The sequence below is a fragment of the Skermanella rosea genome (genome assembly GCF_016806835.2).
GTDB classification, from domain to species: Bacteria; Pseudomonadota; Alphaproteobacteria; order Azospirillales; family Azospirillaceae; genus Skermanella; species Skermanella rosea.
Window position 1 is genome coordinate 365,634 of the sequence record NZ_CP086112.1, and the last position, 112,839, is coordinate 478,472.

A 112,839-nucleotide genomic window follows, 5' to 3' on the forward strand; every position below is an offset into this window, starting at 1 on the left:
ATGATGTGAATGAGTTCTTCCCAGTTCCGGGCTGCTGCGTTGAGCATGTGACGCGGATCAGCCCAACGAGCATCCAGATTTCAGCCCAGGGTGCACGGCACGAGGCGATCTGCCCCGACTGCGGCACTGCCAGCCAGGCGGTCCACAGCCGATACCAGCGTCATCCTGCCGATCTGCCAAGCCTGGGCGGCCAAGTCCGCCTGCTTCTCAGCGTCCGCCGGTTCTATTGCCGGAACCCGGCCTGCGCTCGCCTGACCTTTGCCGAAACCATACCGGATCTGCTGGCGCCGAAAGCACGACGGACACGGCGGCTTGCCGCTACCCAAGGGCGGATCGGCATCGCCTGCGGCGGGGAGACCGGTGCTCGCCTGATGCGGCTCCTGGGCATGCCCGTCAGTGCCGACACCGTTCTCCGACTCGTGCGCGCCGTTCCCCTTCCAGTCCGTGCCCCGCCACGGGTCCTGGGTCTTGACGATTGGGCGCGCCGGAAAGGGCAGACCTACGGCACCATCCTGGTCGACCTGGAGGAGCACCATGTCGTCGACCTGCTGCCTGATCGCACGGCGCAGACCCTGGCGGCATGGCTCCGCGAGCACGACACGGTCAGCGTGATCGCGCGGGACCGGTCCACCGAGTATGCCCGCGGCGCCAGCCTCGGCGCGCCGGGCGCGACTCAGGTCGTGGACCGCTGGCACCTGCTTCGAAACTTGCGGGAGATGATCGAGCGCTGGCTGGCGGGCATTCACGGCCGCCTGCGCCAACTGCCTCCGGTGCACACCGGCGAGCTGTCCCCGCGGCAACGGCGCGGAACCTTCTCGCGGACCCGAAGCGAGACGGCCCGCACGCAAGATAGCCGTGCCCGGCGCCTGGCCCGGTATGAGGAGGTGCATAGACGTCTCCAGGCCGGCGGGACGATCCTGGCGATCAGCCGCGCCATGGGGATCTCCCGGCAGACGGTCCGATCCTTCGCCTCCGCGCAGAGCTTCCCCGAGCGCGCCGAAAGGCGCTCCGTCGCGAGCGCTCTGGATCCCTGGCTCGATCATGTGGAAAGCCGGCTCGCGGAGGGATGTGCGACCGTGGCGGAGCTGTGGCGTGACATCAGGGAGAGGGGCTATCCCGGATCGGTCCAGCAGCTGCATCGGTGGGTGGACCGGCGACGCGAGGTCCCGGCGCCATCCGGCCGGCCGTCGGAGCGCAAGCGCATACTGGCGTCGGCCCGGCAGCTTGCCTGGCTTCTGGTACGTTCCCCGGACGCCCTGGACGAAACCGGGAAGGCGACACTGGCGTGGATCGCCCAGGATGCCGAGGTTGCCCGCCTCAGTCCTCTGATCGCCCGGTTTGGCGACCTGGTGCGCGCCTGCGGCGTCACACGGGGAACAAACTTGGAGGACGCTCCAGCAATCCTGGAGCGCTGGCTGGATGAAGCGGAATGCTGCGGCACTCTGGTCATCGAAACCTTCGCCGCCGGCCTCCGCCAGGATCAGACGGCGATCCAGGCCGCTCTGACCCTGCCGTGGAGCAGCGGCCAAGCGGAAGGGCAGATCAACAAACTCAAGCTCATCAAGAGGCAGATGTACGGGCGCGGAAACTTCGATCTGATCCGCCGCCGAGTCCTTCTGGCTGCATAATCCACGCAAAGATACTATGAGGCGACAGGAAAGGCGGGATTTGGCACATTTTGAGGCGTAATTGTCTTGCTTCACGGAGGAATGCCATGGAGATCTCAATCGCCCGCTCCCCGAGCGTCTCTTCCTCGAACGCCACCCTTCTGGTCGCGCTGGAATTGTCGAAGGCCACCTGGGTGGTTGCCCTCAGCGCCCCGTTCTCGGATCGGATCAGCCATCACTCCGTCGCGGGCGGCGATACCGCCGCCCTGCTCAAGCTGATCGGGCACGCCCACCGCCAGGCCGAAGCGGCGCTCGGGCAGCCGCTCCGGGTGGTCTGCTGCTACGAGGCGGGCTACGACGGCTTCTGGCTGCACCGCGTCCTGAGCGCCAACGGCATCGACAACCACGTGCTCGACGCCGCCAGCCTGCTGGTCAGCCGCCGGGCGCGCCGGGCCAAGACCGACCGCATCGACGTCGACGGCTTGATCCGGGCCTTGGCGGCCCTGGTGCGCGGCGAGCACCACGCTTGCCGCGCTGTGCACGTTCCCTCCATTGAGGACGAGGATCGCCGGCGCCAGACCCGCGAACGCGAGCGCCTGGTCGCCGAGCGCACGGCCCACGTCAACCGCATCAAGGGCCTGCTGATGGCCCAGGGCGTCCGGGACTTCCTGCCGATGCGGCCGGACGCGGCGGAGCGCCTGGCCGAGCTGCGCACCGGCGACGGCCGCCCCCTGCCGCCCTGCCTGGTCGCCGAGATCCGGCGCGAGCTGCGGCGCCTCAGGCTGGTCGAGGAGATGATCGGGGAAGTCGAGGCCGAGCGCGACGCCGTCGGCGTCGAAACCGTGGCCGACCGGCGCATCGCCCTGCTGCGCCAGGTCAAGGGGATCGGCCCGGTCGCCGCGACCGTGCTGGGCCGCGAGGTGTTCCACCGCGCGTTCACCAACCGCCGGGAACTGGCCTCCTACCTCGGCCTGACGCCCAGCCCGTGGGCGAGCGGCTCGGTTCAGCTCGACCAGGGCATCAGCAAGGCGGGCAACGCCCGGGCGCGCACGATCCTGGTCGAGGTCGCCTGGCTGTGGACCCGCTACCAGCCCGGCAGCCGTCTGGCGGGCTGGTTCCGCGAGCGCGTCGGCCAGACCAAGGGGCGGCTGCGCCGGATCCTGGTCGTGGCCCTGGCGCGCAAGCTGGTTGTTGCGTTGTGGAGATATCTGAGCACCGGCGTGATCCCGGAGGGGGTTGAACTCCGGGCCTGAAACCACCTCCTGCCGAGAGGACACTGAACCGGCGGTCGTTGGCCGCCGCCGAGCCGAGAGGGGCGCGTGACCGTTTCCGCACAGGGCTGCAAGACGCCGCCGCAAAAGATGGGTCCCGCCCTTCCGGGCCTCCCGAGGCCCTCGAGCCGACGCACGGGGAAGCTGGGTCCGGCCGCCACGGCGGCCGACCGGATATGAGTTGCCGCGGCGCCCTTTCCGCCGCGCAGGATGGGAGATCCGCTTTCGGCACGGTCGGTCGCGGTCGCAGCTCCCGACCTCGGGCAGGGTAGCATCGTGCTCGCTCCGGCAAGGCCAGGCCGCCTGACGGCGGTGGCCCTGACGGGCCAGCCTTGCCTTCCGCTGCGCGCGATGCTCGGCATGCGGGCAGGTCGGGACGAAGGGACGGTCGTGCCGGTCGAACAAAGGGACAAGACCTTGGTTTTCCGCCCTTGACCGGCATCTCCTCATATGAGTGCGGGAGAACCGAAAACCCTGACACTCTCGTCCTGTCGGCATGACGCCGGGCGCGGCAGCCGACACGGCGTCGCCGAAGCGGGTCTTCGCCAACCCGCCGGTGCTCGGCGAGGCGGCGCCGCCGCCCATCGCGTCCCTGCTGAAGCTGCCGGCTCCCGGTCCGCGCCCCGGCAGCGAGCGGCTGTACGACCTCACCATCAAGTATGTCGACAGCACCCTGTACAATCCCTCGACCGGGCTTGGGCAGCCGGTGCATCTGCGCACATATGTCGGCACCGACACCAGCCCCGACCGGCCCTTCATCGCGCCGACCATCGAGGCGGCGCCGGGCGACACGGTGCGGGTCAACCTGAAGAACCGGCTGCCGGCGGACCCCGACTGCTTCGACGCGAAGATCCCGACCAACACGCCGCACTGCTTCAACGGCACCAACCTGCACTCGCACGGCCTGTGGGTCAGCCCGACCGGCAACAGCGACAACGTGCTGGTCAAGCTGCTGCCCGGCGTCGATTTCCAGTACGAATACAATATCCCGCCCGACCATCCCTCGGGCACCTTCTGGTATCACCCGCACCTGCACGGCTCCACCGCGCTGCAGGTCTCCAGCGGCATGGCCGGCGCGCTGATCGTGCGCGGCGACCGCAAGCCGACCGAGACGGTCAACGGCGACCTGGACACCCTGCTGGTCAAGCCCGACGGCGGCGCCCTGCCCGAGCAGCTTCTGGTGTTCCAGCAGATCCAGTACGCCTGCACGGGCGCCGACGGAAAGATCAAGGTGGATGCCGACGGCAACGTCGATTGGACCTGCCTGCCCGGCGAGGTCGGAGTCATAGAGAGCTACGATCAGTTCGGGCCGGGCACCTGGGCGGCGTCCGGCCGCTGGACCAGCATCAACGGCGTGGTCCTGCCCGAGTTCCGCGGGCCGATGGCCGGCCAGGCGGAGCGCTGGCGGCTGGTCCATGCCGGCGTCCGCGAGACCATCACGGTCCAGTTCCGCAAGGTGTCGCGCGATGTCGGCCCGCTGGCCTCGCTTCGCCTGAAGGCGTCCGACAGCGACAGGTTCGTCGAGGAGACCTGCGGCGGCGCCCCGGTGCCGTACCAGATCGTCGCGTCCGACGGCCTGACCATGGCCCAGGCGCAGACGGTGACCGCGACCACCCTCCAGCCGGGCTACCGCAACGACCTGCTGGTCGTCTTCCCCGAACCGGGCCGCTACTGCATCAGCGAGGTCGCGACCTCGGCCGCGGGCAACGTCAGCGAGGCCGCGTCCGGCCGCGAGATCCTGGGTTTCGTCGAGGTCTCGGGCCGGCCGAAGGACGAGGCCCCGGTGACCGACGTGACCAGGGCGCTGACCGAGCAGCTGGTCGCCGCCGCGCAGAAGGTCTATGCCGGCAAGGTGCGGGACGAGGTGATCGCCGGCCTGAAGGACGGGCTGAAGCTGACCCGGTTCGTGCCCCATCCGACGATCGAGGACTCGGAGGTCCAAAGCGGCGAGAAGCTGGTGTTCTTCATCAACACCTATTCGAACGACCCGACGACCTTCGAGGTCGGCCAGGACTTCGACGTGGTCCCGGACGCCAACGGCAACCTGGTGCCCGAGGGCGCCTCGCCCTACGATCCGACCCGGATCGACCGCAAGCTGCCGCTGGGCGGCGTGCAGGAATGGGAGCTGCGCTCCTATTTCGTCAGCCACCCCTTCCACATCCACGTCAACCCGTTCCAGATCGTCAAGATCCTGGACCCGGACGGCAAGGACGTCAGCGTCGCGGGAGCGGTGGACAGTTCCGGCCAGACCACGGCGGACCCGCAATATCCCGGCCTGAAGGGGGTCTGGAAGGACACGCTCTGGGTCAAGAGCCTGATCACCTCGGGCCTGACGAACCCGCCGACCGGTGAGTACAAGATCTTCATCCGCACCCGCTACCGCCGCTACATCGGCGAGTTCGTCCTGCACTGCCACATCCTGGACCACGAGGACCAGGGCATGATGCAGAACATCAGCATCGTCCTCCCGGACGGGCAGGGCGGCACCGCCCACGGCCACGGACACGGCCCAAGCCACGCGGCCGCCAAGCCGTGAGGCCGTAGCGCTCCACCCCCGGCGGCCTGATCCGGATCCGATTTTCCGGTGAGGTCGCCGCGGCGGCGGAAAGGCTGTCGCCAGACAGCCCGGTTCTGGCCAACGAGGATGAATCCCGGCGTTTCGGTACCGCTTGGCTTGCGGAGAAGCGCTCGGCGGCTCTCCTCGTTCCCTCCGTCATCATTCCGGTCGAGACCAACATCCTGATCAATCCAGGACACCCCGATGCCGCAGGGGTATCCATGATCGACGCCACGGAATTCGTCTTCGACGACCGCCTGTTCTCCCGGCTGCTTTAGCGCCGGCAGTGCGTCCGGGCCTCCGGAATCGGCCGGAGGCCCAAGTTCGGACGGGTCGCCCTCAGTCCAGGAAGTCGCCGTGCTGCTCGATGTGCTTCGCCAGGCCGAGGGTGTGGTCGCGGACGAGCTGTTCGGCGGCGGCCGGGTCGCGGCGTTCCAAGGCGTCGATGATGTTCTTGTGGTCGACGATGGAGCGCTCCGCCCGGTTGTCCTGGCCGATCGTCAGCTTGCGGATCGCCCGCATGTGGATGAACAGGTTGTCCGTGATCTCCTGAATCAGCAGGCAGCCGCTCATGCGGATGATGGCCTTGTGGAAGGCGATGTTGGCGTCGCTGTATTCGTTGACGTGCTCGGTCGGCTTCTTGCCCTCGAAGTCGCTGAACAGCTCGCGCAGCGACCGGATGTCCGCGTCGGACGCCTTCTCGGCGGCGATGCGGGCCGCCATGCTTTCCAGCGCCGCCCAGACCGTGACCATCTCCAGGATCTCGCGCTTGGTCTTGCGGATCACGAAGATGCCGCGGCGCGGCTGGGAACGGACGAAGCCTTCCTGCTCCAGCAGGGTCATGGCCTCGCGGATCGGGGTGCGGCTGACACCCAGCTTCTCGCTGACCTGACGTTCGTCCAGCCGGATCTCCGTCTTGTGGTCGTAGATATCCATCTCCGTGATCGCCTGCTTCAGGGCATGATAGACCTGAGTGCGAAAACTGGTGCTGGTATCGAGCGGCTGGACGTTCAACGTCGGACCAGTCATTGACTGTCACCCTCTACTTTTCTGGTTGAGCCAAGCCACCCGGCGTCCCTGGAACGCTCGCCCCGTAAGCAGGCTGGATTTGGCCGACCGCATTACTAATACAATATACTTATCAGGGCTCCCCTTCTACCGTTTCATACGCCTTACCGCAACGCTCCCACAATGGGCGCATTGACCCAGGGGCGCCTTAGGCGTCCGATAGATCCGGGTCCCCGGCATGGCGCGGTCGTCAACCGGATTGTTGTTGACACACAGTATAATGTATACCAAGATCCAGAGAACGACGCGGGGCTGACTCCATCCGCGCACCAAAGATCGTCTGAAAAAGATCAAGGGCCACGGAAAAACGGGCCGGTAACCTCAAGGGCCAATAAACCAACGGGGAGAGACGCTCATGAAGATTTGCATTTTCGGTTCGGGCGCCATCGGCGGTTACATGGGCGTGCGCCTGCACCAGGGCGGTGCCGACGTCAGCCTGGTCGCGCGCGGCGCGCACCTCGCGGCCATGCAGCAAAACGGCGTCAAGCTGATCACGGAAGAGGGCGAGGACACCGTCCACCCCACCTGCAGCGACGATCCGGCAGCACTCGGTCCCCAGGATTACGTGATCATCGCGCTGAAGGCCCATTCCGTCACCGGCGCGATCCCCTCGATCAAGCCGCTGCTGGGGCCGGACACGGCGATCGTGACCGCGGTCAACGGCATCCCCTACTGGTACTTCCACAAGCATGGCGGCGAGTACGAGGGCCGGGTGGTCGAAAGCGTCGATCCCGGCGGCCTGCAGTGGAAGGAATTCGGGCCGGAACGGGCGATCGGCTGCGTCGTGTATCCCGCGACCGAGGTGGTCGAGCCGGGCGTGATCAAGCATGTCTACGGCGACAAGTTCAGCCTGGGCGAGCCGGACGGCAGCTCGTCCGACCGCATCGTGAAGCTCTCCGAGGCGCTGACCGCCGGCGGGCTGCGGGCCCCGGTCCTGGACAAGATCCGCGACGAGATCTGGCTGAAGCTGTGGGGCAACCTGTGCTTCAACCCGATCAGCGCGCTTACCCATGCGACGCTGGACGTCATCACGTCCGATCCCGAGACTCGCGCCGTCGCCCGTGCGATGATGCTGGAGGCGAAGGAGATCGGCGACCGGCTGGGCGTGCATTTCCGCGTCGACGTGGAACGCCGGATCAACGGCGCGGGCGCCGTCGGCGCGCACAAGACCTCCATGCTCCAGGACCTCGAGCGCGACCGCCCGATGGAGATCGATCCGCTGCTGACCGTCGTCCAGGAGATGGGACGGATGGTCGGGGTGCCGACGCCGACGATCGACGTCGTGCTGGCCCTGGTCAAGCAGCGCGGCGAAATGGCGGGCTGCTACACGAGGACCAGCCGGCCGGAACCGGCGGAACAGCCGGCGGTGGCGGCACAGTAAAGCCCGGCGGGGTAAATCCCGGCACAAGGGCTCCGCTCCGTCGCAAACCTGGAGGAAATGTCATGAGGGTAGAAGACGTTCTCCGCTCGAAGAACCATCGCATCGTGACCGTCCGAACCGGAGAGACGGTGGAGACCGCGGCCAAGCTGATGAAGGCGGAAAACATCGGCGCGCTGGTCGTCAAGGATGTCTGCCGGACCGAGGGCAACACCGTCGTCGGCATGTTCTCGGAACGGGACATCGTCCGCGCCATGCTGGAGCATGGCGGCAAGGTCATGCAGATGAAGGTGTCGGACCTGATGAGCCGCAACCTGATCACCTGCGCGCCGACGGACGGCCTGCACCATGTGCTGAAGCTGATGCAGGACAACCATATCCGGCACGTCCCGGTGCTCGACGGCTTCACCCTGGTCGGGCTGGTCGGCGTGCGCGACTTCATCGGCATCCGCCTGGGCGAGTTGGAGCGGGAAGACAAGGCTCCCGCCCCTGAACTCGCCCCCCAGGAACTGGCGCATTGAGACGGACCGGGAGGCGGAACCGACCGTTCCGCCTCCCGGCCGCCTTTTCCGCGACCGTGACCCTTTTCCCGCAGACCCCCGGCCCGGTGCAGCGATGACCACCCTGATCTTCACCCATCCCGATTTTCGCCTGCACGACACCGGCATGGGGCATCCCGAATGCCCGGCCCGGATCGACGCCGTCTGGGACGTGCTGGGTTCCGGCGACTTCCGCCAGCTCGACCAGCGCGAGGCGCCCGAGGCGACGGTCGAGCAGCTGGCCCATGTCCACGAGCGCTCCTACGTGGACGCGGTGCTGGCGGCGGTGCCCAGCCACGGCCGCGTCCACCTGGACCCCGACACCGTCCTGTCCGCCACGTCCCGCTCGGCCATCCTGCGCGCGGCGGGAGCCGTCTGCGCGGCGGTCGACGCCGTGGTGGGCGAGAAGGCCGCCGACAACGCCTTCTGCGCGGTCAGGCCGTGCGGCCACCACGCGGAACCGGCCCGCGCCATGGGCTTCTGCGTCTTCAACAACGTCGCGGTCGGCGCCGAGCACGCCCGTAAGCGGCATGGCGTCAAGCGGGTCGCGGTGGTCGATTTCGACGTCCACCACGGCAACGGCACCCAGGCCATGTTCGAGGACGAGCCCGACCTGTTCTTCGCCTCGACCCATGAATGGCCGTTCTATCCGGGCACGGGAGCGCGCGAGGAGCGGGGCCGCCACGACAACGTGGTCAACGTGCCGCTGGCCGCCTTCACCGGGTCCGCGGAGTTCCGGCGCGGCATGAAGGACTTCGTGCTGCCGGCGGTGGAGGCCTTCAAGCCCGACCTGCTGATGATCTCGGCCGGCTTCGACGCCCACCGGCGCGACCCGCTGGCCCACATCAACCTGGAGGCCGGCGACTTCGCCTGGGCGACCCGCGAGCTGATGGCGGTGGCCCGGCGCCACTGCGACGGCCGGGTCGTCTCGGTGCTCGAAGGCGGCTATTCCATGGACGGGCTGGCCGAGAGCCTGGCGGCCCATCTGCGCGAGCTGATGGCCGCTTAAGGCCGCCCACCCGTCTCTTCCTTCAGGATTTCGTCCCCCGCGGCCTTTCCCCCGGCCGCGGCAAGGCCCCCTTTGCGCCCGGCTCTTGGCCGGCGGCGCGGAGGCAAGAACAAGCATCGCGGAGGAGCAGCACCCCATGAAGATAGCAATCCCGAAGGAGCGGCGCGCCTCTGAGCGGCGGGTCGCCGCCTCCCCGGACACGGTCAAGAAATACAAGGCTCTCGGCGCCGACGTGGTGGTCGAGACCGGCGCCGGCGACGGCGCCTCCATCCCCGACCAGGCCTTCGCCGATGCCGGCGCCGAGATCGCGCCGGACCCCGCCGCGACCTATGCCGACGCAGACATCGTCCTCAAGGTCCAGCGCCCGCTGGAGGACGAGCTTCCGCTGATGAAGCGCGGCGCCGTCCTGGCCGGCATCCTCAATCCCCACGGCTCCCGCGACCTGCTGCCGGCCTACGCCGAGGCGGGCGTGACCGCGCTGGCGATGGAGCTGGTGCCCCGGATCACCCGGGCGCAGTCCATGGACGTGCTGTCCAGCCAGGCGAACCTGGCGGGATACCGCGCCGTGCTGGACGCGGCCTACGAGTTCGGCCGCGCCTTCCCGATGATGATGACGGCGGCCGGCACGGTTCCGCCGGCCCGCGCGCTGATCATGGGCGTCGGCGTCGCCGGGCTCCAGGCCATCGCGACCGCGCGGCGGCTGGGCGCCGTGGTGTCGGCGACCGATGTGCGGCCGGCGGTGAAGGAACAGGTCCAGTCGCTGGGCGGCAGTTTCGTCGCGGTCGAGGACGAGGAGTTCAAGCAGGCCGAGACCTCCGGCGGCTACGCCAAGGAGATGAGCAAGGAATACCAGGCCAAGCAGGCGGCCCTGATCGCCGAGACGATCAAGAAGCAGGACATCATCGTCACCACGGCCCTGATCCCCGGCCGCCCGGCCCCGCGGCTGGTGACCGACGCCATGGTCGCCACCATGAAGCCCGGGTCGGTGATCGTGGACTTGGCGGTGGAGTCCGGCGGCAACGTCGAGGGTTCCGTCCCCGGCGAGATCGTGGTCAAGCACGGCGTCAAGATCGTCGGCCACACCAACGTGCCGGGCCGGATCGCGGTCGATGCCTCCACGCTCTACGCCAAGAACCTGCTGGCGCTGCTGAACCTGTGCTTCGACGCCGAGAAGAAGTTCGCCCTGCCGTGGGACGACGAGATCGTCAAGGCGATCGCCCTGACCCGCGACGGCGCGGTGGTTCATCCGACCTTCGCGACAGCCCCGGCCACCCCCCAACCCGCAAACGCCGGAGCGTGAGCCCATGGCCGAGCATAATTTCTTCATCACCGGCCTGACGGTCTTCGCGCTGGCCTGCTTCGTGGGCTACTACGTGGTGTGGCGGGTGACGCCGGCGCTGCACTCGCCGCTGATGAGCGTCACCAACGCGGTGTCCTCCGTGATCATCGTCGGCGCGCTGATCGCGACCGGCAGCACGGCCGGCTTCACCTTCTCCACGATGCTTGGCTTCCTCGCCGTCATCCTGGCCTCGGTCAACATCTTCGGCGGCTTCATCGTCACCCAGCGCATGCTGGCGATGTACAAGAAGAAGCAGAAGAAGGCATAAAGGGAGCCCTGAACCAACATGGCCACACTAGCCCCGCTGGCATACCTGGTCGCCGCCATCTGCTTCATCATGGCGCTGCGCGGCCTCTCCAGTCCCGAGACCTCCCGCCAGGGCAACAATTACGGCATCGCCGGCATGGTGATCGCCATCGTCACCACGCTGATGCTGCCGGGCCTCGTCTCCGGACTGTCGATCACCCTGATCCTGGTCGGACTGGCGATCGGCGGCACCATCGGCGCCGTCATCGCGCGCCGGATCGAGATGACGGCCCTGCCGCAGCTGGTCGCCGCCTTCCACTCCCTGGTCGGCCTGTCGGCGGTGTTCGTCGCGATCGCGGCGTTCTACGCGCCGGAGGCCTACGGCATCGGCACCTCGGGCGCCATCCGCACCGGCAGCCTGATCGAGATGGCGCTGGGCGTCGCGATCGGCGCCATCACCTTCACCGGCTCGCTGGTCGCCTTCGCCAAGCTCCAGGGCCTGGTCAGCGGCAAGCCGCTGGTCTTCAACATGCAGCACATGCTGAACGCCGGTTTGGGCGTGGTGCTGGTGCTCGCCATCGTCTGGCTGTGCGTGTCCAACTCCACCGTGGCGCTCTGGATCATCGTGCTGCTGGCGCTGGCGCTCGGCTTCCTGCTGATCCTGCCCATCGGCGGCGCCGACATGCCGGTGGTGGTGTCGATGCTGAACAGCTATTCCGGCTGGGCGGCGGCCGGCATCGGCTTCACGCTGGAGAACAACCTGCTGATCATCACCGGCGCGCTGGTCGGGTCTTCCGGCGCCATCCTGTCCTACATCATGTGCAAGGGCATGAACCGGTCGATCTTCAACGTCATCCTGGGCGGCTTCGGCGGCGACAGCGCGGCCTCTTCCGCCGCGGGGGGCCCGGCCGGCGACCGCACGGTCAAGGCGGGTTCGGCGGAGGACGCGGCCTTCATCATGAAGAACGCCTCGTCCGTGGTGATCGTGCCGGGCTACGGCATGGCGGTGGCCCAGGCCCAGCACGCGCTCCGCGAGATGGCCGACCTGCTGAAGAAGGAGGGCGTCGAGGTCCGCTACGCGATCCACCCCGTCGCCGGCCGCATGCCCGGCCACATGAACGTGCTGCTGGCCGAGGCCAACGTGCCCTACGACGAAGTGCTTGAGCTGGAGGAGATCAACCGCGACTTCGGCCAGACCGACGTGGCCTTCGTGATCGGCGCCAACGACGTGACCAACCCGGCCGCCAAGACCGACCCGACCTCGGCGATCTACGGCATGCCGATCCTGGACGTGGAGAAGGCCAAGACGGTGGTCTTCATCAAGCGGTCCATGGCTTCGGGCTACGCCGGAGTCGACAACGAACTGTTCTTCCGCCCCAACACCATGATGCTGTTCGGCGATGCCAAGAAGGTGGCGGAGGAGATCGTCAAGGCCGTCGCCTGACCCTCGGCCGCCCGGAACCTAGAGCTGTACCCGATCAGGTCGATGCGTCCGAGACAGCTGATCCGATGCGTTGCGCCATGGGCGCAACCTACGATCGTCGGCCGCATCACCGCCGCCCTGCATCGAGCCGTAGGTTGCGTCCATGGCGCAACACAGTGCGGCGAGTGGAACGGCCGGCTGCGAGGACCGGAGCGGTTCAACCTGATCGGGGACCGCTCCAACCCCTCGGCAAGAGGCAGCCTTGGGATCAAAGTGCCCGAGCCTGCTTTGCCCAGGCGTCCGGCGGCACGACGCTTCCACAAGCTGTCACCACGGGCTCGAGATTGATGCGCGCAGCCCGCACCAAAGAGGACAACTCCAGTTACATGACGCCGGCAACTCCGGCCAGTCTGTTCATGCGGTCGCGCCGGGACTCCGCCAGAAGGTCGGCGACAGTTCCCGCGGTCCGGTCTCCGGTCGCTTCGCGGAACGCTGCAAGCCGCCGGGCAGTTTCGGCGCTTTTGCAATAGGCGCCACTCACCGCATGGAAGACTTCCACGCCTTCGGCCTCGGCGGAGGTGCGGACGGCATCCCGCAGGAATTCGCCCGCCACCGCGTCAGCTTCGCGTCCCAGCATTCCCATCAGGAGATTCCTCCATCCGGCCAGGCGGAGGCCGCTGACGGTCACGGAAGGCAGGGGCGTGATCAGCACGTCGACGTCGCTGTCCTCGCCGTCCTCACCCCTGACCACCGATCCGAACACGACGATCCGCCCAATGCCCGCTTCATGCAAACGGTCGCCGTTGGCGCGGACCGTCTCGGCGACCGACCTGAGGGTCGGCCTGGACGATACGTCGATCCTGTCGATCACCGTTGCCATCGATACCTCCGTCATCCCCGACGAAAATGCTCCCCTTCGCCGGAAAGAACAAGGTGCCGGCGCCGGCCCGGATCGGTCGGTCCCAACCCGTCAGTGCGACACCGCCGCCGAGGCGCCGATGCCGGTCTGCGAGCGGACCTCCTGGTCCTCGAACGCGGCCCGCTCCTTTTCCGCCGACGGGCTGCGGTCCAGCTTGGACACCACGACGGTGACCAGGAAGGCCAGCGTCATGGAGAACAGGGCCGGGTGCTCGTAGGGGAAGACCGGCGCCGGGTTCTCCAGCACGACGACCCACACCGCCTTGGACAGCACGACGCAGACCACCGCCGAGACCAGCCCGGTCAGGCCGCCCAGCAGCGCGCCGCGGGTGGTCAGGCCCTTCCAGTACATGGACAGGATCAGCACCGGGAAGTTGGCCGAGGCCGCGATGCCGAAGGTCAGGCCGACCAGGAACGCGACGTTCTGCTTCTCGAACAGGATGCCCAGCACGACGGCCAGCACGCCCAGGACCAGCGAGGCGATCTTGGAGACCCGCATCTCCTCCGTCTCGGACGCCTTCCCCTTGCGGATCACGCGGGCATAGATGTCTTGGGAGATCGCGGAGGCTCCCGCCAGCGCCAGGCCGGACACCACCGCCAGGATGGTCGCGAACGCCACCGCCGACAGGAAGCCCAGGAAAAGGTCGCCGCCGAGCGCCTTGGAGAGATGCATCACCGGCATGTTACCGCCGCCGATGATCTTGCCGCCGATCACGCCGCCTTCGAAGAATTGCGGGTCGGTACCGACGATGGTGATCGCGGACAGGCCCAGGATGCCGACCACCAGGAAGAAGAAGCCGATGAAGCCGGAGGCGTAGAACACGCTCTTGCGCGCTTCCTTCGCGTTGGGAACGGTGAAGAAGCGCATCATGATGTGCGGCAGCCCGGCCGTGCCGAACACGAGGCCCAGCGACAGCGACACGGCGGACACCGGGTCGGCCAGCAGCGAGCCGGGCGACATGATCTTGATCCCGGCCTTGTGGGACGCGACCGCCTGGGCCGCCATGAAGTCCAGGTCGAAGCCGAAGCGCGACAGGGCCAGCAGCCCGAGCAGCGACCCTCCGCCCAGCAGCAGCCCCGCCTTGATGATCTGCACCCAGGTGGTCGCGATCATGCCGCCGAAGGTCACGTAGACCACCATCAGCACGCCGACCACGATCACGGCGACGGCGTAATCCAGCCCGAACAGCAGTTTGATCAGCTGGCCGGCGCCGACCATCTGGACGATCAGGTAGAAGCAGACGACCGTCAGCGACCCGATCGCCGCGAAGGTCCGCACCTTGGTCTGGTCCAGCCGATACGACGCGATGTCGGCGAAGGTGAAGCGGCCCAGGTTGCGCAGCCGCTCGGCGATCAGGAACAGGATGATCGGCCAGCCGACGAAGAAGCTGATGATGTAGATGAAGCCGTCGAACCCGGTGGCGAACACAAGGCTCGACAGGCCCAGCAGCGTCGCCGCCGACATGTAGTCGCCGGCGATCGCCAGCCCGTTCTGGAAGCCGGTGATGCCGCCGCCGGCGGTATAGAAGTCGGCCGCCGACTTGGTGCGGCTGGCCGCCCAGTAGGTGATGCCGAGCGTGCCGACGACGAAGATGAAGAACATGACGATGGCCGTCACGTTCACGGCCTGCTTCTCCGCCCCGCCCAGGTCGGCGGGTGCGGCCAGCGCCGGGGCGGCCAGGGCGAGGGCCGCAAGGCTCATGGCCGCGACGGGGGACAGCAGGCGCCTCATTCCGCCGTCTCCCGGATCAGCTCGTTGGTCAGGTCGTCGAACGGGCCGTTCGCGAAGTAGGAATAGACGCCGGTCAGCAGCCAGGACACGACGATGATCCCCGCGCCGATCGGCACGCCGACCGACAGCGTGGCGCCTTCGCCCAGGGGCCGGCCGAGCAGGCCCGGCGCGAAGGCCACGACCATCATGAAGCTGTAGTAGGACACCAGGACCAGCGCGGACAGCACGGCGGCGAGACGCCCGCGCCGCCTGACCAGCACCTGGTAGTTCGGGTTCCGGCGAACCCTGGCGTAAATTGAGTCGGACATATCATTTCCAATTCGTAGCTTGCTGCAATGCGGTACGATCCATCGGCGCCTCTGGGCAGACGGTTTGATGTCGCAGGGCGGCTACGAAGGGGGGCGATGGAAAACAGCGCGGATGCCTTCCGCTAGACCTGGAAAGGAGGGTCCCGGCGGGTCAGCCGCGTCCCATCGCCTGTTCGAAGTCACGGACATCCTGCCGGAACGCCGGGACGGTCGCCGCCGCGATGGAAACGTTCTCGGCGGCCCTGCTGTAATCGTAGCCATCGTAAGCGTGGCGAAAGACGTGGCGGAAGGCCCGCAGCTTCTGGAGTCCCCGGCCGGTCTCGGGAGAGATCACCGCCGGGCGAACTCCCTGGACGGGCACCTGAGCCCGGCGGATCAGGTCGGAGTGGAAGGAGGAACTGTTGGGCAGGGCTCCGTCGATCGCCCGGATGATCCGCTCCAAGGCCGATTCCAAGGCGCCATAGCAGTTGTGAAGCAGCAGTCCGATCGCCGCCTCGCGGTCCTCGCGTATATCCTCGTCCATGTCGCCGGAATCCGACTCGAGGGAGGCCGCGCGCCGGGCGGCGGATTCGGCGTACCGGGTCGCCGCGTCCAGGTCGCGCCCGATGTCAGCCCAGAGCGCCGGGTTCAATGCCTCGCTCCGCGATACGGTTTCTGAGGGACTCCGACAGGAAGCGTTCCGGGATAACGTCGGCGGTGAAGCCGGCGTCTGCCAGGGCCAGTTCCACGTCCAGGGCGACGTCGCCGTCCCGGCCGGCGGGGACGGCCATCAGGGCGACGTCGATGTCGGACCGCTCGTCGAAGCCGCCCTCGGCGAGCGAGCCGAACACCACCAAGCGGCCGCCGGCCGCCGCCGCGACCTTCTCCGCGTCCCGCACGGCCCGCACCGCGGCGGCGCGACGCTCCGCCAGGCGGCGGGACCGCAGCTCGTCGAAAGTCGGATAGGAATGAATCGCGGTACGGCGTTCGGACATGCCTCGGGCTCTTGCGGAGCGGTCAACTACGGTCGAGGATGGTCGCCTCGCACCGGGCCTGTCAACCGGAAGACGCCGGGCAGGGGGCAAAGGGCTTAGCCGCCCGGCGTTTGACCTGAAGCAATGACCGGCCGCCCCCGGCCCGGCCAGGATTTCGTCCAAGCCAGCCGTACGAAGACAGCGGTCAAGCCGTACCGCCGCCGAAACCAGGACAATGCTCTCCATGCGCGCCGCACCCCTTCTCGCCCTGCTCGCCGTCGTCGGGATCGCCGCCGGCGGCTATGCCTATTGGGACACGCAGCAGTCCCGCGCCCTGCCGGCCGGCCTGGCGTCGGCCAACGGCCGGATCGAGGTCGAACGGGTCGATATCGCCACCAAGCTCGCCGGCCGCGTCGCCGAGATCCGCGTCCGCGAGGGCGACGCCATCCAGGCCGGCGACATCGTGGCCCGCATGGACGTCACGGAACTCCAGGCCCAGCTCCTCGCGGCCAAGGCCGCCGTCCGGCGTGCGGTCGAGAGCATCGGCAAGGCCGAGGCGGAGGTCGCGATCCGCGAGGCGGAACAGCAGCTTTCCGAGGTCGAGCTGCGCCGCGTCGTGGAGTTGGAACGGCGCGCCGCCGTCTCGACCGCCGAGGTGGACCGGCGCCGGGCGCAGAACGAGGTTGCCAAGGCCCAGATCCTCGGCGCCAGGGCCGCCGTCCGGGACGCCGGGGCCGCGCGGGAGGCCGCCGAGGCGCAGGTCGCCCAGATCGAGGCGACCATCGCCGACATGACCCTGAAGACCCCCGTCTCCGGCCGGGTGGAATACCGGCTCGCCCGGGCGGGCGAGGTGCTGGGAGCGGGAGGGCGCGTGGTCACCGTCCTGGACCTGACCGACGTCTTCATGACGGTCTTCCTGCCCACCGGCCAGGCGGGGCGGGTGGCGCACGGCTCGGATGCCCGGATCGTGCTCGACGCGGCGCCCAGCTACGTGGTGCCGGCCACGGTGTCGTTCATCGCGGCGGAGGCGCAGTTCACCCCCAAGGCGGTCGAGACCTCCGACGAGCGCGAGAAGCTGATGTACCGCGTCAAGCTGGCGATCGATCCCAAGCTGCTGGAGACCTACCGCGACTATGTGCGCGCGGGGCTCACCGGAAACGCCTATGTCCGGATCGACCGGGCGGCGGAGTGGCCGGCCGAGCTCGCGCCAAAGCTTCCGCCAACTCCCGAGGGGGCGGAGACCGCCGATGTCCGGTGACGACGGGGTCGCGCTGGAGGGCGTCTCGCACCGCTACGGGCGCACCGCGGCGCTCGACGGCGTCTCGCTCCGGATCCCCGGCGGCACGGCGACCGCCGTGGTCGGCCCGGACGGCGTCGGCAAATCCACGCTGCTGGCGCTGATCGCCGGCGTCAAGCGGGGGCAGGCGGGCACCGTCCGGGTGCTGGGCGGCGACATGGCCTCGGCAGCGCACCGCGACCGGGCGGCGCCCGGCATCGCCTACATGCCCCAGGGGCTGGGGCGGAACCTCTATCCGACCCTGTCGGTGGTCGAGAACATCGACTTCTTCGGCAGCCTGTTCGGCCTGTCCCGGGCGGACCGCCGGGCGCGCATCGACCGGCTGCTTCACGCCACCGGCCTGCACCCGTTTCCCGACCGCCCCGCCGGCAAGCTGTCGGGCGGCATGCGGCAGAAGCTGTCGCTGTGCTGCGCGTTGATCCACGATCCGGACCTGCTGATCCTGGACGAGCCGACCACCGGCGTCGATCCGCTGTCGCGCCGGCAGTTCTGGCGCCTGATCGACGACATCCGGGCCGGCCGGCCGGGCATGACCGTGCTGGTCGCCACCGCCTACATGGAGGAGGCGGAACGGTTCGAGCGTCTGGTCGCGATGGACGGCGGCACGATCCTGGCCGCCGGCCCGACCGCCGAGGTGCTGGCCCGGACCGGCGCCGCGACCCTGGACGAGGCGTTCGCCGCCCTCCAGCGGGGCAGGGGGACCGGGCCGGCCGAGGGCTGGACCCCGCTGCCGCCCCGCACCCCGGATCCTGGAGCGCCGCCGGCCATCCTGGCGGAGGGGCTGACCCGCCGGTTCGGCGACTTCACCGCCGTGGACGGGGTCAGCTTCCGGATCGAGCGCGGGGAGATCTTCGGCTTCCTCGGCTCCAACGGCTGCGGCAAGACCACGACCATGAAGATGCTGACCGGACTGCTGCCGGCCACCGAGGGGCGGGCCGAACTGCTGGGCCGTCCCGTGGCGGCGGGCGACATCGCGACGCGCATGCGGGTCGGCTACATGTCGCAGTCCTTCTCGCTGTACGAGGAGCTGTCGGTCCGCGCCAACCTGGACCTGCACGCGCGGCTGTACCGAATCCCGGCGGCGGAGGTCGGGCCGCGCACCCGCGAGGCGCTGGAGCGGTTCGACCTCGCCGGCGTGGCCGACGCCCGGCCGAACAGCCTGCCGCTCGGCATCCGCCAGCGCCTTCAGCTGGCCGCCGCCTGCCTCCACCGGCCGGAAGTGCTGATCCTGGACGAGCCGACGTCGGGCGTGGACCCGGCGGCGCGGGACATGTTCTGGCGTCACCTGGGCGAGCTGGCGCGGCGCGACGGCGTCACCGTCTTCGTCTCGACCCACTTCATGAACGAGGCCGAGCGGTGCGACCGCATCTCGCTGATGCATGCCGGGCGGACGCTGGCCGTCGGCACGCCGCGGGAGATCCGCGAAGCGCGCGGCGCGGCATCCCTGGAGGACGCCTTCGTCGCCTGCCTGGTGGAGGCGACCGGCGAGGACGCGGAGTCCGGGGCGGGGCAGGGGGCGAGGCAGGGCGTGGCGGCACCGCCCGCCACGGCCGACGCGAAGCCGCCGGACCATGCCACGCTCGCCGCGTCCTTCGGACGGATCTTCGCCTTCGCGCGGCGGGAGATGATCGAGATCCTGCGGGACCCCGTCCGGCTCGCCTTCGCCCTGCTCAGCCCGATCGTGCTCATGGTCACCTTCGGCTATGGCGTCACCTTCGACGTGGAGGACCTTCCCTTCGCCGTGTTCGACCGCGACCGGAGCGCCGAGAGCCGGCAGTTCGTCGAAAGCTTCGCGGGCTCCCGCTATTTCGACCAGAGGCCGCCGATGGACAGCGAAAGCGAGATCGACGCGCGGCTCCGGTCGGGCGAGCTGCGGGTCGCCATCGACATCCCGCCCGGCTTCGGCCGCGACCTGCTGGACGGCCACCGGCCGCAGGTGGCGTTCCTGCTCGACGGGTCGATGCCGTTCCGGGCCGAGACGGCGCGCGGCTACGTGGACGGCATCGTGTCCTCCTATGCGCAGGACCTCGCCCGGCGTACGGCCGGGGAGGCGGTTTCGCCATACCCGGTCCAGGTCGAGGCACGGTTCCGCTACAACCAGGAATTCCGCAGCGCCGTCGCGATCACGCCCGGCTGCATCATGATCCTGCTGATCATCGTCCCGTCCATGCTGACCGCGCTGGGCGTGGTGCGGGAGAGGGAGATCGGCTCGATCAGCAATCTCCAGGCGTCTCCGGCGACCGTTGGCGAGTTCCTGCTGGGCAAGCAGGCGCCCTATGTCGCGATCGGCTTCCTCAGCTTCCTGTCGCTGACCCTGCTGGTCGCCGTCCTGTTCGGCGTGACCGTGAAGGGATCCATGGCGGCCCTGGCGCTGGGGGCTCTCCTCTACGTGTTCGCCGCCACGGGGGTCGGGCTGGTGGTCTCGACCTTCGTCAGGAGCCAGGTCGCGGCGATCATCGCGACCGCCGTGCTGGTCACCGTGCCGGCCATCAATTTCTCGGGATATCTCTATCCCGCGGCCACGGTGGAAGGGGCCGGGCGGTACATCGGGCTGGGATTCCCCTCCCTGTGGTTCCAGAACGTCAGCATCGGCACCTTCGCGAAAGGGCGGCCGTTCGCGGATTTCCAGCTCGAATTCCTGATGCTGTTCGCGTTCGGCGCGGGGTTCCTGATGATCGCCAGCCGCTTGCTCAGGAAGCAGGAGCGTTGACCATGCCCATCTGGCTATCGAACGTCTTCCGCCTCGGCCTGAAGGAGCTGGCGAGCCTCGCCGGCGACAAGGTGCTGTTCGCCTTCATCCTCTATTCCTTCTCGTTCTCGGTCTACAGCGTGGCGACCGGCGTGAAGACCGAGATCGAGAACGCCAGCGTCGCGGTGGTGGACGGCGACCACTCCGCCCTGTCGTCCCGGCTGCGCGAAGCGTTCCTGCAACCTTACTTCCGGCCGCCCGCGCTGATCGACCGGGCCGAGCTGGACCCGGCCATGGACCGGGGCGAGCGGACCTTCGTGCTGGACATCCCGCCGCGGTTCGAGGCCGACGCGCTGCGCGGACGCCAGCCGGAGCTTCAGCTCAACATCGACGCCACGGCGATGACCCAGGCGGGGGTCGGCGCCGGGTACATCGAGGCCATCGTGCAGCGGGAGGCGATCGACTTCCTGCGGGCGCGCGGCGAGGCGACGGCGGTTCCCATTGATGCCGTGACGCGCGCCTGGTTCAACCCGAACCTGGAGGGCGCCTGGTTCCACTCCGTCATGGCGGTGATGGAGAACATCACGATCCTGTCGATCCTGCTGGTCGGCGCCGCCGTCATCCGGGAGCGGGAGCACGGCACGATCGAGCACCTGCTGGTCATGCCGGTCCGGGCGAGCGAGATCGCCGTCGCCAAGATCTGGGCCAACGGCCTGGTGATCCTGGTGGCGGCGGGACTGTCGCTGCGCTTCGTGGTCCAGGGCGCGCTGGGGGTCCCGGTCGAGGGGTCGATGGCGCTGTTCCTGGCCGGGGCGGCGGCCTACCTGTTCGCGACCACGTCGCTCGGGATCCTGCTCGCCACCCTGGTCCGGTCGATGCCCCAGTTCGCGCTCATGGCGATCCCGGTCTTCCTGATCCTGAACATGCTCTCGGGCGCCACCTCGCCGATCGAGGGCATGCCGCCGGTGCTGGAAACGCTGATCCAGGTCTCCCCCACCGTCCATTTCGTCACGCTGTCCCAGGCGGTACTGTTCCGGGCCGCGGGGCTGGAGGTGGTCTGGCCGCAGCTCCTCGTGCTGGCCGGCCTCGGCGGCCTGTTCCTCGCGGCGGCGCTGGCCCGGTTCCGCATCATGCTGTCGCAGGCCCATCAATGACGGGCCGGGCAAAGCGTCACGGGGTGACGGCGACCTTCAGGACGCCGTCGCGCTGGTGCGAGAACAGCTCGTAGGCGGCCTCGATGTCGTCCAGCTTGAAGCGGTGCGTCACCATCGGGCGGAGATCGACCCGGTGGGACGCCACCACGTTCATCAGCCGTCGCATGCGCTCCTTGCCGCCGGGGCACAGGGACGTGACGATGGTGTGGTCGCCCAGGCCGGCGGCGAACGGCCCCAGGGGGATGTGCAGGTCGGTGGAATAGACGCCCAGGCTCGAAAGCGTGCCGCCCGGCCGCAGGACGCGCAGGCAGGCCTCGAACGTCGCCTGGGTGCCCAGCGCCTCGATCGCGACGTCCACCCCGCGCCCGTCCGTCAGCGCCATGATCTGCTCCACCGGATCGCCGGCCTTGAAATCGACCACCCGGTCGGCCCCCATCCGGCGGGACGCCTCCAGCCGCTCCCGCACCGTGTCCACCCCGATCACCAGCGTGGCGCCGCACAGCTTGGCGCCCGCCGTGGCGCACAGGCCGATCGGCCCCTGGGCGAACACCGCGACGGTGTCGCCGATCCTGATCCCCGCCCGCTCGGCGCCGGAGAAGCCCGTGGACATGATGTCCGGGCACATCAGGACCTCCTCGTCGCTCAGCCCGTCGGGCACCGGGGCGAGGTTCGCCATGGCGTCCGGCACCAGCACGAACTCGGCCTGGCAGCCGTCGATGGTGTTGCCGAACTTCCAGCCCCCGATCGCTTTCCAGCCATGCGCCGTCCCGGCGCCATCCTGCGAATGGAAGCCGCACAGCGAGGCGTGGCTGTGGCCGCTGGGGCAGATGGCGCCTGCGATCACCCGCTGGCCCTCCCGGTAGCCCTGGACGGCCGAGCCCAGCTTCTCGATCACGCCGACCGGCTCGTGCCCGACCGTCAGGCCGCGGGCGACCGGGTACTCGCCTTTCAGGATATGGACGTCGGTGCCGCAGATGGTGGTCGTGGTGATCCGGACCAGGGCATCGAGCGGCCCGACGTCCGGTACGGGCTTCTCGTCCAGCACGATGCGGCCGGGTTCGACGAAGATGGCGGCTTTCATTTTCGGCATGTTTCCCCCCGTGTCTGACACGCGCCCGCAAGCGGGATCGGGGTGGATCGTACCGGTTCGCCGGCGGGGGTAATTGATCCACGTTAAGCACATCAGCGCTTCGGGGCAGCGTGGATTACCGTCCTTCGAGAACACGCCGGCCGGAACGGATAGGCCGAAAGACTCCGGGGTGTTTGAATCAACTGTTAACTGCCGCCCGGTACCATCTCCTCAAAAACCCTCGCCGGCCTCCGGCCCGCCTGTGGCCAGAGAAACGGTCCCGAGGTAGAATCTGACGGCGGAGGGGAGCGGCCGACGAATTTTTGGTGGCGGATGATCCCGTAAAAAAACGTGGTCCATGGATTGTTGCGCACTTGAGAGTGGTGACGCCTCGCGGTGATCCCGGTTAGGAAATTGATATCCTGCGCAGTCCAGCCCCTCCCGCTGTTTAGCGACACAGGGAGATGCTGGCATGACTGGAACGAACAAGCCGGTCCAATCACGGGCGATGTCCCCCATCCATCCTCGGGCGGCCGCCATCGACGTGGGGGCGAAGATGCATGTCGCGGCGGTTGGACCGGATCGCGCCTCGGAGCCGGTCCGCACGTTCGGCACCTTCACCGATGATCTCCATCGTCTGGCGGACTGGTTCCAGGAGTGCGGGATCGAGACGATCGCCATGGAGTCGACCGGGGTCTACTGGATTCCCGTGTTCGAGATCCTGGAGCAGCGCGGCTTCGAGGTTCTGCTGGTCAATGCCCGCGACGCCAAGCATGTGCCGGGCCGCAAGACCGACGTCAGCGATGCCCAGTGGTTGCAGCGCCTGCACGAGTTCGGTCTGCTGCGCGCCAGTTTTCTTCCCAAGGGCGAGATCGCCGCATTGCGCGCGTATCTACGCCAGCGCGAGCGGCTTGTGGAGCTGGCGGCGACGCACATCCAGCACATGCAGAAAGCCCTGATGCAGATGAATGTCCAGGTGCATCACGTGGTGTCGGACATCATGGGGGTCACCGGCCTGCGCATCCTGCGCGCCATCGTCGCCGGAGAGCGTGACCCCGGCGTGTTGGCCGCCAACCGCGACCGGCGCTGCCGTGCCGATGTCGAAACCATTCAGCGGGCGCTGACCGGCACCTGGCGTGCCGAGCATCTCTTCGCGTTGGAACAGGCGCTGGCGCTTTACGACGCCTGCCAGGAGAAGGTTGTCGCTTGTGACAGGAAGATCGAAGCGACGCTGAAGCGCATCGAGGCCCAGTCGGCGAAGCCTGTCGGTGAGCTGCCCCCCGCCCGAACGACCACGCGGCAGCCGAACGCCGTCGACTTCGACGTCAGAACGGCGCTGCACGCCGTGCTCGGGGTCGACCTGACGCAGATCCACGGGCTGGGTCCCTATCTGGCGCTGAAGCTGGTCGGCGAATGCGGGACCGATCTCTCGGCGTGGCCGAGCGCCAAGCACTTCACCTCCTGGCTTGGCTTGGCGCCGAGCAACAAGATCTCCGGAGGGAAGGTTCTGTCCTCGCGAACGCGCCGTTCCAGCAACCGGGCGGCGTCGCTGCTGCGGTTGGCGGCGGTGACGGTCGGACGGACGGATACGGCGCTGGGCGCCTTCTTCCGCCGCTTGTCGGGCCGTGTCGGCAAGGCCAAGGCCGTCACCGCCACGGCTCGCAAGATCGCGGTGCTCTTCTACAACACCCTGCGCCATGGGATGGACTATGCTGATCCCGGCGCCTCCTACTACGAGGAGCGCTACCGGCAGAGGGTTCTGACCAACCTCCAGAGGCGGGCGAAGTCGCTGGGCTACGTCCTCCAACAGGCTGATGCTGCCCCGGCTACCAACGGAGTTTCTTAGGAAATGACTGGAGAGCGACTTCGTCAACTCCAGCCTGAAACGGGAGGTGACATATGAGAGACAGCGTGTCCGTCGGCGCCGACCAGGCGGCCAATACCGAAACGGCCATCGTGGAACTGGCGCGGGAAGTCGGAAGCCTTGGCGTCGCGTTCGCCGACGTGGCCGGCCATGTCGACGATGTCAGCGGCCGGATCGCCCATCAGGTCTCTGTCCTGGCGGAACTGCGCAGCGACGCCGCCGACATGGCGGCCGGGACCGGGCACGTCAGCGCCGCCGCCGCGGCCGCCCGCGCGGTGACCGCCAAGGCCCAGGAGCAGGTGGCCCAGGGCCGCGGCCAAGTGGACAACGCGCTCGCCGGGCTGCACACCCTGACCGAGGACGTGACGGCGATCGACAAACAGTCGGCCGACCTGACCGACGCGCTGGCCCGCGTCGGCAAGGTCGCGCAGGAGATCAGCGCGATCGCCAAGCAGACCAACCTGCTGGCGCTGAATGCGACGATCGAGGCGGCGCGCGCCGGGTCGGCCGGACGCGGCTTCGCCGTGGTGGCCCACGAGGTCAAGGCGCTGGCCGGCAAGACCGCCGTGGCGACGCAGGAGATCGACGCGACCCTGCGCTACCTGACCGAGCAGGTGAAGGCTCTGGCGGCCCGCGGAGCCGGCGCGGCGTCGAAGGCGTCGGCGGTCGGCAGCGACGCCAGCCGGATCGGCGACCTGATGGAGACGCTGGCCGGCGCCATCGGCGACGTGGACCGCCAGCAGGACCGCATCGAGGACGCCGCCGGCCTGATCGGCACCGGCATCGCCACGGTCGAGCAGCGCATCGTCGAACTGTCCGCCGGCGTCACCCACTCCAGCGGCAACCTCAACCAGGCCCGCGACCGCCTGAACGGCCTGCTGGCGTCGAGCGAGAAGCTGATCGGCCTGTCCAGCCGCCTCGACGTAGAGACGGTCGACACCCCGTTCATCCGCGCGGTGCGGGACGGCGCCGACCGCGTCGCATCGATCCTGGAAGAGGCGATCGATGCTGGCACCCTGACCCTGGACGCGCTGTTCGACGCGGACTACAGACCGGTGCCCGGGACCTCTCCCGAGCAGTGCGTCACCCGCTTCAGCGACGCCGCCGACCGGTTGCTGGCGGGCTTCCTGGACGGGGTGCTGGAGATATCGGACAGGATCGCCTATCAGGCGTGAGGCGGGGCCGTCGGTGCCCGTTGACAATCCCGCTGCCTGATGTACCGCTAGAGCGGTCCCCGATCAGGTTGAACCGCTCCGGTCCTCGCAGCCTGCCGTTCCACTCGCCGCACTGTGTTGCGCCATGGGCGCAACCTACGGCTCGATGCAGGGCGGAGGTGATGCGGGCCGAAGGTCGTAGTTGCGCCCATGGCGCAACGCATCGGATCAGCTGTCTCGGGCGGATCGACCTGATCGGGTGCAGTTCTAATTCGCTGCGGAGTATTTGCGTTCCCCGCCGCATGGGAGGGGCACGCTGGCGCTGATCGCCTCGGTCCAGAACCCGTTGCATGCCCGCGAAAAGGGCGTCAACGGATCCTGGCGCGGCGTGATCCAGGCGCCGTCGGGACCGGCGATACCGGCGATCATCAAGGATCTCGACACCCGGCAGTTGGCGAACCCCCGACGCTTGTATCGTCATCGACGACGGAACCGTACCCGAGGCAGTAAGGGTCCGCCGGGATGGCATCGGCGCGATGCGCCGTCGCTTGGTCGAATGGCCGGCCCTGGGTGTGGCGGCGGCGTTCGACGAATAGGCCGCGGTGATCGACCGGCACGAAGGAGGCCGTTCGCGGGATGGCCAGGGAACAGCTGCTCGGACAGGCCATGCGCGGAGCTTCCGCCCTCGACGCCAAGCTTGCCGCCAACGATAACGCACTGGCACGAGCATAGAATTTGCCGTCACTTCAGCATGGCGCCGGCCGTGCGGAGGACGGCTCGCGTGATGTCGCCCAGGCGGCTGCTCGCGATCCGGCTGCGCTGCCAGAACAGCGGTACGTCGAGCGGCTGGTCCGGAACCAGGGCGACCAGCCGGCCGGTCCGCAGATGGTCGGCGACCAGCATCTCGGGGTTCATTCCCCATCCCAGGCCGACCAGCGCCGCGTCGATGAATGCCTGGGAGGAGGGCAGCCAATGGGTGGCCGGCGAGATTTCCGTGCCGAAGGCCTGCAGCGTCCATAGCGTCTGCAGCCGGTCCTTGCTGTTGAAGGTCAGGCACGGCGCACGGGCGAGGGACTCGGCATTCAACCCGTCGGGGAAATGCCGGCGGACGAATTCCGGACTGGCGGTCGCGACGTAGCGCAGCGCGCCCAGCGGCGTGCTGTCGCAGCCTTGCACCGGCTTGGCGCCGGACGTCACGGCGGCCAGGACCTCGCCCCGGCGCAGCCAATCCGCGCTGTGCTCCTGGTCGTCGATGACGAGGTCGAACAGGCAGTCCCGCGTCTCGGCCATCGCGGTGACGAACCAGGTGGCGAGGCTGTCGGCGTTCACCGCGATGCGGACGGTCACCGGCGGCCCGGCGTGCCGGAAGCCCGGAAGCTCCTGGCGCAGCTCGCTCTCCAGCAGGGCCACCTGTTCCACGTGCTGGCACAGGCGCTGCCCCGCGGGCGTGCCGACGCAGGGGGAGCCTCGCACCACCAGGATCGCCCCCAGCCTCTCCTCCAGGAGCTTGACCCTTTGCGATACCGCCGAGGGGGTAACGTGAAGCTGCAATGCTGCCCGTTCGAAGCTGCCGGTGCGGATGACGGCCGCCAGGGCGGAGAGCAGGGCGTAATCGAGCACGAATTAGCATCCCTTAATCAAGCTGATTATCTTTAAGCATGCTAATCCGGTCCGCCGTGCTAGTGAAGCCGCCTCCGCAACCAAGGTGGCCCGCCATGCTGTCCGCTTTCCTCCCCGGCCTTCTGCTGGGTCTCAGCCTGATCGTCGCCATCGGCGCGCAGAATGCCTTCGTGCTCCGCCAGGGCTTGCGCGGCGAACATGTCCTGGCGGTCTGCCTGACCTGCGCGGTTTCGGATGCCCTGCTGATCCTGGCGGGAGTGGGCGGTTTCGCCCGGGCCGCCGACTGGGCACCCTGGCTCGAAACGGCGACGCGCTATGCCGGCGCGGCCTTCCTGTTCGCCTATGGCCTGCGCAGTTTCCTGGCGGCGGCCCGCTCGGGGAACGCGCTGATGCCGGCGGACGCCGTTCCCGCCAGCCTCGGCGCGACGCTGGCGACCTGCCTGGCGCTGACATGGCTGAACCCTCATGTCTACCTGGACACCGTGGTCCTGCTTGGTTCCGTGTCCACGCAGTTCGCGGCGAACAAAGGGCTGTTCGCGCTCGGAGCGATGACGGCCTCCTTCCTCTTCTTCTTTTCCCTGGGCTATGGCGCGCGCCTGCTGCGGCCCGTCTTCGCGCGGCCGGGCGCATGGCGGGTGCTGGACGTGGGCATCGGCATCGTCATGGTCACGATCGCCGCGACGCTGATCGCCTGAAGTCACCCGGTCCGCGGCGGACGCCCTGCGGCGACGCCCTCGATCGCGGCGGCCAGCCGCTCGACCCCGCGCGCGATATCGCGACCGTCGAGGCTCGCGTATCCCAGCACGAGGCCGGGATGGTCCGGACGGCCGGAAGCGGACGCGGGGTCGTAGAGCGGCGTGACGGGATAGACGCCGACACCCGCCGCCCGCGCCGCGGCGACGAGCATGGCCTCCCGGTCCATCGGGAACCGCGTGAACCAGGCGACGACATGCAGCCCGGCCTCCGCGCCGACGACCCTGACCCCGTCGCGGAACCGGGCCCGCAGGGCGGTCAGGAGAGCGGCCCGCCGCTCCCCGTTCCGCCGGCGCACCCGCCGCACATGCCGTTCGTAGGCGCCGCCGGCGATCAGGTCCGCCAGGGCCTCCTGCTCCAGGCCCGGCGTGTGCCGGTCCGCCAGCCGCTTCGCCGCGCGGAAAGCCGGGGCCAAGGCCGGCGGAACCACGAGGTAGCCGAGCCGCAAGGCGGGAGAGAGCGTCTTCGACACCGTGCCGAGATAGATGACGTTCCTGGCCCCGTCCAGGGTTTGCAAGGTGGGGATGGGGGCGACGTCGTAGCGATACTCGCCGTCGTAGTCGTCCTCGATGACATAGGCCCCGCAGGTCCGCGCCCAGGCCAGCAGGTCCTGCCGGCGGCTGGCGGACATGACGCTGCCGAGCGGAAACTGGTGGGACGGCGTCACGTAGGCCAGCCGGGCGGGCGGGAGCCGTTCCGTGAGCATGCCTTCCCGATCCACCGCCCGGGGGACCAGCCGGGCGCCCGCGGCCAGGAGCACGTCGCGTGCCGCCGCGTAGCACGGGTCCTCGATGACCGCCGGCTCCCCGGGATCGAGCAGCAGCCGCACGCACAGGTCGAGGCCCTGCTGCGACCCGTTCACCACGACGATCTGGTCGGGATCGCAGCGGAGCCCCCGTGCCCGCCAGAGATAGCCTTGCAGGGCCGAACGGAGCTCGGGCGAGCCGGACGGATCGCCGTACTGGAGGCGGGACGGCCGGCGCAGGATCGCAGCATCGACGGCCCGCTTCCACATCAGCATGGGGAAATCCGAGGCGGCGAGATCGCCGTAGCGGAAGTCGGCGACGGGCGCGTCGGCCGCGGGCCGATGCTGCCTCGGAAGGTCGGCCAGCCTTCGACCGAAAGCCGAGAGGCGCGCCGGAATCGCCTCGACGTCCCGCCTCGTCACCGGCGGCTCCACCTTGAGGCCCTTCGGGACCTGCGGCCTCGCACCCTGCCTCGCCTCCAGGTACCCCTCGGCGGCAAGCTGTTCATACGCGGCCGTCACGGTCGTCCGGGACACGCCCAGATCCGCGGCGAGAGCCCGAGACGACGGGAGACGTGCGCCGGGCGGATAGACGCCTTCGGCGATCTGGTCCTTGATCGCCCCGGATATGCGGGAGACGAGGGTCCTGGCACCATCCGGCTGCGGGATCGCGAGCATCGACTGGACCGATCGAAAAGGTGGAAACTGGCCGTTCAACATGGACCAGTTTTCTGGAAAGCTCCGTCCTGTCAAGGAGGTCCCGATGTATATTCCCCCGGCGTTCCGCGAGAGCGACCTGCCATTCATCCACGAGACGATGCGGGCCGCCCGGCTCGCCAGCCTGGTCACGGCCACGGCCGGCGGATTGGTATGCACGCCGCTGCCCCTGTTCCTCGACGAGCGCGAAGGGGAGATGGGCACGCTCCATGGCCACGTCGCGAAGGCCAATCCCCAGTGGAGGGAGGCACCGGCCGGCGAGGCCCTGGCGATCTTCATGGGCCCGGACGCCTATGTCACCCCCTCCTGGTACGAGGGCAAGGGCCGGGACGGGAGGGTCGTTCCGACCTGGAACTACGTGGCGGTCCACGCCTACGGCCCGGTCGAGTTCTACGACGATCCCGACCGCCTGCTCGACGTCGTCACGCGCTTGACCGATCTCCACGAGGCGCCGCGTCCCCGGCCCTGGGCCGTCGGCGACGCGCCGCCCGACTTCGTAGGTGCGCAGCTGCGCGGCATCGTCGGTGTGCGGCTGCCCATCGCCCGGATCGACGCCAAGCGGAAGATGAGCCAGAACCGCACCGCCGAGGACAGGGCGAACGTGAAGGAGGGGCTTTCCCGGAGCGCCGACGCCCGCGACCGCCAGGCCGCCGGTCTCATCCCGGGCCTCGTCCCGGACTGACAGCGCATCGTCCCGCGCCCGGGAAACACGGGTATCGAAGGAACATACACCAAAGGTAAGCGTTGGTGCGATGTCTGGCCGCGCCGTTCGGCAAAGGCATATGAAGCACTCTTGACCGCTGGTGGCGCCCATGGCCGATCGACCCTCCCCGCAGCGGCTGCCGTCAGGAATCCGCGGGCTCGATGCCGTCCTGGGGGGCGGCTTCGCGGAAGGCCGGGTCTATGTGCTCCAGGGCATGCCCGGAAGCGGCAAGACCATCCTGGCCAACCAGATCGTCTTCCATCAGGCGCACGAGGCGCGCCGGGCCGTCTACGTCACCCTGGCCGCGGAATCCCACGACCAGATGCTCCAGAACCTGGCCTCGCTGGGTTTCGCCGACACCCGGCTGGTGCCCGACCCGCTCTTCTACGTGAACGGGTTCCAGATGCTGATCGAGGACGGCATCAAGGGCTTCCACGATCTGCTGCGCGACGCCCTCCACAGGTTCGAGCCCTCGGTGCTGGTGATCGACGGGCTGCACGTCATCCAGGAATATGCGGAGTGCGACCGGGAGTTCCGGCGCTTCCTCTACGCGCTGCAGGGCGACGCGGCGTTGCGCCGATGCACGATGCTGCTGATCATCAACGCGACCGGCCCGTCGTCCAGCCCGGAGCACACGGTGGCCGACGGTATCCTGGAACTGGGCGAGGATCTGTTCTCGGCGCGCGCCGTCCGGTCCCTCATCGTCCACAAGTTCCGCGGCAGCCCGACCCTGCCGGGGCGCCACCTGATCGAGATCACGGGCGGCGGCCTGCAGGTCTGGCCCCGGCTGGAGACGTTGGCGACGCCGATCGATGCCGGCCGTATGCCGGTCGAGCGCGTCAGCACAGGCATTCCCAGGCTCGACGCGATGATGGGCGGCGGCCCGAAGGCGGGATCGACGACCCTGGTCGCCGGGCCGGCGGGCAGCGGCAAGACCTCGTGCGGGCTGATGTTCATGGGCCGGTGCTCCCCGGCCGAGCGCGGCATCCTGCTGAGCTGCTACGAGGCGCCGGGGGAGCTGATGCACAAGGCGCGCGGGCTCGGCATCGACCTCGAGGGGCTGTGCGCCTCGGGCGCGGTCCGCGTGCTCTGGTATCCGCGCACCGAGACCCTGCTGGACGAGATGGCCCACACGCTGCTCGACGCGATCCGCGGCTCCGACGCCCGCCGGGTGTTCATCGACGGTGCCGGCGCGCTGGGCAATGCCGCCGTGTTCGACAATCGGAACGAGGCGTTCTTCACGGCGCTCACCCTGCTGCTCCGGGCCGAGCAGGCGACGATGCTGTGCACGGCCGAAGCCAGGGATTTCTTCCTGCCGGAGCTGACCGTCCAGGAGGACGTGGCGTCGGTGGCCGAGAACGTCGTGCTGCTGCGCTATGCCGAGAAGGACTCGACCCTCCGGCGCCTGCTGTCGGTGATCAAGATGCGGCACAGCGCCTTCGACGCAGCGATCAGGCCCTTCGTCATCGACGGCCGGGGCGTCATCATCGACGACGAGGCCCCGTCCGGCGGGAGGATCGGCTGATGGCGCGCATCCTCCTGGTCGATGACGAAGTCCTCAACACCATGGCCAACGCGGCGCTGCTCGCGCGGTACGGGCACGAGGTCCGCGAGGCGTCCAACGGATTGGGAGCCTTGCGGCACCTCGAGTGCTTCAGCCCCGACCTGATCATCACCGATTATATGATGCCGCTGATGGACGGCGCGGAACTGGTCGGCCGTATCCGGGACACCCCGCCCCTGGAAGAGGTCAGGATCATCCTGGCCACCGCGGTGACCGAGGAAGCCGTCACGGGCCGGATCGACTTCGACCGGTATCTCGGGAAGCCGTTCAGGGACAGTCAGCTCCTCGCCGCGGTCGCCGACCTGCTGAAGCCCTGATCGGATCATCACCGCCGGCGTGGCCGCCTCCAGCCTCGGCGTTATCCGGGTCAGAAGGTCGCGGCGGCCGGCCAAGCCTTGCCGATGGTTGCGGGAGTGTGCTGCTGTTCGCGCGACCATCACCCGACCGGCGCCCGCGACGATGCAAGCCTCCGACTCCCTGTACCACCGCCTGTTCTCCGACCCGGTGATGATCGAGCAGCTCGTGCGCGGCTTCCTCCCCGCCGGGATCGCCGCCCTGCTGGACTTCTCCCGGCTCGAACGGGTCAACGCCAAGTTCCACGCCGCCCGGGGCGACCGCCGCGAGGGCGACGTGATCTGGCGCGTGCCGACGCTGGCCGGCGAGATGGTCCACATCTACCTGCTGCTGGAATTCCAATCGACCCCGGAGCGGTTCATGCCGGTGCGGGTGCAGGTCTATTCCGGCCTGCTCTGGCAGCAGATCATCGCCGGGCGCGCCCTCGCCCCGGGCGGCCGGCTGCCGCCGCTGCTGCCGATCGTGCTCTACGCCGGCGAGGCCCGCTGGGACTGCCCCGCCGACACCGCCGACCTGGTGGCATTGCCCGAGGACTCGCCGCTCTGGCCTTGGCAGCCGCAGGTCCGCTATCATCTGATCGACGAGGGACGGCTGCGCGCCGAGGACTTGGCCCGGCACGACAGCCTCGTGGCGCTGCTGTTCCGGATCGAGATCTGCGACCGGCCCGAGGACTTGCCGGGCCTGGTCAGCCAGGCGGCGGCCTGGTTCGCCGACCATCCCGGTCACGCCACGCTGCGGCTGGCGTTCGGCGATGTGGTGGCGCACGCGGTCGCGGGTCTGGTCGGCGCCCCGCCGGCCGCGACGGTGCCGATGGATATCGAGGAGGTTCAGGGCATGCTGGCGGAACGCATCAAGAAGTGGGAACGGGAACTCCTCGCCGAGGGCAAGGCCGAAGGCATCGCCGAGGGCGAGGCCAAGGGCGAGGCCAAAGGCATTGCCAAGGGCAGGGCCGCCCTGCTCAAGCGCCAGTTCACCCGCCGCTTCGGCGCCCTGCCGGCAGAAGTGGAACGGTTGATCGATACCGCAACGCCGGATCAACACGACACCTACATGGACCGCCTGATGGACGCCCAAACGCCGAGCGACGTTTTCCCCGGCCTCCTCCGCCCCGGCGAGTGACCTGGAGTTCCGGCCGGAACGGACGATTCCCCCGCTTCATGTCCTGCGATGCGTTGGGCTGCGGCCCAACGCCCGGAACCGAATGCAAGGGCCGGAACCGGAACCGTTCCCCGGCCATCCGGGACACGCCACGTCGGGGCCGCCGGTCGGCGCCGAACGCCTGATGGACGCCCGCGCTTCGCTCTTCCCGACCGACAAGGCCCTGTTCGTCATCATGACAGGGCCAAGTCCGCGCCGGGATATCCCCCGTCTCCCCCCACGCCGGTTTGCTGCGATGCAACAAGAATGTTGCGTCCGCACACCCGCATGACAAAACAAATTTCTCGTTTGTTCACAAAGCCCCTTGTAGGGTAGACCGTATCTGGTATACAGTATTCTTCATTCAGAGGCCGGAACGCGAATACCGAGCCGAACACCGGACGAAGCGCTGAAAAGCAAAAGAGCCGGGACGGGTGGAGACAGTGATGAACACCATGAAGTTCGCGGTCGAGCCCCTGGACACGGGGGCGAGTTTCAAGACCAAGGCCTATGCGGCGCTGAAAAGCGCGATCTCGCAGATGGGGATCTACGACCACCCCAGCGAGATCCGGCTCGACGAGCGTCAGCTGTGCGAGGCCCTGGGCGTCAGCCGTACGCCGGTCCGCGAGGCGATGGCGCTGCTGGAACGGGAAGGTTTCGTCCGCTCGGTCCCCCGTCGCGGAATCTTCGTGGTCCGCAAGACCAAGCGCGAGATCATCGAGATGATCACGGTCTGGGCGGCCCTGGAGAGCATGGCGGCCCGGCTGGTCACCCAGCGCTGCACCGACGCGGAGATCCTGGCCCTGGAGGAACTGGTCACCGGCTTCTCCGACGGCGGGCTCGAAGGTCACCTCGACGAGTATTCCGACGCCAACATCCAGTTCCACCAGTCGATCATCCGGTCGTCGGACTGCAATCTGATCATCGAGATCACCGAGAACCTGTTCGTCCATATCCGGGCCATCCGCAAGATCACCATTCAACAGGATGACCGTGCCCACCGGTCGATCGTGCAGCACAAGCACATCATCGATGCACTGAAAAAGCGGGACGCGGATCTGGTCGAACGGCTCGTGCGTGACCACACGCTCGACTTGGCGGCCCATGTCGAGAAGCACTGCGACTTTCTCGACTGACCGATCTTGAACCTTAAGGAGCTCGGGGAGGAGCTACTGTTATGTCAAGTGCGGCTGCAACAGCGGTCAAGAACCAAGGCGCGGACGCATCGCAATTCGATGCGCCGCAAGCGTTGACGGATGGCTTCCAGCTCGTCATCGACGCGCTCAAGCTCAACGGCATCGAGCACCTTTACGCCGTGCCCGGCATTCCGATCTCGGACCTGCTCCGCATGGCGCAGGCCGAGGGGCTGCGGGTCATCTCGTTCCGGCACGAGCAGAACGCCGGCAACGCCGCCGCGATCGCCGGCTTCCTGACCAAGAAGCCCGGCGTCTGCCTCACGGTCTCGGCCCCCGGCTTCCTCAACGGCCTTACCGCCCTGGCGAACGCCACCACCAACTGCTTCCCGATGATCCTGATCAGCGGGTCGTCGGAGCGCGAGATCGTCGACCTCCAGCAGGGCGACTACGAGGAGATGGACCAGCTGGCGATCGCGCGGCCCCACTGCAAGGCGGCCTTCCGCGTGCTCCACGCCCAGGACATCGGCATCGCCGTGGCGCGCGCCATCCGCGCCGCCGTCTCCGGCCGTCCGGGCGGCGTCTATCTCGACCTGCCGGCCAAGCTGTTCTCCCAGGTGATGGACGAGGCGGCGGGCCGCAAGTCCCTGGTCAAGGTGATCGATCCGGCCCCGGCCCAGCTGCCCGACCCGAACGCGATCAAGCGCGCCCTGGACGTCCTGAAGAACGCCAAACGGCCCCTGATCCTGCTCGGTAAGGGTGCTGCCTACGTCCAGGCCGACCAGGAGATCCGCGCGCTGGTCGAGAAGAGCGGCATTCCGTTCCTCCAGATGAGCATGGCCAAGGGACTGCTGCCCGACACCCATCCGCAGTCGGCCGGCGCCGCGCGCTCGATGGTGCTGAAGGATGCCGACGTCGTGCTGCTGGTGGGCGCCCGCCTCAACTGGCTGCTGTCGCACGGCAAGGGCAAGACCTGGGGCGAGCCAGGATCGAAGAAGTTCATCCAGATCGACATCGAGCCGAAGGAGATGGACAGCAACGTCGAGATCGTGGCCCCCGTGGTCGGCGACATCGGTTCCTGCGTGTCGGCCCTGCTCGCCGGGATGGACGGCCAGTGGCCCGCCCCGCCGGCCGAATGGACCAAGGCGGTCGCCGAGCGCCGCGAAGCCAACATCGCCAAGATGGCGCCGAAGCTGATGAGCAACGCGTCGCCGATGAACTTCCACGGCGCCCTGGGCGCGCTGCGCCGGGTCGTCAAGGAGCGGCCGGACGCCATCCTGGTCAACGAAGGCGCCAACACGCTCGACCTGGCGCGCGGCATCATCGACATGTACGAGCCGCGCAAGCGCCTGGACGTCGGCACCTGGGGCGTCATGGGCATCGGCATGGGCTATGCCGTCGCCGCCGCCGTGGAAACCGGCAAGCCGGTCCTCGCCATCGAGGGCGACAGCGCCTTCGGGTTCTCCGGCATGGAGGTGGAGACGATCTGCCGATACAAGCTGCCGGTCTGCATCGTCGTCTTCAACAACAGCGGCATCTACCGCGGCACCGACGTCAACCCGACCGGCGGCAACGATCCCTCGCCGATGGTCTTCGTGCCGGACTCCCGCTACGACAAGATGATGGAAGCCTTCGGCGGCGTCGGCGTCCACGTGACCGCTCCCGACGAGCTGTACCGCGCGGTCAGCGAGGCGATGGACTCCGGGAAGCCGACCCTGATCAACGCTGTGATCGACCCGGCGGCCGGCACCGAGAGCGGCAACATCGGCAGCCTCAACCCGCAGAGCACGGTCCGCAAGGCACCGCCGCCGCAGTAACGGAACCGGTCCCCTGGACCCCGACGAGAACGGCCTGCCCCGCGCGGGCAGGCCGCCCAACAAGAAAAACGCGGTCAGAAACACACCACACAAGACCTCGGGAGGATTGCAATGGCCAAGGCACTAGACGGTGTTCGTATCCTGGATTTCACCCACGTCCAGTCGGGACCGACCTGCACCCAGCTGCTCGCCTGGTTCGGCGCCGACGTGATCAAGGTGGAACGGCCCGGCGAGGGCGACATCACCCGTGGTCAGCTGCGCGACATTCCGGACGTGGACAGCCTCTATTTCACGATGCTGAACCACAACAAGCGTTCCATCACGCTCGACACCAAGTCGCCGGAAGGCAAGAAGGTGCTGGAAGAGCTGGTCAAGACCTGCGACGTGCTGGTCGAGAACTTCGCCCCCGGCGTGCTGAAGCGCATGGGCTTCTCCTGGGAGCGCATCCAGGAGCTGAACCCGCGCATGATCGTCGCCTCGGTCAAGGGTTTCGGCCCCGGCCCGTTCGAGGACTGCAAGGTCTATGAGAACGTCGCCCAGTGCGCCGGCGGCGCCGCCTCCACCACCGGCTTCGACGACGGCCCGCCGCTGGTGACCGGCGCCCAGATCGGCGACAGCGGCACCGGCCTGCACCTGGCGCTGGGCATCGTCGCGGCGCTGTACCAGCGCAACAGCACCGGCCGCGGCCAGCAGGTCCTGGCGGCCATGCAGGACGGCGTGCTGAACCTGTGCCGCGTCAAGCTGCGCGACCAGCAGCGCCTGGCCCACGGCCCGCTGAAGGAATACCCGCAGTACCCGCACGGCGAGTTCGGCGACACCGTGCCGCGCGCCGGCAACGCGTCGGGCGGCGGCCAGCCGGGCTGGATCCTGAAGTGCAAGGGCTGGGAGACCGATCCCAACGCCTACATCTACTTCATCACCCAGGCCCCGGTGTGGGAGAAGATCTGCACCGTCATCAACAAGCCGGAATGGGTCACCGATCCGGAATACGCCAAGCCGGCCGCCCGCCTGCCGAAGCTGAAGGAGATCTTCGCGACGGTCGAGGAATGGACCATGACCAAGACCAAGTTCGAGGCCATGGAAATCCTCAACAAGTACGACATCCCCTGCGGCCCGATCCTGTCCATGAAGGAGATCGCCGAGGACCAGTCCTTGCGCAAGACCGGCACCATCGTCGAGGTCGATCACCCGACCCGCGGCAAGTACCTGAGCGTCGGCAACCCGATCAAGCTGTCGGACAGCCCGACCGAGGTCACCCGCTCGCCGCTGCTGGGCGAGCACACCGACGAGATCCTGCGCGACGTGCTCGGCTTCGACGACAACCGGATCGCCGAGATCAAGAACTCCGGCGCGGTCGGACAGTCGACGCGGCTGGCGGCCGAGTAAGCGGCCCCTGCGGGAAATGCCCGGATCAAGTCCGGGCATGACGGGAAGAGCGTTATTGCTCGTCATACCCGGACTTGATCCGGGTATCTCCCCCGGGAGCTCAAAACAGGAATTCGACACCCGTGGAGGCCAAGGGCGGTTCCGCGAAAGCCCCTCCACGGCCTGCAACAAGCGGGAAACTCCAGCGAGTATCAGAGAGGAAACCCCAATGACTGCAGTAATCGACAAAGGCAATGCCAAGGAAGTCGTCAGCCGCCTGCTCGCCAAGGCCAAGTCCGAGGGCCGCGACAGCCTGACCGCTCCCGAAGCCAAGGAGCTGTGCGACGTCTACGGCATCCCCGTGCCGCAGGAAGGCCTCGCCAAGACCGCCGACGACGCCGCCCGCCTCGCGGAAGGCATGGGCTTCCCCGTCGTGCTCAAGATCGTCTCCCCGCAGATCCTGCACAAGACCGAGGCCGGCGGCGTGCTGGTCGGCGTCAAGAACGCCGACGAGGCCCGCGCCGGCTTCCAGAAGATCATCGACAACGCCAAGGCCTATGACGCCAAGGCCGACATCCACGGCATCCAGGTCCAGCAGATGCTGAAGGGCGGCCAGGAAGTCATCATCGGCGCCGTGACCGACCCCAGCTTCGGCAAGCTGGTCGCCTTCGGCCTGGGCGGCATCCTGGTCGAGGTGCTGAAGGACATCACCTTCCGCCTGGCCCCGATCACCCGCGACGACGCGCTCTCCATGCTCGACGGCATCCAGGCCGCCGAGATGCTGAAGGGCGTCCGCGGCTCCGAGCCGGTGGACCGCGAGGCGCTGGCGACCATCCTGGTCAACGTCTCCCGCCTGGTGGACGAGGTCCCCGAGATCGTCGAGTTGGACCTGAACCCGGTGTTCGCCCGGGCCGACGGCGCCACCGCCGCCGACGTCCGCGTGGTGCTCGACTTCGAGGCGAAGGTCCAGCGCTACCGGCCGAACGAGGAGCAGATCCTCAACAAGATGAACCGCATCATGAAGCCGGGTGCGGTGGCCGTGATCGGCGCCTCGACCGAGGACGGCAAGATCGGCAACTCCGTGATGAAGAACCTCATCAACGGCGGCTACAAGGGCGACATCTACCCGGTCCACCCCAAGCTGGACGAGGTCCTGGGCTACAAGGCGTACAAGAGCGTCAAGGACATCCCCGGCAACGTCGACATCGCCGTCTTCGCGATCCCGGCCAAGTTCGTGGCCCAGGCCCTGACCGAGGTCGGCGAGAAGGGCATCGCCGGCGCCATCCTGATCCCGTCGGGCTTCGCCGAGACCGGCAACGTGGAAGGCCAGGACGAGCTGGTCGCGATCTCGCGGAAATACGACATCCGCCTGATGGGGCCGAACATCTACGGCTTCTACTACACCCCGCTGAACCTGTGCGCGACCTTCTGCACCCCGTTCGACGTCAAGGGCAAGGCGGCGCTGTCGTCCCAGTCCGGCGGCATCGGCATGGCGATCATCGGCTTCAGCCGCTCGACCAAGATGGGCGTTTCCGCGATCGTCGGCCTTGGAAACAAGTCGGACATCGACGAGGACGACCTGCTGACCTTCTTCGAGCATGACGACAACACCCAGATCGTCGCCATGCACCTGGAGGACCTGAAGGACGGCCGCGCCTTCTCCGAAGCCGCCAAGCGCGTCTCCAAGAAGAAGCCCGTCGTCGTGCTCAAGGCCGGCCGCACCTCCATGGGCGCCCGCGCCGCCAGCTCCCACACGGGCGCGCTCGCCGGCAACGACAAGATCTACGAGGACGTGCTGAAGCAGAGCGGCGTGATCCGCGCCCGGTCGCTGCAGGATCTCCTCCAGTTCGCCCGCGGCGTGCCGGTCCTGCCGACGCCCAAGGGCGAGAACGTGGTGATCATCACCGGCGCCGGCGGTTCGGGCGTGCTGCTGTCCGACGCCTGCGTGGACAACGGGCTGAACCTGATGACCATGCCGTCGGACCTGGACGCGGCGTTCCGCAAGTTCATCCCGCCGTTCGGCGCCGCCGGCAACCCGGTGGACATCACCGGCGGCGAGCCGCCGACCACCTACCAGAACACGGTCCGGCTGGGCCTGGAGGACGAGCGCATCCACGCCCTCATCCTGGGCTACTGGCACACCATCATCACCCCGCCGATGGTGTTCGCGAAGGTGATCACCGAGGTCGTTCAGGAAATGCGCGACAAAGGCATCGACAAGCCGGTGGTGGCGTCCCTGGCCGGCGACGTCCAGGTCGAGGAGGCCGCGGACTACCTGTACCAGCACGGCATCGTGGCATACCCCTACTCGACCGAGACCCCGGTCGCGGTGCTAGGCGCAAAGTATAAGTGGGCACGCGCCGCCGGCTTGCTGTAAGACTTCAAACTTTCCGCATCGTGGGAGCGGGTTTCCGCCCGCTCCCCCGGTACGGGACAAGAATAAATGCCCAGGGAGGGCCGTAATGAACATCCATGAGTACCAGGCCAAGGCCCTGCTCAAGCGCTACGGCGTCGTGGTGCCGCGCGGCGGCGTCGCCTTCACGCCGGAGGAGGCCGAGAAGGTCGCGAACGAGCTGGGCGGCCCGGTCTGGGTCGTGAAGTCCCAGATCCACGCCGGCGGCCGCGGCGCCGGCCGTTTCCAGAACAACCCGGAAGGAAAGGGCGGCGTCCGCGTCGTCAAGTCGGTCCAGGACGTCTCGTCCAACGCCCGGGAAATGCTGAACCAGGTCCTGGTGACCAAGCAGACCGGCCCGGCCGGCAAGGAAGTGAAGCGCCTCTACATCGAGGAAGGCTGCGACATCAAGCGCGAGCTGTACCTGGGCTTGCTGCTGGACCGCGCCACCTCGCGGGTCACCATCATGGCGTCCACCGAGGGCGGGATGGAGATCGAGGAGGTCGCCCACAACACCCCCGAAAAGATCATCAAGGTCGCGATCGATCCCGCGACCGGCATCTCCGGCTTTCACGCCCGCAAGCTGGCCTTCGGCCTGGGCCTGGAAGGCAAGCAGGTGAACGCCGCGGTCAAGCTGATCCTGGCGACCTACAAGGCCTTCGTGGACCTGGACGCCTCGATCGTCGAGATCAACCCGCTGGTGGTGACCGGCTCGGGCGACATCATCGCGCTCGACGCCAAGATGAACTTCGACGACAACGCCCTGTTCCGCCACAAGGACGTGGAGGAGCTGCGCGACCCGGACGAGGAGGAAGCCTCCGAGCGCGAGGCCGCCAAGCACGAGCTGAACTATATCAAGCTCGACGGCAACATCGGCTGCATGGTCAACGGCGCCGGCCTGGCGATGGCGACCATGGACATCATCAAACTGTACGGCGGCGAGCCGGCCAACTTCCTGGATGTCGGCGGCGGCGCCACGCGCGAGCGGGTGACCACCGCGTTCAAGCTGATCCTGTCGGACAAGAACGTCGAAGGCATCCTGGTCAACATCTTCGGCGGCATCATGCGCTGCGACGTGATCGCCGAGGGCGTCGTCGCCGCGGCCCGCGAAGTCTCCCTCCATGTCCCGCTGGTCGTCCGCCTCGAAGGCACCAACGTCGAGATGGGCAAGCGCATCCTCGCCGAATCCGGCCTTCCCATCCTCTCCGCCGACGATCTTGCCGACGCGGCCAAGAAGATCGTCGACGCCGTCCAGAGAAAGGCCGCCTGACATGTCGGTTCTCGTCAATTCCGAAACGCGGGTCATCTGCCAGGGCTTCACCGGCGCGCAGGGGACCTTCCACTCCGAGCAGGCCATCGCCTACGGCACGCGGATGGTCGGCGGCGTGACCCCCGGCAAGGGCGGCACCAAGCACCTGGACCTGCCCGTCTTCGACACGGTCGCCGACGCGGTCAACGAGACCGGCGCCAACGCCAGCGTGATCTACGTCCCGCCGCCCTTCGCGGCCGACGCGATCCTGGAAGCCATCGACGCCGAGGTCGCCCTCGTCGTCTGCATCACCGAGGGCATCCCCGTCCTCGACATGGTCAAGGTGAAGCGGGCGCTGGCCGGCTCCGCGACCCGGCTGATCGGCCCCAACTGCCCCGGGATCATCACGCCGGACGAATGCAAGATCGGCATCATGCCCGGCCATATCCACCGCCGCGGCAAGATCGGCATCGTTTCCCGCTCGGGAACGCTTACATATGAGGCGGTGGCGCAGACGACCGCGGCCGGCCTAGGCCAGACCACCTGCATCGGCATCGGCGGCGACCCGGTCAACGGCACGAATTTCGTCGATAGTCTCGATTTGTTCCTGAAAGACGACGAGACCGAGGGTATAATCATGATCGGCGAGATCGGCGGCGACGCCGAGGTCAAGGGCGCCGAATTCATCAAGGCCAGCGGCACGAAGAAGCCGGTCGTCGGGTTCATCGCCGGCCGCACGGCACCGCCGGGCCGCCGCATGGGCCATGCCGGCGCGGTGATCTCCGGCGGCAACGACACCGCCGACTTCAAGGTACAGGCCCTGGCAGCGGCCGGAATCCACGTCGCCGACAGCCCGGCGAGCCTGGGACGCACCATGCTCCAGGCCATGGGACGCTGACCGGGACCTTGCCGGGGACGAGGTAAGAAGAGAACGAAGAAGCAGGGGCAGGAAACCATGGACACGGCCATTCCCAACGAACCCAACAACGGGCACCCCAACCAAAAGCACCCAGGTGCGGGGCGCCGCAAGACCCGTGGGCAACCGAGGGGGCGCCAGATAGACCTGATCGCGCTGGCCGAGGTCCGGGACCTGCTTGGCGACCGTCCCCGCCGTCCGGACCTGCTGATCGAGCACCTGCACCTCCTTCAGGACCGCTACCATGCCCTGCACGCGCGCCACCTGGTGGCGCTCGCGCAGGAGATGCGGCTGGCCCTGGTCGAGGTGTACGAGGTCGCCAGCTTCTACGCCCATTTCGACATCGTGTTCGACGGGGAGGAAGCCCCGCCGCCGCTCACGATCCGGGTGTGCGACAGCCTGACCTGCGAGCTGAAGGGTGCCGCCAAGCTGCTCGAAGCCCTGCCGGACGCCGTCGGCCCCAATGTCCGCGTCGTCCGCGCACCCTGCATGGGCGCCTGCCACAACGCCCCCGCGGTGGCGCTCGGCCATGCCCTGCACGAGCACGCCACGGTGGAGAACGTGAAACAGGCGCTCGACGCCGGCCACACCCACCCGCACATCCCCGACTATCACGGGTTCGACGACTACCGCGCCGGCGGCGGCTACAAGCTGCTGGAGCAGTGCCTGGACGGCACCCGCGACCTGGAATCGATCCTGACCACCCTCGAAGGCTCCAGCCTGCGCGGCCTGGGCGGCGCCGGCTTCCCGACCGGGCGCAAGTGGCGCTTCGTCCGCGCCGAACCCGGCCCACGCCTGATGGCGATCAACGGCGACGAGGGCGAGCCCGGCACCTTCAAGGATCGCCACTACCTGGAGACCGACCCCAACCGCTTCCTGGAAGGGATGCTGATCGGCGCCTGGGCGGTGGAGGCGACCGACGTCTACATCTATCTGCGCGACGAATACCCCCAGTGCCGCGAGATCCTGGACCGCGAGATTGCCCGGGTCGAGCAGGCGGGCCTCAGCCGTCACACGAAGATCCATATGCGGCGCGGCGCCGGCGCCTATATCTGCGGCGAGGAATCGGCGATGCTGGAAAGCATCGAGGGCAAGCGCGGCCTGCCGCGCCACAAGCCGCCGTTCCCGTCCCAGGTCGGCCTGTTCGGCCAGCCGACGCTGATCAACAACATCGAGACCGTCTTCTGGGTCCGCGACATCGTGGAGAAGGGGCCGGAATGGTGGTCGAGCCACGGCCGCAACGGCCGCAAGGGCCTGCGCAGCTACTCCGTCTCCGGCCACGTGAAGGAGCCCGGCGTCAAGCTGGCCCCCGCCGGCGTCACCATCACGGAACTGATAAACGAGTTCTGCGGCGGCATGGAGGACGGCCACACCTTCAAGGGCTATCTGCCCGGCGGCGCCTCCGGCGGCATCCTGCCGGCCAGCATGGGCGACATCCCGCTGGACTTCGGCACCCTTGAGCAGCACGGCTGCTTCATCGGCTCCGCCGCCGTGGTCGTGCTGTCCGACAAGGACGACATGAAGGCGGTCGGCCTGAACCTGATGAAGTTCTTCGAGGACGAGAGCTGCGGCCAGTGCACCCCCTGCCGCGCCGGCACCGAGAAGGCCGTCAAGCTGCTGGAGCGTCCCCGCTGGGACCAGCCGCTGCTGGGCGAGCTGGCGAAGGTCATGACCTCGGCCTCGATCTGCGGCCTGGGCCAGGCCGCCATGAACCCCATCAAACAGATCATGAAGCATTTCCCGGAGGACCTGACATGACCGAGGCGATCCGATTTTTCCTCGACGGCGAAGAGGTCGAGGCCCGTCCCGGCGAGACCATCTGGCAGGTCGCCAACCGTCGCGGCACCGAGATCCCGCACCTGTGCTACACCCCGGCCCCCGGCTACCGGCCCGACGGCAACTGCCGCGCCTGCATGGTCGAGGTCGAGGGCGAGCGCGTCCTGGCCGCGAGCTGCATCCGCAAGCCGCAGAACGGCATGAAGGTCAACACCGCCAGCGAGAGCGCCAAGTCGGCCCGCAAGCTGGTGTTCGAGCTGCTGGTCGGCGACCAGCCCGACCGGAAGGAGGCGCACGACCCCGACGCCCGCTTCTGGCAGTGGGCCGACAGGCTGGACGTGACCGACAGCCGCTTCCCGCTGGGCGACCCGGCGCCGGAGAAGGACTTCAGCCACCCCGCCATGGCGGTCCAGCTCGACGCCTGCATCCAGTGCAACCTGTGCGTCCGCGCCTGCCGCGAGGTCCAGGTCAACGACGTGATCGGCATGGCGATGCGCGGCCACGCCGAGAAGATCGTCTTCGACTTCGACGATCCCATGGGCGTCAGCACCTGCGTCGCTTGCGGCGAGTGCGTCCAGGCCTGCCCGACCGGCGCCCTGATGCCGGCCACCCAGGTGGACGCCAAGACCGGCGTCTTCTCGGCGGCGCCCGACCGCAAGGTGGACAGCGTCTGCCCCTATTGCGGCGTCGGCTGCCAGCTGACCTACAACATCAAGGACGACAAGATCCTGTCGGTGACCGGCCGCGACGGCCCGTCCAACCAGAACAGGCTTTGCGTCAAGGGCCGCTTCGGCTTCGACTATGTCCACCACGAGGACCGGCTGACCGTCCCGCTGATCCGCCGCGAGGGCGTGTCCAAGCATGACGTGGACATCGACCCCGAGAACCCGCTGACCCATTTCCGCCGTGCCAGCTGGGAAGAGGCGCTGGAGGTGGCGGCCAAGGGCCTGGCGAATATCCGCGACGAGCGGGGCGGCGACGCGCTGGCCGGCTTCGGCTCCGCCAAGGGCTCGAACGAGGAGGCCTACCTGTTCCAGAAGCTGGTCCGCACCGGCTTCGGCACCAACAACGTCGACCACTGCACCCGGCTGTGCCACGCCTCCTCGGTGACGGCGCTGATCGAGGGCATCGGCTCCGGCGCGGTGACGGCGCCCTTCATGTCGGCCCAGGACGCCGAGGTGATCGTGGTGATCGGCGCCAACCCGACCGAGAACCACCCGGTCGCCGCGACCTTCTTCAAGAACGCGGTGGAGCGGGGCGCCAAGCTGGTGGTGATGGACCCGCGCGGCCAGGCGCTGAAGCGCTTCGCCACCCACATGCTCCAGTTCAAGCCCGGCCGCGACGTGGCGATGCTGAACGCCATGCTCAACGTCATCATCACCGAGAACCTCTACGACCAGCAATATGTCCAGGCCAACACCCAGGACTTCGAGGAGCTGAAGGAGCACGTCAAGGACTACACGCCCGAGCGGATGGAGGAGATCTGCGGCATCGCGGCCGACGAGCTGCGCACGGTGGCGCGCCTCTACGCCCGGTCCGAGGCCTCGATCATCTTCTGGGGCATGGGCGTGTCCCAGCACACCCACGGCACCGACAACGTGCGCTGCCTGATCGCGATGGCGCTGACCACCGGCCAGATCGGCCGCCCCGGCACCGGCCTGCATCCCTTGCGCGGCCAGAACAACGTGCAGGGCGCGTCCGACGCCGGCCTGATCCCCATGGTCTTCCCCGACTACCAGTCGGTGGAAACCCCGGCGATCCGCGAGTTCTACGAGGACCTGTGGGGTACCAAGCTGCCGGGCAAGCGCGGCCTGACCGTGGTCGAGATCATGGACGCGATCCATGACGACAAGATCAGCGGCATGTACATCATGGGCGAGAACCCGGCCATGTCCGACCCGGACGTGGGCCACGCCCGCGAGGCGCTGGCGAAGCTCGACCATCTCGTGGTCCAGGACATCTTCCTGACCGAGACGGCCAAGTACGCCGACGTGGTCCTCCCGGCCTCCGCCTGGCCGGAGAAGGACGGCACGGCGACCAACACCAACCGCCAGGTGCAGATGGGCCGCAAGGCCCTGCCGCTGCCGGGCGAGGCGCGGGAGGACTGGGAGATCGTCACCCAGCTCGCCAACCGGCTTGGCCTCAACTGGACCTACAGCCATCCCAGCGAGATCTTCGCCGAGATGACCAAGGCCATGCCGTCGCTGGCGAACATCACGTGGGAACGGCTGGAGCGCGAGCATTCCGTCACGTACCCGTGCGATGCGCCGGACCAGCCGGGCCACGAGATCGTGTTCGGCAACGGTTTCCCGACCGAGACGGGCCGCGGCCGGCTGGTGCCGGCGGCGATCATCCCGCCGGCCGAGGAGCCCGACGCCGAATACCCGATGGTTCTGACCACCGGCCGCCAGCTGGAGCACTGGCACACCGGCGCGATGACCCGCCGGGCGCAGGTGCTGGACGACCTGGAGCCGGAAGCCGTCGCCTACATGGCCCCCGCCGACCTGCGCCGGCTGGGCCTGAACGGCGGCGACCGGATGCGCGTCTCCACCCGGCGCGGCCATGTGGAACTGGTGGCGCGGGCCGACTATGCGGTGCCGACCGGCCTGATCTTCATGCCGTTCTGCTACGCCGAGGCCGCCGCCAACGTGCTGACCAACCCGCAGCTCGACCCCTTCGGCAAGATCCCGGAGTTCAAGTACTGCGCGGCCCGGGTCGAACCGCTGAGGGAAGCCGCCCAGGCGGCGGAGTAGGGGAGCGGGGCGGTCACCACCACTCCCGCCGCCCCGAACCCTCCAACCGCCCCGGCCGCCCCGGCCGCACCGGCAGCCCCAGCCGCCCTGGAACGTCATGACCGGGCTTGACCCGGTCATCTCCCCCAGGCCGAACCCGCGGCAGCAACGGAAGAGATAGCCGGGTCAAGCCCGGCTATGACGACAGGGGAGAAACCCGGCCCCGGCCCCAACGGTGAAGGCAGCGGAGGACACCGCCGGGCCACCCCCGGCCAAGACGAAGACAGACCGTCCGGTCCAAGAAAGAGAACGAGAACGAACTCCATTCGGCAACGTGGGTCAGGTGATGGGAAGCCAGGAAGAGACATTGATACGTTCCGAACCGCCGACCCCCTCCAAGGCGGCGTCCGCGACGGCGGCCGACCCCCGATCCCAGACGGTCCAGTCCCTGGTCCGCGCGCTCCACATCATGACGATCCTGGGCGAGGCCGACGGCCCGATGTCGCTGACCGAGCTGGCCCGCGCCGCCGACCTGTCCCCCTCGACCGCCCACCGCCTGCTGACCACGCTCCAGCAGGAACGCTATGTCCGCTTCGACGGCGCCACCCGGAGCTGGTATGTCGGCGTGCAGGCCTTCATCAGCGGCAGCGGCTTCCTGAAGACCCGCAACGTCGTGGACCTCGCCCGCCCGCGCATGCGCCAGCTGATGGACCAGGCGAGCGAGACGGTGAACCTGGCGATCATCGAGAACCACGAGGTGGTCTATCTGGCCCAGGTCGAATGCCACCAGATGATGCGCGCCCTGGCCCCGCCCGGCTCCCGCCTGCCGCTGCACTGCTCCGCCGCCGGCAAGGCGCTGCTGGCCCGCATGGCGCCGCACTATGTCCGCAACCTGATGGAACAGCGCGGCCTTCCCCGCTTCACCGCCGCGACCCTGACCACGCTGGAAGCCCTGGAAGCCGACCTGGAACAGGTCCGCACCCGCGCCTATGCGGTGGACAACGAGGAACACGCGATCGGCCTGCGCTGCGTCGCCGCGACCATCTATGACGAGCGCAGCCAGCCGATCGGCGCCCTGTCGGTCTCCGGCCCGAAGGCCCGCGTGACCGACGACCGCGTGGCCTCGCTGGGCGGATTGGTGCGGCAGGCCGCCGCCGCGGTGACCAACGAACTGGGCGGCACCGCGCCGGGATGAGGGGAGGGGTGCCGGCGGCGGGGGCCGACCGAGTCACTCCACGTCGCCCCGCCCCCTTGAACCCGGGCTTCGACGCCGCGCGTCACGAAAACCAACCAAACCCCTCTCCCCCTTGGGCTAATCTATCAACAGATCTTTTTAGGTGCGGCAGGTTGACTCGGGTTTGTCGCTGTAGTTGCGTAGTTTGGCGGGGATGTGATTCTGTTCGTGACGTTCTCAGGCGGAGGGCGTCACGAATGGACATTCAGGTTGATATCGTCGGCCGTTTCAACGATGAACGGCTGAAAAAAGGGGGCGGCAACTGCTGCAAAGGATGGTCGAGCGCTCGACCGTCCGCATTCGGCGTTTGTCGAACGACCGGATCGAAGAGGCTCGCTTCGGGCGTTGGCTGAACAATGCCAAGGTAAGACTGGTGGAAATGGAATGCACGATCGGCGAGCAGATGCGGGCGCGCGTCGTCGGCCTGCATGTTCTGGCCATCCAGGACACCAGCGAATTGAACTATCAGGCCCATGCCGGACGAACGCGGGGCCTGGGCACCGTGGGCAATGGCCGGGACGCCGGGCTGTTCGTCCATCCGGTGCTGGCGGTCGAGGCCGAAAGCGGAGCTTGTCTGGGACTTGTCGGAGCGCAGGTCTACGCCCGTCATGAAACCGCGGCCAAGCACCGTCGGGCTCTGCCGATCGAGAGCAAGGAATCGATGCGCTGGCTGGAGGGCGCGCAGACAGCCAAGCACTATCTCGATACGGCCCGGCACGTCACGGTCGTCGCCGACCGCGAAAGCGACATCTACGAGGAATGGGAGCGGCTGCCGGAAGCGGGTTTCGATCTTCTGACGCGGGCCTGCCGCGACAGGGCGCTGGCCGGAGGCGGCTACTTATACGCCTGGAGCGACGCGCTGGCGGTGGCGGAGCGCTTCACGCTGGACCTTCCCGAACGCCCCCTCAACGCATCAGCGGCGCAGGCGGCGGCCTCCGGCCCGATCCCGCCCGGCCCCCGCGCCGCCGAGCGCGACGGCATGCTCAAGGCCGTCGCCGTGCCGCTCGCCCCGGAGCCGGACAGCACCGCCGCCCACGACCGCCCGGTGCTGATCGCAGTCGCGTGGCCGGACCCGAGGCGGACCGACCAGCTCCTGTGAGGAACCGGCCGGCAGGTCCCGGCATCACGGTAAACCAGCGACGAAGGCACCTACTCGAGCGCCATCACGCGCGCAGATTCCCGATGGTGGGCAGCGGGAGGATTTGCCGATGGGAGAGACCTCGGCGCGGCCGGATCAGGCGGCGGCGGCAGTGTGAGGAGCGATGTTCATGCGGCCTGGATCGGCGGAACTGCTGGCGTCGGGCGGTCGCCAGTTGAACGGCAGCAAGGTATCGAGCGCCTGGATCTTGGTCCGTCCGATCCGGCCGATGACGTCGGTCAGGTAGGCTTCCGGGTTGATCCCGTTCAACCGGCAGGTTTCCACCAGGCTGTAGATCACGGCGGCGACTTTGCCGGCGGCATCCGAGCCGATCACGTTCCAGTTTTTCCTGCCGATGGCTATGCCGCGCAACGCCCGCTCGGCCGTCAGATTATCGATTTCCAGCGTGCCATCGGCGGCGTAGCGCGCCAAGGCATCCCACTGTGCGTTCATGTAGCCGAGTGCCTTGGCCAGTTCGCTGCGCGGCGCCACCTGGCTCAGCCGCTCGGTCAGCCAGGCCCGCAGGACATCGAGCAGCGGCACCGCCTCGCTCCGGCGCACCGCCAGGCGTTCCGCGGGCGGCAGCCCGTAGATTCGCCGCTCGATGCGGTACAGCGCGGCAATCTGCTTCACGCCCTCGCCGGCAACCGGCGAGCCCTTGGCGCGCACCAGATCGACCAGCTTGCGCCGGGCGTGGCCGAGGCAGCCGGCCTCGACCATGGCACCACCCCGGTACAGGTGATCGAAGCCGGAGAAGGCATCGGCCTGCAGGGTGCCGGTGAAGCCCGCCAAGTGCTGGCCCGGATGCTTGCCGGCCCGTCCGGCGGAGAAGCGGAACACCGCGATCGAGGGTTCGCTGCCGCCGCGCGGCCGGGTGTCGTCGGCATAGACCCAGAAGCGGCCGTCGTGAGTGCCGGAACGGCCCGGATTGAGAACGGTCACCGGCGTGTCGTCGGCATGGATCTTGGTCCGCCGGATCAGCAGTTCGAGCAGGCGGTCGGCAATCGGCGCCAGATCGCGCGCGGCCGCTTCGACCCAGCCGTACAGGGTGGTGGTGGCGAGCAGCGCGCCGAACCGGGCGTAGTGCGCCGCCTGCCGGTGCAGCGGCATGTGGTTGAGGTACTTGGCGATGACGACCTGGGCGATGGTGCCGGCGGTGGGCAGGCCGCGCTCGATCGGCCGGTCGTCAGGAGCCGGAGCCTGGGCCAGTTCACCGCAGGTCCTGCAGGCGAACTTGGGCCGGACCGTGACGTGAACCTCGGCATGGGCCGGCACGAGGTGGAGCTGTTTGCTCTCGTCCTGGCCGATCCGGGCCATCTCCCGGCTGCAGCACGGGCACTGCGTGCTGGCGGGCAGGATCTCGCGGGTCACCCGCGGCAGACTGTCGGGCAGAGGACGCCGACCCCCGCGGCTGCGGCGGTGCCGTCCGGTCGTGTCCTCGCCCGAGGGTTCCGCCTCGCCGGGATCGGCCGGGGCAGGTGCTGCCGTGTCGAGCAGGCTGAACTGATCCGGGCTCATCTTCTCCGAGGAACGGCCGAAGATCCTGTGGCGCAGAACCGCCAGGAACGTCTCCAGTCGTTCGTTCTCGCGCGTCAGCACCGCAACCCGACGTTCCAGCACGGCGATCCGCTCGAGCGGATCATCCTTCGGGTTCGCAGGATTGCTGTCGTGCCGGGCATCATCCATGTAAAGAAAGTATCCGCGCCGTCCCTCGTCGTAAACCGCAGCAGAAGCAGTAACATAGAAGTAATGCAGGCTTCTGTTCAGACGATAAGCAGGGGCTTCGCGATGGGTTTTGTCTTGGCTGATCGCCAGTCCAGACCGTCAACGAGCAGCGACATCTGGGCACGGCTGATCGTCACCACGCCATCCGCCGGGCTTGGCCAGATGAACTTTCCCTCGGTCAGGCGTTTCTGCATCAGCAGAAAGCCGGTGGTGTCGTACATTAGAACCTTGATCGTGTGCGCGAACTGCATGACATAGTGCATCCCTCCTCTCACAATCCTGGCAGCTGCATAGTTTCATCTCTATGATAATCAATTAGGTTTTTCGGACGCCGCGCCTTGACCTCGTTCACGCCCGTTCGTACGGCATCGGTCTCCAAGGCGGCAGCCGGGATGTGCCAGGGAGCCGACGGAACAAGTTGCGTGGCCGGCAAGGTCCCGCGTTGGATGAGACGATGCACGGACGGGATGGAGATGCCGAGCCGCTTCGCCGCTTTCTCGGCTGTCAGCATCTCGGGACGGGGTACCGACGGATCGAAGTCGGGAATGCCAAGCCGCTCTCGTAACAGCCGAACCTTCACGGTCGTCCAGGTCTCCCCGTTTTCGCTCCGGCACTTCATGCGGTTTAGCGTGACGGAGATCTCATGGTCCGGCCAGTGACCGGAGAGCTGACGCACAACCTCCACGGCTCCCGGATTTCCCTTTTCCTGCCGACCCTCTATTCTGCGACGCGGTACGCGCAGTTCGGTGTGACGGCCGCCAACCCAGTGGATCCGCAGCACCGCCTCGTGTGCCGCGTCGTCGAGGTCAATCACCACTTCCTCCACGAGCAGCCGGGTCAGGCGCTGCCGGGTCCGCGCGTCGGCCGTCGGTGCATTCCAAGCTGCGGATAGGTTGTGAGCCAGTCCCAGGAGTGCCTCCTTGTCCACCTTCGGGCGTGCCGCGGATCGTGCCTCGGCCTCGGCAATCCGACGTTCAATTTGCGCCACCCGTTCCAGCGCGGTATTCCACCGAGCTTCCAGTTCCCTCACGACATGGCGCTTGCCCGGGTCCACAAGATCGTACCGGCGTGCAGCCAGCGAAGTGTCATAGCGGGCCGCTTCCAGTTCACGTTCCAGGGCCGCCCGCTCCTCCGCCCCGGCGGCGGATGCCTGGTCGGCGGCGAGCAGGGCGGCCTCCACCGCACGGCCAGACACGGCCTCCAGCATCTGGGCCACGATCGCCCGATCGACCCGGACGCCACCGATCCCGATGCACAGGCCGACACCGACGTGGGCGTCGTCTCCCCGGCATTGGTAGCGGTGGGCATGCCCGGATTGCATGCCGTAGAACACCCGCATCCTGCGGCCGCAGCGTCCGCACCGGACCAGCCCCGTCAGCAAGGCCCGCCCGCCCCGGCCGGCCTTGCGAGAGGCACGCTTCTGCATGTGGGCGTTCTCCTCCAGCATGCGCTGATGTTCCTCGAACTCGGCCCAGGTGATGTAGCCTTCGTGGTTGTCGCGCAGCAGGGCGTTCCATTCGGTGCGTTCCCGTCTGTGCCCAGTGGTCTTGCGGGCCCGACCCTCGACGACCCGTGTCCTGCTGGCCGTCCGGCCGAACACGTATGCGCCGGCATAGATCGGGTTGTTCAAGACCTGGATGACCGTGTGATAGGCCGGCGGTTGCCAGAGGATCTTGCAGGCGGTGAGATTGCGCCGCACGACAGGAAGCGAGAGGTCGGTTGCCCGCGCCCAGAGAAAGACCTGGCGGGCGCTGCCCAATTCGCGGAACTTGCTGAACAGCATGCGGATCGCGCCGGCGACACGCTCATCAGGGTCAATTTCAATCCTTCCGGCCTCGTTCCAGCAATAGCCAGGTGGCAGGGTGAACTGCAACTCGCCCCTGCGAGCTTTGCCATCCCGGGCCTCGATGCCGCGTTGGCGCAGCAGGCTGAGTTCGTACTCCGACATCGTTCCCTTCAGGCCAAGCAGAAGCCGGTCGTTAATCAGACAAGGATCGTAAACCCCGTCGGGATCAACGACCAGGGTCCCGGCCTGTGCATCGGCGTGGAACAGTAGGCCAGTTTCGGAGGTGATCGGCGTCCAATAACCGGCCGCCTCGGATCTGGCACAATACCACCCTTGGTTGGACGAGGGGGTGGCACGCGGGGATGCTGACAGTGGAGACGATCGCGCGGATACGGCGGGAGCACGCGAAGGGGCGGAGCGTTCGGGCCATCGCCCGGGCGTTGAAGATCAACCGGGAAACGGTGGCGAAGTACCTGCGGTCTGGTGAGACGGCGCCGCGGTACGAGCGGACGCGGCAGCCGTATCCAAAGCTGGGGCAGTTCCAGGCGGAGCTGGAACGGTTGATCGCGGAGAACGACCGCCGGCCGGCGCGCGACCGGCTCGACTACCGGGGGCTCTTCGACCAGTTGACAGTGGCCGGGTTCGAGGGCGGCTACGACGCCGTGCGGCGCTATATCACGCGGTGGAAGCGGCGCCAGCCGGCGACGACGGCCGAGGCATTCGTGCCGCTGACCTTCGCACCGGGCGAGGCTTACCAGTTCGACTGGGCGGAGGAGTGGATCGTCCTGGACGGGGTGACGACGAAGGTGCAGGTGGCCCACGTGCGCCTGTGCCACAGCCGGATGCCGTTCGTGGCGGTCTACCCCCGCCAGACCCAGGAGATGGTGTTCGACGCCCACGCCCGCGCCGCGGCGTTCTACGGCGGCCTGTGCGAGCGCGGCATCTACGACAACATGAAGACGGCGGTTGACGCCGTGTTCGTCGGCAAGGAGCGGCGCTTCAACCGCCGCTTCGCCCAGATGTGCTCGCACTACCTGGTCGAGCCGGTGGCCTGCACGCCGGCCTCGGGCTGGGAGAAGGGGCAGGTCGAGAACCAGGTCGGCACGTTGCGCCAGCGCCTGTTCACCCCACGCCTGCGGGCGGCAACGCTGGAGGAAGTAAACGAGCGGCTGCGCCACGCCGTGGAGGCGTGGGCGCGCACCGCACCGCATCCCGAGTTCCCCGACCGGACGGTGTGGGCGGTGTTCGAGGCGGAGCGGCCGGCGCTGGTCGCCGTGGCCAATGCCTTCGACGGCTTCCACGAGATCACGGCCAGCGCGTCGAAGACCTGCCTGATCCGCTTCGAGCGCAACCGCTACAGCGTGGCGGCGGTGGCGGCCGGCAAGCCGGTGCAGGTGCGCGCCTACGCCGACCGGCTCGTGGCGTGGTGCGACGGCACGGTGGTGGCCGAGCACCGGCGGGCCTTCGGGCACGGCCACACGATCTACGATCCGCTGCACTACCTGCCGGTCCTCGCCCGCAAGCCCGGCGCGCTGCGCAACGGGGCGCCGTTCCGGCAGTGGGAGCTGCCTGCGGCCCTGGCCAAGGTGAGGGTCCGGCTGGGCCGCTCCGACGAAGCCGACCGGCAGTTCGTCGGCATTCTCGCCGCCATCCTGACCGACGGCCTGGACGCGGTGGAGGCCGCCTGCCGCGAGGCGCTGGCGAGCGGGACGCACAGCCGGGACGTCATCCTGAACATCCTCGCCCGGCGCCACGACGTCACCCCGACGACGCCCGTGGCAGTGCCGGCGGCGCTGACGCTGACGATCGAACCGGCCGCCGACTGCGCGCGCTACGACGGCCTGCGCGCGGCACGGGAGGGCTGTCATGGAGCGGCATGAGCTGATGGCGATGATGGCCGAGCTCAGCCTGGCGGGAATGCGCGCGGTCTACGACGAGGTGATGGCCGACGGCCTGAAGCGGCAGCGCACCGTCCAGCAGATCCTGGGCGACCTGCTGGCCGCGGAGCGCGCCGAGAAGAAGGCGCGCTCGATCCGCTACCAGCTCGGCGCGGCCAGGCTGCCGCTGGCCAGGACGCTTGCCGAGTTCGACTTCGCGGCCAGCCCGGTGAACGAAGCGCTGGTGCGCGACCTGCACGACGGCGGCTTCCTGGAGACCCAGCGCAACGCCGTGTTCGTCGGCGGAACGGGTTCCGGCAAGACGCACATCTGCATCGCCATCACCGCCAACTGCGTACGCCGCGGCGCGCGCGCCCGGTTCTTCAACGTCATCGACCTGGTGAACCGGCTGGAGGCCGAGGCCCGGGCCGGTCAGGCCGGCAAGCTCGCCGACCAGCTGACCCGCGTCGATCTGGTGGTGCTGGACGAGCTCGGCTACCTGCCGTTCTCCCAGAATGGCGGCCAGCTGCTGTTCCATACGCTGAGCAAGCTCTATTCCCGGACGTCGGTGTTCATCACGACGAACCTGAGCTTCGCCGAGTGGCCGTCCGTCTTCGGGGGCGACACCAAGATGACGGCCGCCCTGCTCGACCGGCTGACGCACCACTGCGACATCCTGGAGACCGGGAACGAAAGCTGGCGGTTCAAGAACCGCTCCTGACCTTCCTTCCGCCCGTGCCTTGTCCAGGGGGGCCCACAGGTTTCCTCCCACACGCGCCGCTACGTCGGTCATGACGGGCACTCCGCGGCGCGCGCGGGTCCCTCCCGTGGACTCCCTGGACAAGAGGTTCTACAACCAAAAGAATGGTTGGATATTGGACGCCGATGCTGGCTGGTTATTCGAAGCCGATTGACACCCGGCCAGAGCGCAGAGGTCAATGAGGTGATGCCAATCCCGGCCGTTGCGGGCCAGCCGTGAGGCCTCGATGCAGTAGACTGCGCCGACGGTGCCGGCGCAGACCGCCGCCACCAACTTCTGGAATCCTGGTCGGGCTTCGAGGCCGGACCCGGAGCGGCCAAGATCCTCGTCAATGATCATGACATCGACAAATCCCACCGCGCGTGCGGCATCGGCCAAGTCATACTGCCGACGGCGGCTTTCCGTGTGGTTGGCCACTTGCCCGGGTGAGGACTGGCGGACATAGACCGCGGCACCGCGGCCAAGATGGTCAGCGGTGATCTTGGGGCTCATGGCCGTCCTCCCCGTCCTCGATGCCCGACCGAGCGCCCACGGCTTCCAGGAGAAGGTCCGCCAGCACCTGCACGACCTCGTCCGGAACCACGACGTCCGGGGGAGGAACATTGAGGTTCAGCGAGAACTGGGTCATCGGTCGCGGTCGTCTGGTCATCGGCAGCCTCCTCGGTGAGGGATCTGTCCGATGGTGTGTGATCGCCGGCCGTGTGCCGCAGATCCGAGAGAACTGCCGCCAATGCACCAAGGGCCGTGATGGCGGTCTGGGGTGGCCCTAACACCGCCATACCCAGGCAGTACGCCGCGTCGCACATCCAGGCCGGTAGTTCCCGGGCTGTTCCGGAGCGCTCCTCGAGCCAGATGACCGGGTGGCCGCTGCGTGCTGTCCGGTTTACTACCCGGAGGGTCTGCCCGTACAGCGGGTGCCATGGATACTCAACCCGCGCCGACTCGAAACTGTATGCTGAATGACGCCCAATCCGCCGAACGCCCTCGGAAAACGAAAAGATGGCCACTGAAGGGATCCTGGAGCAGCACCGTCTGGATCTGTGCGGCAAGGCCGTCGATGCCACGGCGCAGGTCGGTCCGACCCGCCGCCAGATAGACACGCACGCCATCCGGCAGCCCGATCACGACCGCCTCTCGACGACGTCGAGCAGCCGGCCCAGGGTCACGGCGTCGAAGCCACGCCCAACCCGGAGGACGCTGCCCCCCTTCAGAACCAGTTCGATCCGGTCATCCCACAGCTCCGAAACACTCACCGCCGGTTCGGCGACATGGACCGCCAGAAACGTCGCCACGGTCTCCGATCCGGCCGATGATGTCAGGGCATCGGCGGCCTGCGCTTTGAGCCGGGAGTTCCAGTAGCCCAGCGTGCCTGCCTTCAGCCCATGACGCTCGCTGTACAGCCGCAGCGACAGGCCGCTGCTCTTCCAGCCCGCCACGTGATCCCGCCAGAACTGCTCACGGTCTCCCAAGTGCCCGCCATCGGCCATCGCAGCCTCCATCGATTTCCTGTCACCAGGAAAGCTCGGCTTCAACAGACAGGCGGAAAAGGTGCCTTCGTCGCTGGTTTACGCATCACGCGCCGCCGACGTCCCCGATGTTCCCGATATTCCCGGCGTCTCCCGTGTCCCCGGCGTCTCCCGTGTCCCCGACGTCTCCCATGTCCCCGATCTCGACGACGACCTTGCCCCGGGCCGTGCCGGATTCGACCGCGGCATGTGCGTCGGCCGCCCGGTCCAGGGAGAAGCGGCGCGGGTCGAGCAGGGGAAGCAGCTTGCCGGCCTCCACCAGCGCCGCCGCCTGCCGCAGGATCTCGCCGTGGCGCGCCTTGCCCTCGCCGGTCAGCATCGGCAGCAAGGTGAACACACCCGAATATGTCGCGGCCCGGAACGACAGCGGGGCCAGCGCGTGCGTCCCCCATCCCAGCGCGCTGACCACATGCCCGAACCGCCGGACCGCAAGGAAGGAGGCGTCCAGGACCGGGCCGCCGACGGTGTCGTAGACAAGGTCGAACCCGCGCCCCTGCGTGTGGCGGGCGACATAGTCCTCCACCGGCTCGGTCAGATAGTCGATCGGCCTGGCGCCCAGCCGCGCGATCACGTCCGCCTTGTCCGCCGAACCCGTCGCCCACACCGTCGCCCCGAAGGCGCGGGCGACCTGGATGGCGACATGCCCGACGCCGCCGGCACCGCCCTGGACCAGGACCGTCCGGCCGGCGCCGACGCCGGCCCGGTCCACCAAGCCCTCCCAGGCGGTGATGGTGACCAGCGGCAGGGCGGCCGCCTCCCGCATCGTCAGGTTGGCGGGCTTGGGCGCCAGAAGCTCGGCCTCCACCGCCGCATAGTCGGCGAGCGAGCCCTGCCGACCGCCCACGCCGCCGGTCATGCCATACACCGCGTCGCCCGGCTCGAAGGCGGTGACGCCCGGCCCGACCGCCGCGACCACACCCGCAAGGTCGATGCCCAGGACGGCCGGCAGCGGCTGCCTAGCATGCGCGGCGATCCCGGCGCGGATCTTGATGTCGAGCGGGTTGACCCCGCTGGCCATGATCCGGACCAGCACTTGCCCGGGTCCGGGCACCGGCCGCGTCCTCTCGGCCAGACGGAACGGGGCGCCGGGGGAGTCCAGCACCAGCGCCCGCATCATGTTCGATCGCCCGTTCATCATCTCCATGATCCTTGTACCATGATCCTTGCACCATGATCTTTGCCGTGTCGTCGAGGAGCGCAGTGTCGGCCCATCGCCGGCGTTTGGCGATCAACGTCCCTGTACGGAATCCATGCATTTCCGTATGGTCCGGTCATGGACTGGAGCGACCTTCGGATCTTCCTCGCCATCGCCCGCGAAGGCACGCTGGGCGCGGCGGCGCGGCGCGTCGGCCAGACGCAGCCGACCATGGGACGGCGCCTGCGGGCGCTGGAGGAGTCGGTCGGCCACGCCCTGTTCCAGCGGACGAGCGACGGCTTCGTGCTGACCGACGAGGGGTCGGCCGTGCTGCGCCACGCCGAGCGGATGGAGGAGGAAGCCATCGCCCTGGAACGCGAGCTGGCCGGCCAGGGCGGGGGGCTGGAAGGCGTGGTGCGGGTGTCCTCGTCCGACTGGTTCGGCACCCATATGCTGACCCCGGTCTTCGCCGCCTTCGCCCGCAGCCATCCCGGCGTGACGGTCGAGCTTCTGACCGAGGCGCGCCTGCTCAGCCTCGCGCGGCGGGAGGCGGACCTCGCCTTCCGCATCCGCCCGTTCCAGGAGCCGGAGGTGGTCCAGCGCAAGCTGACGCGCATCGACTACGCCCTGTACGGCGTCGCGGGCGGGCCGCTGCCACGGACGGGCGATGGCCGCGGCTGCACCCTGGTGACCATGGACACGGGTTTCGGCACCATGCCGGACGTGGCCTGGCTGAAACGCATGCTGCCCGAGGCCCGCATCGGCTTCCGCAGCAACAACCGGGACGCCCAGGCCCGCATGTGCGCCGCGGGCGCCGGGCTCGCGGTGCTGCCCCGGCCGATCGGGGACTCCCTGGAAGAGCTGGCGGCGATCGACCTCGGCGAACCGCCGCCAGGACGCGACGTCTGGGTCGGCTATCACCGTGACCTGCGCCGGCTGGCACGCCTGCGCGCCCTGCTCGACATGACGATAGACCGCTTCGCCGGCCGATGATGCGCCCGCCCGGGCCGGTTCCCCCCTTGCTCCGACCAATGCGGAGGAATAGCTTTTATCCGCCAACCTGTGTCAAGAAGGACGAAAAATGGCTGTCGTCAGCATGATTGAGGCGAAATCCAACCTGTCCCGCCTGGTTGAAGCGGTTGAGAACGGCACCGAAGCTGAAATCATCATCTCCCGCGACGGCAAGCCGGCCGCCCGGCTTGTGCCCGTGTCGCCTGTCCCGACCGGCCCACGAGTCGGCGTGGCGAAAGGGCGGTTCTCCGTACCCGACGACATTGACACCGACAATGAAACGATAAAGGGAATGTTCAGCGGTAGCGCCGAATGAGATTGCTCCTGGACACCCATATTGCCCTCTGGGCTATCATTGATAGCCCGAACCTGACAGCCAGAATACGAGAACTGATTATCGATCCAGGCAATATCATCACCGTCAGTACGGTGAGCGTCTGGGAAATCGCCATCAAGCATGCGCTCGCGCGAGGCAAGCCTACCGACATGCCGATATCAGGCGCGGAAGCACTCCACTATTTTCGAGCGGCCGGATATGTCCTGCTGAACATTTCACCCGAGCATGCCGCGGCAGTCGAACAGCTACCCGACCTGCACGCAGATCCGTTCGACCGTTTGCTGGTCGCACAGTCGATGGTCGAACCCCTGCGATTGTTGACCCATGATGCGAAGGTCGCTGCCTATAGCGATCAAGTCATTCTTCTCTGATCCTGACAAGGCGCTCACCTTCACCGAAACCTCCTTCGCCGGATCACGATCCGGCCAGGGAACCGCCGGGGCCGGTTCCCCCTCGCCGGGCTGGCCACATCCCGGCATGCTCCTTATACCAAGGGCCGAAGAGCGTGACTCGTGAGTTACGGTTCCGGGATTCCCAAATTTGAGGAAGTATGATTCGATCCATCGTTGGAAATTGGCGATGGATTGTTGAGGATGGTTGCGGTTGCGCTGACACGGCTTGAGCTTGGAGCGGCGGAGCTTCGGTTGCGGGCGACACGGACATCGGACGCCGATGCAGTTCGGCGGCTTCTGGCGATTGCGCTGTTGCTGGAGGGCTCGTCCCGCGAGGCCGCGGCACGCGCGACCGGGATGGACCGGCAGACGCTGCGGGACTGGGTGCATCGCTATAATGCGCAGGGACCGTCGGGCTTGTCGGACCGTAAGGCGCCGGGACGCACTCCCCTGCTGACACCGGAGCAGGAAGAGGTGGTCGCCGATTGGGTACGCACAGGGCCGACCCCCGAGGTGGACGGTGTCGTGCGGTGGCGCCGCTGCGATCTGGCCGCGCGCATCGAGCGGGAATTCGGCGTGAGGATTGCCGTGAAGACCGTCGGCACGCTCCTCGGCCGCCTCGGCTTCGTGCGCCTGTCGGCCCGGCCGCAGCACCCGAACCAGGACAGCCATGCCCTTGAGGCGCATAAAAAAACTTTGCCGACTTGGTCGCCGGTGCGATCCCGGAGCACGCCCGCGACAAACCGGTCGAACTGTGGTGGCAGGACGAAGCCCGTGTCGGCCAGCAGGGAACCCTGACATACGTCTGGGCCGCCAAGGGCAGCCGGCCACGCCGGCCCAGGGACCTCCGCTACGAGTGGGCCTACATCTTCGGCGCCGTCTGCCCGGCCCGCGATGTCGGCGTCGCACTCGTCCTGCCTACCGTGAACATCGACATGATGAACAGGCACCTCGTCGAGATCAGCGCCTCTGTCCTGCCCGGCCACCACGCCGTACTCACTCTGGACGGCGCGGGATGGCATCAGGACGGCGGGAAGCTGAAGCTTCCGGACAACATCTCCCTACTCCACCTGCCGCCCTATGCTCCCGAGTTGAACCCAGTCGAGAACATCTGGCAGTTCCTGCGACAGAACTACCTCAGCAACAGGGTCTTCCCAAAATACCAGGACATCCTCGATGCCTGCTGCAACGCCTGGAATGTTCTCGCCTCAACCCAGGGGAAAATCCAGAGCATCGCTACCCGCGACTGGGCACAGGTCAATCTTTAGAGCTCTTGGTATTATGCTCGCGGGCGGACGAGCCCGCCCGTCCGCCCCGTCGCCAACAGCAAGCCGGAACCGATTCCATGAGCACACTCCCCGGTACCGCCGCCGCCCGCTGGGCCATCGCCCTGACGGAAATCCCCAGCGTGACCGGAACCGCCGACGAGGCCGGGTTCGCCGGGCGGCTGGTGGACCTGCTGCGCGCCAGCCCCCTGTTCGCCGGCCGGCCCGGCGACGTCTGGACCATCCCCGTGCCGGGCGGGCGGCACCCGCGGGCCTGCGTCTGCGCGCTGCTGCGGGGCAGGGGGCCGCGCACCGTCGTGCTGACCGGGCATTTCGACACCGTGGGAATCGACGACTACGGCGACCTGTCGCCTCTCGCCTGCCGGCCGGAGGCGCTGAAAGCCGCCCTGGCGGAACGGCTGCGCCGGGAGGCGGCGACCCCGGCGGAACGGCTGGCGCTCGCCGACCTGGACGGGCCGGACTTCCTGCCCGGCCGCGGGCTGCTGGACATGAAGGCCGGCCTCGCCGCCGGGCTGGCGGCGATGGGGGAGGCCGCGGCGGACCCGGACTATCCGGGCAGCCTGCTGTTCCTGGCCGTGCCGGACGAGGAGGTCAATTCCGACGGCGCCCGCGCCGCCGCCGCCTCCCTGGCCGGCCTGGGCCGCGACCGGGGGCTGGAGATCGTCGCGGCGGTCAACCTGGATGCCCTGGTGGAGGACGGCGACGGAACCGAGGGGCGGGCGGTGGCACTGGGCACCATTGGCAAGCTCCTGCCCAGCGCCCTGGTGGTCGGCCGCGCGACCCACGCCTCCGACGCCTTCCGCGGCCTGGGCGCCTGCGCGCTGGCCGGCGCTCTGGCGGCCGAGATGGAATGGGCGCCCGACCTGCTGGAGCGCACCCGGGGCGGAAGCGGGGAGGAGATCACCGCCGGGGTGACGCTGCTCGGCATGAAGGACACCAAGCAGGGCTACAACGTCACCACGCCCGAGCGGGTCTGGATGTTCTGGAACGTCATGACCCAGCGGCGCGGCCCGGCCGAGGTGCTGGGCATCGTGGCGCGCCTCGCCGGCCGGGCGGCGCGCGACTTCACGGACCGGCTCGGCGAGCGGCACGGCACCCCGACGGGCGAAGTGCCGGTGCTGACCTTCGACGTGCTCCGGCAGGAGGTCGAGCGCCGGGGGCCGGAGGCGGCCGAAGCCCTGGCCGCGACGGCCCGCGACGCGGCGGCGCGCGGCCTCGACCTTCCGGAACAGAGCCGGATCGTCACCGAACGCGCCTGGGACCTGAGCGGCCGGTCCGGCCCGGCGATCGTCCTGGGCTTCGCGTCGATGCCCTACCTGGCGACCAGCCTGGGGGAAGACCCGGCGGCGCGCCGGCTGGAAACCGCCTGCGCCGAGGCCGCCGCCGATGTCGCCCGGCGCCACGGCACCACGATCCGGCTGCTGCGCTATTTCCCCGGCATCTCGGACATGAGCTTCCTGGGCCAGGCGGACGAGGCCGCCATCCCCGTCATCGCCGCCAACACCCCGCCCTGGGGCACCGGCATCGCCTGGCACTCTGGTCCAGCCCTGGGCGGCCCGGCGCTGGGCGGAGTTCCCATCGTCAACGCCGGCCCCTGGGGCCGCGACTACCACACCCCGCTGGAACGCCTCTGCGTCCCCTACGCCTTCGACGTCCTGCCCGACCTGGTCGGCGGGATCGCGAGGCGGACGCTGGAGGACTCCGGCCCGGCGTGAGCTATTCCTTCACCATTCCCTGCCACACTGCCCGCCGCACCCCGGTGCCGGATCTTTGCAGCGTGAATAGGGGAACCGGGGCGTGCCGCCGTTTGATGACATTCGCTGACATAACCCCAGGGGGAGCAGACGCACGGACACGCCGCCGGGCGCCGAGAACATCCCCAATTTCGTCATGTTCTTCATTTTCTTCATGTTCTTCATGGCCGGGCTTGACCCGGCCATCCACGCGCAGACTTCACCACGGCAGTCTGCGCGTGGATGCGCGGGTCAAGCCCGCGCATGACGAAAAGTAACGAAAAGCGAAGCACTCCCGGGGCCGCCGCCGTCATGACGTTTGATGACATGCCCCCCGGGGGGCCGCCCCCGTCTCAGGCCTCCCGCACTTTCGGCCGGGCAGGCTTCGACCCTGACGGTTTCGCCGCCTTGGCCGAACCGGACCGCCCCTGCGACGAGCCGCTGAAGCCCATGTCCTCGACCACCACGTCCTGGCGGCGCACGGTCCCGCTGACGGTCTCCTCGTGCTCGTTGCTGTGCCGGGTCAGGACGACCTCCTCGACGACGTGGGCGCGCTTGGCGACGACCGGCCGCTCGCGGGTCTCGGTCATTTCGATGGTGCGCTCCTCGAAGGCATGGTCCAGCTCATCCGGGGTCAGGTCGCGGTCCACGCGGCTGCGCTCGACCTCGACGCTCTCGCCGCGCAGGTTGATCGTCTGCTCGACCTCGCGTTCGCTGACCGTCACCTTCAGGCGCTTGCCGCCGGTGGTCCGCTCCTTGCCGACCTCCAGCTCCTCCTCGATCACCTGGGCGGTCTCGGCCTCCTCGTAGTCGGCCTCCTCGTCCGCCTCGGCCTCTTCCGCCCGGGCCCGCTCGGCATCGCGGGCATCCAGCCGCCCGGCCAGCGCCTCCGGGGTCAGCGCTCCGAAGCGGCGCATAATGGCCAGGGCCTCGTCGGCCCTGTCGTCGTCGGTCTCGGCGACCACCAGCGCGCCGCCCTTCTGCATCGCATCGGCATAGCGCCGGGCCTGGCTCTCGTCGTAACCGGCCTCCAGCAGGCGGCTGGAGATCTCGTCCGCGGGCACGCCCTGCAGGATTTCCATCGCTTCCTTGTCGAAACCCTCGCCGGCAAGTTCGCCCAGCACGTTCCCGGCGATGTCGCCGTCTTCGAAAAGTCCGATGATCGATGTGGTCATTCGAGTCGCCTCTGTGTCATTCGATAGCTGACGTAGAGCGGCTTCCTGCCCGCCCACTTCGCACTGCACAAAAACATGGTGCGCCGCGCGAGGTTCCGGGAACCGGCGGGGGTATAAGGGATGGCGGTACCTGAACGAACGCGCTGGAGCCTTCCGGCCGGGACATGACGGGCTGGCATATGACAGGCCAGTAAATGAAGATTACCGCCATGTCGTTTTCTGGAAGGGGAGGGGACGCCGCATGAGCGCAGGAACGGACAAGCCCGGCGTGATCGCGCCGCCGCCGCTGCTGTTCGCCGCGGCCGTCGCGATCGGCTTCGCGATTGACCACTGGATCATCCCGGTGGGGTTCGGCCTGCCAGGCGGGTTCCGCCTGGGACTTGCCGGCCTGCTCGCCGTCGCGGCCCTGGCGCTGGCCGCTGCGGCCATCCGGCTGTTCGGCCGGGCCGGCACCCATGTGGAGCCGTGGAAGCCGGCGACCGCGCTGGTCACCGGCGGGATCTATGCCCGCACGCGCAACCCCATGTATCTCGCCATGGCGCTGCTCCAGGCCGCCATCGCGCTCGGTTTCGACAGCGTCCCGGTGCTTGCCATGCTCGTGCCGCTGCTGCCGGTGATCCGGTACGGCGTGATCGGCCGGGAGGAACGCTATCTCGCCGCCAAGTTCCCGGCCGAGTATCCGGAATACCGGCGCCGCGTCCGCCGCTGGCTGTGAGCGTCCTCAGGCCGGCTTGCGGTAGGCCACCAGCGAGGTCCTGGCGAGATGGACGAGCGGGAGCCGCTTCGACAAATCGTTCAGGTGCCGGAACACGCCCGGCACCTTGGGCCGGTAGTCGTGCCACAGGACGACGCCGCCGGGCCTTGCCATCCGGAGCGCCTTTTCCGTGTCGCTGACCACGTAGGAATGGGCGTGCGACCCGTCGATGAAGATCAGGTCGAAGCCGCCGGCATGGGGTGCGTCATCCAGCGCCTTGCTGTCGCCGTAGAGCTGCTCTACCTTCCCGGCGGCTTCGGTTCCCGTGTAGAGAAATTCCGTGAAGCGGGATTCGCGAAGCGCTATCTCCCCATGCTCCCGATCGTCGCTGCCCGACGCCGCATAGGCCCCGTGCCCTTCCGGCGGCAGGGTCAGCGTGACGATCCGCGCGTCGGCGGGGCTGTTGCGCGCCAGGTGATAGGTGGTCTTGCCGGTGCAGGTGCCGAACTCGAAGATCCGGGCGCGGCGCTTCGCCAGCACCGACAATATCCAGCTTTCCAGGTCCGACACGCCGCCCACGGCCGGCCGGTCGCCCTGGCTGATGAAATTCACTTCGCCGTCCAGCCCCGGGCCGAATACGGTGGCGCTGAAGGCCGGGTCGAACGCGCCGAGGGCGACGGTCGGGACCGGCCAGGGCCCGAAGACGGACCGGTTCTTGCGGCGCGCCCGCAGGGAGAGCAGGCGCCACCCGAGCCAGGCGGCCACGACGGTCGCCAGGACGGCGTATGAGATGGCAAAAAACATGTACGCCAAGCAAAAGGAACAAAGGGAATCCAAAAGTCGCGCCCCCTCCCGGGGGGAGGGGGCGCGGAGACGGGCAGGAAATCACTGCGTCGTCGTGCCGGTCGCGGCACCCGGCGCGGCGGTGTCGGGCCGGTTGTTGAACGACACCATGCCTTCCTCCATCTCGAACTCGGGCAGGGCCTCCACGTCGGCCTGGGTCATGTTCGGCAGCAGCAGGTCGTCGTCCTGACGGGTCAGGTCGGCGGTCGTCATGTCCACCGCGATCTGCTTCGCGCCGATCCCCAGGAAGCCGCCGCTGGAGATCACCAGCTGCCGGGCCTCGCCGGACTGCGGATCGATGATGACGTCCTCGACCGAGCCGAGGGACTCGCCGTCGCTGCCGCGGACCGTCTTGCCCATCATGTCGTCAACGCTGATGGCGGTCACGGTGCCGGTGCCGGTGCCGGTGCCGGTGGTGCCGGCGGTGGTGTCGGCCGGCTGGTCGCGCGCGGCCTCGGCGGAGGTGTCGGGCGCCGTCCCCATGGCGGGGCTGCCGGACGGGGCTTCGACCGCCATGCCGGGAGCGGTGGTCGCCGGATCGGCCGGAGCCGTGCCTTCGGTCGTCTGGGCAAGTGCGGGGCCGGCAAGAAGAGCAAGGATGGACGCGGTGCAAAGAATGGACGAACGCATGGTGGCCTCCTCAAAAGCTGTTGTCAGCACGTTGCTTTCGAGGAGATAAACGACGGAGCGCAAGTTTCAGTGCCATCCATTTTTGAAAATTTAGTCGGGATTAAAACAGCGCTTCGTGCGTATCGGGTCCCATACCTGCAATACCGCACGACATCATCTTCATTTCCGCAGCGAATATCAAATGAATATTATCCATTTACCTGTCCTTGGGGAAGGGCGGGGCCGGGGAGGCCGGCCGCCGCCGATCGTGGTATCAGTCGTAGAAGCGGTTGGTCGGGTCGTCCATGGCGTCGCTGACGCCTTCCGCGTCGCCGCCATAGGCCTTGCCCAGGTCGTTGACGTTCTGGTCCACCAGGTTGCCGTCCTCGCCCTCGAAGCCCGCGCCGGGCTCCTGGTCCATGCGGCTGAGCACGTCGTCGTCCTCGCTGATGCCGTCGTCGTCGCCCAGGTCGGCGGCCTCGGTGTCCAGGTCGGACATGACGATCTCGTCCTCCTCCCGGTCGCCGGCGTCGGGGCGGTCGACCCAGGCCTGCTCGCCGGCCATCAGCTCGGCCACGTCCTCGTCGGGCTCGTCCGCCTCGACCTGCCGCTGGTGACCCTTGACCAAGGCTTCGCGCAGCCCTTCCAGGGGCACCGCGTGCTCGGCGATCTCGCGCAGGGCTACCACCGTGTTCTTGTCGTTGTCGCGGTCGATCGACAGTTCCGCGCCGGCGCCCACGTCGCGCGCCCGGCGGGCGGCGATCATGACCAGCTCGAACCGGTTCGGGATCCGCATGACGCAGTCTTCGACTGTAACTCGGGCCATCGTCCAGCACCTCCAGAGTTCGTTTCCGATGGGCAGGACAAACATGCCCGCGGCGGATTTGTTTCGCTGCCGGAATAGTTAATCGGGCGACCGTCGGCGGGACGGGGGCGGCGTCGGCCTGTTCACCGGGAAAGGGCATTCCACCCAACCGAAAGGAACGAAGCTACATGAGATCCGCACAACAGGTCTCCCGGCCGTCGCCGCGCCAGCTCAGCCGCCAGCTCCGGACGGAGATCGACCCCCATTTGCGCCGCCGGCGCTGGATCGTCGGCCTGTCCTATCTGGGCGCGACCATGGGCCAGATCGTCGGCCTGTACCAGGTAGGATTGCTGCGCCGCCTGCCGGACCCGCCGGTGGACGTCTTCGATTCCAGCGGGGTCGATGCGTCGGACTACGCCTATCGCCGCATGCAGACGCCGGACGGCCTGATGATGGTGGCGACCTATGCCGTGACCGCCCTGCTGGCGGGGGCCGGGGGGCGGGACCGCGCCCGGACGGACCCGTGGCTGCCGATCGCGCTGGCCGCCAAGGCGCTCTACGACGCCGGGGTGACCGTCAAGCTCGGGCGGGAGGAATGGGCCGACAACCGGGCGCTCTGCGCCTATTGCCAGACCGCGACCGCCGCGTCCTTCGCCTCGGCGGCGCTGTCCCTTCCCGAAGCCGTGGAAGCCTTGCGCGGGCTGGGGCGAACGGACTGATCCGCCGCCAAGACCGCCGCGCTGCCGCCGGCGACATGCCAGCGCTCCGCCGTCTCGACCTCCGGCGTGCCGTTCCCGCCATAGGCCGGGTCCTCGCTCGACCAGAGCAGGCGCCACTCCCGGCCCAGGGGCGGCGCCAGCAGCGGCTCGGGCAGGACGGTCAGGGTCAGGTCTCGGCCGAGATTGACGAGCATCAGCCGGTCGTCCCCGCCCTCGCCGAAGAAGCGCAGGCAGAACGCCTCCCGCCCCAGCACGGCACCGTCCATCCCGCCCTTCCGCTGCGTCCGGAAGACCGCGTCCTCGCGGCGAAGCCGCAGCAGGTCCCGGTGGAGCGCGTACCAACGGGCATTCGGCTCCCGGTCGCGCTCCGCCGGGTCCAGCTTGGAACCGAGGAAGGTCTCCTCCGCGCCGGGCGGGGCCAGCAGCGCCTGCATCGCCGGCGTCGCCAGCGAGGGGAACTGCGACAGGAACTCCCGGCGCCCCTCCGCGACCTTGGGCGCCAGCCAGTCGGCATGATCGGCGAAATACAGGAACGGCGAGGACGCGGCGAACTCCTGCCCCTGGAACAGCATGGGCGTCCCGGGCCCGAGCAGCGCCAGCGCGGTCATCGCGCGCAGCCTGCCCGGAGAGGTCAGCCGGTCGATCCGCAATCCCCGGCCGGAATTGGCGACCTGGTCATGGTTCTGCAGGAAGACCACCGCCGCGTGCGGCGGCATCCCGAAGGCCGGCATGCCCCGGCGCTGCTTCTGCCAGGCATAGTGCTGGCCCTGGTAGAGGAAGCCGTGCTTCGCGGCTGAGACGAATTCCTGCGGCGTCCCGCGATAGTCGGTGTAGTAGGCCTCGGCATGCCCGGTCAGCGCGACCATGGCCGCGTGGTGGAAGTCGTCGTTCCAGATCGCGTCGAGCCCGCAGCCGCCCTGGTCGGCCGGCTGGACCATGGAGGCATGCTGGGGTTCGTTCTCCCCGATCAGGATGGTCGCCCGGCCCCCGGCGGCGGCGCGGACGGTCCGGCCGATCTCGGACAATATGTGCGGCCTGGTGGCGTCGAAGATCTGCTGGGTCGCGTCCAGCCGAAGGCCGTCCATGTGGAACTCGTCGATCCAGTACGCCGCGTTGGCCAGGAAGAATTCCCGCACCGGCCCGCTGCCCGGTCCGTCGAAGTTGATCGCCTCGCCCCACTCGTTCTCGTACCTGTCCGTGAACCAGGTGTCGGAGAAATTCCGCAGGTAGTTGCCGTCCGGGCCGAAATGGTTGTAGACGACGTCCAGGATGACGGCGAGACCCAGGGCATGGGCGCGATCGACGAAGCGCCGGACATCGTCCGGCGTCCCGTACAGCCGGGTCGGCGCGAACAGGTCCACGCCGTCGTAGCCCCAGCCGAACCGGCCGGGAAACTCCGCCAAGGGCATCAGCTCCAGCACCGTGACCCCCAGCTCCGCGAGCCGGGGAAGCTCCGATATCGCCGCGTCCCAGGTGCCTGCGGGCGTGAAGGTGCCGACATGAAGTTCATAGACGACCTGCCCGGCGATCGGCCGGCCCTTCCAGGCCACGTCGGTCCAGGCGAAGCTTCCGGGGTCGACCACCTGGGACGGACCGTGGGGTCCGTCGGGCTGGAACCGCGAGGCCGGATCCGGGAAGCCCGGGGCTTCGTCGTCCAGGCGGAACCGGTAGCGGCTTCCGACCGGCACACCCTCCACCAGCGCCGAGAAGTACCCGCCGCCCTCCGCCTCCAGGGGCACCGAACGGGCGGACGGTTCCAGGACGACCGAGACGGCCCGGCGCTTCGGCGCCCAGACCCGAAAATGCACCCGGTCGCCGGGCAGGGGCTCAGCCCCCACCGGGTAGCGGCGGCACTCGTTTGCGGTTCCCATCGTCTCCATCCAGGCGAGATATCCGAAGATCGTAAACAGGTGCCGTGGCGGATCATCGCAGGACCAGCCCTTCCGCAAAATTCCATCTGTAAAGATTGATGTACCTCATTGCCGCGCCATAGATTCCGACAATGGTGGACACGAGTCTGAGAGGAATGAATGGATCAAGGGAAGGGACCGGGAGCGAGCGCCATGACGTGCGACCGAAATCCTCTTCCGCCGGTCATTTCCGCGGCTTTCGATTACTGGAAAAGCAAGCTCGACGGACGGCTGATGCCGGCCCGGCGCGACCTGAACCCTTGCCAGATCCCTTCGCTCCTGCCCTACCTGATCCTGACCGACGTCTGTCGGGACCCACCCGATTTCCGCTACCGCCTGATCGGCACCCAAGTCGTCGCGCAGGCTTGCCGGGACTATACCGGGATGAGGTTTTCCCAGCTCGACCACACGGGGCCGGGCAGCACGGTCTGGCAGGACCGGATAAGGGTGGTCGAGACGCGGCGGCCGGTTCTGACCACTCCGCCCTACCACGGTCCCAAGGCGGGGATCGCCGGCGTGTCCGGGATCCACCTGCCCCTGTCGAGCGACGGCGACACGGTGGACATGATCCTCACCGCCGTCGCGTTCACGCCGGTGCTCAAGACCCTCGGCTGAGAGCCGCCCCGATCAGCCGCCCTTCCTCGTCGGTGCCGCCGGACGCCACCGGGCGCCCGGCGCGCCGGTACCAGTAGCCCGCGTTGTCCAAATCGCCCTCGATCCGATGGAGCCACGCGTGGATCCACGCGGCATCGGCCCCGTCGAGCCCTTGGACGATGCCGTGGGCCTGTTCCCATTCGCCCCGCAGGCCGTGCCTGATCGCCCGGAGCGTCGGGGGAAGGTCGGCGGGCGCCGGGTCCCGATCGAGCGACGCGATGAAATCCTGTTCGGTCGTCCTTGCCATCCGTTCCTTGTCCTTCTGTCTGCGACGTTTCCGACCCGAACCCGATTTTCCCCCGATCACCGGAAGTGGTCAACCGAACGCCAAGCCGGCGGACTTGGCAGGGGCGCAGGTCAATCCAACGCCAAGGGGGCGGGACGCCGGCGCCCGAAGTCCCGATCCCAGGCCGGATGGTCAACCGAACGCCAAGACCGGGATGCCGTCGCGGCACGAGTCCCGCCCGTTTTTTCCCGATTCCGCGGGAGATGTCCGGAGCGACACCGATTCGCGGCGCCCACATTGGCCTTTGGTTGACCTGTCACCGGTCGCACTTGGCGTTTGGTTCACCTCGCGGCGGCCGGCGTTGGCATTTGGTTTACCTCGGTCCTGACTCGACCGGGAGTCGTGTTGGCGTTTGGTTGACCTGCGGGAAAAAGATCTGGCGTTTGGTTGACCTGCGCCATTCACCATCTGGACGGGCGGTCCGCCGGTGGCATGATGCATCCATGAGGAGGACCCATGAGTGAAGGACGCCAGTTAGGCCTGTTCGACAGCCCCTTGCGCGGGGATGTCAGCAATGACCGTCGGATGATGGTCTGGGGCTTCTTCGCGCTGGATACCAGCCGCAAGTCCATGGACCCCATCATCTATGATGACGGCCTGCGCCGGATCGAGGTCAAGCCGAGCTATTCCGGCATGGCCAACGTCGTGGACAAGGACTTCATCATCTACATCGCGAGCCTGATGCGCGAGAAGATCGACAAGGGGGAGCGGCCGGCGCAGAAGTTCACCTTCACCGCCAACGACTTCTGCCGCGTGTCGGGCAAGGTGGTCGGGGGTTCCGCCTACGAGCAGATCCGGGAGAGCATCGACCGGCTGCAGGGCACCCAGATCAAGACCAACATCGAGACCGGGGGGGAGGGCGAGGACGCCTGGTTCTCCTGGATCTCGAAGGCCAAGATCAACTACCGCACCACCAAGGACGGCAAGAAATCGATGCGCTCGATCACGGTCGAGCTGTGCGACTGGCTCTACCGGGCCATCCTGCACGACGACATGATGCTGACCTACAATTCGCGCTACTTCGAGCTGGCCCCGCTGCCCCGGCGCATCTACGAGATTGCCCGGAGCCACATGGGCGGCAACGAGGGGTTCCGCATCAACCTGGAATCCCTGAAGACCCATGTCGGTGGCTCGACGCCGCTGAAGGGTTTCAAATACCTGGTCAAGCAGTTGCTGGAGGCGGACAGCCTGCCCGATTTCGGCATCGCGCTCGCCAACCAGAAACGCCTGGAGGCCGGTCCGCTGGACGGCTCCGAACGCATTCCGCTGAAGGACGTCGCCGTGATCTTCTGGCGCCGGTCGTCCGGCCGCCCGAGCGATTTCGCCGCGCTGCCCTTCTGGAATCCCGAGCTGTGAGGTCCCGGAACGAGGGACGCCGGAAACATGGGGACGCAGGGATGACATAGCGAAAAAGGAAAGGCCCGCCTGCCAGGGCGGGCCCTCCCCCGAACACAAGCGGCGGACGGATCCGCTTACCTGTAGCCTAGACACCTGCAGGGTAGTCGAGTCCGGTCCCGTCTGACAAGCGGAAAGCCTGCCAGGGTTTTCCGCAACGCAGAGGGTACGCCCGCCGCGGATATCAACACTCCGCAGGGACATCATGGGCGCTCACTCCGTGGGCAGCCGCTGGGGAACCGTAGCCGCGTCGGTCATGCGCCGGCCCGGCCTCTCCGTGGCTGCCAAAGCCGTCTATGCCGCACTCGCGACCTATGCCGACCGCGTCGGCTGGATCTGGGTGCGCCAGGAAACCATCGCCTCCGACCTGGAGCGCTCGCGCGCCTGGGTCCACGCCGCCATCGCCGAACTGGAGGCGCAGGGCCTGATCCTGCACGACCGCCAGTATATCGAGGGCCGCCAGCGCGCCAGCCGCTACAGGCTGCAGGACGGCATGGCCCGCCAGGCCGAAGCCGGGGACGGGGCGCGACCGAAGATCCGGACGCGAGACGAGGTGTCGGAAGGTCCTGACGCCGCTGTCGAGCCCGCTGACACGAGTCATCACGACGAATCAACGGACTCTCGCAAGGCGGGCGCGGGCGGGTCGGCGCAACCGATTCGGGAAGCGGTCCACCCGGTCGCCGCCGACTGGGTGCCGACCGGGGCCGACGTCGCCTGGGCCAGGACGCGGCAACCCGACCTGAACGTGCTGGCCTTCACCGAAAGCTTCGTCCTGTCCTGCCAGGCCAAGGGCTACCGCTACGCCGACCCGTCGGCGGCGTGGCGGCGCTGGCTGCTGGAACCGAAGGGCGGCCTGCCCCTGCTCAACTCCCAGAATGTCTGTCCCCAGAATTCCCGCCGATCCCCGGACCAGGAAAGCTCCCATGGAAACCGCACGAATCAAACCGTCACGGCAGCAGACCGGCAACGTGGTGACGCTCGCCGCTTCCCACCCGAAAACGGGCGCAAACCCCAAGTCGCTGCCGGTCGCGGACCGGACCCGGACATCGCCGACCGCAATCGGGAACGGGCGGCTGCCTGCCTGGACCGACTCCTGGGCCGACGAGCCGGCGATCCATCTGCCGGACATGCCGGCTGAGGTGATCGACGCCCTGCCGGGAGCCCTGGCGCGGGCCAGGGACGAACTCGCTCCCGGCGATCCGGCGGAAGTGCTCGCGGCCGTGACCACGCTGGCATCCCGCCGGGGCTTCCCGCTTCCCGACGACATCGCGCTGGAGCTGGACATCGAGGTGATGGCGAGCTGGCCGCGCGACCTCTGGCGCAAGGCGTTCCGGGCCGTGTGGGAGCAGTTCTCCTACCGGCGGCTGCCCGAGCCTGCCGATTTCCGCCGGCATATCGCGGCCGACCTGGAGGAGCGCCGCGCCCGGCTGGACCGTCTGGAGTCCCTGCGGCTGAAGCTGGAAACCGTCCGGCTCAAGCGCCAGTGGGACGAGGAGGCGCGCATCCGCCGGGCGGGGGTTGGATGTCAAGGTCAGTAGGAGTTGACCGCGCCGGCCGGGTTCCTCGACATGCGGTCCGCCAGCCGCCAGGCATGGTAGTGCATCGCCGCCCGCAAGGCGTAGACGAACAGCAGGACCGGCCTGGGATTGACGCGCGCCAGCCGCAGGATGCGCCGCCGGTATTCGGCGCGCAGGTCCGGCTCCCGGACCCGAAGCATCAGGCGGGCGAACATGACCGCCGCCCGGGCCAGGAAACGCACCTGTTCGCGCCGCCGCAGCCAGGGCTTGGCGGCAAGCCGGGCGGTACGGCCCTGGTCGCCGGACAGCGGCCCGCGCAGGTAGAGAGCGTCCAGCCGGTCGAAATAGGCCGCGGGCTCGCTCATGTCGCGCAGGATGCGGAGATAGCCGTCGCGAAGGGTTGCGCGGTCCAGGCGCTTCGGGATCACGTTGGTGCCGTAGGCGGGATCGTCCGAGAGATCGAGGCGTCCTTCCGCCGCCAGCCGGTCGTGCAGGGGCGTGGTCGGGATCGCGTTCAGCATGCCGACCATGGAGCCGACGATCCGGGCTTCCGAGACGAAGCGGAACTGGGCGTCGAAGATGGTGTCGTCGTCATGGTCGAAGCCGAGGATCATGCCGCTCCAGACCTCCATGCCGGCGTCCTGGATCGCATGGATCCTGCCCACCATGGAGCCGCCGCGCCGGAGGTTCTGGAACTTCCGCGTCTCCCGGAGCGACGCCTCGTTGGGGGTCTCGATGCCGACGAAGACATTGACGATGTTGGCCTCCACCATCAGGCGCATCAGCTCCGGCTCGTCGGCCAGGTCGAGCGAGGCTTCGGTGAAGAAGGTCAGGGGAAAGTCCCGCTCCCTTTGCCAGTCTACGACCGGCCCCAGGATGTCGCGGATGGCGCGCTTGTTGGCGATCAGGTTGTCGTCGACGATGAAGACGATCTCCTGCCCGGCGCGGTGGAGCTGGTCCAACTCGGCCAGGATCTGCGGCACCGTCTTGATCCGGGGCTTGCGCCCGAACAGCACGATGATGTCGCAGAACTCGCAGGTGAAGGGGCAGCCGCGGGTGAACTGGACATTGCCGAACGCGTAGCGCTTCATGTCCAGCAGGTCGAGCCGGGGAGCCGGCACGCGGGCGAGGTCCGTCTTCCCGGACTGCTCGTAGCGGGCGGCAGGGGTGCCGGCCGTCCAGTCCTCCAGGAATGCCGGCCAGGTTTCCTCGGCCTCGCCGACGAACACCACGTCGGCGAGGGAGCCGAAGTAATCCTCCCGGACGCTGATCCAGGGACCGCCGACGACGGTGAAGGCGCCCCGGTCCTTGAGGGTCCGGAGGATCTCGGCCATGCGCCGGCGCTGGACGATCATGCCGGTCAGCCCGACGATGTCGGCCCGGGCGCAGCGGTCGAAATCGATCGGCGCCACGTTCTCGTCCATCAGGGTGACGCGGTGGACGGGCGGGGTCAGGGCCGCCAGCAGGGGCAGGGCGGCCGGCGGCATGTTGGCGCTCTTGCCCATGAAGGGCAGGGCATGCTCCAGCCCCCAGTAGGACATCTCGAAACGCGGGCTGATCAGAACGATGTCGGCCATGCTTCCGCCCCGCCGGTCATTGCCCTTCAGCATCATGCCGGGACGGATCGCCGATCAAGCGCTCCTTTCGAGATCCGTGTTTCCTGTCCTCTATTTCCTGCGGGAGACGGCGCGCTTGATCCTGGCCCACAGCCCGGCGATCCGGCCCGACAACCCGGCACCGGCCAGCTTGCGGATCGCGAAGACCGGTTCGGCTGGTTCCGCCGGTACCCGCGCCGGGGGAACGGTTTCGACGGGCACCTCGGTCCGGGGCTCCGCCTGCAGGGGACCGAGGCCCCAGAAACGCGCGATCCGGTACGTCGAGGAGAGTCCCGTATCCAGGATGAACGGTCCCGCGATGCCCAGCGGCTCGCCGTCCTCCCCCGGCCCGATCGGCGTGCCGTGGGCCATGCCGTCGATCTCGTACAGCTCGACCACGGCCCGTCCGTTCCGGTCGTGCAGGACCAGATGGCGCTGCCCGGCGACTTCGCCCTCCCTGGCGGGACCCGGCGCGTCGTGGAGATAGGCCCACTGGTTCGCCAGTTCGGCCGCGTTCATCGCGGCGACGGTCCGGTCGGCCGTGCCGTGCCAGATCGAGAGGACGGGCCAGGGACCCTCGTGGCCGGAAGCCTGCCGGACCAGTTCGCCCCATTCCGCCGGGGACTTGGCGCGGCCGCGGAACATCGCGCCCATCGCCTCGCGCAGTCCGAGCGCCGCCTTGTAGGGCAATCCTGCGATGGCGCCGCCGCCGGCGAAGGTCTCGGGATAAGTCGCCAGCATGACCACCGCCATGGCGCCGCCGGCCGACAGGCCGCTGACGAAGGTCCGGGAAGGGTCGGTTCCGTGGGCCTGCCGCATCCGCTCGACCATCGCGCGGATCGAGGCGGCCTCGCCGGCGTCCCGCTCGATGTCGCCCGGCTCGAACCAGTTGAAGCAGCCGCCCTGGTTGTTTTCCCGCCGCTGCTCGGGATAGAGCAGAGCGAAGCCCCAGCGTTCGGCCAGGCGCGACCACCCCGCGCCCTCGTCGTAGCCGGCGGCGGTCTGGCCGCAGCCGTGCAGCACGACGACCAGCGGCGCCCCCGCTTCAAGCCCGTCCGGCACGAACTTGTACAGGACCAGATTGCCGGGATTGGGTCCGAAACCGTCGTCGCGGGCAAGGCGGCGGACGGTCTCCCGACCCTGTTCACCGTCCCGCCCCGTTCCGTCGTCCTGTCTCAGCACGGTGTCGCACCCTCTCCGCTGGTCATGGCCGATCCATAGCAGCCCGACCCTCAACAGGATGCCGTACCGATGGTCGCACCGTGACTTTCCCGACCCGCCGGTGTTGGCATTTCCGCGGGTCTGCTCTCCGGCGGACCCGCCGTTCAGCCAATTCACACGGGAGGCCGCCATGGCCGATGAGAACCGGACCGAAGACAAGAACCAGCCCGCAGGCGGCAAGCCGGACGCCGGCAAGACCGACGGCAGCAACCAGAAGGGCGGACAGGTGAACCAGGAGGTTCAGGAGGAAGCCGCGGAAGAACGCAAGGAAGGCGGCTACCAGTAACCGCCGACACTTAACTACCGTCGCTTTCCGTCCAGCGCGCCATCAGCGTGTTGGACGGCAGGGCGGGATCGACCAGCTTGCGGGCGGTCTCCACCCCCGCCACCGGCAGCCCGTCCGGCTTCAGCGCGCCGATCTGCACCAGGACGGACGCCTGGTCCCAGTAGATATGCTCGTTGTACAGCTTGTCGCCGCGGAAATTGATGATCGCGATCAGCGGGATCTCGACATATCTGCCGGTCGGCGGGATGCCGGGCAGCATCCAGTCGATCTCGCGGTCGTGAGTGAAGCAGAACAGCATCTCGTCCACCACGCGATCGGCGCCCACGGTGCGCGAGATCGGGATCAGCTTGGTATCGGCCGGGTTCCCGTGGACGAAATGGTTCGAGTAGAAGCGGTGAAGCTGCTTGTAGCCGTACCCGCCCGTCATGGTCGGGATATGGTTGACGTAGGGCTCGGCCACCATGGTCGACATGGTGGCGTCCACGTCGCGGGTGGCGAACTCGTATTCGCAATGCTTGTCCCACAGCGCCGACAGGTCGTAATGCGGCCCCATCGCGTTGCGCAGCATCGCGATCGAGCGTGAATGCGCCATCAGCGCCGCCGGCTTGTCGAAGTGCGGGCCGGGGCGGTTGAACGCGTGGCCGGCCTGCGGGTAGACGAAGACCTCGACATCCGGCCGTCCCGCGAAGGCGGCGCGGATCTTCTCGATCACCTCGGGCGGGGAGATCCGGTCGGCTCCGCCGAAATGCAGGGTGAGCGGGCAGGCGATGCGGTCCGCCTCGTCCAGCAGCTTCTCGATGCCTCCGCCATAATAGCCCACGGCGGCATCCACGCCGCAGCGCGCCGCGGCAAGGTAGGCCAAGCGGCCGCCCAGGCAGAAGCCCACGGCGCCCACCGCCTTCCCGCCGTCGCATCCGCCGACTTCCGGCATGGCGCGGGCGGCGGCGACGGTGGCGCCGATGTCGCGCACCCCCTGGTCCAGGTCGAAGCGTTTCATCAGGTCGAGCGCCTTCTCCCGGTCGGCGCCCTCGTAGCCGAGCTCGACGTCCCGCTCAAGCCGCCAGAACAGGTCCGGCGCCAGCACGACATAACCTTCCTCGGCGTAGAACTCCGCCAAGTCCCGGATATGCGCGTTGATGCCGAAGATCTCCGGCAGCAGGATGATGGCCGGGCCATGGCCCGCGGCCGGCACCGCCTTGTAGGCCCTGAACCGCTCGCCGTCCTCGGCCTCGATCTCGATGAAACCGCCCATGTCCGTCCCCGATCATCAGTTGGTCGAACGGTCTGTCTATCCGGTCGCGGTCGGCACGCCAATACCGGGATCCGCTTTTTCATAGTCGATCGGGGTCGCGTGCCAGCCCTGGGCGCGCCTGGCCCAGAACGTGTCGCGCAGCAGGACCGAGATCGGTCCCGGCCGGTCGTTGCCCATGATCCTGCCGTCGATCCGGGAGGCCGGCATGACGCCGCCGGCCGTGGTGCAGGCGAAGATCTCGTCGGCGTTCCGCAACTCGGCGGCGGAGACGGGCCGGACCTCGCACGGGATGCCCAGTTCGGCGCACAGCTCGATCATGGACAGCCGCGTGATGCCGTCGAGCGCCCCCCGGTCCGGCGTCGCGACCCGGCCGTCGGTGATGCTGAAGATGTTGAAGCCGGCGCCCTCGGTGACGTTGCCGTCGGCGTCGAGCAGCACGGCGAAGTCGGCACCCTTGTCCAGCGCCTCGAACTGGCCGCGGGTGAGATCGCCCCAGTGGAAGTTCTTGACGCGGGGCTCGACCGATTCCGGCGGGATGCGCCGGGTTTCGGCGATCATGAGATGGAGCCCGCGCTCGCACATGTCGGCACCCGCGACCGAGACCCAGGGCACCGCGAAGGCGGCGATGTAGTTGCGCGCGTGGGCCGGATGCCGGGGCATGCCCGGGGCCGGGACGCCGCGCAGGCAGTCCATCGCGACATAGGCGGACCGCAGGCCGGACAGGCGGACGAGCCGTTCCAGGATCTCCTTGATCTGGTCGTCACTCTCGGCCGGCTTCATGCGGAGCGAGTCCATGGAGGCCCGGAAGCGCCTGACATGGTCGTCCAGCCGGAAGAACGCTCCCTCCCAGACGCCGACCACGTCGTAGGTCACGTCGGAGCGGCGGTACCCCCAATCGGTCAGCGGGATCGCGGCCTGTCCGATGGGCATGTAGCGGCCGTCCACATAGGCGGCGCCGGCGGCGTAGGGGGAGGGGCGATCTTCCGGCATCTCGGTTCCTTCTCGTGGCGCACCTATCCTGCGGCAGGGATGGCCGGCGTGGCAATGCCCCTTGGTTCTGCTGGATCGTGGCCGTCAGGATCCGCCGGGAGCCGTCGCGATCGACGGTCAGCTCCACCGGCTGGCCGACGCGCTTGAGGCCGACGTGGTTGCGCACCTGGGTGGCGCTTCTGACCGGGACGCCGTCGATGGCAACGACCACGTCGTTGCGCCTGAGCCCGGCCCGCTCTGCCGCGGATCCCGGCTCGACCTGGGCGACGACGGTGCCTTCCGTCACGCCGGTCCGCAGCGCCGCGGCGATCCCGCAGACTACGAGGGCCACGGTCAAGGCGCGGATGACCGGGGCGAGTGACGGGCCCGAGGCCGGCGAAGCCATGGTGATCATGGTGCGGCTACCCTGCAGTTCCCTCATCCTTGAGTTCCGCCGATCCGCCGGCGCCGCTCAGGCCGCCCGGGCCGCATCCTGACCGGGACGGTCGTTGGCGTTCGCCGGAACCGGCGCCGGTCCGGAGGCATCGAGCGCGCGCAGGGCCGCCCGGACCTCCTCCAGATGGGACGGCTCGTCCTCGAACGGCGCCTCGTACCGGGTCGCCTCGATGCGCAACGCGTCCCACTCCCAGGATTTCAGGATCCTGCGCTTCTCCGACGAGGTCAGCCCGGGATCGGCGACCACCTCCGACGGGTCCTGGAATGTCCTGGCCGGGTTGAGGATGGCGCGTTCCACCTCGGCGGCGGACCAGCGCGACCCGCTGTCTCCGTCGGGGTCCGGGCCGAGCAGGCCCAGGTCGGTCATGACCGTTCCCGGCGTGGCCATGCGTCCGACGGTGCGCCGGTCCTCCGCCGGGGCGCCGGCCTCGTACGCGATGCCCTGGCGCTGCGCGTATCCTATGGCGGCCTGCCTCGACGGGAATCGGAGTTCCACGTGCCGCAGGGGATCGTCACCCCCGCACCAGCCCATGAGGGGCTCGACGAACTGCGCGGATCGCGGCCGGAAACTGAGGACCCACCCGCGCGACCCGGCCTTGCCGGACGTGGCGGCATTACGCGCGGATTTGCGGATCACCGCCGTCGTTCCCGGCGGAAAGGCGGACGACCGGGCCGCCCGCACGGGATCGTTGGCAGGTTGCGGCAGGGGCTCGGGCATCGGCGGGATCATGGGCGCAAGCCCGAGGGCCGGGCTATCGGGTGGAACTTTCCGGGTATCGGCCTGTAGCTTTTCCATCAGCATGACATCCTCCCTGTTTCGGACGATGCCGGCGCGCCGCCCGCCGGTTGGGCGGGCGGCGCGCCCCTCGAGGCTTACCTGCCGTTGATGGCGATGCGCTTGACCCTGGTTTCCGCCTCCGGCGACTTGGGCAGCACGACCGTCAGGACGCCGTTCCTGAACGAGGCGCTGACCTTGTCCTCCTCCACATCGGGACCCAGGCTGATGGAGCGCTGGAAACGACCGTGATAGCGCTCGCTGTAGCGCGCGCCTTCGCCCCCATGCTCCACCTTCTTCTCGCCCTTCAGGGTCAGCACGCCGTCCTGGAAGGTGAGGTCGATATCCTTCTCCTCCAGGCCGGGCAGTTCGGCCGTTACCCTGTATTCCCTGTCGGTCTCGGCGACGTCGGTCTGCGGCCAGCCCGGCCCGCCGAAGCCGGCGGCGGGCAGGCGGACGCCGAAGCCTCCGAAGAAGTCGTCGAACAGGCGGTTCACGTCGCGGTGCAGGGAAAGGATCGGATCCAGGGTTTCACCTCCCCGCACGCCGGGGCTGCGGTCGCGGCCCCAGGGAATGAGATCGCGTACGCTCATGTCATCCTCCTTCGTCCTGTCTTGTCAGTCCTCTCGTCACGTCTCCTGGTTTCCGTCCGCCGATGGTCGGTCAGGCCGCCTTCGGAGCCTCGACTTCCTTCGGCCGGGGATCGCCGTCGATCCGGATGGTGCGCGGCTTCATGGCTTCGGGGACCTCGCGGACGAGATCCAGGGACAGGAGGCCGTTGTCCATGTAGGCGCCTTTCACCTCGACATGGTCGGCAAGATTGAAGCGCCGCTCGAAGTCGCGCAGGGCCAGGCCGCGATGCAGGTATTCGGCATCGCTTCGGGCCGGCTTGCGGCCGGAGACCAGCAGCAGGTTCGGCTGCGCGGTGACCGTGATGTCCTCGGGCGCGAAGCCGGCGACCGCCAGGGTCACGCGGTAGGAGTGCTCGCCGGTCTTCTCGATGTCGTACGGCGGATAGTCGTCCGCCGGCTGGTAGCGCATGACATCGTCGAGCATGTCGGACAGGCGGTCGAAGCCGACCGTCGACCGGAACAGGGGAGAGAAATCGATCGTGCCCATAGCCACATCCTCCTCTTGAGCAACATGGATACGAGCGCGCCATGCTGTGGCGCGGCTTGTCCGCCAAGTCCTCGAAGGCCCTTGGCGACGGAGGATTTGGTATCGCGCCGCCCTGCTTCAAGAGGGGGAAAAACGACCCTCCGTGCCGGAATAATGCCGCAGCGCAGCACGGAGGGGATGGTGCGGCGGATTGTCGCCGAGTAGACTCTTCCCCGGCAGTCCGGGAAGCAAGGGGAGGCGTCTACCATGCGGGAGATCAACCAGACCATAGGGCAGACCGGTAGCCCGGCTGACGGGCAGGTCGAAGTGCCCGAGAAGGACATTCCGCTCCGCGACGACATCCGCCTGCTCGGGCGCATCCTGGGCGACACGATCCGGTCGCAGGAGGGCGACGCCGTCTTCGACCTGGTCGAAGGCGTCCGCCAGACCTCCATCCGCTTCCACCGCGACCAGGACCAGGCGGCCCGGTGGGAGCTGGAGGATCTGCTGAACGGCATGACGCCGCGCCAGACCACGCGGATCATCCGCGCCTTCAGCTATTTCTCCCACCTCTCCAACATCGCCGAGGACCAGCACCATATCCGCCGCACGCGCGCCCATGACCTGGCCGGGTCGGCGCCGCGGCCCGGCACCATCGGCCATGCGGTGGCCCGCGCGGAGGAGGCCGGGATTGGGATCGAGCGGCTGGAAACCTTCTTCAGGGAGGCGCTGGTCTGCCCGGTGCTGACCGCCCATCCCACGGAGGTGCGGCGCAAGAGCTCGCTGAACCGGGAGATGGACCTGGCACAGCTCCTGGCGGAGCGCGAGCGGGGCCGGATGACGCCGGAGGAGATGGCGGCCTGCGACGAGGCCATGCGCCGCGCCGTGCTGACCCTGTGGCAGACCAGCCTGCTGCGCTGGACCAAGCGCACGGTGATCGACGAGGTCCAGAACGGCGTCTCCTTCTACGACCACACTTTCCTGCGCGAGCTGCCGCGATTCTATGCCCAGCTGGAGGACCGGCTGGCCACGCTGCGCCCCGACCGGCGGCCGGCCGAGGTGCCGCCCTTCCTCCGGATGGGAAGCTGGATCGGCGGCGACCGGGACGGCAATCCCTTCGTGACCGCCGACGTGGTCGGCCGGACCATGCGGCTGCAGAGCACCCGGGCGCTCGCCTTCTACCTGGACGAGGCCCACGCGCTGGGCGGGGAGCTGTCGCTGAACCGGCGGAACGTCACCGTCTCCGAAGCGCTCCGCGACCTGGCGGACCGGTCGCCGGACCGCTCGCCCAACCGCCAGGACGAACCCTACCGCCGCGCCCTGACCGGCATCTACGCTCGGCTGGCCGCCACCGCGCGGGCGCTGGGGCAGGCCGAGGTGCTGCGCCACGCGGTCGGCGACGCGCCGCCCTATGCCGACGCCTCGGAGCTGAAGGCCGAGCTGGACGTCATCCACGACTCCCTGATGGGCAACGGGTCGGAAGTGCTGGCCCGCGGTCGGCTGCGCCAGCTCCGCTACGCCGTCGCGGTGTTCGGTTTCCACCTCGCCAGCCTGGACCTGCGCCAGAACTCCGACGTGCATGAGCGCACGGTCGCCGAACTGCTGGAGGCCGCGGCGCCGGGCACCGGCTATGCCGGCCTCGACGAGGAGGCGCGCATCGCCCTGCTGCTGGAGGAGCTGAAGACCGCCCGGCCGCTGGCCTCCCCGTTCATCGACTATTCGGAGGAAACGGCCGGCGAGCTGGCGATCCTGCGCATGGCGGCAGACGCGCACCGCAGATACGGCGCCGCGTCGATGCCGAACTGCATCATCTCCAAGGCGGACGGCGTGTCGGACATGCTGGAGGTGGCGCTCCTGCTGAAGGAGGTCGGGCTGCTCCGGCCGCTGGACGCGGCGCTGGACGTCAACATCATCCCGCTGTTCGAGACGATCGGGGACCTGCGCAACTCCACCCGGATCATGGACCGCCTGCTGTCGCTGCCGGCGTACCGGAGGCTGCTGGAGAGCCGCGGCCTGGAGCAGGAAGTGATGCTGGGATATTCCGACAGCAACAAGGACGGCGGGTTCGTGACGTCGGGCTGGGAGCTGTACAAGGCGGAGATCGGGCTGGTCGAGGTCTTCCGCCGGCACGGCGTCCGGCTGCGCCTGTTCCACGGCCGCGGCGGATCGGTCGGGCGGGGCGGCGGCCCCAGCTACCAGGCGATCCTGGCCCAGCCGGGCGGCGCCGTGCAGGGGCAGATCCGGATCACCGAGCAGGGCGAGACGATCTCCGGCAAATATTCCAACGCCGAGGTCGGCCGCCGCAACCTGGAGACCCTGGCCGCCGCCACGCTGGAGGCGACGCTGCTCCACCCCGACGCCGCGGCGCCCCGCGACGAGTACCTGGCGGCGATGGAGGAGCTGTCCGGCCACGCCTTCGACGCCTATCGCGACCTGGTCTACGGGACCAAGGGCTTCGAGGATTACTTCTGGGAATCGACGGTGATCACCGAGATCGCCAGCCTGAACATCGGCAGCCGGCCCTCGTCGCGGAAGAAGACCCGCAGCATCGAGGACCTGCGCGCGATCCCCTGGGTGTTCAGCTGGGCCCAGTGCCGGCTGATGCTGCCGGGCTGGTACGGGTTCGGCTCGGCGGTCCGGGCATGGCTGGCCGATCATCCCGGGGACGCGCCGGACGGCGGGATGGCCATGCTGCGGTCGATGCACCGGGACTGGCCGTTCTTCCAGACCCTGCTGTCGAACATGGACATGGTGCTGGCCAAGAGCAACATCGCGATCGCGTCGCGCTACGCCGAGCTGGTGACCGACCCGGACCTGCGCCGCACCGTCTTCGAGCGTATCCGGTCGGAGTGGCAGGCCTCGATCGACGCGCTCCTGGCGATTACCGGGCAGGACAGCCTGCTCCAGGGAAATCCCCTGCTGGCCCGCTCCATCCGGAACCGTTTCCCTTACCTGGACCCGCTGAACCACGTGCAGGTCGAGCTGCTGCGCCGCCACCGCGGCCGGAGCGAGGAGGAGTACGTCCTGCGCGGCATCCAGCTGACGATCAACGGGATCGCCGCGGGGCTCCGGAACAGCGGGTAGGATCGGCGGTGGCGGGGAGGACGGCTCAGGTGTAGCGGATCAGCAGGACGAGGCGGGCCGAGGAGATCGGCTGCATGGCGCGGTGGAAGGTGTTGGGGTCCTCGGCGAAGCCGTCGCCCGGCTCGCCGGTGGCGATCACCACCTGGCCGGGCCCGTAGTAGCTCATCAGCTCGGCCTCGCTGATCGTCGTGCTCGGCCGGAACAGCATCGACACCTTCTTCCTGCGGTGGGAGCCCAGGATCGTCGCGTGCGCCCCGTCCAGGTCGTCGTCCCCCTTGAGGATGTAGAAGAAAAGCGAAACCGAGTTCTTGCCGATCACGTCGTAATGCCAGCGGCTCGCCAGGTCGATGTCCTTGTGCTGGGTGGGCGGCAGGTTGGTCGGGAACGACCAGCGCAGCGATGCCTCGATCCCTTGCGGGTTGAACCCCAGGACCCGCTTGCCGAGCAGCAGGAGCTTCGGGTCGTGGGTGATCCTCCGGACCGCCTCGCACCGGTCCAGGTCGACCGTCTCGGCGACCGCGACCGGCTCGCCGGTCGGCAGCCTGCCGCCCGCGACCGCTTCCAGCGGCAGCCCTTCCCGAGCACCCCATGGCTTGACCGGGGTGGTGGTGCCGAACTCGGCCAGGGCGTCGCGGAGGTCGTCCGGCAGCCGGAGCCCGAGGGCAAGCCCGTCCCGCTTGATCCGCAGGGCGACCTGCTCGACGTCCATCGTCGTGAACAGGGAACCATCCTGCCCCCTGGGGTCCAGATGGTCCTGGTCGGGCGCTGCGATCTGGTAAAGCGTGGACATCAGGCCCTGTATCCGCCTGATCGATCCGAAGCGCCCCAGCGTTCGCTGAAGGCGCTTTTCCTTGATGACGGCGTTCAATCTCGAAGGTTTCACTGTTGCGCACCAGGTTGAAGCAGTTTCAGACGAAAGTAAGAGAAGCGCCCCCCGCCGGAAAGCGACGCTAAGGCGCTAGCCCATAAAATTTTATCCAAATGTGTGGTGGGCGGCGCAGCAGCCCGCCGCCGCCGTTCCCAGGTTCCGGCGGACCTTGCGGTAGGAATCGACCACGTCATGGGCGAGGGCGTCGGTTTCCAGCGAGCGCAGCATGTCGCCGACGGTCCTGCCCCCCCTCACCACGATCTCGGCGGGTGCCTCGATCAGCAATCCGGCGCGCCCGGCGTCCTGCATCCAGCGTTGTTCCTCCTGGACCGCCTCGGCGGCCAGGGCGGTCGCCTCCTCGGCGCAGGCCTGGACGAGCCAGCCCCTCATGTCGGCCGGAAGCCGGTCGACCACGGCGGATTTCGCCAGCAGTTCGGTCGCCAACCCCGGCGAGAAGGCGCCGAAGCGGACATAGCGGAGCCCGGCGTCATCGAGCCGCCGGATCGGGCCGGCGAGCAGCGGCGGCACTTCCGCCGCGACCGCCTCGCCGTTCACGACGGCGCCCAGGGCCGCCGCCGGGGTCATCGGCACGGCGTCGAACCCGAGCCGCTCCCAGACGGCGGCGGAGCCGGGGCTGCAGGCGATCCTGCCCGCGTCGGGCCAGGCGTCGTCCCGCACCGCCATCCCGCCGGCCGCGACCTCGCCGGTGAACCAGACCGCCAGGCCGGCGCGCCCGGCCTGGTCCTCGCGCACGCCCCGGCCCGGCGATGTGTTGCGCCAGACCCGGATCTCCGGAGCCGTCATCCCGAACATCTGCATGCCGAACAGGGTCCAGACCGGCGGCGCCTCGGGCCACAGGTGGGCGGCCGAGTGCCAGGCATCGATGGGGATCCGCGCGATGTCGTCGAGCGCCGGCAGGCTGGCGGTCCCGATATCCACCAGTTCGACCGCGACGGACCCGCCGCTCAGCCACTGGATACGCTGGGCGAGGCGCCGGGTGGAGAGGCCGAGCAGGTTGCCGTAGAGCGGCCAAGCCGCGCCGAGGCGAAGGCGGTGGACCGGCGTTCCGCCCATCTCCTCCCCTGCCCGGCCCTGGGACCGGACCGCGGACGACGCGATCGGGACCAGGCAGGCCATGCCCCCGACCTTGGCACCGGCCTTCAGGCCCGCCTTCAGGAAGGAGCGCCGGTCGATCCCCCGGTCTTTCCTGGGAGGGGGCCTCATGGGCTGGCGGCCAGCGGCATGCCGCGCGGCGTCCGCTCGCGGCGCCAACTGGCCAACCCTTCCAGCCGGCCGCGCAGGGTCGCGCGCCAGCGGTCGAGCGCGAGGCGGCGATCGGAGCGGGCTTCCAGCGCCAGGCAGAGCAGTCCCGGCGCGTTTCGCGTCCCGCAGGCCAGCGACCACGCCAGCAGCGCCGCCCGCCGGACCGGCGAAAGGTAGTGGAGCAGCAGGAAGGTCTCGTTGTGGACCGCGTCGCTGACCGCCCGCGCGTTGAAGCTGTTGCGCCTGTCGTAGTCCTGGCGCGGCGCGGGGAAGTGGTCGACCAGGATCGCGGGGTCGTAGACCAGCTGCCAGCCTCGCCCGATCAGGTCCAGACCGATGCCCAACTCGAAATGGACCTGCGCGCCGGCCCCCTTCAGCCGCCGGTCGAATCCCACCTTGCGCAGCAGCCCGGTCCTGTAGGCGCAGTTGACGCCCTTCAGCACCTGGACCCGGCGCGGGCCGCCGCATCCCAGATGGTGGTTGCCGATCACGCGGCCCCACCACTGGACCAGGCCGACCTTCTCGTGCAGGCCGCCCGGCTCGCCCAGTTCCCCCGGGATCAGGTCACGCCCGCCGACGCCGCCGACCTTCACCGATTCGGCGAAGACGCGCTCGATCCGCTCCAGCCAGTCGGCATGGGGAACCGCGTCGTCGTCGGTGATCGCGACGACCTCGCCCCGGACATGGTCGAGGCCGGTCGCCATCGCGTGGATCACGCCGGGCTGGTCGACCAGCACCAGGTCCGGCGGCGTGTTCGGGGCGAACAGCGGGGCGAAGCGCCGGACGGTATCGATGGTCTCGCCGTCGCCGTCGCGGGCGACGACGACGATCTGGTCGGCCGGGCGGCGCTGCCGGGCGAGGCCGGCGAGGCACCGGGCAAGGTCCTGCGGGCGCCGGTAGGAGGGAACCAGGACGCTGATCTTCATCATGGTCTTCATGGTGCGGAGGCTCCGCGGCTGGAGGATCTGGCGGTGGAGGATTGGGAGGCCCAATGCCGCTCGGCCGCGATCGAGAAGCCGATGAAGCTCCAGAACAGGGTGCCGATGAAGCCGGTCAGCATGTTCGTGAAGACCATCTGGACCAGGATCGACAGGGCCACCGATTCCGCGACCGTGACGAAGCCGTCCTGCCGGCTCCAGCGTCGCTTGAAGGTGGCCGTGACCAGCAGCGCCACGCCGGACAGGTAAAGGGCGCCGCCCAGCCAGCCGAGCACGAACGGCACTTCCAGCAGGCCGCTGTCGATCACGCCGAGCTCGCCCATCTTGCCGTTGTTGGAGATCTTGGTCGCGACGCCGGTGGCGCCGATCCCCTGGCCGACCGGGTTGGACAGGGCGTCCTCGACGAAGGTCTGGAAGAAGTGGATCCGGTCCTTGAAGCTCTGGTCGTCCTGCGCCTTGTCGCCGATCATGCTCTCGATCCGGGTCGTCACCGTCTTGGACACCTCCTCGACCGACAGCAGCGGCAGCGACAGGACGACGGTCAGCACCACGGCCGCGATCAGCTTGGCCCGGCGGGACATGTCCATCTTGGCGAGCATGATGAACAGGCCGGCGCCGAAGCCGACCCAGGCGGCGCGCACCAGCGACAGCAGCAGCGCCACGATCGCGGGGATGCCGGCCAGGAAGGGCAGGCGCCCGCGGGCGCCCAGCACGATCAGCAGGCTGACCGCCAGCATGTTGGCGTAGGGACCGGGGGAGTTCAGCGTGCCGAAGATCCGGACCTCCAGGGGCGCCGGCCGGCCGATCGACTCCATCTGCACGACCTGCATCCAGAACGCGTCCCACGGCGCCAGGAAGAAGAACTGGTAGATGCCGTAGATGCCGAGCACGGCCGCTCCCATCAGGAACGCCTGCTCGGTCGAGACCTTCAGCTTTTCATAATTGCGCCAGCTGAAGGCGATGTGGATGCCCATCACCACCGGCAGGACCCAGTTCAGCACGTCGAACGAGGCCGGGCTGAAGCCGGCGTTCATCACGCCGATCGGATAGGCCAGCGACAGCGCCACCAGGATCGGCACGAAGGGGAACATGTCGCGCTGGCTGAGCCGGGGCAGGAACCGGATCACGGTGACCAGCATCAGCAGGCTGACCACGTAGGGCGCCAGCATGATCGGGCTGAACTCGGTCCAGCCGGATTTGAAATCGACCACGCGGCGCACGAACGGCGTCAGGAACCAGATCCACCAGAGATGGACCAGATAGGCCGCCGGGAACCGCACGAACAGGAAGGCGCCGATCACGAAGGCGAGCGGCGTGTAGAAGAACCGGGTGGCCCCCGTCAGCCCCGCCGCGCAGGACAGCAGCACGATGGCCCAGAAGCCGCCGACGAAGAACAGGCTGACCGGCACCGTCAGCTTGAGCTGCCGATCGCGCCGGGCCCTGGGCGAACCCGGGGGCGGACCCTGGGGAGGAACCATGCTGTACGCCGTCATTCACCGCTTCCCGATTATTTGCAGGCCGATGCCATCGCCGGACCGGGCGACGGCACGGTCTCTCGAATATCACAGGCGGCGCGTCCGGACGGGCGAGGAAAGAAGGTTAGTCCGAAGAAGAAACCGGCCGGAACACCCGCAGAGTCTTCGGGATCATACGACAGGTCGGGGCGGAGACTTGGATGACCCGGATCATCCAAGGATAGGACTTCGTCGGAGCACACCGGAGAAAATAATCGGTTACTCCTTCGCTCCTCCTTTCGCTCCATCCATCGCTTCCCCGACAGCCCCGAAGGGTGGGCCGTGGCGTCCCGGAAGGCCCCTCCGATGAGGATCTGGCGGCATTTGAGTCGATTGCCCTAGCCTCCGACGTCAGCTTCCAGTCACGACCCGGGTGTTTCCTTCATGACCTTGTCGCATCCCGCCGTCGACGCGCCCGGCGGCCGTCAGCCGCTGTCGCTGGTTCCGCCCGCGCGCGTCACCTCCCTGCAGATCGGCATCGGCTGGTTCCCCGAGACGCCGGGCGGGCTCGACTGCGTCTATTACAATCTCGCCCGCCATCTGCCCGACCAGGGCGTCGACGTCGTCGGGCTGGTCGCCGGATCGGAAGGCGTCGCCCGCAGCAGCGGCGGCCGGGTCATCAGCTTCGCCCGCCACGACGACGACTGGAAGGTCAGGATGAAGGCGATCCGGGCCAGGGCCGGCGAGGTCCTGAAGTCCGGCGGAGCCGACCTGATCGCCAGCCATTTCGGCCTCTACAGCCTGCCCCTGTACGACCATCTGCGCAAACATCCTTTCGTGATGCACTTCCACGGCCCCTGGGCGCTCGAATGCGCCGCCGAAGGGGGCGGGTTCCTGGCGCAGCACAGCCGCTGGCTGATCGAGACGGCGGTATACCGCACGGCCGACCGCTTCATCGTCCTGTCCGACGCCTTCGCCCGGCTGCTGGAGAACCATTACCGCGTTCCCGGCGACAGGATCGACGTGGTCCCCGGCGGGGTCGCCGACAGTTTCTTCCAGGAGAACGCCACCCCGGCCGAGGCGCGCCGGCTGCTGGACCTGCCGTCGGACCGGCCGATCCTGCTGACCGTGCGCCGCCTGTGCCGGCGCATGGGGCTGGAGGACCTGATCGACGCCATCGGCGACCTGCGCGAGGCGGTTCCCGACGTGCTGCTGCTGATCGGCGGCAAAGGCCCGATCGAGGCCGAGCTGAAGCGCCGGATCGCGGAGCGCGGGCTGGACCGCCATGTCCGCATGCTGGGGTTCATTCCCGATGCGGAACTGCCGCTCTACTACCGCGCCGCGGACCTGTCGGTCGTGCCGTCGGTGACGCTGGAAGGCTTCGGCCTGGTCGCGGCGGAATCGCTGGCCGCCGGATGCCCGGCGCTGGTGACCCCGGTGGGCGGGCTGCCCTCGGTCGTGGCCGACCTGTCGCCGGGACTGGTGCTGGAGGACGGCGGCCAGGCCGGGCTGGCGGACGGCCTTGCCGCCGTGCTGCTGGGCGTCATCAAGGTGCCCGGCCGGGTGGAATGCCGCCATTACGCGCTTGACCGGTTCCAGTGGTCGCTGGTGGCCGAGCGCACCTCCCGGGTCTATCGCAAGGTGCTGGGAGGCGGGCGTTGAGCGCCGCCCACGGGGCGCTTCCCGGAGCCCTGGCGGGGCCGTGGATGCTGGACGGGCGGGACGCCATCTACGGCATGGTCGCCGGGGTGTCCAACGCGATCCCGGTCGGCGTGCTGCGCGGCACCGGCACCGTCTCGGTCGCCGACAAGGGGGCGATCGGCGACGGCGCCAGCCATCCCCTGTCGGAGGTGTTCCCGACCCTGGACGCCGCCCGCAAGATGTACCCGTTCGCCGCCACCCTGCGGATGGAGATCGACGAGGCGGCGATCCGCCTCGCGATCCTGGAAGCCGAGGCGGCGCGGCCCAAGAAGGCGGTCTACCTGCCCGGCGGCCGGCGCTACCGCGTCGGCGGCACCCTGACGCTGGACCAGGTGTCGATGTTCTCCGACGCGATCGGGACGACCCTGGTCTGCGCCGACCTGGGACCCGGCAGGCCCTGCATCGAGCTGACCGGCGATTCCAACCGGATGAACCTCCGGCCGTACCTGCGCGACCTGACCATCGAGGGGCCGGGGCGACCGGCCCGGGTGGGCGAGAGCCCGGCCGAATGCGACGGGGTCCGGATCGGCCGGCCGGGTACGAAGACCGCGCCGCAGCTGGAGCGGGTGTTCGTCAACGGGTTCCGCAACGGCATCGTCATCGACCAGGATGACGGCCACATCATGATGTACAGCGTCGCCGCGACCGACAACTACTACGGCCTGCATCTGGTCAGGACCAACGGCGACACCAAGATGCTGAACTGCCAGTTCGGCGGCAACCGGTTCGCCGGCATCGGCTGCCGGCCCGACGCCGGGCTGGGCGGCGGCTTCACCTGCTATCAGACCACTTTCGGCTTCCAGCCCTACGGCATCTACCAGGAGCCCGGGCCGGGCTGGAACAACCTGCTGACCGACGGAATCATCCATGGCCGGTTCGAGGCGCTGGGCAACGGGGCGATCGTCTCCGACGCGACGGCCGCGGGCGAGAACCCCATGGTGTCCGGGATCCGGATCGTCGGGACCGGCTTCAACTGGGACGATTCCTTCAGGATCGCGTCCCGGCCGCGGGACTATTGCCTGAAGCTGCCCTTCGTCCAGGGCATCAACACGATCGAGATGGACAATTTCCCGTTCGCCCCGGGCGACAAGGGAATGATCCGCGCCGGCGACGGGCAGGGACGGTTCCGGCTGATCTTCTCCGGCCGGGCCAAGCCCGAGCCCGACTGGAAGCTGGTGGCCGGCAACGACTACACCGAGGGCCTGACCCGCGTCAGCGTCCGCGATACCGTGAACACGGTGGAAGTGGCGGTTCCAGCCGGGGCGCGTTCCGCCTCCGTCCGGGTGCAGACCAACTGCTACGCCGCCTCGTCGCGCGGGATCAACCCGCAGGCAACGCCCATGGGCGATCCCGGCGGCTCCTGGTGGATCGCCACCGCGGAGCAGGGCGGCTTCACCGAACTGACCGTGCGGCTGTCGGCACCGGCCCCGTCGGGCGGTGTGCGGTTCCGCATCCTGGTCACCGACAAGGACTGATCCATGACCCATGCCGAGCCCATGGTCTATGCCGAGCATTGCGGCCTGAACATCGGGATGGTCAGCTTCGCCTTCCACCGCCAGAACGGCCAAGGTCTCGTGAACTGCGAGATCGCCGCCGCGGCGCTGGCCCGCGGCCATCGCGTCACCCTGTTCTGCGAGGAGGCCGACCCGGCCTTGGCGGCGCATCCCGGCGTCGAGGTGGTGCGCCTGAAGGCCTGGAAGCTGCCGACCCAGTTGCTGCGCGACCAGGCGCTGGCGCTCCAGGCCACGGCGGCGGTCGCGCGCCGGCGGCGGCGGCTGGACCTCGTCGTGACCAACGGCTTCTGCATGTGGGGCCGAAGCGACGTCAACGCGGTCCATTTCCTGCACCGCACCTGGACCCGGTCGCCCAACCATCCCTGGCGCCTGAAGCGCAGCCCCGACAGCGCCTACCGCTGGCTCTACAGCCAGGCGAACTGCCTGTTCGAGCGCCACGCCCTCGCCCGGTCCGGGCGGATCGTCGCGGTCTCCGACCCGCTGCGTGACGAGGTGATCGGGATGGGCTTCCCGCCCGACCGGGTCGTCACGATCCATAACGGCGTCGATCTCTCCCGCTTCCGCCCCGGTCCCGGCGACAGGGCGCGATTCGGGCTGCCGGAGGGGGTTCCGACGGGCATCTTCGTCGGTGACATCCAGACCAGCCGGAAGAACCTGGACAGCGTCCTGAAGGCGCTCGCGGTCACCCCCGGCGTCCATCTCGCGGTCGTCGGCACGGCGGAGGGCAGCGCCTTCCCGGCCATGGCGGAGCGGCTGGGCGTCAGGGATCGCTGCCATTTCCTGGGCTTCATGAGTCCGGACGGCGTCGCGGCGGCGTTCCGCTCGGCCGACTTCTTCGTCTTCCCCTCGCGCTACGAAACCAGCGGCCTGGTCCTGCTGGAAGCGGCGGCGACCGGCCTGCCGGTGATCACCGCCGCCTCGGTCGGTGCCGCCGGGATCTTCGCGCCCGACGCGGCGCTGATCTCCCCCGATCCGGAGGACGTCGCCTGGCTCGCCCGGGCCATGGCCCGGTTGCGCGACGATCCCGGCCTGGCCCGCAGCCTGGGCCGCGCCGCCCTGGAAGTCGCCGGGCGCCAGACCTGGGACATGGCGACCAGGAATTACCTCGAGTTGTTCGAACGGATGACCCGACGCGAGTCTGGAGCTGTACCCGATGAGGTCGATCCGTGCGAGACAGTCGATCCGATGCGTTGCGCCATGGGCGCAACCTACGATCGTCGTCTCGCATCACCTCCGCCCGGCATCGAGCCGTAGGTTGCGCCCATGGCGCAACACAGGGCGGAGAGTGGAACGGCCGGCTGCGAGGACCGGAGCGGTTCAACCTGATCGGGGACCGCTCCAAGGGCGGAACCGCAACGGGCCTGGGGGTTCCCGAAGGCGCCTGAGGGCGCTTGCGGATTATCCCGCACCGCGCCATCGCGCAGGGAGTCATGATCCTTTCGGTAGTAGTACAAATCCAGGACTGATCCGGCGTCCGGGATTTTGGTAAAAAAACTTATAACGATTTTGTCACGGGATGCGCCGGGCCAGATGGATCCTTCCATACTCTTCGTCGATCACGCCTCCGATGTGGGCGGAGCCGAGCTGTCGCTGCTCGATACCGCGCTGCATTGGGCGGCGCCCTTGCACGTTGCGCTCATGCAGCCGGGGCCGTTCCGCGACCTGCTGCGCGACCAGGGCGTGCCATCGACCCTTGTCGAGGCGGGCGAGGCCGTCCTCGGCGTCCGCCGCGGCGGCGGCTGGGACCAGGGGCTGCGCGCCGCCGCGGGCATTCCCCGGCTGGCGCACCAGCTCGCCCGGCTCGCGAAGGGCTACGACGTCGTCTATGCCAACACCCAGAAGTCGCTGATCGTCGGCGGCCCCGCCGCCTGGATGGCCGGCCGGCCGCTGGTCTGGCACCTGCACGACATCCTCTCGGCCGAGCACTTCTCGGCGATGAACCGGCGGCTGCCGGTCCTGGTCGCCAACCGCTTCTGCGCCCGCGTGATCGCCAATTCGGCCGCGACGGCCGAAGCCTTCGTCCGCGAGGGCGGCGATCCCGACCTGGTCGGCGTGGTGCCGAACGGCTTCTCCAAGGCTCCCTTCGAACGGGACTCCGAGGCGGAGGTCGCGGAACTCCGCCGCGCGCTCGGCCTGGACGGCAAGCCGCTGGCCGGGATGTTCGGCCGCCTCGCCCCGTGGAAGGGCCAGCACGTCTTCATCCGCGCCGTCGCCGCCGTCCCCGGCCTCCATGCCGTGATCGTCGGCGGCGCGCTGTTCGGCGAGCAGGTCTACGAAGAGGAGCTGAAGCTTCTCTGCGCCGAACTGGGTGTCCGGGACCGGGTCCATTTCCTGGGGTTCCGGCGGGACATCCCCCGGCTGATGCGCATGATGACCCTGATCGTCCACGCCTCCACCGCGGCCGAGCCGTTCGGCAGGGTGCTGGTCGAGGCGATGCTGGCCGGTTCCCCGCTGATCGCGTCCCGGGCCGGCGGCGCGCTGGAGATCGTCGAGGACGGCGTCACCGGCCGCCTGGTCGCACCCGGGAGCGTCGCCGAACTCCGGGCCGCCATGGCGCGCATCCTGGCCGAGCCCGGGGAGGCCGCCGCGATGGCGGACCGGGCCCGGCGGGCGGCCGCCGCGAACTTCTCCACCGAGGTCATGATCGACGGCATCCGCCGCGAGATCGGCCGCGTCCTGCCCGCTCCGGAACCCGCCCCGCTTGCTGGCGGCCGCGGCGGTTCAACAGCCATTTCCGGCTGAATTCAAAAACCATCAAACTTTGATTGAGGCGATAATGAGCGTCGAGATGCTCTCCTCCCCCATCAGCGAGCCGGCACCCGCCCACGCCCGCCCGGCCAAGGGCGACGAAATCGACCTTGGCGCCATCATGGCCGCGATCAAGCGCCGCCGGGGAACGATCCTGGGCCTGACGGTGGCCTGCACCGCGATCGGGATCGGCGCCAGCTACGCCGTCAAGCCGACCTACTGGGCCGAGGCGGTGATCTCCCTGAACGTGCGCGGCGCCGCCGTCACGGAAAGCGCCAGCGTGATCCCAGACCTGAAGGTCGACAACTCGATCATCCGCGGCGAGATCGACATCCTGACCTCGCGCACCGCCGCCGGCCGGGTGGTGGATTCGCTCAAGCTGACCCCGGAGCCGGTCTCCGAGGATGCCGGCGTGATCAAGGCGAGCCTCCAGCGCATGGGCCGCTCGATCGCGGAGTCCGGCCTGTTCGAACAAGTCGCCGCCCTGGTCGGCCCGAGCGAGACGATCGACGGGCTCCGCGCGGCGCTGGCCCGGCAGGACGTCCAGGCCCAGCCGGTGTCGAGCGATCCGCGCGAGCAGATGATCAACATCCTGCTGGGCAATGTCAGCGCGGCCAACGACGGCCGGTCCTACAGCATCCGGGTGGGTTATTCGGCGGCGTCGGCGGACCAGGCGGCGCTGATCGCCAACGCCTTCGCCGCCGAATATCTCCAGATGCAGCGGGACGAGAAGGTCCGCGAGACGGTCAATGCCAACGAGTGGCTGAAGCGCCAGGTCCAGGTGCTGCGCGAGGACGTGCTGGCGGCCGAGACCCGGGTCCAGAAGCTCCAGGAGAACGCCGGACTGGCCGACCCCGCGCGCGGCGGTTCGGCGGTGAGCCAGCAGATGGCGCAGCTCAACGTCCAGCTCGTCGCCGCCCGCGCCGCGGTCACCCAGGCCGAGGCCAAGCTGCGCTCCGGCCAGGACATGCTGCGCACCCGCGGCAGCATCGACAGCGCCGCAGCCGTGCTGGAAAGCCCGATGCTCCAGCTGCTGGCGCGCGACCAGACCGAGATCAAGCGCAAGATGGCCGACCTGTCGAGCCAGTACGGCGACCGCCACCCGACGATCATCGGTCTGCGCAGCGAACTGGCCTCGGTCGAGCAGCGGATCCGCGACGAGATGCAGCGGACCGTCCAGGCCCTGAACAACGACGTCGCGGTCGCCCGCGCCAGCGAGCAGAGCCTTCAGAACCGCCTGCGCCAGCTCGAGGCGAGCTATGCCGACGGCGCCAAGGTCGAGATCCAGGTGCGCCAGTTCCAGCGCGAGGCCGACGCCGCCCGCGAGCTGTACCAGAGCTTCCTGCAGCGCATGAAGGAGACCGGCGCGCAGGCCGAGCTGGCCCGCCCCGACGCCCGGATCATCTCCGAAGCGGTCGAATCCCCGTTCCCGGCCTTCCCCAACCGCAAGCTGTTCGCCGTGATCGGCCTGGTGTTCGGCCTGTTCCTGGGCCTGTTCATCGCCTTCGTCGCCGAGAACCTGCAGCGCGGCTTCAACGACATAGACGACCTGGAAGGCGAGACCGGCATCCCCGGCTTCGGCAGCATCCCGCTGGTCCGGCGCGGCCGCAAGGGCAACCCGGTGGACTATCTGGTGGAGAAGCCGATTTCCGCCTATTCCGAGTCCCTGCGCACCGTCCAGAGCCTGATCCACAGCGTCAGCCAGAGCCGCACCGCCCGCGTCATCCTGGTCACCTCGGCGGTGGCGGGAGAGGGCAAGTCGACCTTCTGCGCCTCGCTGACCCGCCAGCTGGCGCTCGGCAACCAGAAGGTCCTGCTGATCGACGGCGACCTGCGCCGCTCCCGCCTGCTCGAGGTGCTGCCGGGCAAGCCCGTGGTGGACCAGGCCGACGCGCCCGCCGACCTGATCGAGGTGCTGGAAGGCAGGCGGGAATTCGGCGACGCGATCCGGGTGGACGAGGCGACCGGCCTCCATTACCTCGCGACCGCGCGCCACGAGCAGAACCCGCAGCGGCTGCTGATGGGCCGCCCGATGCAGGGCGTCATCACCCAGGCGCTGCGCCACTACGACCTGGTGGTGATCGACGCGCCGCCGGTGATGGCGGTGTCCGACGCCCTGGTGCTGGCCCGTTACGCCGACGCCAGCCTGCTGATGGTCCGCTGGTCCCGGACCTCGCGCAAGCTGGTGAACGACGCGGTCAAGCGGCTGCGGGTCAGCGGCGTCAAGGTCTCCGGCGCGGTCATGACCATGGTCGACCTGAAGAAGCGCGCCAAGGGCGGCCACGAGGACTACAGCTACCGCAACCCCTACTACGCGGACTGAGCGCGGCCGGGCGGGGCGCCGCGCCGACGGCGCCCCGCAGGGGGTAAGGCATATCCGACAGAAATGGGTATGCGGAAGAGCGGCCCGGGACCTCTTCCTATTCGGCGACCGCGGTGCGCCGCAAAATTATACTAAATCCGTGACAAACAGCCAGAGAGGCAAGCACGTCATGCCGTTCGACAGTAGCGGTTTCCTGGTGGAAAAAGCGCGCGTGGCCGTGATCCACGACTGGCTTTATACTTACGGCGGCGCCGAGCGGGTGCTGGAGCAGATCCTGGCGGTCTTCCCCAATGCCGACGTCTTCAGCCTGTTCGATACGCTTCCCGACGACCAGCGGGGCTTCCTGGGCGGGCGCAAGGTCAGGACCTCGTTCATCCAGAAGCTGGTGCGCAGGAACGGCAACCACCGGTTCCTGCTGCCCCTGATGCCGCTGGCGATCGAGCAGTTCGACCTGTCGGACTACGACCTGGTGATCTCCAGCTCCTACGCCGTCGCCAAGGGGGTCATCACCGGCCCGCGGCAGTTCCATGTCAGCTACGTCCACTCGCCGATGCGCTACGCCTGGGACCTGCAGCACGAATACCTGCGGAACTCGAAGCTGACCAGCGGCGCCAAGGCCTGGATGGCCAAGCTGCTCCTGCACAAGATGCGGCTGTGGGACATCCGGACCAGCAACAGCGTCGATTCCTACATCGCCAATTCCAACTTCGTCGCCCAGCGGGTCTGGAAACTGTACCGCCGCCCGGCGAAGGTGATCTCGCCGCCGGTCAACGTCGACCGCTTCCGGGCAGGCGAAAGCAAGGGCGACTTCTATTTCACCGCGTCGCGCCTGGTCCAGTACAAGCGCATCGACCTGATCGCCGAGGCCTTCTCCCGGACGCCGGAACGGCGGCTGGTGATCGCGGGCGAGGGGCCGGAGATGCGCCGCATCCAGGCGCTGGCCGGCCCGAACGTCGAGATCCTGGGGCATGTCGATTCCGACCGGCTGACCGCGCTGATGCAGCAGGCCCGGGCCTTCGTCTTCGCGGCGGAGGAGGATTTCGGCATCGTCCCGCTGGAGGCCCAGGCCTGCGGCACGCCGGTGATCGCCTATGGCCGCGGCGGCGCCCTGGAGACGGTCCGCGGGTTGCTGACCTCGGCGCAGCCGACCGGCATGTTCTTCAACCGCCAGACCAGCGACAGCCTCGTCGAGGCGGTCGACCTGTTCGAGCAGATGTCGTCCCGGATCACCCCGCAGGCCTGCCGCGCCAACGCGCTCCGCTTCGGCGAACAGCGCTTCCGCGACGACCTGCTGACCTTCATCGGCCAGGAGTTCGATCGCCACGTCCAGCATTACGACGGCGTCCGCCCGGAACCGACGGCAGAGGCCGAGTGGGCCGAGAAGCGTCTCGTGTCCCAACCCGGCCATGCGGCGTGACCTCGCCGGCCGCGCAATCCCAAGAACAGCAAACGACAAAGAGTCTCTGTAGAGCGAAAGGCGCAATCATGAGCGTGCCCGAGAGGATGATGATGAACCCTGTTCAAGCGGCCGACGGCGTCGTCAGTCTCGGTGCCGCGACGGGGGGATCCCATGCCGGCGATGCCACGGCCGACGGTTCATCCTTCGCGTCGATCCACAAGTTCAGGCTGTCCGACGTCAAGCAGACGTTCCGGTCGCGCCTGATCGAGCCGGTCGGACCCGTCCCGTTCAACCGGATCTTCCTTACGGGCGAGGAGCGGTCGAGCCTCAACGCCGCCTCGGGAGACGACAATGTCGCGACCGACGGCCGCGCGACCACCCGCTGCATCGAGTTCCTGAAGTCCCGGCTGGGGCTCCGCCACGTCCTCCTGACCCCGTCCTGCACGCTGGCGCTCGAGGCCATGCCGCGCGTCCTGGGGATCGGTCCGGGGGACGAGGTGATCATGCCGTCCTTCACCTTCTGCTCGACCGCCAACGCCTTCCTGCTGGCGGGCGCCACGCCGGTCTTCGTGGACGTGCGGATCGACACCCTGACCATGGACGAGAACATCGTCGAGGCGGCGATCACGCCCCGGACCAAGGCGATCTGCGTGGTCCACTATGCCGGCGTCAGCTCCGACCTGGACCGGATCGCGGCCGTGGCGGCGCGCCACGGCATCCCCATGGTGGAGGACGCGGCCCAGGGCGTCGGCGCGTCCTACAAGGACCGGGCGCTGGGCAGCATCGGCGAGATGGGTGCCTACAGCTTCCACCACACCAAGAACATCGTCTCCGGCGAGGGCGGCGCCCTCTGCATCAACAACCCCGCCCTGGACGATTCCGCCTGCAATTACCGGGACAAGGGTACCAACCGCCGCCAGTTCTTCCGCGGCGAGATCGACAAATACACCTGGGTCAGCCCCGGCTCGTCGCTCGCCATGAGCGAGATCGTGGCGGCCTTCCTGGTGTCGCAGCTCGAAGCCATGGACCTGATCACCGCCCTGCGCGGAGCCGCGTACGGCTACTACCGCAAAGGCCTGCGCGGCCTGGAGCGCCGGGGCCTGCTGACGCTGCCGGTCATCCCCGGCTATGCCCGCAGCAACTACCACATCTTCCACATCCTGCTGGAAAGCCAGGACACCCGCGACCGTCTGCTGGCCTTCCTGAAGAGCTGCGGCGTCCAGGCAACGTCCCACTTCGTCCCGCTGCACTCGGCGCCCATGGGCGTCTCGCACTGCCGGACGGCGGGCCCCCTGCCGGTCACCGAGCACGCGGCGAGATGCATGGTGCGGCTGCCGCTGTTCGCGAACATCACGCGCAGCGAGCAGGACAAGGTGATCGAGGCGGTCCGCGCGTTCTTCCAAGGCTGAAACGGCCTGACGCGGGCGCTCCTCGGGGCGCCCGCGTGCGTAATCCCCATGGGAAAGATTTGATGAAGGCGTTGCGGTTCATCTTCGGCGGGGGCAGCACTGCCGCCGCCGTCCAGACATTCGGCGCCCGGGTGATCATCCTGGGCATGAACCTGCTCACGGGGATCGTGACGGCCAACCTGCTGGGTCCGGAAGGCCGGGGAGAGCAGGGTGCCATGGCCTTGTGGCCGTCGGTCCTGATGCCGATCCTGGCGATCGGCCTGCCGATGTCCCTGGTCTACAACTGGCGGAAGTCGGAGCGGTTCGGGCCGGATTTCTTCTACGCGGCGATCGCCGTCTCGCTGGCCGTGGGAACCGTGGGCGGCGGCGCCGCGGCGCTGGCGATGCCCTGGCTCCTCAGTGGCTACGACCCGGAGGTCGTGGCGGGCGCCCAGGGGCTGGTGCTGCTGATGCCGTTCATGCTGTGCAATACCCTGGTCTACAGCGTCTACGAGGCGCTGGGCCGGTTCCGGTGGATCAACATCGTCATGCTGGGGCAGACGCTGGCCACCCTGGTGCTGCTGGCCGTCCTGGGCTGGATGGGCGAGCTGACGGCGGTGCGAAGCGCCTACTGCTACGCCCTGCCGCCGCTGGTCTTCGCCCTGGTCTCCGGCCTGCGGGCGCTGCCGCGCCTGCCGGTGCGGCTGCGGCACCTGAGGGGAACGGTGAGGCGGCTCCACGGCTACGGCTGGCGGTCCTACGGGATCGAGTTCATGGGCGTGATCTCCTCCTACATCGACCAGCTCCTGCTGGTGGCGCTGCTGGCCCCGGCCGAACTGGGCCTGTACGTCGTGGCCGCCAGCCTGGCGCGCATGCTGCACATGATCAGCGGTTCGGCCGCGGTCGTGCTGTTCCCCAAGGTGGCCGCCCAGCCGCTGGACGACGTCATAACCTATGTCTCGCTGAGCTCGCGCGTCGCGACGACGGCGACCGGGCTGCTGGCCATCGGCATCGCCCTGGTGGCGCCGGTCATGCTGCCGTTCATCTACGGCGCCGATTTCGCGCCGGCGACCCGGATCTTCCCGATCCTGCTGGCCGAGGCGGTGCTGACCGGCAGCATCCGGATCATCGGACAGGGCTTCATGGGCGCCGGCCGGCCGGGGGTGATCGCCTGGGCCCAGGGCGTCGGCCTCGCCTGCGTGGTGCCTCTGCTGTGGGTCCTGGTCCCTGCCTACGGCGTCATGGGAGCGGCTGCGTCGATGCTGCTGGCGACCATCGTGCGCCTCTCCTTCATCGCCGTCGCCTACGAGCTGCTGCTGAGCAGGCGCATGCCGGGCCTGATCATGCGGCGCAGCGACGTGAACTTCCTCTATCGGCGGTTCGTGAACTGAACCCGCGGAGTGGCATTCCAATGAGTGACCTGATCAGCGTCTGCATACCGGCCTACGGCAAGCGGTTCCTGGCCGAGACCCTGGAATCGCTGACGAAGCAGGACTACCGCCCGTTCGAGATCGTGATCGGCGACGACCGCCCGGACGCGGTGGACGAGGCGCTGCTGAACGCGCTGCGGACGGACGAGGGGATCACCGTCCGCTACATCCCCAACCGTCCCCGGCTGGGCCAGGCGGGCAATGTCAACATGCTGTTCCGGGAGGCGCGCGGGGCCTGGATCCTGATCATGCACGACGACGACCTGATGATGCCCGACGCCCTGTCGGCGCTCCATGCCGGCGCGGTCCGCCACCCCGGCGCCTCGGTCGTCTATGGCCGGGTCACCATGATCGACGCCGCCGGCACCATCGACCCGGCGGCGACGGCCCGGGGCAACCGCGACTTCGGCCGCACGCCGGACCGGGCCGGCGCGCAGTCCTCCTCCCTGGCGGCCGCGGTGGACGGGCGCATCCCGCACAACGGCTTCCTGGTGCGCGCCGACCTGGCCCGCGCCGTGCTGTACAGGTCGCGGGAGGAGGTCGGGGACGTCTGCGACTATGATTTCGGCATCCGGCTGGCGCTCGCGGCCCCGGACGCGCCCTTCGTCTTCGTGGACCACGACGCCTCGGCCTGCCGGCGCTGGGGCGGGCAGATCTCCGCCGCGTCGCGCAGCGGCATCTTCGCGCTGGACCTCCTGGACCGGCTGGAGCCGCGCGGCGCCGAGGAGAAGGCCGCCGTCGGCCGCGCGGTGGCCCGCCATGCCGCCATCGCCCTGTGCGAGCACGCCCGCGCCGGCAACCGCGCCGCCGCCCTGCGGCTGCTGTTCTCCGGAGCCTACCGGAGCACCGCCCGGCCCGCCGAGGCGGCGTACCACGCGCTCCTGATCCTCTCGCCGGAACTGGCCGGAAAACTCATGGCCAAGTTGCGGCTCGGCCGGCGCGCGCGCCACGCCGACATGGCGATGGGGTGAGTCTGGAACTCGGAGGGTGCGCGTCCCGCGCACCAGGGCGGCGAGACGCCGCCCCTCCACAACCGCGATCCTTCGGGAAGCTGCCAAAATTACTGCGCAGAGGCGGTGAAGCGGCCTGCTGCTGTGCTCGACGGATGGCTCACTCGCGCGCTGGTTCCGGGACTTCCGGAAGCGGGGCCGTCAGGGGGTTTTCGCCGGGTCCGGCTGCGGGTCGGCCGGAATCTCGCGGGCCGGGATCTCCCGGTAGGTCCAGGCTCCCTTCACGACCCGGCGCATCGGGGGAGGTTCCGGTTTCTTGGGGAGCTTGCCGCTCTCCGACGCCTGGCGCGCGCGCAGCCTCAGGGCTTGTACCAAGCTCGCCGTGCGGTCCATAGGCGCCTCCATCCAGAGCATCCTTCACAGATATAGCAATGATCAGCGCCAATGCGAAGGACATTGCCACCATCAGCACGCTGAAGGCCCGCGCTCGGGCCCGGAGCCGCTTCGCGTTGTTCGCGCGGCTGACCACCGCGGCCTCGGCGAACTGGCGGGTCAGGATGCCGCGCAGGTCGTCGATCACCGCCTGCTCGACGAGGGCGGTGGGATCGGCCTCGCTCCCGGCGGGTCCGCCGCCTGCGTCCTGATCCTCCGCCTGCCGGTAATAGGCGGTCAGGTCGGCGGCGTGGCGGATCAGCTCCACCTCGCCCATCGCGTAGCTGAAGGTCCTGAGCCGGACCGCCTGGAACAGGAACCACAGCAGCAATGCCAGGCTGCCGATCAGGCCCGCCAGCAGCCCGTGCTCCAGCAGGGGCCAGAATGCCAGGGCGAACGGGGCGAGCGTGCCGTGGGCGAAGCCGATGAAAGTGATCAGGATGCCGACGGAGGTGGCGAAGAACGGCAGGCTTCGGACGACGTTCTCCTCCTGGTCCAGCTCGCGCCTGAAGCCCTCCGTCACCAGCCGTTCCAGGTATTCGGCGGCTTGGCCCGTGGCGCCGAGGGGGGCCGCGGAAGCGTTCGGAAGATCGTCGTCGTCGTGGTGCATGCTCTTGTCCCGGGTGCCGCCGGCCTTCGACAAAGTGTATGGTCGTCGCCGACCATGACAGCAGCCACCGGACCAGTTTTCGCCGAACAGTTCCAGCGCGCGGAATCGCCGCTCCGCCGGCTGCCGTCCCTGCTCGGCGGGCGGGAGGGCGGCGTCGGCCGGGCGGAGGCCGGGGCGGTCGCGGTGGTTTCGGCCACGCTGCCGCAGCGGCTCCGGGCCGTGCCGCTGCTGAAGCACTGCCTGGTGGCGGTGATCGACGGCGTCAAGCACATCAGGGACGACGGGGACGGCGGGGCCGCCGTCGCCCCGGCCGGCTGGTTCGTGGCCCTGCGGGCGGGGGAACGGCCCAACATCGCCAACCTGCCCGATTCGGGAACCGGCCGCTACCGCGCCGTCGCCCTTACCTTCGACCGGGAGACGCTGGCCGTGCCGGCGCTGCCGCGCCCGGCGTCCCGCCGGGTTCCGCCCGGCTACGCGGTGCTGCCGGACGATCCGGCGCTCGCCGAGTCGTTCGTCCACGCCGTCGCCGGGCTGGCGTCGCCGGCCCTGTCGGGGGAACTGGCCCGTCACCGCCTGGCCGAGGTGCTGCTGGCCCTGGCCGAGCGGGGCGTCGGCTGGTCGCCGGCCGATGCCGAGGGGCCGATCCAGAAGGTCCGGCTGATGATCTCGGACCGTCCGCAGCTTCCCTGGTCGGCGGCGGACGCGGCGCGGCTGCTGGGGATCTCGGAAGCCACCCTGCGGCGGCGGCTGGCGGCGGAGGGCACCTGCTTCCGCGAGATCCTGGCGGAGAGCAGGCTGTCCCACGGGCTGGCCCTGCTCCAGACCACGCGGGCCGGCATCGCCGAGGTGGCGCTCGCCTGCGGGTATGATTCGCCGTCCCGCTTCTCCGGCCGGTTCCGGGAGCGGTTCGGCATGCCTCCGTCCGAGGTGCGCGGCCGGGAGGGGTGAGCGAAGCGGGACAGGCCGTGAGCGGCAGCGGCGCGAAAGCCCGCGGGGGATCGGAGTAGCTTTCCGCCCATCCATCCATTGGGAGAAAAGCGCATGAAAGCCGCATTGCTGCCGCTGGCCCTGGCCGGAGCCCTGCTGGCCGGTCCGGCCCTCGCCGCGGAGGAGTTCCGCCTGTCCAGCCCCGACGTGGCGGAGGGCAAGACCCTCGCCGCCGCCCAGGTGCTGAACGGGTTCGGCTGCACCGGGGGCAACGTCTCGCCGGCACTGTCCTGGACGGGGGCGCCCGCCGACACCCGCAGCTTCGCCGTGACCGTCTACGATCCCGACGCGCCGACCGGAAGCGGCTGGTGGCACTGGGTCGTGTTCAATCTCCCGCCGTCGGTGACGAGCCTGCCGGCCGGGGCCGGCGACTCCGCCAAGCGCCTGCTGCCGGCCGGCGCCGTCGAGGGGCGCACCGATTTCGGCGGCCCGGGCTTCGGCGGCGCGTGCCCGCCGGCGGGCGACAAGCCGCACCGCTACGTCTTCTCGGTCCACGCCCTGAAGGTGGACAGCCTGCCGCTTGACAGCCAGGCGTCGGGGAAATCCTGTGCATCCGGTGGGAGGAGGTCGGCGGCCCGGCGATCGACGGCGTGCCCGCCCGCGAAGGCTTCGGCTCCGTGCTGTTGCGCCAGGTCGTGGAGTCGCAGCTGGGCGGAATACTCGAGATGGACTGGCCCGCGGAAGGCCTGTCGTCCCGGATCTGCCTGCCCGGCGATGCCTGGCAGGCGGTCGGCGTGAACGAGATCGCGCAACCGGCCGGCGTGTCGGTCGCGTCCGGTCCGGCCACCCATGCCGGCCGCCGCGTCCTGGTGGTCGAGGACGAGGCCCTGACGGCGATGGCGATCCAGATGCTGCTGGAGGATGCCGGCTACGCGGTGCTGGGTCCCGTCGGACGGGTCGAGGACGCGCTCGACCTGCTGCGGTCGGGTCCGCCCGATGCCGCCGTGCTGGACGTCAACCTGTTCGGCGCCACGGTCGACCCGGTGGCGGCCACCCTGGAGGACATGGGCGTGCCCTTCCTGTTCTGCACCGGCTACCACAACGGCGGTACCGCCGGCGAGCGCCATCCCAAGGCCCCGGTGCTGGGCAAGCCGGTCAATGCCAACAACCTGCTGGCGGCCGTCGGCGGCCTGATCTCGGGGGAGGCGCGGGCCGGCTCGGCCGCGGGGTGAAGACCCGCCTCAACCCAGCGGCGCCGCTCCCGCCGGGATCGCGCGCGGCTTCGGCACCAGCTCCTCGTAGACCCTGTCGACGTTCCGCACCATGTGCTCCAGCCGGAAGCGGTCCAGGTCCTTGACGGCGGCGCGCCTGAGCGACTCCGCGGTGTCCGGATCGGTCAGCACCCGCAGCAGGGCGTCGCCCAGCGCCTTCGCGTCCGTCGGCGGCACCAGCAGTCCGGCCTTGCCGTGGTCGAGCAGTTCCGGCACGCCGCCCACCTGGGTTCCGATGATCGGCGCGCCCAGTTCGCGCGCCTCGATCAGGACCAGCGGGAAGCTGTCCAGCCGGGACGCCAGGACGAACACGGCGGCCTTCCGCATATAGGCCTGGAAGTCGCTGCGGAAGCCGGTGAAGTGGATGCGGGGCGCGCTTCCCAGCGTGGCGGCGTGGCGCTTGAACTCGGGCAGGTCCGGTCCGTCGCCCACCAGGTACAGGTTGGCGCCGGGGACCTTGTCCGCGATCGCCTCGAAGGCGGTCAGAAGCTCCGTGATGCCCTTGCGCTGGAACATGCCGGCGACGGTCACGATCGCGGGCTGGGACAGGTCGACGGGGTCACCCTCCGCACCGGGCGCGCCATAGGCGGAATAGCGCGGGCTGCCGATCACCGCGTTCTCGACGAAGCGCATCCGCCGCGCCGGCAGGCCGAGCCGGATGAACTCGTTGCCGACGTCCCGGCTGACCGCGATCGTGCGGTCGGCGATCCGCATCACCAGGGAGCTGCGCTGGTGCAGGCTGTGGAGATGGCCGACGACGGAGTAGGAGTGGAAGGGCTTCGACAGCGTCGCCAGCACCGTTCCCGTCATGTTGTGGCAGTGCACGATGTCGGGCTTCCGCGCCGCCACGATGCTGTTGAAGCGGTACAGCGCCTTCGGGACGTTCCCGGCCGTCCGCTTCTGGTCCAGCACCTGGTGGTCGATGCCGCGGCTGCGCAGCAGGGTCTCGTACTCGCCGCCGCCGGAGACGACCGTGACCTCGTGGCCCGCCATGGCCTGGCCGCAGGCCAGGTCGAGGGCGGCGTTGATGATGCCGTTGCCAAGGTTTCGGACATCGTTGAGAACGTGGATTATCCGGTACATCGGTTCAGTCCTGATCTGTCGCTCAATAGGCGTTGCGGTCCCCGAAGACGCAGCCGACGGTCTTCAGGAGGATCTTGATGTCGAGGGCCAGCGACCAGCCGTCCATGTAGCGGAGGTCGTGGTCGACGCGCCCTCGGGCATGGTCGAGGGTGTCCACCTCGCCGCGGAAGCCGCTGATCTGGGCCAGCCCCGTGATGCCGGGCTTGACCCTGTGCCGGCGCGCGTAGTGGGGCACGGCCTCGTGGTAGAGCTGGTCGCCCACCTTCATGGCGGTCGCGTGGGGCCGCGGGCCGACCAGCGACATCGTCCCCATGAAGACGTTGAACAGCTGCGGGATCTCGTCCAGGCTGGACTTGCGCAGGAAGCGGCCGACCCTGGTCACGCGGGGATCGCCCTTGGTCGTCCGCTGGGCTCCGGTCACGTCCTGCTTGTGGACATACATCGAGCGGAACTTGAGGACGGTGATCTCCTCGTTCTGGAAGCCGAAGCGCCGCTGGCGGAAGAAGACGCCGCCCGGGCTCTCCAGCGCGATCGCCGCCGCGATCAGCCCGAACAGGGGCAGCAGCGCCAGGATCAGCGCGCCCGAGCCGAGGATGTCGAGCGCCCGCTTGGCCAGTTCGTCCCAGTTCCGGACCGGCTTGTCGCGCACCTGCACGGCCAGCCAGCCGCCGAACCGGCTGAGCGTCGCGTCCGCCCCGGCCGGCAGGTCGGCGCGGCCGAGCAGCCGGATGTCCGCCGCCAGACCGTCCAGCAGTCCCAGCACCCGTTCGGTGCCGGCGCCCGGCGAGTTCTCGATCAGGATGGTGCGGACCCGGTGCCGCACGCACCAGGAACGCAGGTTGCCGATGCCGCCGATGAACGGGGTTTCGCTCTCCCGGTCGATCTCCGACGCGGGATCGAAGGTGCCGACGACCTGGAACCCGCCCGTCGCCCGGGCGCCGAGATAGGCGCTCATCTCGCGCACGAAGCCGGGGGAGCCGACGAGCACCGTCCGGCGCCGCAGCAGGGGCTGGAAGCTGGCCTTGCCGGCGAACCAGAGCAGCAGGCACCGCCATCCGACGAACAGCCAGACCGCCAGGGCGAACCAGGACGCCAGGACCGGCACCGTCAGGTGCGCCGGCCATGAGATCGACCAGACGAGGGCGAAGGTCAGGGCGATGCCCATGGCCAGCGCCGCGGCGGTGCGGCCGACCTGACGGACCAGGCTTCCCAGCCGGTGGGGCGCATGCGACCGGAGCATGCGGGCGCACAGCATGAAGACCAGCAGGTTGATCGCCAGGGTCGCTATCTCGGCCGAGACCAGGGACTCGCTTCCGTGAAGGAGGTGGCCCAGCGTGAAGACGGACGCGCCGGCGATGACGGTCGCCAGATAGTCGCAGACGGCGATCACCTCCGTGGTGAATGACGTGTGGTCGACACCGGAGGAGGGATGCTGCACGGCGCTGAACTGTTCGGCTTCAGCCTTGCCGTGTGGGTAAAGGAGAGACATGCATGCTCCGCATACGATAAAGGCGGCTTGCCTGCAGATTTAACGTAAGAAATGGGAAAAAAAACGAGTGCGAAGGGAGCGCCGGTTAATAGTGATCGTTGGACCGCCGGGTTAATACCGCCGAATTCCCAACGGCACGCCGCGCCGGCATCCGGAATAGGGAACCTCTCGAACATCATCCGAAAAAGATCCGGGCAGGCCAGCAACTTTCCTGTTCGGCGCGTTTCTTGCCGAGAAGGCGTGAACACTACCGGGGCTCGGTCCCGGTGGAAGGTGTACCCCTCGCAGATGCAGCCCTGATCGGAGGGAATGGCCCTAATTCGCTAAAATTTAATATGTGCTGATACAAAGGCTCCGTGGCGAGTCCCGCCGATTGCGCCTAGGTTTGTGGAATATGTGTGACATAGCCGCTCCGCGGCGCGCCGGCAGGCGCATGATAACTTGGGACATCGGACATGGGCAGCGCATCGATCACACTGCTTGCACTCACTTACCTGGCGGGCATCTTCTGGTTCGGCCTGGCGCAATGGATGGCGATCGAGCTGGACGGAGAACGCCGGGTCCGCATCTCCATGCGGCTGATCCTGGCGCTCGTCTGGCCCCTGACGATCCTGATCGCCGCCGCGGCCGTCCTGGCCCGCCAAGCGTCGGAGCACCACGAGCCGGCCGAGAATCTCTCTGCCGGCGTCTCTCCCGAGGCCGCCCGGGCGCCCGCCGCCCCCGACGCCCTGGTCCGCATCTTCACCCCCCGCGACGCCGCCCGCTGAAGTCCCCTCCAGTGGGTCGGTTGAAGTATTCAGGGCAGCGTTCCCGTTTTTCATCGTCGTGCCCGGACTTGATCCACGGCTGTCGGGCACGGTTTTTGCTCGCTGCTCCAAAGGCTGAGCAATGGGAATACACGGCCCCTTTTCGTCATACCCGGACTTGATCCGGGTATCTCCCCGCACTGCGGCGCTGACGGAGTCTGCAAGCGACGACCGGGTCAAGCCCGGTCATGACGATGAGAAGAGGAACGCCCCACCAAAAACGCATCCTCTGGTTAAGCCAGCAATCATCGTGCCCCCCTCACTTGTCGAGCCGCAGGTTGCTCAGCTGCGATCCGATCTGCTGGAAGATCCCGCGCAGCTCTGCCGAGGTCGGCGAGTTGAAATAGTAGGTCGGCTGCGAGGCGCAGGACCGGTACAGGTTCTTTGTCGTCTCGCTGGTGACCATCAGCGTGATTGTGTAGATCGTTATCCTTTTCGCCTTCATCGCCATGCACAGGTCGGTCATCCGGCTGTTGATGCGCGACGTCGCCTGGCTCGCCGTGGTGGTGCCGAGCCGCCCTTCCGACAGCCGGCCATAGGCGGTGTAGTCGCCGGTCGGCGGCTTGGGGTGATCGTACCATTCGTTGCTGCCGTCGGTCAGCAGAACGACCGCCTTGTCCACGTCGGGCGTATCGTAGTCCAGCGGCAGGCCGGCCGGCGTCGGCCCGCCCCACAGCCCCCGCCACAGCGGCGACAGCGTGAACCAGCCGGCCTGGAGGCCGATGTTGGCCATGGTCCCGCCGCGGTTGACGCCCCTCAGCGCATCGATCCGGCCGAGGATCTCCGCCTTGTTGCCGGACAGCGGAAGCACCGGCGGGCCGCACCCGACGTTGGGGCCGGTCCGGTTGTTGTTGTCGGTGTAGGGCAACGGGTCGTTGATCGGCGGCCAGTCGTTGTCGCCGCCGCCGGCATGCTGCCCCAGGGTCGAGCGGTAAAGGAAAGCGGTGAAAGGCGCGGAAGAGGGCGGCAATTCGTCGGCATCGTGGCTCGGTCGCGCCTCGACGCAGCCGCGCCAGCTGCCGGGCTGGTAGTCGGCGGCCCTGGGCGAGGCGGCGCCCAGCCAACCCTGGCGGTCGGCACCCAGGTTGACCGTCGCGGTATAGGGCACCAGCGAGATCCACAGGGTCCGGGACGTCTCGTTGCTGCCGAACAGGATGTCGACCAGGTCCTTCGCCGAATCCCGGAGCTGGCCGATCTTGTTGCCGCTCCACATGGACCCGGTGACGTCGAGCACCAGCGCCAGCTCCATGCCGCGCACGGTGCGCCGGACCTGGTTGCTGACCGACACCGGGACATGGTCGATCCCGAGCACCTGGATGAAGGTGGTCGGCAGCGTGGCGCTGGCGCTCACCACCATGGTTTCGTTGTCGGCGGCCACCGTGATGGTCGGGGCGCCGACCGTGGCGCCCAGGAAGTCCGGCGGGATGTTGGCGTAATAATACATGCGCACGTCGGCCGCGACGTTGGCGGTGGTCAGCACCCGGCCGCCCGCCAGCGCCGCGGCGTCGATCGCCGTGGTCATCCTGTTGTGCAGCATGTAGGCGCGGCCGAGATCGACCGCCACGCCGACGGCCCCGATCGCCGGGACCGCCAGGAGCGCCGTCATGACGGCGATGTTGCCGCGCCGGCTCCGCCGGGCACGCCGGCCCAGCCGGGAAGACAGGGTGCGCAGGAATGCAGCCATTTCGAGGGTCTCCGGGGGTCAGCGTTCCAGCTCGGTCAGGGTGCCGAAGCGCGGGCGGTAGACGGCCATCCGGTGCAGGTCGACCGCCTCGTCGGTGCCGGCCAGCCAGCCGACGCTGAACAGGTAGGGGTGCAGGGTGTAGTGGATCTCGACGAAGAGGACGCTCTCGCCATAGCGCAGGGTGAAGCCCGCGGGCAGGGTGGCGGCGGCGCCGCTGCCGATCCCGCTCGTCGCGGCCGCCCGGCCGGACCGGCGCTGCCACATCACCACCGGCCCGCCGCCCTGGTCGGCGACGCAGGTGATGATCACCGTGCCGCTGCCGGCGAGGTCGAGCGGCCGGGCGATCTGCTCAGCCGCCAGGAACAGCACGCCCACCTCGTTGCCCTGGACGACGGTCATTCCGTCGCGCAGGCGGTCGAACTGGGTGCCGACGTCGGCCGTGCCGGAGGCCGCCCGCTCCAGCCGCAGCGCGGCCAGGGCGTAGCGGGTCATGTCGACCATGCCGACCAGCAGCAGGATCAGCACGGGAGCGATCACCGCGAACTCCAGCGCGGCCACTCCGCGCCGGCTGCCCAGGGCTCCCGGGAGGGCGCTTAGGATTGTCCTGGCTGCTCCGGTCATGGCGGTGCCTCAGCTCCGGAAGGGTTCGTTGCGCACGACCACCCGCGCGGAATAGGCCAGCGGCGCGCGGGCGACCAGCCCGGCGACCACCCCGGTCAGCGGCAGGCTCGTGTAGGTCAGCGTGTAGATCACCACCTGCCCGCCGACGCCGGCGCTGGCGGCGCCCTGGTCGGCGTCCCAGCGCCCGTTGCCGTTGACGTCGGTGAAGGCTTCGCCGGCATCGCAGGTCCCGTTGCCGTCGATGTCCCGGCAGGGCTCCGGGACGCCGATGCTGGCGAAGCCGTTATAGGCCGTCATCTCGATCGTCAGCCGCGCCGGGTCGATCAGGCCCAGGCCGGTCTCGACCACCAGGGTGCGCAGCATCTCCTCCCGCGTCACGCCGGCCGGCGGGGCGGAACCGGTCACGCCGGTGCGCGACGCCTTGCGGGCCGCCAGTTCCAGCAGGTTCTGCACGGTCAGGGCGTAGCTGAACTCGACGGTGGCGACGACCAGCAGCACCAGGAGGGGGGCCACCAGGGCGAACTCCAGGGCCGTGGTCCCCCGCCGCGACAGCGATCGTCCAAGCTTGTTCGGTTCCATGGCGGTCATCCTCCGGCGCGGCTCAGGGCGCGTCCGGGCCGAGGTGCCGGACGGCGTCGTAGAAAGCCAGGTTGCCGCGCACGTCCTGCTCGCCCAGGTCGGTCCTGCCGAGCTGGGCGGCGCGGGCCGCGTCCCCCTTCAGCCCCGCGACCAGGGCCAGGTTCTGCCGCATCCGCGCGGTGCTGGCCGGGCCGTCGACCAGCGGCAGCAGCAGGGCCTCGGCCTCGTCCAGCCGCCCGCTGAGCGCCAGGGACAGGGCCAGGTTGTTGATCGCCGTGCGGTTCCGCGGGTTGAGGTCGAGCGCGTTGCGGTACTGGACCTGCGCTTCCCCGTGGCGGCCCAGCGTGTCGAGCGCCACGCCCAGCCCGACCCGGGCGCGCGGGTCGTTCGGCGCCTGGTCCGCCACGGCCCCGAACTGGACGACCGCCAGGTCCGGCTGGCGCAGCTGCATGGCGACCCGGCCCAGGCCCAGCCGGGCGTCGACGTTGAAGCGGTCGGCGGCGATGGCGTTTCGGTAGGCTTCCGCCGCCTCGTCGAACTCCTCCGCCCCGGTCAGCGAGTCGCCCAGCCCGACCTGGAGCGCCGCGTTGCCCGGCTGGCCCTCGGCCAGCGCGCGGTACAGCTTGGCGGCATAGCCGTAGTTGCCGGCGGCGCGGGCGCTGTCGGCGAGCTTGAGCTGAAGGCGTCCCTTGTCGTCCAGCACGGTGGCGGCCGGCGCCGTCGCGATCGTGGGGCGGGCGTCCATCCCGGTGCCGACGCAGGCCGAGGTCAGCAGGCAGCCGAGCATCAGGGCGAAGGCGGCGGTACGGCGGGGGGCGGAGGGGTGGCGCATGTCGGGATGGTCCTTCGGGAAAGCGGTCAGCGGGCGGCCAGGGTGGCGAGCAGGTCCAGCGCCGCCGGCCCGGCGACGACGATGAAGACGCAGGGCAGGATGAATCCCACCATCGGCAGGGTGATCAGCACGGGCAGCTTGGCGGCGCGCTCCTCGAAGCGGACCAGGCGCTCGCGGCGCATCTCGTTGGCGAGCACGCGCAGCGCCTGGCCGAGCGGCGTGCCGTAGCGCATGGTCTGGCTCAGGGTCGCGACCAGGCTGCGCAGGGTCTCCAGCTTCAGCCGGTCGGCCATGTTGGCCAGCGCCGCGTAGCGGTCCGGCAGCACGCGCATCTCGGCCGCGGTGATCGCCAGCTCCTTGCCCAGCTCCGGATGGGCCTGCTTCATCTCGCGGGCGACCCGCTCGAAGGCGATGTCCAGGCCCAGGCCGGCCTCGCCGCAGATCACCAGCAGGTCGAGCGCGTCGGGCAGGCCGCGCTCGATCGCCGCCCGCCGGTTGCGCACCAGCCGGGACAGCACGATGTCGGGCAGCCGCCAACCGGCCAGCGCGGTGCCGGCCAGGCCGCCGAACAGCATCAGCGCCTGCGGCGCGACGGGCCGGGTCTCCAGCCACAGCCAGCAGAGCAGCGCCGCCGTGCCGGCCAGGGCCGCCTTCAGGCCGACGAAGAAGGCCGGGGCGCCCGGCTGGCCGTAGCCTGC

95 protein-coding genes and 6 pseudogenes (1 of these 101 cut by a window edge) are annotated in these 112,839 nt (G+C 68.8%); 58 read left to right on the top strand and 43 right to left on the bottom strand.

Features of this window, described 5'->3' with window-relative positions:
- Positions 1 to 5 precede the first annotated feature (5 nt).
- From JL101_RS30235 to JL101_RS30250, 4 genes are all read left to right on the top strand, one after another.
- A complete protein-coding gene (locus JL101_RS30235; RefSeq protein WP_407697450.1) occupies positions 6 to 1,628 on the top strand; it encodes an ISL3 family transposase in 1,623 nt (540 codons plus the stop codon).
- A gap of 86 nt (positions 1,629 to 1,714) precedes the next feature.
- A complete protein-coding gene (locus JL101_RS30240) occupies positions 1,715 to 2,860 on the top strand; it encodes an IS110 family RNA-guided transposase (RefSeq protein WP_203102856.1) in 1,146 nt (381 codons plus the stop codon).
- 514 nt (positions 2,861 to 3,374) lie between these two features.
- Positions 3,375 to 5,414, top strand: coding sequence for a multicopper oxidase family protein (locus tag JL101_RS30245; protein ID WP_203102863.1), 2,040 nt, complete (start codon positions 3,375 to 3,377; stop codon positions 5,412 to 5,414).
- 74 nt (positions 5,415 to 5,488) lie between these two features.
- Positions 5,489 to 5,713 carry an RES family NAD+ phosphorylase gene (locus tag JL101_RS30250; RefSeq protein ID WP_323374751.1) on the top strand — a complete coding sequence of 75 codons (225 nt, stop codon included), beginning with the start codon at positions 5,489 to 5,491 and terminating at the stop codon, positions 5,711 to 5,713.
- A 61-nt stretch (positions 5,714 to 5,774) separates the two neighbouring features.
- Here JL101_RS30250 and JL101_RS30255 read toward each other — a convergent pair whose 3' ends face one another.
- Entirely contained in the window at positions 5,775 to 6,464 is a 690-nt protein-coding gene (locus JL101_RS30255; RefSeq protein WP_203102864.1) for a GntR family transcriptional regulator, read from the bottom strand.
- 394 nt (positions 6,465 to 6,858) lie between these two features.
- Between JL101_RS30255 and JL101_RS30260 the strand changes: the two genes are divergently transcribed.
- From JL101_RS30260 to JL101_RS30285, 6 genes and pseudogenes are all read left to right on the top strand, one after another.
- A complete protein-coding gene (locus JL101_RS30260) occupies positions 6,859 to 7,884 on the top strand; it encodes a 2-dehydropantoate 2-reductase (protein WP_203102866.1) in 1,026 nt (341 codons plus the stop codon).
- Positions 7,885 to 7,946: 62 nt separating this feature from the next.
- Positions 7,947 to 8,402, top strand: coding sequence for a CBS domain-containing protein (locus JL101_RS30265; protein ID WP_201083261.1), 456 nt, complete (start codon positions 7,947 to 7,949; stop codon positions 8,400 to 8,402).
- A 94-nt stretch (positions 8,403 to 8,496) separates the two neighbouring features.
- A complete protein-coding gene (locus JL101_RS30270; protein ID WP_203102868.1) occupies positions 8,497 to 9,429 on the top strand; it encodes a histone deacetylase family protein in 933 nt (310 codons plus the stop codon).
- Positions 9,430 to 9,565: 136 nt separating this feature from the next.
- A complete protein-coding gene (locus JL101_RS30275) occupies positions 9,566 to 10,729 on the top strand; it encodes a Re/Si-specific NAD(P)(+) transhydrogenase subunit alpha (RefSeq protein WP_203102870.1) in 1,164 nt (387 codons plus the stop codon).
- A 34-nt stretch (positions 10,730 to 10,763) separates the two neighbouring features.
- Positions 10,764 to 11,036, top strand: a pseudogene (locus JL101_RS30280) (proton-translocating transhydrogenase family protein); the annotation flags it as partial.
- Between the two features lie 18 nt (positions 11,037 to 11,054).
- Complete coding sequence (locus tag JL101_RS30285) at positions 11,055 to 12,458, top strand: NAD(P)(+) transhydrogenase (Re/Si-specific) subunit beta (RefSeq protein ID WP_203102874.1); 1,404 nt, start codon at positions 11,055 to 11,057, stop codon at positions 12,456 to 12,458.
- A gap of 361 nt (positions 12,459 to 12,819) precedes the next feature.
- Here JL101_RS30285 and JL101_RS30290 read toward each other — a convergent pair whose 3' ends face one another.
- The 5 genes from JL101_RS30290 to JL101_RS30310 all read right to left on the bottom strand — a co-directional run bounded on the left by JL101_RS30290 (position 12,820) and on the right by JL101_RS30310 (position 16,369).
- The gene (locus JL101_RS30290) at positions 12,820 to 13,317 is read right to left on the bottom strand and encodes a nucleotidyltransferase family protein (RefSeq protein WP_203102875.1); all 498 of its coding nucleotides are present in this window, start codon (positions 13,315 to 13,317) and stop codon (positions 12,820 to 12,822) included.
- Between the two features lie 90 nt (positions 13,318 to 13,407).
- Positions 13,408 to 15,087, bottom strand: coding sequence for a cation/acetate symporter ActP (actP, locus tag JL101_RS30295; protein WP_203102877.1), 1,680 nt, complete (start codon positions 15,085 to 15,087; stop codon positions 13,408 to 13,410).
- A complete protein-coding gene (locus JL101_RS30300) occupies positions 15,084 to 15,395 on the bottom strand; it encodes a DUF485 domain-containing protein (protein ID WP_203102879.1) in 312 nt (103 codons plus the stop codon). The genes actP and JL101_RS30300 overlap by 4 nt, the downstream gene beginning before the upstream one ends.
- Before the next feature lie 151 nt (positions 15,396 to 15,546).
- Positions 15,547 to 16,026, bottom strand: a complete 480-nt coding sequence (locus JL101_RS30305) for a ribonuclease toxin HepT-like protein (protein ID WP_203102881.1) — start codon at positions 16,024 to 16,026, stop codon at positions 15,547 to 15,549.
- On the bottom strand, positions 16,004 to 16,369 hold the full coding sequence (locus JL101_RS30310; RefSeq protein ID WP_203102882.1) for a nucleotidyltransferase family protein: 366 nt from the start codon (positions 16,367 to 16,369) through the stop codon (positions 16,004 to 16,006). Before JL101_RS30310 ends, JL101_RS30305 begins: the two co-directional genes overlap by 23 nt.
- A 223-nt stretch (positions 16,370 to 16,592) precedes the next feature.
- Here JL101_RS30310 and JL101_RS30315 point away from each other — a divergent pair, with 223 nt between their 5' ends.
- The 3 genes from JL101_RS30315 to JL101_RS30325 are packed head-to-tail and all read left to right on the top strand — an operon-like array spanning position 16,593 to position 21,488.
- Positions 16,593 to 17,606 (top strand): HlyD family secretion protein, encoded by a 1,014-nt coding sequence (locus tag JL101_RS30315; protein WP_203102884.1) that lies wholly within the window; start codon positions 16,593 to 16,595, stop codon positions 17,604 to 17,606.
- Complete coding sequence (gene rbbA / locus JL101_RS30320) at positions 17,596 to 20,355, top strand: ribosome-associated ATPase/putative transporter RbbA (RefSeq protein WP_203102886.1); 2,760 nt, start codon at positions 17,596 to 17,598, stop codon at positions 20,353 to 20,355. Before JL101_RS30315 ends, rbbA begins: the two co-directional genes overlap by 11 nt.
- A 2-nt stretch (positions 20,356 to 20,357) precedes the next feature.
- The gene (locus tag JL101_RS30325) at positions 20,358 to 21,488 is read left to right on the top strand and encodes an ABC transporter permease (RefSeq protein WP_203102888.1); all 1,131 of its coding nucleotides are present in this window, start codon (positions 20,358 to 20,360) and stop codon (positions 21,486 to 21,488) included.
- 16 nt (positions 21,489 to 21,504) lie between these two features.
- Here the strand turns inward: JL101_RS30325 and JL101_RS30330 are convergent, their stop codons facing one another.
- Positions 21,505 to 22,578: an NAD(P)-dependent alcohol dehydrogenase gene (locus JL101_RS30330; RefSeq protein WP_203102890.1), complete on the bottom strand. Its 1,074-nt coding sequence runs from the start codon at positions 22,576 to 22,578 to the stop codon at positions 21,505 to 21,507.
- 487 nt (positions 22,579 to 23,065) lie between these two features.
- On the opposite strand from JL101_RS30330, the gene JL101_RS30335 reads away from it, so the two are divergent.
- Positions 23,066 to 24,403 carry an IS110 family RNA-guided transposase gene (locus tag JL101_RS30335; RefSeq protein ID WP_203104617.1) on the top strand — a complete coding sequence of 446 codons (1,338 nt, stop codon included), beginning with the start codon at positions 23,066 to 23,068 and terminating at the stop codon, positions 24,401 to 24,403.
- Between the two features lie 53 nt (positions 24,404 to 24,456).
- A complete protein-coding gene (locus JL101_RS30340; RefSeq protein ID WP_203104256.1) occupies positions 24,457 to 25,596 on the top strand; it encodes a methyl-accepting chemotaxis protein in 1,140 nt (379 codons plus the stop codon).
- A gap of 720 nt (positions 25,597 to 26,316) precedes the next feature.
- Here the strand turns inward: JL101_RS30340 and JL101_RS30345 are convergent.
- Positions 26,317 to 27,195 (bottom strand): LysR family transcriptional regulator ArgP, encoded by an 879-nt coding sequence (locus JL101_RS30345; RefSeq protein WP_203104258.1) that lies wholly within the window; start codon positions 27,193 to 27,195, stop codon positions 26,317 to 26,319.
- Between the two features lie 95 nt (positions 27,196 to 27,290).
- On the opposite strand from JL101_RS30345, the gene JL101_RS30350 reads away from it, so the two are divergent.
- Positions 27,291 to 27,890 carry a LysE/ArgO family amino acid transporter gene (locus JL101_RS30350; protein WP_203104261.1) on the top strand — a complete coding sequence of 200 codons (600 nt, stop codon included), beginning with the start codon at positions 27,291 to 27,293 and terminating at the stop codon, positions 27,888 to 27,890.
- A 2-nt stretch (positions 27,891 to 27,892) separates the two neighbouring features.
- Here the strand turns inward: JL101_RS30350 and pdxR are convergent, their stop codons facing one another.
- A complete protein-coding gene (gene pdxR, locus JL101_RS30355; protein WP_407697451.1) occupies positions 27,893 to 29,413 on the bottom strand; it encodes a MocR-like pyridoxine biosynthesis transcription factor PdxR in 1,521 nt (506 codons plus the stop codon).
- Positions 29,414 to 29,456: 43 nt separating this feature from the next.
- Between pdxR and JL101_RS30360 the strand changes: the two genes are divergently transcribed.
- The 14 genes from JL101_RS30360 to JL101_RS30425 all read left to right on the top strand — a co-directional run bounded on the left by JL101_RS30360 (position 29,457) and on the right by JL101_RS30425 (position 48,881).
- Positions 29,457 to 30,092, top strand: coding sequence for an FMN-binding negative transcriptional regulator (locus JL101_RS30360; protein WP_203104264.1), 636 nt, complete (start codon positions 29,457 to 29,459; stop codon positions 30,090 to 30,092).
- 130 nt (positions 30,093 to 30,222) lie between these two features.
- Entirely contained in the window at positions 30,223 to 31,638 is a 1,416-nt protein-coding gene (locus tag JL101_RS30365) for an ATPase domain-containing protein (RefSeq protein WP_203104267.1), read from the top strand.
- Positions 31,638 to 31,994 (top strand): response regulator, encoded by a 357-nt coding sequence (locus tag JL101_RS30370; RefSeq protein WP_203104270.1) that lies wholly within the window; start codon positions 31,638 to 31,640, stop codon positions 31,992 to 31,994. Before JL101_RS30365 ends, JL101_RS30370 begins: the two co-directional genes overlap by 1 nt.
- 142 nt (positions 31,995 to 32,136) lie before the next feature.
- A complete protein-coding gene (locus JL101_RS30375; protein WP_203104273.1) occupies positions 32,137 to 33,150 on the top strand; it encodes an Rpn family recombination-promoting nuclease/putative transposase in 1,014 nt (337 codons plus the stop codon).
- 464 nt (positions 33,151 to 33,614) lie between these two features.
- On the top strand, positions 33,615 to 34,304 hold the full coding sequence (locus JL101_RS30380; RefSeq protein ID WP_203104276.1) for a GntR family transcriptional regulator: 690 nt from the start codon (positions 33,615 to 33,617) through the stop codon (positions 34,302 to 34,304).
- A 41-nt stretch (positions 34,305 to 34,345) separates the two neighbouring features.
- Positions 34,346 to 36,118 (top strand): oxalyl-CoA decarboxylase, encoded by a 1,773-nt coding sequence (gene oxc / locus JL101_RS30385; RefSeq protein ID WP_203104278.1) that lies wholly within the window; start codon positions 34,346 to 34,348, stop codon positions 36,116 to 36,118.
- A 111-nt stretch (positions 36,119 to 36,229) separates the two neighbouring features.
- Positions 36,230 to 37,504: a formyl-CoA transferase gene (gene frc / locus JL101_RS30390; RefSeq protein ID WP_203104281.1), complete on the top strand. Its 1,275-nt coding sequence runs from the start codon at positions 36,230 to 36,232 to the stop codon at positions 37,502 to 37,504.
- 208 nt (positions 37,505 to 37,712) lie between these two features.
- Positions 37,713 to 39,860, top strand: coding sequence for an acetate--CoA ligase family protein (locus tag JL101_RS30395; protein ID WP_203104284.1), 2,148 nt, complete (start codon positions 37,713 to 37,715; stop codon positions 39,858 to 39,860).
- An 85-nt stretch (positions 39,861 to 39,945) separates the two neighbouring features.
- Positions 39,946 to 41,145 (top strand): ADP-forming succinate--CoA ligase subunit beta, encoded by a 1,200-nt coding sequence (sucC, locus tag JL101_RS30400; RefSeq protein WP_203104287.1) that lies wholly within the window; start codon positions 39,946 to 39,948, stop codon positions 41,143 to 41,145.
- Between the two features lies 1 nt (position 41,146).
- Positions 41,147 to 42,022 carry a succinate--CoA ligase subunit alpha gene (gene sucD, locus JL101_RS30405; RefSeq protein ID WP_203104290.1) on the top strand — a complete coding sequence of 292 codons (876 nt, stop codon included), beginning with the start codon at positions 41,147 to 41,149 and terminating at the stop codon, positions 42,020 to 42,022.
- Positions 42,023 to 42,079: 57 nt separating this feature from the next.
- Positions 42,080 to 43,798: an NAD(P)H-dependent oxidoreductase subunit E gene (locus JL101_RS30410; RefSeq protein ID WP_203104292.1), complete on the top strand. Its 1,719-nt coding sequence runs from the start codon at positions 42,080 to 42,082 to the stop codon at positions 43,796 to 43,798.
- Positions 43,795 to 46,569, top strand: coding sequence for a formate dehydrogenase subunit alpha (gene fdhF, locus JL101_RS30415; RefSeq protein WP_203104295.1), 2,775 nt, complete (start codon positions 43,795 to 43,797; stop codon positions 46,567 to 46,569). Before JL101_RS30410 ends, fdhF begins: the two co-directional genes overlap by 4 nt.
- Before the next feature lie 346 nt (positions 46,570 to 46,915).
- Positions 46,916 to 47,743: an IclR family transcriptional regulator domain-containing protein gene (locus JL101_RS30420; RefSeq protein WP_228435554.1), complete on the top strand. Its 828-nt coding sequence runs from the start codon at positions 46,916 to 46,918 to the stop codon at positions 47,741 to 47,743.
- A 313-nt stretch (positions 47,744 to 48,056) separates the two neighbouring features.
- Complete coding sequence (locus tag JL101_RS30425; RefSeq protein ID WP_228435555.1) at positions 48,057 to 48,881, top strand: hypothetical protein; 825 nt, start codon at positions 48,057 to 48,059, stop codon at positions 48,879 to 48,881.
- Positions 48,882 to 49,016: 135 nt separating this feature from the next.
- Here the strand turns inward: JL101_RS30425 and tnpC are convergent, their stop codons facing one another.
- The 3 genes from tnpC to JL101_RS30440 all read right to left on the bottom strand — a co-directional run bounded on the left by tnpC (position 49,017) and on the right by JL101_RS30440 (position 52,593).
- Positions 49,017 to 50,606 (bottom strand): IS66 family transposase, encoded by a 1,590-nt coding sequence (tnpC, locus tag JL101_RS30430; protein ID WP_203104560.1) that lies wholly within the window; start codon positions 50,604 to 50,606, stop codon positions 49,017 to 49,019.
- A gap of 77 nt (positions 50,607 to 50,683) precedes the next feature.
- Positions 50,684 to 50,896 (bottom strand): IS66 family insertion sequence element accessory protein TnpB, encoded by a 213-nt coding sequence (gene tnpB / locus JL101_RS30435; RefSeq protein WP_203104558.1) that lies wholly within the window; start codon positions 50,894 to 50,896, stop codon positions 50,684 to 50,686.
- A 20-nt stretch (positions 50,897 to 50,916) separates the two neighbouring features.
- A complete protein-coding gene (locus tag JL101_RS30440) occupies positions 50,917 to 52,593 on the bottom strand; it encodes a recombinase family protein (protein WP_228435556.1) in 1,677 nt (558 codons plus the stop codon).
- A gap of 200 nt (positions 52,594 to 52,793) precedes the next feature.
- On the opposite strand from JL101_RS30440, the gene istA reads away from it, so the two are divergent.
- The gene (gene istA, locus JL101_RS30445; protein ID WP_203104602.1) at positions 52,794 to 54,311 is read left to right on the top strand and encodes an IS21 family transposase; all 1,518 of its coding nucleotides are present in this window, start codon (positions 52,794 to 52,796) and stop codon (positions 54,309 to 54,311) included.
- A complete protein-coding gene (gene istB, locus JL101_RS30450) occupies positions 54,298 to 55,029 on the top strand; it encodes an IS21-like element helper ATPase IstB (RefSeq protein ID WP_202681535.1) in 732 nt (243 codons plus the stop codon). Before istA ends, istB begins: the two co-directional genes overlap by 14 nt.
- A 195-nt stretch (positions 55,030 to 55,224) precedes the next feature.
- Here istB and JL101_RS30455 read toward each other — a convergent pair.
- From JL101_RS30455 to JL101_RS30475, 5 genes and pseudogenes are all read right to left on the bottom strand, one after another.
- Positions 55,225 to 55,560, bottom strand: a pseudogene (locus JL101_RS30455) (recombinase family protein); the annotation flags it as partial.
- Positions 55,538 to 55,717, bottom strand: a complete 180-nt coding sequence (locus tag JL101_RS30460; protein ID WP_203104544.1) for a hypothetical protein — start codon at positions 55,715 to 55,717, stop codon at positions 55,538 to 55,540. The gene JL101_RS30460 and the pseudogene JL101_RS30455, both read right to left, overlap by 23 nt.
- Before the next feature lie 320 nt (positions 55,718 to 56,037).
- A pseudogene (gene tnpB, locus JL101_RS30465) lies at positions 56,038 to 56,193 on the bottom strand (IS66 family insertion sequence element accessory protein TnpB); the annotation flags it as partial.
- Positions 56,190 to 56,567 (bottom strand): IS66 family insertion sequence element accessory protein TnpA, encoded by a 378-nt coding sequence (gene tnpA, locus JL101_RS30470; RefSeq protein WP_203104540.1) that lies wholly within the window; start codon positions 56,565 to 56,567, stop codon positions 56,190 to 56,192. The pseudogene tnpB (JL101_RS30465) and the gene tnpA, both read right to left, overlap by 4 nt.
- A gap of 73 nt (positions 56,568 to 56,640) precedes the next feature.
- Positions 56,641 to 57,732: a zinc-dependent alcohol dehydrogenase family protein gene (locus JL101_RS30475; protein ID WP_228435557.1), complete on the bottom strand. Its 1,092-nt coding sequence runs from the start codon at positions 57,730 to 57,732 to the stop codon at positions 56,641 to 56,643.
- A 135-nt stretch (positions 57,733 to 57,867) separates the two neighbouring features.
- Between JL101_RS30475 and JL101_RS30480 the strand changes: the two genes are divergently transcribed.
- From JL101_RS30480 to JL101_RS30500, 5 genes are all read left to right on the top strand, one after another.
- The gene (locus JL101_RS30480) at positions 57,868 to 58,722 is read left to right on the top strand and encodes a LysR family transcriptional regulator (protein ID WP_203104538.1); all 855 of its coding nucleotides are present in this window, start codon (positions 57,868 to 57,870) and stop codon (positions 58,720 to 58,722) included.
- A gap of 88 nt (positions 58,723 to 58,810) precedes the next feature.
- Positions 58,811 to 59,056 (top strand): type II toxin-antitoxin system Phd/YefM family antitoxin, encoded by a 246-nt coding sequence (locus tag JL101_RS30485; protein WP_203104536.1) that lies wholly within the window; start codon positions 58,811 to 58,813, stop codon positions 59,054 to 59,056.
- Positions 59,053 to 59,448, top strand: coding sequence for a type II toxin-antitoxin system VapC family toxin (locus tag JL101_RS30490; protein WP_203104534.1), 396 nt, complete (start codon positions 59,053 to 59,055; stop codon positions 59,446 to 59,448). The genes JL101_RS30485 and JL101_RS30490 overlap by 4 nt, the downstream gene beginning before the upstream one ends.
- A gap of 222 nt (positions 59,449 to 59,670) precedes the next feature.
- Positions 59,671 to 60,737 (top strand): IS630 family transposase gene (locus tag JL101_RS30495; RefSeq protein WP_203104661.1). Its coding sequence is split into 2 segments (ribosomal slippage): positions 59,671 to 60,157 and positions 60,157 to 60,737, totalling 1,068 coding nucleotides; the frame shifts between segments, so codons are not numbered across the junction.
- Positions 60,738 to 60,814: 77 nt separating this feature from the next.
- A complete protein-coding gene (locus JL101_RS30500; protein ID WP_203102035.1) occupies positions 60,815 to 62,470 on the top strand; it encodes a M20/M25/M40 family metallo-hydrolase in 1,656 nt (551 codons plus the stop codon).
- Between the two features lie 371 nt (positions 62,471 to 62,841).
- Here the strand turns inward: JL101_RS30500 and JL101_RS30505 are convergent, their stop codons facing one another.
- Positions 62,842 to 63,663 (bottom strand): YsnF/AvaK domain-containing protein, encoded by an 822-nt coding sequence (locus JL101_RS30505; RefSeq protein ID WP_203102036.1) that lies wholly within the window; start codon positions 63,661 to 63,663, stop codon positions 62,842 to 62,844.
- A gap of 241 nt (positions 63,664 to 63,904) precedes the next feature.
- Here JL101_RS30505 and JL101_RS30510 point away from each other — a divergent pair, with 241 nt between their 5' ends.
- Positions 63,905 to 64,378, top strand: a complete 474-nt coding sequence (locus tag JL101_RS30510) for a methyltransferase family protein (RefSeq protein WP_203102037.1) — start codon at positions 63,905 to 63,907, stop codon at positions 64,376 to 64,378.
- Between the two features lie 6 nt (positions 64,379 to 64,384).
- Here the strand turns inward: JL101_RS30510 and JL101_RS30515 are convergent, their stop codons facing one another.
- From JL101_RS30515 to rpoZ, 3 genes and pseudogenes are all read right to left on the bottom strand, one after another.
- Complete coding sequence (locus JL101_RS30515) at positions 64,385 to 65,161, bottom strand: O-methyltransferase (RefSeq protein WP_203102038.1); 777 nt, start codon at positions 65,159 to 65,161, stop codon at positions 64,385 to 64,387.
- 81 nt (positions 65,162 to 65,242) lie between these two features.
- Positions 65,243 to 65,830: a PRC-barrel domain-containing protein gene (locus tag JL101_RS30520; RefSeq protein WP_203102039.1), complete on the bottom strand. Its 588-nt coding sequence runs from the start codon at positions 65,828 to 65,830 to the stop codon at positions 65,243 to 65,245.
- A 484-nt stretch (positions 65,831 to 66,314) separates the two neighbouring features.
- A pseudogene (rpoZ, locus tag JL101_RS30525) lies at positions 66,315 to 66,635 on the bottom strand (DNA-directed RNA polymerase subunit omega); the annotation flags it as partial.
- Between the two features lie 167 nt (positions 66,636 to 66,802).
- Here rpoZ and JL101_RS30530 point away from each other — a divergent pair.
- The gene (locus JL101_RS30530; RefSeq protein ID WP_203102042.1) at positions 66,803 to 67,333 is read left to right on the top strand and encodes a vitamin K epoxide reductase family protein; all 531 of its coding nucleotides are present in this window, start codon (positions 66,803 to 66,805) and stop codon (positions 67,331 to 67,333) included.
- On the opposite strand, the gene treZ is transcribed toward JL101_RS30530, so the two are convergent.
- Positions 67,237 to 69,204, bottom strand: coding sequence for a malto-oligosyltrehalose trehalohydrolase (treZ, locus tag JL101_RS30535; RefSeq protein WP_228435558.1), 1,968 nt, complete (start codon positions 69,202 to 69,204; stop codon positions 67,237 to 67,239). The genes JL101_RS30530 and treZ overlap by 97 nt on opposite strands.
- A gap of 192 nt (positions 69,205 to 69,396) precedes the next feature.
- On the opposite strand from treZ, the gene JL101_RS30540 reads away from it, so the two are divergent.
- Positions 69,397 to 69,858 carry a PAS domain-containing protein gene (locus tag JL101_RS30540; RefSeq protein WP_203102046.1) on the top strand — a complete coding sequence of 154 codons (462 nt, stop codon included), beginning with the start codon at positions 69,397 to 69,399 and terminating at the stop codon, positions 69,856 to 69,858.
- Here JL101_RS30540 and JL101_RS30545 read toward each other — a convergent pair.
- The gene (locus tag JL101_RS30545) at positions 69,842 to 70,144 is read right to left on the bottom strand and encodes a hypothetical protein (RefSeq protein ID WP_203102048.1); all 303 of its coding nucleotides are present in this window, start codon (positions 70,142 to 70,144) and stop codon (positions 69,842 to 69,844) included. The two genes, JL101_RS30540 and JL101_RS30545, sit on opposite strands and share 17 nt — an antisense overlap.
- A gap of 495 nt (positions 70,145 to 70,639) precedes the next feature.
- Between JL101_RS30545 and JL101_RS30550 the strand changes: the two genes are divergently transcribed.
- From JL101_RS30550 to JL101_RS30560, 3 genes are all read left to right on the top strand, one after another.
- On the top strand, positions 70,640 to 71,539 hold the full coding sequence (locus JL101_RS30550) for a replication initiator protein A (RefSeq protein WP_201083087.1): 900 nt from the start codon (positions 70,640 to 70,642) through the stop codon (positions 71,537 to 71,539).
- A 244-nt stretch (positions 71,540 to 71,783) separates the two neighbouring features.
- The gene (locus tag JL101_RS30555) at positions 71,784 to 72,716 is read left to right on the top strand and encodes a helix-turn-helix domain-containing protein (RefSeq protein ID WP_203102050.1); all 933 of its coding nucleotides are present in this window, start codon (positions 71,784 to 71,786) and stop codon (positions 72,714 to 72,716) included.
- Complete coding sequence (locus tag JL101_RS30560; RefSeq protein ID WP_203102052.1) at positions 72,706 to 73,116, top strand: hypothetical protein; 411 nt, start codon at positions 72,706 to 72,708, stop codon at positions 73,114 to 73,116. Before JL101_RS30555 ends, JL101_RS30560 begins: the two co-directional genes overlap by 11 nt.
- Here JL101_RS30560 and JL101_RS30565 read toward each other — a convergent pair.
- Positions 73,110 to 74,672, bottom strand: a complete 1,563-nt coding sequence (locus tag JL101_RS30565) for a radical SAM protein (protein ID WP_203102054.1) — start codon at positions 74,670 to 74,672, stop codon at positions 73,110 to 73,112. The two genes, JL101_RS30560 and JL101_RS30565, sit on opposite strands and share 7 nt — an antisense overlap.
- Positions 74,673 to 74,762: 90 nt before the next feature.
- The gene (locus JL101_RS30570) at positions 74,763 to 76,043 is read right to left on the bottom strand and encodes an extracellular catalytic domain type 1 short-chain-length polyhydroxyalkanoate depolymerase (RefSeq protein ID WP_203102055.1); all 1,281 of its coding nucleotides are present in this window, start codon (positions 76,041 to 76,043) and stop codon (positions 74,763 to 74,765) included.
- Here JL101_RS30570 and JL101_RS30575 point away from each other — a divergent pair.
- Complete coding sequence (locus tag JL101_RS30575; RefSeq protein ID WP_203102056.1) at positions 76,042 to 76,197, top strand: hypothetical protein; 156 nt, start codon at positions 76,042 to 76,044, stop codon at positions 76,195 to 76,197. The two genes, JL101_RS30570 and JL101_RS30575, sit on opposite strands and share 2 nt — an antisense overlap.
- Positions 76,198 to 76,207: 10 nt before the next feature.
- On the opposite strand, the gene JL101_RS30580 is transcribed toward JL101_RS30575, so the two are convergent.
- The 6 genes and pseudogenes from JL101_RS30580 to JL101_RS30605 form a co-directional block, all read right to left on the bottom strand.
- Positions 76,208 to 77,449 (bottom strand): dienelactone hydrolase family protein, encoded by a 1,242-nt coding sequence (locus JL101_RS30580; RefSeq protein WP_203102058.1) that lies wholly within the window; start codon positions 77,447 to 77,449, stop codon positions 76,208 to 76,210.
- 36 nt (positions 77,450 to 77,485) lie between these two features.
- Positions 77,486 to 78,439: an aminotransferase class IV gene (locus JL101_RS30585; protein ID WP_203102060.1), complete on the bottom strand. Its 954-nt coding sequence runs from the start codon at positions 78,437 to 78,439 to the stop codon at positions 77,486 to 77,488.
- A 142-nt stretch (positions 78,440 to 78,581) separates the two neighbouring features.
- Positions 78,582 to 78,860: pseudogene (locus JL101_RS30590) on the bottom strand (PDZ domain-containing protein); the annotation flags it as partial.
- Positions 78,861 to 78,890: 30 nt separating this feature from the next.
- Positions 78,891 to 79,670, bottom strand: coding sequence for an NADH dehydrogenase ubiquinone Fe-S protein 4 (locus tag JL101_RS30595; RefSeq protein WP_203102061.1), 780 nt, complete (start codon positions 79,668 to 79,670; stop codon positions 78,891 to 78,893).
- A gap of 77 nt (positions 79,671 to 79,747) precedes the next feature.
- Complete coding sequence (locus tag JL101_RS30600) at positions 79,748 to 80,242, bottom strand: Hsp20/alpha crystallin family protein (RefSeq protein WP_203102062.1); 495 nt, start codon at positions 80,240 to 80,242, stop codon at positions 79,748 to 79,750.
- A 70-nt stretch (positions 80,243 to 80,312) separates the two neighbouring features.
- The gene (locus JL101_RS30605) at positions 80,313 to 80,768 is read right to left on the bottom strand and encodes an Hsp20 family protein (protein ID WP_203102063.1); all 456 of its coding nucleotides are present in this window, start codon (positions 80,766 to 80,768) and stop codon (positions 80,313 to 80,315) included.
- Between the two features lie 246 nt (positions 80,769 to 81,014).
- On the opposite strand from JL101_RS30605, the gene ppc reads away from it, so the two are divergent.
- A complete protein-coding gene (gene ppc / locus JL101_RS30610) occupies positions 81,015 to 83,831 on the top strand; it encodes a phosphoenolpyruvate carboxylase (RefSeq protein ID WP_203102064.1) in 2,817 nt (938 codons plus the stop codon).
- Between the two features lie 25 nt (positions 83,832 to 83,856).
- Here the strand turns inward: ppc and JL101_RS30615 are convergent, their stop codons facing one another.
- The 4 genes from JL101_RS30615 to JL101_RS30630 form a co-directional block, all read right to left on the bottom strand.
- Positions 83,857 to 84,621 carry a hypothetical protein gene (locus JL101_RS30615; RefSeq protein WP_203102065.1) on the bottom strand — a complete coding sequence of 255 codons (765 nt, stop codon included), beginning with the start codon at positions 84,619 to 84,621 and terminating at the stop codon, positions 83,857 to 83,859.
- A 183-nt stretch (positions 84,622 to 84,804) separates the two neighbouring features.
- On the bottom strand, positions 84,805 to 85,923 hold the full coding sequence (locus tag JL101_RS30620; RefSeq protein ID WP_203102066.1) for a hypothetical protein: 1,119 nt from the start codon (positions 85,921 to 85,923) through the stop codon (positions 84,805 to 84,807).
- Entirely contained in the window at positions 85,920 to 86,900 is a 981-nt protein-coding gene (locus JL101_RS30625) for a glycosyltransferase family 2 protein (protein ID WP_203102067.1), read from the bottom strand. The genes JL101_RS30620 and JL101_RS30625 overlap by 4 nt, the downstream gene beginning before the upstream one ends.
- Complete coding sequence (locus JL101_RS30630) at positions 86,897 to 88,393, bottom strand: O-antigen ligase family protein (RefSeq protein ID WP_203102069.1); 1,497 nt, start codon at positions 88,391 to 88,393, stop codon at positions 86,897 to 86,899. Before JL101_RS30630 ends, JL101_RS30625 begins: the two co-directional genes overlap by 4 nt.
- 405 nt (positions 88,394 to 88,798) lie before the next feature.
- On the opposite strand from JL101_RS30630, the gene JL101_RS30635 reads away from it, so the two are divergent.
- The 9 genes from JL101_RS30635 to JL101_RS30675 all read left to right on the top strand — a co-directional run bounded on the left by JL101_RS30635 (position 88,799) and on the right by JL101_RS30675 (position 101,828).
- Positions 88,799 to 90,016, top strand: a complete 1,218-nt coding sequence (locus JL101_RS30635) for a glycosyltransferase family 4 protein (RefSeq protein WP_203102071.1) — start codon at positions 88,799 to 88,801, stop codon at positions 90,014 to 90,016.
- Positions 90,013 to 91,530 (top strand): hypothetical protein, encoded by a 1,518-nt coding sequence (locus JL101_RS30640; protein WP_203102073.1) that lies wholly within the window; start codon positions 90,013 to 90,015, stop codon positions 91,528 to 91,530. The genes JL101_RS30635 and JL101_RS30640 overlap by 4 nt, the downstream gene beginning before the upstream one ends.
- Before the next feature lie 3 nt (positions 91,531 to 91,533).
- A complete protein-coding gene (locus JL101_RS30645) occupies positions 91,534 to 92,823 on the top strand; it encodes a glycosyltransferase family 4 protein (RefSeq protein WP_203102074.1) in 1,290 nt (429 codons plus the stop codon).
- 276 nt (positions 92,824 to 93,099) lie between these two features.
- On the top strand, positions 93,100 to 94,311 hold the full coding sequence (locus tag JL101_RS30650) for a glycosyltransferase (protein ID WP_203102075.1): 1,212 nt from the start codon (positions 93,100 to 93,102) through the stop codon (positions 94,309 to 94,311).
- Positions 94,312 to 94,345: 34 nt separating this feature from the next.
- Positions 94,346 to 96,640 carry a GumC family protein gene (locus JL101_RS30655; protein WP_203102076.1) on the top strand — a complete coding sequence of 765 codons (2,295 nt, stop codon included), beginning with the start codon at positions 94,346 to 94,348 and terminating at the stop codon, positions 96,638 to 96,640.
- Positions 96,641 to 96,809: 169 nt separating this feature from the next.
- The gene (locus tag JL101_RS30660; RefSeq protein WP_203102077.1) at positions 96,810 to 98,057 is read left to right on the top strand and encodes a glycosyltransferase family 4 protein; all 1,248 of its coding nucleotides are present in this window, start codon (positions 96,810 to 96,812) and stop codon (positions 98,055 to 98,057) included.
- A 68-nt stretch (positions 98,058 to 98,125) separates the two neighbouring features.
- Complete coding sequence (gene rffA, locus JL101_RS30665) at positions 98,126 to 99,448, top strand: dTDP-4-amino-4,6-dideoxygalactose transaminase (RefSeq protein ID WP_203102078.1); 1,323 nt, start codon at positions 98,126 to 98,128, stop codon at positions 99,446 to 99,448.
- Positions 99,449 to 99,510: 62 nt separating this feature from the next.
- Positions 99,511 to 100,818 carry a lipopolysaccharide biosynthesis protein gene (locus JL101_RS30670; protein WP_203102079.1) on the top strand — a complete coding sequence of 436 codons (1,308 nt, stop codon included), beginning with the start codon at positions 99,511 to 99,513 and terminating at the stop codon, positions 100,816 to 100,818.
- Positions 100,819 to 100,838: 20 nt separating this feature from the next.
- Complete coding sequence (locus JL101_RS30675) at positions 100,839 to 101,828, top strand: glycosyltransferase family 2 protein (protein ID WP_203102081.1); 990 nt, start codon at positions 100,839 to 100,841, stop codon at positions 101,826 to 101,828.
- A gap of 139 nt (positions 101,829 to 101,967) precedes the next feature.
- Here JL101_RS30675 and JL101_RS30680 read toward each other — a convergent pair whose 3' ends face one another.
- The gene (locus JL101_RS30680; protein ID WP_203102082.1) at positions 101,968 to 102,849 is read right to left on the bottom strand and encodes a hypothetical protein; all 882 of its coding nucleotides are present in this window, start codon (positions 102,847 to 102,849) and stop codon (positions 101,968 to 101,970) included.
- Between the two features lie 54 nt (positions 102,850 to 102,903).
- On the opposite strand from JL101_RS30680, the gene JL101_RS36850 reads away from it, so the two are divergent.
- The 3 genes and pseudogenes from JL101_RS36850 to JL101_RS30695 all read left to right on the top strand — a co-directional run bounded on the left by JL101_RS36850 (position 102,904) and on the right by JL101_RS30695 (position 105,008).
- Positions 102,904 to 103,797 carry a helix-turn-helix transcriptional regulator gene (locus JL101_RS36850; RefSeq protein ID WP_203102083.1) on the top strand — a complete coding sequence of 298 codons (894 nt, stop codon included), beginning with the start codon at positions 102,904 to 102,906 and terminating at the stop codon, positions 103,795 to 103,797.
- Positions 103,798 to 103,890: 93 nt separating this feature from the next.
- Positions 103,891 to 104,376: pseudogene (locus JL101_RS30690) on the top strand (YbhB/YbcL family Raf kinase inhibitor-like protein); the annotation flags it as partial.
- Between the two features lie 125 nt (positions 104,377 to 104,501).
- Entirely contained in the window at positions 104,502 to 105,008 is a 507-nt protein-coding gene (locus JL101_RS30695; RefSeq protein WP_228435559.1) for a response regulator, read from the top strand.
- Between the two features lie 9 nt (positions 105,009 to 105,017).
- Here JL101_RS30695 and JL101_RS30700 read toward each other — a convergent pair whose 3' ends face one another.
- Both JL101_RS30700 and JL101_RS30705 read right to left on the bottom strand, forming a co-directional pair.
- Positions 105,018 to 106,130: a glycosyltransferase family 4 protein gene (locus tag JL101_RS30700; RefSeq protein ID WP_203102085.1), complete on the bottom strand. Its 1,113-nt coding sequence runs from the start codon at positions 106,128 to 106,130 to the stop codon at positions 105,018 to 105,020.
- A 22-nt stretch (positions 106,131 to 106,152) separates the two neighbouring features.
- Positions 106,153 to 107,619: an exopolysaccharide biosynthesis polyprenyl glycosylphosphotransferase gene (locus JL101_RS30705; RefSeq protein ID WP_203102087.1), complete on the bottom strand. Its 1,467-nt coding sequence runs from the start codon at positions 107,617 to 107,619 to the stop codon at positions 106,153 to 106,155.
- A gap of 455 nt (positions 107,620 to 108,074) precedes the next feature.
- On the opposite strand from JL101_RS30705, the gene JL101_RS30710 reads away from it, so the two are divergent.
- Positions 108,075 to 108,386: a hypothetical protein gene (locus JL101_RS30710; protein ID WP_203102089.1), complete on the top strand. Its 312-nt coding sequence runs from the start codon at positions 108,075 to 108,077 to the stop codon at positions 108,384 to 108,386.
- 298 nt (positions 108,387 to 108,684) lie between these two features.
- Here the strand turns inward: JL101_RS30710 and JL101_RS30715 are convergent, their stop codons facing one another.
- The 5 genes in view from JL101_RS30715 to JL101_RS36645 are tightly spaced (at most 26 nt apart) and all read right to left on the bottom strand, a layout consistent with a single transcriptional unit that may run on beyond the window.
- Positions 108,685 to 110,109: a TadE/TadG family type IV pilus assembly protein gene (locus tag JL101_RS30715; protein ID WP_203102090.1), complete on the bottom strand. Its 1,425-nt coding sequence runs from the start codon at positions 110,107 to 110,109 to the stop codon at positions 108,685 to 108,687.
- 18 nt (positions 110,110 to 110,127) lie between these two features.
- Positions 110,128 to 110,730, bottom strand: a complete 603-nt coding sequence (locus tag JL101_RS30720) for a TadE/TadG family type IV pilus assembly protein (protein WP_203102091.1) — start codon at positions 110,728 to 110,730, stop codon at positions 110,128 to 110,130.
- A gap of 9 nt (positions 110,731 to 110,739) precedes the next feature.
- Entirely contained in the window at positions 110,740 to 111,309 is a 570-nt protein-coding gene (locus JL101_RS30725; protein WP_203102092.1) for a TadE/TadG family type IV pilus assembly protein, read from the bottom strand.
- A gap of 22 nt (positions 111,310 to 111,331) precedes the next feature.
- Positions 111,332 to 112,141 carry a tetratricopeptide repeat protein gene (locus tag JL101_RS30730; protein WP_203102093.1) on the bottom strand — a complete coding sequence of 270 codons (810 nt, stop codon included), beginning with the start codon at positions 112,139 to 112,141 and terminating at the stop codon, positions 111,332 to 111,334.
- 26 nt (positions 112,142 to 112,167) lie between these two features.
- Positions 112,168 to 112,839, bottom strand: the 3' portion of a protein-coding gene (locus tag JL101_RS36645; protein WP_267133572.1) for a type II secretion system F family protein. It continues 306 nt past the right edge of the window; 672 of the gene's 978 nt are visible here — the last part of the coding sequence; its start codon lies beyond the right edge, outside the window; its stop codon occupies positions 112,168 to 112,170.

What these genes read in the sequence shown, in the direction of transcription:
- JL101_RS30240 (WP_203102856.1), top strand. Translation starts at nt 1,715, where the DNA reads ATGGAGATCTCAATCGCCCGCTCCCCGAGCGTCTCTTCCTCGAACGCC.
- JL101_RS30245 (WP_203102863.1), top strand. Translation starts at nt 3,375, where the DNA reads ATGACGCCGGGCGCGGCAGCCGACACGGCGTCGCCGAAGCGGGTCTTC.
- JL101_RS30255 (WP_203102864.1), bottom strand. Translation starts at nt 6,464, where the DNA reads ATGACTGGTCCGACGTTGAACGTCCAGCCGCTCGATACCAGCACCAGT.
- JL101_RS30260 (WP_203102866.1), top strand. Translation starts at nt 6,859, where the DNA reads ATGAAGATTTGCATTTTCGGTTCGGGCGCCATCGGCGGTTACATGGGC.
- JL101_RS30265 (WP_201083261.1), top strand. Translation starts at nt 7,947, where the DNA reads ATGAGGGTAGAAGACGTTCTCCGCTCGAAGAACCATCGCATCGTGACC.
- JL101_RS30270 (WP_203102868.1), top strand. Translation starts at nt 8,497, where the DNA reads ATGACCACCCTGATCTTCACCCATCCCGATTTTCGCCTGCACGACACC.
- JL101_RS30275 (WP_203102870.1), top strand. Translation starts at nt 9,566, where the DNA reads ATGAAGATAGCAATCCCGAAGGAGCGGCGCGCCTCTGAGCGGCGGGTC.
- JL101_RS30285 (WP_203102874.1), top strand. Translation starts at nt 11,055, where the DNA reads ATGGCCACACTAGCCCCGCTGGCATACCTGGTCGCCGCCATCTGCTTC.
- JL101_RS30290 (WP_203102875.1), bottom strand. Translation starts at nt 13,317, where the DNA reads ATGGCAACGGTGATCGACAGGATCGACGTATCGTCCAGGCCGACCCTC.
- actP (WP_203102877.1), bottom strand. Translation starts at nt 15,087, where the DNA reads ATGAGGCGCCTGCTGTCCCCCGTCGCGGCCATGAGCCTTGCGGCCCTC.
- JL101_RS30300 (WP_203102879.1), bottom strand. Translation starts at nt 15,395, where the DNA reads ATGTCCGACTCAATTTACGCCAGGGTTCGCCGGAACCCGAACTACCAG.
- JL101_RS30310 (WP_203102882.1), bottom strand. Translation starts at nt 16,369, where the DNA reads ATGTCCGAACGCCGTACCGCGATTCATTCCTATCCGACTTTCGACGAG.
- JL101_RS30315 (WP_203102884.1), top strand. Translation starts at nt 16,593, where the DNA reads ATGCGCGCCGCACCCCTTCTCGCCCTGCTCGCCGTCGTCGGGATCGCC.
- rbbA (WP_203102886.1), top strand. Translation starts at nt 17,596, where the DNA reads ATGTCCGGTGACGACGGGGTCGCGCTGGAGGGCGTCTCGCACCGCTAC.
- JL101_RS30325 (WP_203102888.1), top strand. Translation starts at nt 20,358, where the DNA reads ATGCCCATCTGGCTATCGAACGTCTTCCGCCTCGGCCTGAAGGAGCTG.
- JL101_RS30330 (WP_203102890.1), bottom strand. Translation starts at nt 22,578, where the DNA reads ATGCCGAAAATGAAAGCCGCCATCTTCGTCGAACCCGGCCGCATCGTG.
- JL101_RS30335 (WP_203104617.1), top strand. Translation starts at nt 23,066, where the DNA reads ATGTCCCCCATCCATCCTCGGGCGGCCGCCATCGACGTGGGGGCGAAG.
- JL101_RS30340 (WP_203104256.1), top strand. Translation starts at nt 24,457, where the DNA reads ATGAGAGACAGCGTGTCCGTCGGCGCCGACCAGGCGGCCAATACCGAA.
- JL101_RS30350 (WP_203104261.1), top strand. Translation starts at nt 27,291, where the DNA reads ATGCTGTCCGCTTTCCTCCCCGGCCTTCTGCTGGGTCTCAGCCTGATC.
- pdxR (WP_407697451.1), bottom strand. Translation starts at nt 29,413, where the DNA reads ATGTTGAACGGCCAGTTTCCACCTTTTCGATCGGTCCAGTCGATGCTC.
- JL101_RS30360 (WP_203104264.1), top strand. Translation starts at nt 29,457, where the DNA reads ATGTATATTCCCCCGGCGTTCCGCGAGAGCGACCTGCCATTCATCCAC.
- JL101_RS30365 (WP_203104267.1), top strand. Translation starts at nt 30,223, where the DNA reads ATGGCCGATCGACCCTCCCCGCAGCGGCTGCCGTCAGGAATCCGCGGG.
- JL101_RS30370 (WP_203104270.1), top strand. Translation starts at nt 31,638, where the DNA reads ATGGCGCGCATCCTCCTGGTCGATGACGAAGTCCTCAACACCATGGCC.
- JL101_RS30375 (WP_203104273.1), top strand. Translation starts at nt 32,137, where the DNA reads ATGCAAGCCTCCGACTCCCTGTACCACCGCCTGTTCTCCGACCCGGTG.
- JL101_RS30380 (WP_203104276.1), top strand. Translation starts at nt 33,615, where the DNA reads ATGAACACCATGAAGTTCGCGGTCGAGCCCCTGGACACGGGGGCGAGT.
- oxc (WP_203104278.1), top strand. Translation starts at nt 34,346, where the DNA reads ATGTCAAGTGCGGCTGCAACAGCGGTCAAGAACCAAGGCGCGGACGCA.
- frc (WP_203104281.1), top strand. Translation starts at nt 36,230, where the DNA reads ATGGCCAAGGCACTAGACGGTGTTCGTATCCTGGATTTCACCCACGTC.
- JL101_RS30395 (WP_203104284.1), top strand. Translation starts at nt 37,713, where the DNA reads ATGACTGCAGTAATCGACAAAGGCAATGCCAAGGAAGTCGTCAGCCGC.
- sucC (WP_203104287.1), top strand. Translation starts at nt 39,946, where the DNA reads ATGAACATCCATGAGTACCAGGCCAAGGCCCTGCTCAAGCGCTACGGC.
- sucD (WP_203104290.1), top strand. Translation starts at nt 41,147, where the DNA reads ATGTCGGTTCTCGTCAATTCCGAAACGCGGGTCATCTGCCAGGGCTTC.
- JL101_RS30410 (WP_203104292.1), top strand. Translation starts at nt 42,080, where the DNA reads ATGGACACGGCCATTCCCAACGAACCCAACAACGGGCACCCCAACCAA.
- fdhF (WP_203104295.1), top strand. Translation starts at nt 43,795, where the DNA reads ATGACCGAGGCGATCCGATTTTTCCTCGACGGCGAAGAGGTCGAGGCC.
- JL101_RS30425 (WP_228435555.1), top strand. Translation starts at nt 48,057, where the DNA reads ATGGTCGAGCGCTCGACCGTCCGCATTCGGCGTTTGTCGAACGACCGG.
- tnpC (WP_203104560.1), bottom strand. Translation starts at nt 50,606, where the DNA reads ATGGATGATGCCCGGCACGACAGCAATCCTGCGAACCCGAAGGATGAT.
- tnpB (WP_203104558.1), bottom strand. Translation starts at nt 50,896, where the DNA reads ATGCAGTTCGCGCACACGATCAAGGTTCTAATGTACGACACCACCGGC.
- JL101_RS30440 (WP_228435556.1), bottom strand. Translation starts at nt 52,593, where the DNA reads ATGTCGGAGTACGAACTCAGCCTGCTGCGCCAACGCGGCATCGAGGCC.
- istA (WP_203104602.1), top strand. Translation starts at nt 52,794, where the DNA reads ATGCTGACAGTGGAGACGATCGCGCGGATACGGCGGGAGCACGCGAAG.
- istB (WP_202681535.1), top strand. Translation starts at nt 54,298, where the DNA reads ATGGAGCGGCATGAGCTGATGGCGATGATGGCCGAGCTCAGCCTGGCG.
- JL101_RS30460 (WP_203104544.1), bottom strand. Translation starts at nt 55,717, where the DNA reads ATGACCAGACGACCGCGACCGATGACCCAGTTCTCGCTGAACCTCAAT.
- tnpA (WP_203104540.1), bottom strand. Translation starts at nt 56,567, where the DNA reads ATGGAGGCTGCGATGGCCGATGGCGGGCACTTGGGAGACCGTGAGCAG.
- JL101_RS30475 (WP_228435557.1), bottom strand. Translation starts at nt 57,732, where the DNA reads ATGATGAACGGGCGATCGAACATGATGCGGGCGCTGGTGCTGGACTCC.
- JL101_RS30480 (WP_203104538.1), top strand. Translation starts at nt 57,868, where the DNA reads ATGGACTGGAGCGACCTTCGGATCTTCCTCGCCATCGCCCGCGAAGGC.
- JL101_RS30485 (WP_203104536.1), top strand. Translation starts at nt 58,811, where the DNA reads ATGGCTGTCGTCAGCATGATTGAGGCGAAATCCAACCTGTCCCGCCTG.
- JL101_RS30490 (WP_203104534.1), top strand. Translation starts at nt 59,053, where the DNA reads ATGAGATTGCTCCTGGACACCCATATTGCCCTCTGGGCTATCATTGAT.
- JL101_RS30500 (WP_203102035.1), top strand. Translation starts at nt 60,815, where the DNA reads ATGAGCACACTCCCCGGTACCGCCGCCGCCCGCTGGGCCATCGCCCTG.
- JL101_RS30505 (WP_203102036.1), bottom strand. Translation starts at nt 63,663, where the DNA reads ATGACCACATCGATCATCGGACTTTTCGAAGACGGCGACATCGCCGGG.
- JL101_RS30510 (WP_203102037.1), top strand. Translation starts at nt 63,905, where the DNA reads ATGAGCGCAGGAACGGACAAGCCCGGCGTGATCGCGCCGCCGCCGCTG.
- JL101_RS30515 (WP_203102038.1), bottom strand. Translation starts at nt 65,161, where the DNA reads ATGTTTTTTGCCATCTCATACGCCGTCCTGGCGACCGTCGTGGCCGCC.
- JL101_RS30520 (WP_203102039.1), bottom strand. Translation starts at nt 65,830, where the DNA reads ATGCGTTCGTCCATTCTTTGCACCGCGTCCATCCTTGCTCTTCTTGCC.
- JL101_RS30530 (WP_203102042.1), top strand. Translation starts at nt 66,803, where the DNA reads ATGAGATCCGCACAACAGGTCTCCCGGCCGTCGCCGCGCCAGCTCAGC.
- treZ (WP_228435558.1), bottom strand. Translation starts at nt 69,204, where the DNA reads ATGGGAACCGCAAACGAGTGCCGCCGCTACCCGGTGGGGGCTGAGCCC.
- JL101_RS30540 (WP_203102046.1), top strand. Translation starts at nt 69,397, where the DNA reads ATGACGTGCGACCGAAATCCTCTTCCGCCGGTCATTTCCGCGGCTTTC.
- JL101_RS30545 (WP_203102048.1), bottom strand. Translation starts at nt 70,144, where the DNA reads ATGGCAAGGACGACCGAACAGGATTTCATCGCGTCGCTCGATCGGGAC.
- JL101_RS30550 (WP_201083087.1), top strand. Translation starts at nt 70,640, where the DNA reads ATGAGTGAAGGACGCCAGTTAGGCCTGTTCGACAGCCCCTTGCGCGGG.
- JL101_RS30555 (WP_203102050.1), top strand. Translation starts at nt 71,784, where the DNA reads ATGGGCGCTCACTCCGTGGGCAGCCGCTGGGGAACCGTAGCCGCGTCG.
- JL101_RS30560 (WP_203102052.1), top strand. Translation starts at nt 72,706, where the DNA reads ATGCCGGCTGAGGTGATCGACGCCCTGCCGGGAGCCCTGGCGCGGGCC.
- JL101_RS30565 (WP_203102054.1), bottom strand. Translation starts at nt 74,672, where the DNA reads ATGGCCGACATCGTTCTGATCAGCCCGCGTTTCGAGATGTCCTACTGG.
- JL101_RS30575 (WP_203102056.1), top strand. Translation starts at nt 76,042, where the DNA reads ATGGCCGATGAGAACCGGACCGAAGACAAGAACCAGCCCGCAGGCGGC.
- JL101_RS30570 (WP_203102055.1), bottom strand. Translation starts at nt 76,043, where the DNA reads ATGGCGGCCTCCCGTGTGAATTGGCTGAACGGCGGGTCCGCCGGAGAG.
- JL101_RS30580 (WP_203102058.1), bottom strand. Translation starts at nt 77,449, where the DNA reads ATGGGCGGTTTCATCGAGATCGAGGCCGAGGACGGCGAGCGGTTCAGG.
- JL101_RS30585 (WP_203102060.1), bottom strand. Translation starts at nt 78,439, where the DNA reads ATGCCGGAAGATCGCCCCTCCCCCTACGCCGCCGGCGCCGCCTATGTG.
- JL101_RS30595 (WP_203102061.1), bottom strand. Translation starts at nt 79,670, where the DNA reads ATGGAAAAGCTACAGGCCGATACCCGGAAAGTTCCACCCGATAGCCCG.
- JL101_RS30600 (WP_203102062.1), bottom strand. Translation starts at nt 80,242, where the DNA reads ATGAGCGTACGCGATCTCATTCCCTGGGGCCGCGACCGCAGCCCCGGC.
- JL101_RS30605 (WP_203102063.1), bottom strand. Translation starts at nt 80,768, where the DNA reads ATGGGCACGATCGATTTCTCTCCCCTGTTCCGGTCGACGGTCGGCTTC.
- ppc (WP_203102064.1), top strand. Translation starts at nt 81,015, where the DNA reads ATGCGGGAGATCAACCAGACCATAGGGCAGACCGGTAGCCCGGCTGAC.
- JL101_RS30615 (WP_203102065.1), bottom strand. Translation starts at nt 84,621, where the DNA reads ATGTCCACGCTTTACCAGATCGCAGCGCCCGACCAGGACCATCTGGAC.
- JL101_RS30620 (WP_203102066.1), bottom strand. Translation starts at nt 85,923, where the DNA reads ATGAGGCCCCCTCCCAGGAAAGACCGGGGGATCGACCGGCGCTCCTTC.
- JL101_RS30625 (WP_203102067.1), bottom strand. Translation starts at nt 86,900, where the DNA reads ATGAAGACCATGATGAAGATCAGCGTCCTGGTTCCCTCCTACCGGCGC.
- JL101_RS30630 (WP_203102069.1), bottom strand. Translation starts at nt 88,393, where the DNA reads ATGACGGCGTACAGCATGGTTCCTCCCCAGGGTCCGCCCCCGGGTTCG.
- JL101_RS30635 (WP_203102071.1), top strand. Translation starts at nt 88,799, where the DNA reads ATGACCTTGTCGCATCCCGCCGTCGACGCGCCCGGCGGCCGTCAGCCG.
- JL101_RS30645 (WP_203102074.1), top strand. Translation starts at nt 91,534, where the DNA reads ATGACCCATGCCGAGCCCATGGTCTATGCCGAGCATTGCGGCCTGAAC.
- JL101_RS30650 (WP_203102075.1), top strand. Translation starts at nt 93,100, where the DNA reads ATGGATCCTTCCATACTCTTCGTCGATCACGCCTCCGATGTGGGCGGA.
- JL101_RS30655 (WP_203102076.1), top strand. Translation starts at nt 94,346, where the DNA reads ATGAGCGTCGAGATGCTCTCCTCCCCCATCAGCGAGCCGGCACCCGCC.
- JL101_RS30660 (WP_203102077.1), top strand. Translation starts at nt 96,810, where the DNA reads ATGCCGTTCGACAGTAGCGGTTTCCTGGTGGAAAAAGCGCGCGTGGCC.
- rffA (WP_203102078.1), top strand. Translation starts at nt 98,126, where the DNA reads ATGAGCGTGCCCGAGAGGATGATGATGAACCCTGTTCAAGCGGCCGAC.
- JL101_RS30670 (WP_203102079.1), top strand. Translation starts at nt 99,511, where the DNA reads ATGAAGGCGTTGCGGTTCATCTTCGGCGGGGGCAGCACTGCCGCCGCC.
- JL101_RS30675 (WP_203102081.1), top strand. Translation starts at nt 100,839, where the DNA reads ATGAGTGACCTGATCAGCGTCTGCATACCGGCCTACGGCAAGCGGTTC.
- JL101_RS30680 (WP_203102082.1), bottom strand. Translation starts at nt 102,849, where the DNA reads ATGCACCACGACGACGACGATCTTCCGAACGCTTCCGCGGCCCCCCTC.
- JL101_RS36850 (WP_203102083.1), top strand. Translation starts at nt 102,904, where the DNA reads ATGACAGCAGCCACCGGACCAGTTTTCGCCGAACAGTTCCAGCGCGCG.
- JL101_RS30695 (WP_228435559.1), top strand. Translation starts at nt 104,502, where the DNA reads ATGGACTGGCCCGCGGAAGGCCTGTCGTCCCGGATCTGCCTGCCCGGC.
- JL101_RS30700 (WP_203102085.1), bottom strand. Translation starts at nt 106,130, where the DNA reads ATGTACCGGATAATCCACGTTCTCAACGATGTCCGAAACCTTGGCAAC.
- JL101_RS30705 (WP_203102087.1), bottom strand. Translation starts at nt 107,619, where the DNA reads ATGTCTCTCCTTTACCCACACGGCAAGGCTGAAGCCGAACAGTTCAGC.
- JL101_RS30710 (WP_203102089.1), top strand. Translation starts at nt 108,075, where the DNA reads ATGGGCAGCGCATCGATCACACTGCTTGCACTCACTTACCTGGCGGGC.
- JL101_RS30715 (WP_203102090.1), bottom strand. Translation starts at nt 110,109, where the DNA reads ATGGCTGCATTCCTGCGCACCCTGTCTTCCCGGCTGGGCCGGCGTGCC.
- JL101_RS30720 (WP_203102091.1), bottom strand. Translation starts at nt 110,730, where the DNA reads ATGACCGGAGCAGCCAGGACAATCCTAAGCGCCCTCCCGGGAGCCCTG.
- JL101_RS30725 (WP_203102092.1), bottom strand. Translation starts at nt 111,309, where the DNA reads ATGGAACCGAACAAGCTTGGACGATCGCTGTCGCGGCGGGGGACCACG.
- JL101_RS30730 (WP_203102093.1), bottom strand. Translation starts at nt 112,141, where the DNA reads ATGCGCCACCCCTCCGCCCCCCGCCGTACCGCCGCCTTCGCCCTGATG.